Below are 113015 nucleotides of genomic sequence, written 5' to 3'. Positions count from 1 at the left end.
CTGGTCATGGGCAACAACTTCGACAAGCTCCATGCGCGTTACCGGATTGAAGAAGTGCAGACCGAGGAAACGGTCGGGGAACGGCAGGCCTTCACGCAGCGTCTCGAGCGGGATGCTGGAGGTGTTGGTAGCGAGGATGGCATCCTTCTTCATACGGGGCGTGATGGCCTCGAATACCTTGCGCTTCACCTCCGCCTTCTCCGCCACCGCCTCGATCACCAGATCCGCCCTGGCGATGCCGTCGCCCTCGAAATCCGGCATCAGCCGGTCGAGCGCGTCACGCCGGTCGAGGCTGGAATGAAGCCGCTTATCGTAGAAGGCCGCGGCGCGCCCGACAGCGCCGGCGATGGCCTTGGGGTCGAGATCCGTCAGGCTGACGGTCATCCCGCGCGCCGCGCACCAGGCTGCGATGTCGCCGCCCATAGTGCCAGCGCCGATCACATGCACCCGCCGAACACCGCTTTCCCCCTTGCCGAGCCGCTTCAGCCCCTCACGGAGGAAGAAAACACGCATCAGGTTCTGTGCGGTCTCGCCGACGAGAAGCTCGGAGAAGGAGCGTATCTCCGCTTTCTTCATGGCGCGTGTATCGCCGCCGTGCTCTTCCCAAAGGTCGACGAGGCGGTGGGGTGCCGGGTAGTGCTTCTTCGGTGCTTTCTTCTCCGCCTCGGCGCGCATGCGCCTTGCCGCCATGCGGCGCGCCGCGCCGAGGCCGAGCACGGTTCCCTTCAGGCCGGGGCGCGAAGGTTTCGTCTGACCCGCTACCGCGGCACGCACGGCATTCTTCACATGCCGCTCTTCCACCACCGCATCGACCAGCCCGAGAGCCTTCGCCTTCTTCGTGTGCACGGTGCGGCCCGTCAGCATCATTGTCATCGCCTCGATAGGGTCGATGAGTGCCGGTAGTCGGAAGGTGCCGCCGAGGCCCGGATGCAGACCGAGCAGGATTTCGGGAAAGCCGAAACTGGCACCGGCGACGGCGATGCGGTGCTTACAGGCGAGCGCCAACTCCAGCCCGCCGCCCAGACAGTGGCCATGGATGACGGCGACGGTCGGCATTGGTAAGTCCGCCAGCCGGTCGACGATCTCGTGCGCCCGGCGCATGCGCGCCTCCACCTCGCCTGCATCCGTCACACCGCGAAAGTCGCGGATATCGGCCCCGGCGACGAAACCGCCCTCCTTGGCCGCGCGGATGACCAGGCCCTTGGCACCCAGGCCCTGGACCTCGGCGAGCACCGTGTTGAGTTCACTCATCACGGCTTCCGACAGCGTATTGGTGCTCTCCCCGGACCGGTCGAGCACGAGCCAGACGATGCCTTCCTCGTCCTTGGCATAGCGCCAATGGGTATGCGGCTTGTTCCCCTCGCGGGGCCCAAGCTCCATGTTACGCGGCTCCAGCACCTTCCAGACGCTCTTCGAGACAGTCATCACACCACCTCCAGAAGCATGGCTCCGCCCTGCCCGCCGCCGATGCACTCGCTGGCCATGCCACGCTTGAGGCCGAGGCGGCGCATGGCGTTGACAAGGTGCAGCACGATGCGGTTTCCGCTCGTGCCGACGGGGTGGCCGAGGCTGATCGCGCCGCCGTCAACGTTGAGACGGTCGCGGGGGATGGCGCCATAGGGCGCCTCGAGGCCCAGTACCTTGCGGCAGTATTCCTCGTCTTCCCAGGCGGCGAGGCAGGCGAGCACCTGCGCGGCGAAAGCCTCGTTCAGTTCCCAAAGGTCGATATCTTCGCGGGCAAGTCCCCGCCGCTCGGCCAGGGCGGTGCAGCACAATGTCGGCCCCAGCCCCATGATCGAAGGGTCAAGGGCCGCCCATTCGCTGTCGACGACGCGCGCCAACGGCTCAAGCTTGTGCTTCTTCACCGCCTCTTCCGATGCAAGCACAACCCAGCTCGCGCCGTCGGTGATCTGCGAGGAATTGCCGGGCGTGACCTCACCGTAGGGCTTCTCGAACGCCGGCTTGAGCTTGGCGAGCTTTTCCATCGAGGTGTCGGGACGGACGCCGTCGTCATGGTCGTAAAGTGTGCCGTCGCGGGCGACCGAGACGATGACCTCGCCTTTAAGGTGGCCCTCCGCCTGCGCCCGCGCCAGCCGCTGATGGCTTTCCAGCGCGTAGGCATCTGCCGCCTCGCGCGCAATACCGAATATATGGCCGATGACCTCCGCTGTCTGGCCCATGCCAAGGTCGGTGACGGGATCCGTCAGCCCGCGCTCCAGGCCGATGACGGGCTTTGCCATATCCGGCCGGAAGGCGCCGATGGCGGCAACTCGCTCCCACGCCGTCTTGGCCATGGCGAAACGGCCGAACCAGGCCGCCGCGTTGCTCGACAATACCAGCGGCGCATACGACAGTGCCTCCGCACCGCCGGCAAGGACGAGATCAGCCTTGCCGGCCTCGATCATCCGGAAACCGTTGTCGATGGACAGCATGCCGGAGCCGCAATTGATCTGCACACTGAAGGCCCGCATGGCGTCGCCCATCCCGAGCCGGAGGGCGGCCACCCGAGCCGGGTTCATCTCATCGGCGATGACGTTGACGCAGCCGAGGATGACGAAATCGAAGTCCTCGGCCGCGAAAGGCTGGCGCGCAAGCAGCGGTCGGCCGCATTGCACGGCAAGGTCGACCGGCGTGAATGGCCCGGGCTTGCCCCGTGCCCGCAGAAAGGGCGTGCGCGCGCCGTCGACCAGATAAACCGGCCGGGCCCGGTCCTGCGATACACCGGAGGGGCCGCGCGCTGCGGGTTTTGCGGTGGATGTGCGGCGCGGGCTTCTGCGCCGTTGGGTCGGTTTCGTCTTGGATGCTTCAGCCATTGCTTGTCCTTATTCGCCCGTCTGCCGTGCCGGCGTGCCGGAAGGATAAGGGCCTTTGCGCGGTTTGCCCACCGCTCCAGCGCTACTGGCGCAACGCCGGGCGAGCGCGCATCGTTCCTATCGCAAATTGTTCGCTGCCTGGAAACCACACACCCGTCCCGAACGTTCGGCTTTCAGCTTCCGGGAAATCTCCGGGAAAGGAGAACGATATGGCGACGAACAAAACCAACGACGCGCGCAAGCGAGATCGCGCCGGCCAGATGAGGTCGACCGACCTTGCCAATGAGAGGATGGGTAAAAACAGGCTGCAGGGCGACGATCAGACGAGCGTCCGCAATCAGCGCCACGCCCAGCCCAAAGCACGACGCGAGGCGGACGAGACGATGGAGAGCTTCGAAAAGTTGGACAAGGACAAGCGCGCCCGCACGGATCTCGGCAAGGGCAACAGGAGCGGCCAATGAGGACGTGGTATTTCGTTGTACTGCCGGCCGCAGTCGCACTTGCGGCGCTGCAGATGCCAGCCTACGGCCAGAGTCCGATTGAAGAAAGCCCCCCCGGCGAGGACTCGCGTTTCATCGTTCCGGACAGGCCGGCGCCCGAGGACCGCGAGGATTTGCGCATCGGCACCGAGGAGGAGACATTCACGCAGATCCGCGGGGCGTGGGCGGCCAACAAGGCAGCATGTGCCACGGTGGAGGAGGATGGCAACAACGGCCTCTATGTCACCGACACCCTCATCCGCTGGGAGGACGCAACCTGCAGCATCCGCGACATCGATTCCGAAGATGGATCGGCGACGGTTAGCGCCTTCTGTGCTACCGAAGACAGCCGCACGAGCAGCAATTTCCGGCTCCTGGTGACTGGCGAGGAAACGCTGACGCTTCGGTTCCAGACCGATGAGGAAGAGCGCGAGGTTGATCTGCAGCGCTGCGCTGCCGGACAATAATTCGTCCTCCCCGGCCGTCTCCGGCTATGATCACCTCCCACCGGAGCCGCAAAAATGTATTATTGGACCAGTTGAACAAGCCCTGTATCCTAGGCTAGGTCATTGCCAGGGTGGGGCTTTTGAGGCCAGCCCCTGCGCAGCGATCACAAGTCGCACCGGCGCGGCGGACGGATATTCGAGAAGGCGGCTCGTTCCGTGTTAAGCCGCCGGGAGGGAATTTGGGGAACCGCACCGCCGATGCTCGACGCTTTCTGCGCCCGTGCGCAGCCATTCTCTGCGCCGTGCTCGTTGTCGTGCCCTTCCCCGCGGCCGCGCTGGAGATTTTCGGCCTGCGGCTTTTCGAGCGACAGGATGCCGGCGAAGAAGAAGGCGTCATCGGCACGCCGCAGCCCTATGAGGTGGAGTTCGTCGTCGCCGACGATGAGGACGATATTGAAAGGGCGCTGAAGGGCGCTTCGAACCTGTGGACCGACCGGGAGGAGCCGGCGTCAGGCGCGGCCGGCCTTCTCGTCAAGGCGCGTGGCGACTACCGTAGGCTTTTGAACACGCTTTATGCCAAGGCGCGCTACGGCGGTACCATCTCCATTACCATAGACGGTCGTGAGGTCAGCGATCTTCAGCCGGACGCTGAATTTGCAAGCCCCGCTGCTGTGCGCATCGCCGTCGCTCCCGGTCCCCTCTTCCATTTCGCGGATGCCAGGATCGTCAACCAAGCGCCGCCTGCAGCCAACAAAAGAGACGTGGTGGCGGACCCGGCGCAGGAGGGCTTCCGCGCCGGCGAGCCCGCCCCAAGCAGCACCATCATCCGTGCCGGACGCCTGGCCGTGGAGGCCTGGCAACAGCAAGGCTATGCAAAGTCGGAGATCGTCGAGCGCCGCGTCATCGCCGCCCACGACACCGACACGATCGACGCCACGCTCGTCGTCGAGCCGGGCGCGCATGCCGTCTTCGGCCCGGTCTCCGTCAGCGGCACTGAGCGCATGGACGCCGCCTTCGTCGCCCGTCAGACGGGGATCGCGCCCGGCACCGAGTACGACCCGGACGACCTGGAGAAGGCGAGCGACCGCCTTACCCGGCTCGAAGTCTTCCGCTCCGCCCGCATCGAGGAGGCCGAAGAGGTCGGGCCCGACGGAAGCCTGCCCATCCAAGTGATCGTACAGGAACGCCTGCCGCGCCGCTTCGGCGTCGGCGGCTCCTATTCCACCATCGACGGGTTCGGTCTGGAGGCTTTCTGGCTACACCGCAACCTGTTCGGCCGGGCAGAGCGCCTGCGCATAGAGGGCAAGGTCGCCGGCATCGGCGAGACCATCGATCCCGCGGATCTCACCTACCGCGTCGGCGCCACTTTCACCAAGCCCGGCATCTATACGCCCGACACCGATTTCATCGCCTCCGTCTTCGGCGACCGCGAGGTGCTCGATACCTATACGCGCACCGGCGTTTCCGGCGAGATCGGATTTGCCCATCGTTTCTCGGATAGGTTGTCTGCCCGGCTTTTCGCCACCGGCGGCTATGCCCGTTTCGAAGACGATTTCGGCACGCGCGACTTTGTCACCGCCGGCTTCCTAGGTGGTGTGGCTTACGACACGCGCGACAACCCGGCTGACGCCACGAGAGGCATCTTCACTGAACTCACCCTGGAGCCCTATTACGAGTTCAACTACGGCAACGCCGCCGCCCGCATCATTGCGGAGGCACGCACCTATTACAGCCTCGACTCCGAAAGCCGCTTTGTCATCGCGGGCCGCGCCAAGGTGGGGGCGCTGCTTCATCCGCCCATAGCCGAAACGCCGCCGGACAAGCTGTTCTTCGCCGGCGGCGGCGGCTCCGTCCGTGGCTACGCCTACCGCGGCATCGGCGTTGAGGTGCCCGGCGGCATTGCCGGCGGCCGCTCCCTCATCGAAGGCTCGGCCGAACTGCGCGTACGCGTCACGCAGAGCATCGGCGTCGTCGGATTCGTCGACGCAGGCTATGTGGGGGCCGAAGCCTTCCCCGATTTCTCGGAAGACCTGCGCATAGGCGTCGGTGCGGGCTTGCGCTATCAGACTGGTTTTGGTCCCATTCGGCTCGACGTCGCCGTACCGCTGGATCGGGGACCGGAGGACCCAAGTGTGGCCCTCTACGTTGGGATAGGACAGGCGTTTTGACCCGGCTTCTGCTCGCCCTTTTCCTATTTCTCGCAGCCTTTCCGGCAACTGCGCAGGACGATGCTGCGCAAAGCCCGGCAGAGGAGCGCTCACTTTTCCTCTCCTTCATCGAGAACCGGCTTTCCACGCCCAACCGCCGCATCCGCATCCGCGGCATCCAGGGCGTTCTTTCCTCTCAAGCCTCCATTGCCGAAATTACCGTCGCCGACCGTGAGGGTGTCTGGCTGCGTATAGAAAACGCCTCCATCGAATGGAGCCGCACCGCCCTTATCCTGCGCCAGCGGCTGGAGGTTGCGCGCCTTGCCGCCGACTCCATAGAGGTCATCCGCCGCCCACTGCCCAGCGAAGGCTTGCCGTCGCCCGAGGCACGCTCCTTCGCCATCCCGGAACTGCCGATTGCCATCAATCTTGAGCAGCTCGAAGTTCCGCATATCTCCTTCAGCAGCGATGTCTTCGGCCTCGAATCCGTCATATCCCTCGAAGGCCGCCTGCGGCTGGAAGGCGGGTCGCTCGACACGGCGCTCGAGATCGAGCGCCTCGATGGCCCCGGTGGACATCTTTCGCTGACGGCGGCCTACGCCGACGACACGGGCGCGCTCGATCTCGACCTGGCGCTGGTGGAACCACAGAATGGCGTAGTGGCAAACCTGCTCAACATCGAAGGCCGCCCGCCGCTCTCCCTCACCCTGGCCGGCTCCGGTCCGGTAGAGAATCTCGACCTGTCGCTTTCGCTTGCCGCCGCCGGCCAGCCCGCCCTTTCCGGTGCCGCCCGGTTCCGCGGACGGCAGGAAGGGATCGGCTTCACGGTCGACGTCAGCGGCCCCATCGTGCGGCTGATACCTGCCCGCTTCCGCGCCTTCTTCGGCGACGAGACCACGCTGCAAGCCACGGGCGTCGCCAGACGCGGCGGTGGCCTGACGCTCGAAACCCTCAGCCTATCGAGTGCCGCACTGCAGATTGAAGCTTCCGCCGAGACGGCCAGCGACGGCTTCCTGACCATGCTTTCGCTCGATGCCAGCATCGCCGATCCGCAGGGCGAGCGGATTCTGCTGCCGGTTGCCGGTGGCGAGTCCTCGGTGCGCTCGGCAAGGCTGACCGCCAGCTACGGCGAAACAGACGAGGACTGGCAGGCGGTACTCGACATCGATGGCCTGCAGAGCGGTGGCTTTTCTGCCGGGAACACCAATCTCACCATCGGCGGCGAGGCCACCAACCTTTCCCAGCCCGCCGAGCGCCGCATCACCTTCAACCTGCAAGGCGTCCTGGAGGATATCGTTGCCGACCGCGCCGACATCGCCGAAGCCCTCGGCCAGACCATCCAGCTTAGCGCCAACGGCGCCTGGCGCGCCGGCGAACCGCTTTCCCTTGCTGCCGCCCGGCTTACCGGGCACAGCTTCACGGCCACGCTTTCCGGTGAAATCTCCGACCTCGCCTTCCGTGGCGATATTGGCCTGGAGGCGGCAAATCTCGCCCCCTTCTCCGGCCTTGCCGGGCGGGAACTCGGGGGAAGTCTCGATCTTGCCGCAAACGGCGAAGTGCGCCCGATCAGCGGCGCATTCGACCTCACGCTCGACGGCCGGGCGAACGAGCTTCGCATCGGCATCCCGGCCGCCGATGCCCTGCTTGGCGGCTTGACCCGCATCACCGGCAGGCTGGGGCGCAGCACGGAGGGCTTTACGGCGGACAACTTCCACGTCGTCAACGACCAGATCGAGCTGACGGCGGACGGCACCTTCGCCACCGAAGAGGCTGATTTCCGCTTCGACGCCGCCATCGCCGATCTTGCGGTTATCAACAACCGCGCCGAAGGACGCTTGACGGCCAACGGACGTGCCACGGGCAGCGCCGGCGAACTCGACCTCTCCCTCCGCGCCCAGGTTCCAGAGGGCCGGCTTCTTGACAAGCAACTTACGGACGCGGTGATCGACTTTGAAGGAACACTTGAGGATCAGGCGCTTTCCGGGCGCGTCACGGGCGACGCCTTCCTCGACGGCGTACGCGCAAGCCTGCAAACGGACGTGGCACTGGCGGACGAAGAGCGCCGCCTGAGCGGCATCGACTTCACCGCCGGCGGCGCGCGGCTGACGGGCGACCTTGCCCGGGGCAACGACGGGCTTTTCGCTGGCGAACTCAACCTTCACGCCGCGGACATCTCGACCGCGGCGGCCCTGCTTCTAACGGAGGCGACCGGCGCTGCCGAGGCCACGCTGTCGCTGGAGCCACGGGATGGCGAGCAGCATCTCGCGCTCAACGCCACGCTGCGCGATGTCGTGACCGAGCAGTTCTCGCTGCAAAGCGCCGACCTCGAGGCGACCGTCGCCGACCTCTTCGGCGTACCGGCGGTCGAAGGAACAGTCGCGGCCGCGGATCTTGTCGTTGCGGGCATCGACGTGGCTCGGCTCAACGCCACCGCCGAAACCAGCGGCGGTGCAACCACCTTCTCTGCGGAAGCAGCACTCGCCAACGGCACGGACATCGCCGCCCGCGGCGGACTTGCGCCGCAGGATGGCGGCTACACGATCTCGCTCCAAGAGGCTTCCCTCACCCAAGACGATGTGTCGGCGCGCCTTCTGCGGCCGGCATCCCTCACCGTCCGTGGCGACACTGTCTCCTTCGAACCCGTGGAAGTGGATGTCGCCGGTGGACGGGTCACGGCCGAAGGTGAGATCGGCCGGACGCTCAACGTGGCGTTGTCGCTCGACGCCGTGCCGCTTTCCATCGCCAATACCGTCCGCCCCGACCTAGCGCTCGGCGGAACGCTGAACGGAGAAGCCACCATCTCCGGCACGCGCGAAGCGCATGAGGCATCCTTCACGCTCACCGGGCGCGACATCGTCGCCGCGGCCCTTCGCCAGGCCGGCGTCGCCTCGCTCAGCGTCGACGCCACCGGCACGACCCGCAACGAAATCCTGACCGTTGACGCTCAAGTGGCAAGTCCCGGAGGCTTGAGGGCAACGCTTGCCGGCGACGTGCCGCTCGGCGAGGGCGCGCTGGCGCTCGATGTCGAGCTTCAGGCCTTCCCCCTCTCCCTTCTCAACGCGCGGATACCCAACCAAGATCTCGGCGGCACGCTCACCGGCTCGGCCCGCGTGACGGGCAGCCTCGCCGACCCACGGGCAGAGTTCAACCTGCACACCGGTGCCTTCACCGCGCGGGCTCTCGCCGCTTTCGGCGCCGCTCCCCTCGATATCACCGCCTCCGGCCGCTTCGCCCAAGGCGTGGTGACGCTCAGCGACATGACCGCCACCGGCCCTGCCGGCCTTTCCGTTTCAGCCAGCGGCCGCGTCCCGCTCACAGGAAGCGGCCTGGCCGTAGACGTCCGCGGAAACGTCCCGCTGACGCTTGTAGATCGCCTCCTGACCGGTCGTGGCGCGCAGTTTAGGGGAACCGCCATTGTCGAAATACATATCGGTGGCAGCCTCGCCAATCCGGCGATCCAGGGAACGGTGTCGATCGCGGACGCCACCGCTTTCGACCCGCTGACAAATCTACGGTTAACCTCCATTCGCGTCGACGCCGGCATTAGCGGCGACACCGTTACCATCCGCTCGGCCTCGGCGGCGTTTGCGGGCGGCGGCACGCTCTCGCTCTCGGGCACGGTGTCGACCAGTGCCGCGGCAGGATTTCCTGCCGACTTGGCGATCCGCCTCAATGAGGCACGTTATACGGACGGCGAGTTGGTGACTGCCACCATGAGTGGAGCGCTGACGCTCCGCGGGCCGCTCACCCGCGATCCCCTGCTTTCCGGCAACCTCACCTTAAGCCGTGTGGAGATTACCGTTCCGGAGCATTTCGGCGGCGGCGGCCCCGCCCAAATTAACGTTCAACATGTCGATCCGCCGCCGGCGGTGCGCCAGACACTGCGCCGTGCGCGGGCCGACGACGGCACGCCGATGCCCAGCGGTCGGCCGAGCGTGCTGCGCCTGGACGTGACCGTCGACGCGCCAGCGCGCATTTTCGTGCGCGGACGCGGGCTCGACGCCGAGCTTGGAGGTTCGGTGCAACTGACGGGGCCGGTCACTTCCGTTCAGCCCGTCGGCGCCTTCCAGCTCATCCGCGGACGGTTGTCCATCCTCACCCAGCGCATCACCTTCGACGAGGGCACGGTGAGCCTAGTAGGCGACCTCGATCCCTATCTCGACTTCGTCGCCCGCTCGGAGCGCCGCGACATCACGGTTTTCATCACGGTGACCGGCCGCGTCTCCGATCTGTCGGTCGACTTTTCCTCGCAGCCGGAGCTGCCGGAGGACGAGGTGCTAGCACGCCTCATCTTCAACCGCGGCTTGAACGAGCTGTCGCCCCTGCAGCTTGCCCAACTAGCCGCCGCGGCGGCCGAGCTTGCCGGCGGCACCGAAACCTCGCTTCTGGGTTCGCTACGCGGCGCAACCGGCCTCGACGAGCTCGACATCATCACTGACGAGACAGGCGGTGTGGCCGTTCGCGCCGGCCGCTATATCCAGGAGAATGTCTATCTCGGTGTGGAGGCCGGCTCCGGCGGTTCCACGCGCGCCACCATCAACCTCGATATCACCGAGGACCTGAAGGCACGCGGCGCCATCGGCACCGGCGGCGAGTCAAGTCTCGGCATCTTTTACGAAAGGGACTATTAAGGGACCCGCCGCCCGATAGGGCGACGGGTTGAGTGGTCACTGCTGAGTAGCGTCTTCCCAATAGGCGTCGACTTCATCCGTGTTGATGGAGCCGGTCTGTTGGGGGTCGAGCAGGCCATTGTCAGGAAGTTGCGGGGCCTGTTCGAGCGTTGCGCGGTCCACCGGCAGCACGAACGCGTTCCTGCTCGGTATGGCACGGAGGCGTTCCCACGGCACGACCGCCTCGTCAGTCCCAATGCCGAAGAAGCCGCCATAGTCGACCACCACGTACTGCACCTGGCCGGTGCTTGAGTTGAGCACAACATCATCGATGCTGCCCAATCCTTCGTCCTGGGCATTACGCACGTCTGCGCCGATGATGTCTTCGATCCTGAAGCGGCCCTGCATCTCAGTCACCGGCTCGGACGCGGCGATCTCCGCCGCACGCCAGTTCGCCACCTCTTCGGGATTGACTCCCAACTCCTCGAGCTCGGCAACATAGCTCTCGTAGCGGTCCCGCGTAGCCTCGACCATCGTCTCACAGGTTTGCTGGTCCCCATTCATGGCCAGCACGTAAGCGGCCTCGTAAAGCACGCCAATTTGGTATTGAGGACGGCCTACCCACCGAACGTCGCCCCAAGGGCCTACCTCGCGCGCCGCCTGACCGGCCTCCGGTGCGGCCGGCTCTGTGCCCGGCGAGGTCGGTGGCGTTGCAGGCGTGGCCGGAGCGGCGCCGGGCGCGGCAGGTGTAGTGCCGCCCGGTCTTGGCGCCATTCCGGTCGTGCCGTAGCCGCGATACCCCGCTAGCCAATAACCGTCATCGCGCATCCTCTGCGCTAGTTGGCGCAATTCCTCGATGCATTGCGATGCTTGCTGGTTCTGGGCTTGGTTTTGGTTCTGGTCCTGGGCCTGAGCCTGAAAGGCAAAGGCAGTTGCCGATGCCAGAACCATTGCGGATATTAGGTCGCGTCGCATGAGCTTCACTCCATCTTGCTTAAGACTGATGGTACGGCGCTCGGCCGTTTAGTCACGCAACAGTGGCCTGCGACAAAAGTTCCGCCCGACATCCGGGCAAAAAAATGCCGGCGTATGCGCCGGCACCCGGCACGCAGTAGTGGGGTTGGGGGGCGGGGGGAGTGCGTGCCGTCGAGATCAAAACGCCCACAGCAGTCGATGGTTCCTTCCAAAAGTAAAAAAGATCAGAAAAATTTTGCGGCGGTGCAGGCGGGCCCGAAGCAGTGGCGATGGAAGCATGGGAACCGCCCTGCCCTGCTGTGTGTTCCATGGGGCAGGCAGTACCGGAGGCATGCGGATGAATAAAGAGGCACTTAAGATATACCGACTGGTGCCGGATGCGGCCGAGACCGATCCCAACTGGGACCTAGCGGAGCCGGCGGGGGAAGTGGTCGTGCGGGCGCGCTCGCCCGCCGACGCACGCATCGTCGCCTCCGAGGCGGAAGTCGATTTCCTCGACACTCCCGCCAAGCCTGGCGACGGCGTCTCGACGAGTTTCGCCAGCGCATTTCGCGACGAAAAGCTTTACCGTGTGGTCGAGGACGACAGCAGCACCTTCCCGCGGGAAGGTGCGCGCGAGGTTTTGAAGGGGCCGACCCGCCGCGACCCGATTGTCCATACACCTGGCGGCGGGGAAAACTAGGAAGCCCGGTCCTTCAGTTCCTCCACTCCCTCCTGGGCGGCGCAGTGGGCGCAGCAGAAGAACACATCGTTCTTCTCCACGCCATGGCCGACGATCCGGCAGCCGCAGTGGGAGCATGACGGCGCCAGTGCGTGAATGGCGCACTCGAAACTGTCGAAGATATGCGTCTCGCCGCCCATCTCGACCTTGAAGGCCTTGTCATACTCGTTTCCGCAAACCTCGCAGCGCGCCATAACAACCTCCTTTGCATGAACTGCAAGGGAAACGGCATGCATCGTCAGCGGTTCCCAAAGACCGAGACTATGTCCAGAGAAAGGGGAGGATTGGCCCAGAGAGAAATTTGGTGGGTGATACAGGGCTCGAACCTGTGACCCGCTGATTAAGAGTCAGCTGCTCTACCAACTGAGCTAATCACCCGACCGCGCCGGCAACCCCACTTTTCCTCGAACCGTCCAGACCGAGGAAGTTGTCGGCAGCCACCTTGCGAATGCCGGGCTCATTAGCGTGTTTGGCGGGGGCTTGCAAGCCCGTTAAATGCCTGTGTGTGGACGCGCCCTGAGCCCGGTAGGCAGGCCTCGATATGGGGCGCCGGGACAGCGGTTTCAAAGGGAAAGGCTGCCTTCCGCAACTTTCACCGCCGCGCCGCCAATACGCGCCGACTCGATTGCCTGACCGGCCACTTCGATCTCCAGCCGGATGCGCGAGGGCCGACCCATCTCGATGCCCTGCTCGATCCAGTAGCGGTGGGCGCCATCTACCGGCTCGTCGTGGGTAACCACCGCGCCGGCAAAAGCGGCCGCCGCCGAACCCGTCGCCGGATCTTCCGGAGTACCAGCGCCAGGTGCGAACATGCGGGCATGGAAGGCGCAATCGTGATTCACCGTCTCGCGACAATAGATATAAGGGTCGCCTAAGATGGCGCCCTCGCCAGGCGCAAGCTCCTCCCACAAGCCGGCGTCAAGCCGCGCCCTGCCCGCTGCCTTGAGATTGGCGACCGGCACGCAGACGTATGGCATCCCGGCCGACCAGGCACTGACGACATGATTTTCAAAGCCGACCTCATGGTGCGAGAGGCCCAGTGCGGCCGCCACCACCTCGGACGGCGCATCGAAGGCGACGGGCTCAGGAAGTCGCGGCAGGTCGAATTCAGCAAAAGCCACCCCATTGCCGGTGGAAACCGCGCAGCGCACCGGCCCGACATTCTCCTCCAGAACGACGATGGAGGTGCGCTCGTCGCTCCCGATAGCGCCCTGCTGCGACAGAGCGATTGCCGTGCCCACTGTGGGGTGGCCGGCGAAGGGAAGCTCCTGTCGGGGTGTGAAGATGCGTATGCGCGCCGTATGTACCGGATTTTCCGGGGGGCCAACGAAAACCGTCTCCGACAGGTTGAACTCGCCGGCGATCTTCTGCATCTCGGCGTCGTCGAGCCCTTCCGCGTCGAGCACAATGGCCAACGGGTTTCCCGCAAGCTTCCGCTGCGCGAACACATCATAGATCTGGTATCGCCGGGCATTCATCGAATCCACCTTCTTGACCACGCGCTCTCCTGCACCGGGCAAAAAACTGCAAAAAACTGCACTATACGCCTTTTTCGGCAGGCTTCAGACAAGGTCGAGCGTCATCGCCACCGGACAATGATCGGAGGCCTTTGGCCTGTCCCAACCCGTACGCGGAAAACGCTCCACCTCCTGACCCGGCGGAAAGATGGTACGCCAGGGCTGGCCGGCGCGCACGATGTTGGGCACGGTGTGCGCATTCGCCTGCGCCAGCGCCGGTGAAAGCATGAGGTAGTCGAGCTGGCATAGATGCCGCTCCTCCGGCCCGCGCGTATGGTAGAGGGTCCAACGCTCCATCTCCGGCCGCCGCTCCACAACGTTTTCGCAGAAGCCGCCTTCTGTCAGCACGTTGATGCTGGACTGTGCTTCCCGCGCCGGCTCGAAAGTGTAGCCGCTCAGGACATCGCCGCCGATGATGATACGCTCACGGTAGTCGTTGAGATCGCCGCAAATCACCCAGCGCTTCCCGTCGGTCTTTCCAGCACCGAAACGCTCCTCAATGATGCGGCGCACGGCAGCCGCCTCGGCGATACGGATGGGCATGGAGGACTCGCGGCCATTCTTACCGTTGCGCGGCGGTGACATGGCCTTGAAATGCACGATGTAGAGCGTCACAGGTTTTCCGGCGACGCGTACATCCACCTCCAAGCAGTCGCGACGGAATATACGCTCGTGCGGGACGATGCCGAGCGCTTCCAGCTCAGGCGTAAAAAGGCCGAAATCCGCGTAGGTGAGATGCGCGTAGCTGGTGGAGCGCTCGAATTCGATCGCTTCGCCATGCGCGGTCTCGCGCCGCATCATCACCGCCACGTCGATGCCGCGCATGTCGTTGCCGGCGGAGGAGTGCTTGTCCTGATAGCCCCTGCCGATCATCTTGAAAAGATAGCCGTATTCGAAGGCTTTCAGCGCAGCGAGGTTATCGACTTCCTGCAGGCACCATATATCGGCGTGCGCGGCGGCGATGGCGAGCGCGGTAAGCTGGCGCGTATCGTCCGTGTGGGCGATGGTGCGGGCCCGCTCCAGTGCGCGATATTCCGCCTCGTCCTTGATCTGGAAGAGCGTCAGCGCGCGATCCTGATTCAATTCGTTGCGAAAACCGGAAAAGTCGAACCGGTTCATAAGATTCTCGACATTGAACGTGGCGATGCGAACCGACATGAGGAGCACTTTTGCCCGCTGGACATGGAAAAACAAGGGTCAAAAAAACGCAACTTTTGCGTTCATCCAGCGTTCATAGTGATGATGGGATAATCCTTTCATCAGAAATGACCGTTGGGCTTGGGCGGCATCAGGAAGATTGGAGTACCCCATGAGACACATTCTCCCCAGCCTTGTTTTTTCCGGCCTGGTTGCACTCGGCCTTGCCGTAGCGATGCCATCGGCCGGGGCCTCTGCCTTTTCGGTGGGTGGGGCGACCGCGAATACGGTGAAGGCTGTCGAGGCAACGAACAACGGCGGGTTGTTCGAGGTTCACGACCGCCGGTACCATCACAGGTGGCACCGTGGTCACCGCGATCGCCATTGGCGCCACCGCAGGCCGCGCAGCGGCATCTACTTCGAGTTCGGCACCGGCGGTTTCCGCACCGCTCCGCCGCCTTACTATACGCGGCCACGCTATGTCCGGCCGCGCTACGTAGAGCCGCGCCCCGTCTACAGGCTTTCCTCGGCGCATGTGCAGTGGTGCTACAACCGCTACCGCTCATACCGGGATTGGGACAACACCTTCCAGCCTTATAACGGCCCGCGCAGGGCGTGCATCTCGCCCTATATGCGCTGACGGTCGATAGATCGAACGAAAAAAGCGGCGGCGCTGACCAGCGCCGCCGCTTCCGATTGTAAGACCCGGGAGAGGGAACGCTTAGTTCTTCTGCTTGTCGACCAGCTTGTTCTTGGCGATCCACGGCATCATGCCGCGCAGCTTCTCGCCCACTTCCTCGATCTGGTGCGAATCGTTCAAGCGCCGCGTCGCCTTGAAGCGGGCCGCGCCCGAATGCCACTCCTGCATCCACTCAGAGGTGAACCTGCCGGACTGGATGTCGGAGAGGACGCGCTTCATTTCCGCCTTGGTCTCGGCGGTGATGATACGCGGACCGGAGACGTATTCGCCCCATTCGGCTGTGTTTGAGATCGAGTAGTTCATGTTGGCGATGCCGCCCTCGTAGATGAGGTCGACGATCAGCTTCACCTCGTGAAGGCACTCGAAATAGGCCATTTCCGGCGCGTAGCCCGCCTCCACCAGCGTCTCAAAGCCAGCGCGGATGAGCTCGACAAGGCCGCCGCACAGCACCACCTGCTCGCCGAAGAGATCGGTTTCGCATTCCTCGCGGAAGGTGGTCTCGATGATGCCTGAGCGCCCGCCGCCGACACCGCATGCATAGGAGAGACCGAGATCGAGCGCATTGCCCGAGGCGTCCTGATGGACGGCCACGAGGCACGGCACGCCACCGCCCTTCTGGTATTCGCCGCGCACCGTGTGACCCGGCCCTTTGGGGGCGACCATCAAGACGTCGACAGTCTTCTTCGGCTCGATGAGGCCGAAATGCACGTTCAACCCATGGGCGAAGGCGATGGCTGCGCCATCGCGGATGTTGGGGGCGATGTCGGCGTTGTAGATGCCCGCCTGCAATTCGTCGGGTGTGGCCATCATCATCAGGTCGGCCCAGCCGGCGGCTTCCGCCACCGTCATCACTTTGAAGCCGTCGGCCTCTGCCTTCTTGGCGGTCGCCGAGCCGGCGCGCAGCGCCACGGCGACGTCCTTGGCGCCCGAATCCTTGAGGTTCAGCGCATGCGCCCTGCCCTGGCTGCCATAACCGATGATGGCGACCTTCTTCGACTTGATGAGATTCAGATCGGCATCGCGATCATAGTAGACACGCATTTGTGGTTCCTTCCTTGTGTCGGCCCAAGCGGTGCCGGCCTCATGCCGTTTCCGCCCTCTCCTTCTGCCGCGCTCCGTAGAGCGCGAAGAACTGCTCCACTCCCCGCTCGGCAAGAGCGGCGAATTTCTCCGTCCGGCGTGCCCCCTCCTCGCCGAGCAGCATGCGCACGTGGAGGTCGCGCACGATCAGCCCGTAGAGCGTGCGATACGCTTCGTCGGCATCGGTATAGCGGATGAAGCCGCGCTTCCTACCGGCTTCAAGCAGCGCCCGCGCGCTCTGGTCAATGCGCCCCCGCCCCTGGGCGACGAGAAGCTGACCGAGCCTGCTTTGCTCACGGCTCGCCTGGCCGATGGCCAGCCGGTTGAGCGCCAGCGACTGGTCGCCGCCCAGCACCTCGAGTAAATCCTGCGCAAACCCCATGAGATGCGCGCAGAAACGCTCCCGGTCCATCGGCGCGCCATCATCGGCAAAGCCGCGCACCTTGCTCGCCTGATAGGCGATCATGGCGGCCATGAGCCCGTCGCGGTCGCCGAACCACTTGTAGAGGCTTTCCTTCGAGCAGCTCGCCGCCCGCGCCACGCCGGCGGTCGTCAGCGCCCGCTCGCCACCCGCCACGAGCAACTCCAGCGCACACTCCAGGACGGCGCGCTGGCGCGGCGTCAGGCGGTCTTGCTCGGGTTCGGTCAACGGGCGTGCCTCTATCAGTACCGTACCGTACGGTTCTGTCACAGGCGGAGCTTCTTTTCAAGTACCGGACAGAATCGCACAGCCCAAACAACGTCGGCGCATGAAGACTGCCGCTCCCAACGATAGCGCGAGCAAGGATCGTCCTCTGCAAGCTGCGATAAACTGTATCCGAATATCACTGTTGCAGCCGTGACCGAAATCGTCCAACCTGTACGAAAGCAATAATTGGGGCGGCGGACACCTGTGCTTGGCGAATATGGCGCTATGCCAATTCGCCGATTCGATATGGATCGGCGAGCGGCAGATTCTGATATTCTGAGGTCCATTCCCCAGGACGTGGGACCGCGAGTGACGGCCGCGCGGGGCAGCGCGATATATTCCTACCGTCCACCGGGCTCTCACACATTCATCTCCAGGGCACACTGCGTGGCGGTCGCGCTCGCGCCCTCGCCGCGAATAACGGCGGCGATGGGCAGCGACAAAGCAAAGACATTCGACGCCGAGGCTGGAACAGTGGTCGTCAATCCGGCCAACATGGAGAGCAAGGTGGAGTGGCTGTCCAGCCGGGAGAACACCGTGGTGGCGATTGAGCCCGATTGCCTGCTCGATCTTGCTGCACAGGAATTGAACGGAGGCGATGTCGAGATCAGGCCGACCATGGGGACCATCGATCCGGCGGCCCTGCATATGGCGGAGCTTCTGAAAGCCGAGATGACGCGGGGCGAGCCGCCGAACGAGCTCTATATCGATTCCCTCATTGTCCTCTTCGGCATTTACATTCTACGCCACCATTCCAGCGCCGCTAAGCGACCGGCGCCGGCCAAAGGCGGACTGTCCAACCATGCCGCCAGAATGGTGCAGGAATATCTGGACGAGCATTTTGCCCGAAAGCTGTCGGTCGCCGAGCTTGCCAATGTATGCAAGTTATCGCCCGGCCATTTTATCCCGGCCTTCTCCCAAACCTTCGGCCAGCCGCCGCACCGCTATCTGGTCGACCGGCGCCTCGCCTTCGCCAGCAAGCTACTCCTCGAGACGAAGATGACGATCGCCGAGGTGGCCTATCTGAGCGGCTTCTCCAGCCAGAGCCATTTGACCTCGGCGATGAAGAAATACAAGCGAATCACCCCGGCAAGGATGCGGATGATGAGCTAATGCTCAACTTTTAAGAGAATTCTCCGAGAGGATTTCCTCCTTGTTTACGCATAATTCTAATACCAAGAGCCGGCATAGAGTAGGTTTCGGCAGATATGCTGCAGAACTTTTGTACGGCGGATGGTTTTCACTGATTTTTGAAAAAACCCGATTTTCCTGAAATACTGTCGGCGTGAACTATGTCTCCCTATACGCACTGGAGTTATCCGGTGTTTGAGGGGTTTATGCTGAAGCATTGATGCGAGTGTGCCGGCCCCGTGTGGGAGTCCGGTAAAATGCTTGAGCGGCGTAGATGGAGGGTACCCCCACCACCGGGTGACTGCACATTCGAGGGGGCCATCCATGCTTGAACCGATTTTGTCTTCCAACGCAGCGCCATGTGCGACGGGCCGTTCTACCGGTGCTGCAATGCTTCCCAGTGCCTGTAAACGCGGCGTCGATATCTGGAGACGCAGGCCGCTTTGAGCATTTACGTGCTTTTCTGAGACAAGGCGGGTTCCAAAGCATGAATGTGGATATTTTCAACACCAGACGAACGCCCCATACGGCAGTTGTTCTCGGCGCAGCTCTTCCGCCGGTCGCCGATGCTTGACGAGCTTGACGGCCTATCTCCTCGACACCCGGGAACGGCTCACCTCCTGGCGGGCCGCAGGATATTGGACATTGTTCCAGAAAACGCTGGTCCGCGGCTGGTAACCGCCAAGGGCGCGGCCGTCCACGCCATCCGCCCTCCCGGCTCGCAAACGTTCCTCCCCAGGAACCACGTGGCCACCGTGGTGCTGGCGCACTCACCTGCGACAACGACGAGATTCGGTGGCGGCGACCAGCACAGATATGACGCGTATACCGGTGTCCTCACCGTCATCCCGGCCGACGTGGAAGTCGAAATGGACTGGTCGACGGCCAGAGAGGAAGTGCTTGTCGCCTGGAAACCTGAAAGCCTCCACGAGATTGCGATAGAGGCGCTTGATTTGGGAAGCGCCGAGCTCCGGCCATCGAAGGGAAAGGTCGATCCACAGGCCCTGCATATGGCAGAGCTGCTGAAAGCGGAGCTGACGCGGGGAGAGCCGCCGAACGAGCCATATATTGAGTCCCTCATCGTGCTCCTCGGCATCCACGTTCTTCGCAACTATTCCAGCTTCAATATGCGGCCGGCACCACCAAAAGGCGGGCTGTCCGACTACGCCGCCAGAAGGGTGCAGGAATATGTGGAAGAGCACTTCACCCGTAAGCTATCAGTCGACGAGCTTGCCGCGGTGTGCGAGCTATCGCCCGGTCATTTCATACACGCCTTTTCCAAAACCTTCGGCCAGCCGCCGCACCGCTACCTGGTCAACCGACGCCTGGCCTTTGCCGAGAAACTGCTCCTCGATACGGAAATGACCATCGCCGAAGTGGCCTATCTGAGCGGCTTTTCCAGCCAGAGCCACCTGACCTCCGCCATGCGGAGCCACAAGCGAATCACCCCCGCCAGGATGCGAGCGAAGCGGTAGTATTTTCAAGTTTTACAAGAATTTATCCAGCAAAACACCGCACGTGTATACTATTCGCGCAGCTGTTTCGGCGGGTGAACGAACGGTGATGTATCGAATTTGCAACACCGCTTATATACCTAAAACTATTTCCGCATTTTTCTGAAACAATCGCAATTCTCTGAAATACCAATCCCCAAAACTGTGACCTCCTGATCGCATCGGAATTGTCCGCGTCGGGCAACTTCTGCCGAAGCATTTATGTAATGCGTTGGATTCTGAGGGGAATCTAACGTAATGCTTGGGCAGCGCGTCATTTTGACTGCGCAAAGAAGAAGACTCGCGCCTGGACTATTCGCATACGAGGGGTCGTCCATGTACAAGCCGGTCTTGTTCTTTGCCGCAGCACGCCGCTTCGCCGCCCATTGCCATCGCATGGCAGGCCCCGACGGGGTCGCATCACGGTCGCCCGGGTCCTGGCGCCGATATCCTCCCCATCTCATGCGAAACACCCTCGCCGGTCTTTTCATTCTGGCGTTCGGGTTTTCTCTCGGCACGACGGAAGAGGCCCGTGCCCAAGCGGGCCCCACCGTCTCTTGCACGACCGACGGGGCCATTTTCAACACGGCATACGATGCCTCGACCGGTGGCATGCTGACCTCGGGCACCGATGCCAACTGGGAAGTCGCCCTAACGACCACAGAGGTTACCGGCCCGCCGCCGGGGGGGCTGACTTATGCCGATGCCGTCGTCGTGGATGATCCACCTGCCGTCTATACGACGTCTCCCTTTGGCAACGCCAACTGGATCTCGCATAACACAACAGCCGTCCACCCCACGTCCGAGAACTACGACATCTTCTACCGTTACGAGTTCGACCTCGATCCCGGGGTCGACCCGTCGACGCTTGATCTGCAGATGACCTTTTTTGCGGACAACTCGGTTTACGAAATATGGGTGAACGGGGTCGCCCAGAACATCCAATCCGACTACGCCCCTGACGATCCGTATTTCTACAACGGATTCACGGCCGCCAACGGAGCCGACGGCTCCATGAACGGTGCCTGGCAGACCGGCCCCAACACCATCGTTGTCCATATAAAGTCCGGACCTGGTGCACAGGCGTTCATGGCGCAAATCCAGTCGACTGCCCTGTGCCAGCCAACGCTGACGCTGCAGAAGACTGTCGATAATACCGAAGGCGGCTCCGCCGGACCAAGCGACTTCACCCTGCGTGCGGAGGGTGAAGTAACCATTGAAGGCGTCATGGGAGACCCTGCGGTCACCGATGCCTCGATCCCGGCGGGCACCTACGCGCTCAGCGAATCCTACGATGTGCTCGGCTATGCCGCTTCCCAGTATAGCTGCTCGATCGATGGCGGGGCGGCGGCGGATGGCAATTCAGTGACGTTGGAGAACGGCCAAAGCGCCGTCTGCACGATCACCAACACGTTTTCGCCGTCCTTCGGCTCCTGCAGCCCCAGCATGTATCTGGCGCAGAACGTTCCGACGCAGCTCTTCCGCTTTGAAACCGCGTCGAACCCCTTCGTCGTCAACAACGTGGGGGATCCCTCGGAGAACCAGTACAACGGCATCGCCATGAACCCCATAGATAACTACATCTATGGGCTAGAGATCAACACCACCCCGCCGCAGTTGGCTCGCGTTGGCAGCGACGGCCGCGTGCAGGTACTGGGACCGATCAGCGGCTTTCCGAACGGCAGCGTTACCGGTGAGTTCGGTCCGGACGGGACGTTCTATTCGGTGACGGCCGGGCGGCTCTATACCGTCGATGTGACAACCAGAACGGCGACATCCGTTGCGTTGACGGGGGCCGCCACCCACGGCCCGGACCTGGCATGGCACAACGGGCTGCTCTACTCCGTCACCGGCACTGGCCTGCTCGTTACGATTAACCCGGGGTCGGGCTTTGTCGACACGGTCGGCGCCACCACCCTGCCCCAGAATGCCTTTGGCGGCATGTTCGGCGCCAGCAACGGCGTCTTCGGCTCGAACAACGTTGGCGGCTTCTACCGGTTCGACTTGGACACGGGCCGGGGAACGCTGATCTCGGACCTCCAGGGCTCTGGCCAGAACGATGGCGCCAAATGCGTCACAACGGCGCTGACCTTCCCGGCCGATGTCGCGATCGACAAGGATGACGGCAGCGAGACCTATACGGCGGGCGAGGACGTCGTCTACACGATCGTGGTCTCGAACAACGGTCCGTTCGGCGTGGCGGGCACGATGGTGAACGATCCTCTGCCGGACGGCATCACCGATGCGGAGTGGACCTGCGGCAGCCCGGTGAACGGTGGGTTCTGCACCGTTCCGAGCGGCACGGGCGCCATCGCCGACGTGCCGGTGGATCTGCCGGCGGGCGGCTCCGTCACCTTCACACTGACCATGAGCGTGCCGGCGGACTTCGAGGGCGATCTCGTCAACACTGCGACGGTCACCAACCCGCCCGACGTGCCGGACCCGGACCCAAGCAATAGCGAGGACACCGACACGAACACAGTGCCGGTGATCACAAAGCGCAAGGAGCTGGTGAGTGAAAGCGGGGAGCTGGACGGTGCTGCCGAGCCGGGCGAAACGCTGACCTATGAGATCACGCTTATCAACCCCTACGATTCGGCGCGCGGCAATTACCGGCTGATCGACGACTACGACGAAAACCTGATCGTGGTGGATGCCGCTGGCGGCACCGACGACGGTGACACCATCACCTGGACCGGGCTCACCGTTCCGGCGCATGACGGGACAAACCCGGGCGAGCTGGTGTTTACGGTTGAGTTCGAGGTCGTCGACCCGATCCCCGAAGGCGTGACCAATGTCCGCAATGTCATCTACGAGCCCGACGAGATCGTGGACTGCCGAGTGACGCCTGACCAATGCTACGAAATACCGGCCTCCGCGCGAATCCTGCGGCTGAAGGAACTGGTCGACGAAAGCGGCCTCACGGACGGCGTTGCCGAGCCGGGTGAGACGCTCACCTACCAGATCACTCTCACCAACACCGGCGGCCCGACGGACAGCTACGCCATCCAGGACCTGCTCGACGACAACACCGTCTTCGCGTCGGCCGACAATGGCGGTGCCCATTCGGGCGGCGATCCCGGCGGCGGAGTGGTGGACTGGACGGGACTGACCGTGCCGCCCCATGACGGCTCCGCCCCGGGGACGCTGGTGCTGACGGTGACGGCGCAGGTGGTCGACTCACTGTCCGACGATGTTACGCAGGTCGTGAACATCATCAAGCTGCCGGACGAAACGGAACTCCCCGAATGCCCATCGGACGACTGTGTGGGGGTGCCGTCGCAGGTGACTGGCCTCGAGCTGGTCAAGACGGGGACCTACGTCGACACCGACGACAACGGCTTTGCCAACGTCGGCGACACCATCGTCTACAGCTTCACGGTGACCAACACGGGCAACGTGCTGCTGGAGGAGGTGGTACCGAAGGATGCCGGCCCGAAGTTTAACGGCCAAGACCCCAATGGCGGCCTGTCGGATTTCGATCCGCTCTCGGCAACGCTGGAGCCGGGCGAGGAGATGGTCTTCGAGGCTACCTACGCTTTGACGCAGGCCGACATCGACAACGGCTCGGGCGTCGAGGACGGCGTCGAGAACACCGCGACGGCGATCGGTTACGCCAATGGCGACGAGGTCACCGGCACGGAGGTGGAATCGGAAGGTAGCGGGACGCTCCTGGGCCTGCCGTTTGCGCAGAGCAATATCTCCGTGGCCAAGATCGCCAATCTGCATGCCATCCGGCGCGGCGAACAGGCGCCATTCACGATCCGCGTGTCGAACCATGCGGCCTCGCGGGTGGGCGGGCTGACGGTGGTCGACACCATTCCGTCAGGCTTCCGCTACGTTGATGGCTCGGCGAGGTTGAACGGCGAGACGGTGGATCCGGAGGTTTCCGGCCGCACCGTGCGCTTCGAGGACCTGTCGCTCGAAGGCAACGGCGAGATCGAGATCCGGCTGAGGATGCTGGCCTTGAGCTCGGCGGGTCCGGGAGAGCACGTGAACCGGGCCACCGCGACGGACGCCGCCGGCACTCTTCTGGCGCCGGAAGCCCGCGCGGTGGTGGAGATCCTGGCCGAGCCGGTCTTCGACTGCGGCGACATCGTCGGCAAGGTGTTCGACGATGTGAACGGCAATGGCCACCAGGACGACGGTGAGCCGGGGCTGCCGGGGGTGCGGGTCGCCACGGTCAAGGGCTGGCTGATCACCACCGACGAGTATGGCCGCTTCCACGTGGCCTGCGCCGATCTGCCGGACAGCCGCATCGGCTCGAACTTCATCATGAAGCTCGACACCCGCACGCTGCCCACGGGTTACCGCATGACGACGGAGAACCCGCGCGTGGTGCGGCTGACCGCAGGCAAGCTGACAAAGCTGAATTTCGGTGCCTCGATCGGTCGCGTGGTGCGGCTGGATCTCAAGGAAGAGGCCTTCGTGCCGGGGCGGGCGGAGCTTTCCGAACGCTGGGCGGCGGGTATCGATGAGTTGATCGCGGTGCTGTCCGCCCAACAATCGGTGCTCAGGCTCTCCTACATCGACACCAGCACCGACACCAAGCTCGCCAACGAGCGCGTGAAGTACATGAAGGCGCTGATCGCCGAGCGCTGGGACGAGCGGCGACGAGCCTATCCCTTGAATATCGAGATACGTGTGGAGGCGGGGCAATGAGAACCTTTGCAACAGCTATGATCCTCGCCAGAAAGGCTCGAACGGACGAGCGGCGGCTTCTGCTGATGGCGGGCACGGCGCTGGCCGGCATCTTGCTGGCGGCTGGGCCGGCCATCGCCCAGGACGGGCGGACGGGCGGCAAGGTGCTCGCCGACAGCGCAGTGAGGCCGCTGCCGGTGGGTGAGAATACCGAAGCCGAAACGGCCGCCGACACACCGTCCATCCCCTTCATGATCAGCGTCGACGGGGCGACCGTCGACAGGAGCCCTGTCGAAGGAGGGCCAGAGGCGCTTGCGCCCGGCGAAGCCCGTCCTGAGCCTGTCGAAGGGGCCGCCCGGCCAGTGGACCGGCAGCGGCAGACGGATGTGAGCCTCTCCGCGGTCGACATCCAGGTGAAGTTCGACGGGCTCGACGCCGGGACAATGCTGAACGTCTCGACCATGCCGGTCGAGCGCACCTACAAGGCCGGCGAGACGGTGACCTTCCTGGCCACCACCAACTACCCGGCCTTCATCGAGCGGGCGGAAATCCGCATCTTCGAGGAAGACGGGCGCGACGCCCGGCCTCTGGCGGTGCTTCCTGTTGCCGTCAACGGCAGGGCCGACTGGGTCATGCCTCAGGCCGAGGAGGTCGACTTCTCCTACGTGCTGCGCGTGTATGACGCCAAGGGCCGCTATGACGAGACGGTGCCGCTGACGCTTCGCCGCTCGAGCCGCGACCTCCCCCGGCACACGGCTCAAGAAGCCACAGCACCAGGCTGGGGAGAGGACCGCACAGCCTTCCGCAACATCCCCGTCAATGGCGGGGCAGTGACCATCTATGGTCGCCACGTGCCGCCGGGTTATGCGGTTGAGGTCCTTGGTGAGACGATTCCCGTCGATCGCGACCAGGCCTTCGTCGTGCAGCGTATCCTGCCGGCGGGCGATCACGAGGTCGATGTCGCCGTCAAAGGCGCCTCCAAGACCGGCGGCCTGTCCTTCACCCGGGATATCAACATCCCCGACAATGACTGGTTCTACGTGGCGCTGGCGGACCTCACCGTCGGCAAACGCATGGGCGACAACCGCATCGAGGAGGTGCGGCCGGGCGAATATGATGAAGTCTACACAAAGGGCCGGCTGGCCTTCTATCTGAAGGGCAAGATCAAGGGCAAATACCTGCTGACGGCGGCTGCCGACACAGGCGAGGACGATCTCGACAGCCTGTGGCGTAACCTCGACAGCCAGGACCCGCGGCGCATCCTGCGCCGGCTCGACCCGGACGATTACTATCCCGTCTATGGCGACGATTCGACTTTTGTCGAGGACGCGCCGACCAAGGGCAAGTTCTACGTGCGGCTGGAGCGCGGCGACAGCCATGTCATGTGGGGCAATTACAAGACGGCCATCACCGGCACCGAGTTTCTGCGCTCCGAGCGGGCGCTCTATGGCGCCAACGCCGTCTACCGCTCCGAGGCAACCACCTCCTTCGGCGAGCGCCGGACCGAGGTGTCGGTCTATGCCGCCCAGCCCGACACGCTGCCGCAGCGCGAGGAGTTTCTGGGCACCGGCGGCTCGGCCTATTTCCTCAAGCGCCAGGACATCGTCGAGGGCTCCGAGACGGTGACGGTGGAGACCCGCGACGCGGTGACCGGCCGCGTTGTCCAGCGCCACACCCTGAGCTACGGCGAGGACTATTCCTTCGACTACATGCAGGGCGTCATCATCCTGCGCCGGCCGCTGACCTCCATGACCGGCACCAGCGGCCCGGTGCGCGATGGGGCGCTGGGCGGCAACAAGCTCTATCTGACGGTACAGTACGAGTTCGAGCCGGTGGCGGGCGACGTCGACGGCTATGTCTATGGCGGGCGCGCCCAGCATTGGATCAACGATAAGGTCCGCGTCGGCGTCACCGGCATGGATGAAAGCACCGGCCTGGCGGACCAGAGGGCTTATGGCGCCGATATCGCGTTGCGCCATTCCGAGCGCACCTACCTGTCGGCCGAGTTCGCCCGCTCCGAGGGGCCGGGCTTCAGCCTGTCGCAATCGACCGATGGCGGGCTGACCTGGGATGGCCGCTCCACGGATGATGCGTCCAACCGCAAGGCCTCGGCCTGGCGCGTCGAGGGCCAAGCGGCGCTTGACGAGCTCGGCGCCGGCGTGAAGGGCACGGTGGGCGGCTATTACGAGAAGAAGGAGGCGGGCTTTTCCACCCTCTTCGACCGCGCCACCGTCGACCGCCGCATCTGGGGCGCCCATGCCGATGTCGACGTCACGGAGGCCGTCGCCCTACAGCTTGCCTATGACGACCTGAAGGACGGCGATGGCCAAGTCCGACGCGACGGCACGGGCAGCGTCAGCTGGCAGTTCGACCAGCACTGGAAGGTCTCCTTCGGCGTCACCTATTCCGAGATCATGTCGCCGCGCGCCATCAATGCCGGCAAATCCGGCTATGACGGCAGTCGCGTCGACGCCGGCGCACGCGTCGACTACCGCATCGACGACGACCGCCTCGTCTACGCCTTCGCGCAAGGCACGGTTGACCGCAGCGGCGACATCGACCGCAACGACCGCGCGGGCGTCGGCGCGGAGTGGCAGCTCACCGACAGGGTCGGCCTGACCGGCGAGGTCTCCTACGGCACGCACGGCGTTGGCGCGCTGGCCGGCATTACCTACGACCCCACCGCCGACGACCACTATTATGTCGGCTATAGGCTCGACCCCGACCGCGCCTTCGATCTCGACCGCAACGACGATCTCTTCGGCTCCGACCGCGGCTCGATCGTCCTCGGCATACGCCGGCGCATGGGCGACCTCGTCTCGGCCTATTCCGAGAGCAACTACGACATGTACGGCCACCGCAAGTCGCTCACCCAGACCTACGGCGTCGTCTACACGCCGGACGCCCAGTGGACGGTCGACGGTGGACTGGAGGTCGGCCGCGTGCGTGACGACACGGTGGACGAGACGGGAACCGAGCGCGAGGACTTCGACCGCTACGCCCCCTCCCTCTCGCTTGGCTACAAGGACGAAGAGGCCGGCATCAACGCGCGCGTGCGCGGCGAGGTGCGCATCGAGCGCTCCGACAACGACACGCGCGATCAGAACACCTATCTCTTCGCCGCCGGCTTAGGCTGGAAGACCAATCCTGACTGGCGCCTCCTGGCCAATATCGATGCGGTTCTGTCGGATTCGAAGTCCACGGAAACCTCTTTCGCCGACACCGACTATGTCGAGGCCTCCGTCGGTTATGCCTACCGGCCGGTCGACAACGACCGCCTCAACGCGCTGTTCAAATACACCTGGCTCTACGACCTGCCCGGCAACAACCAGGTCATCAGCGGCTCGACCGGCGACGCCTACGCGCCGGCCCAGCGCAGCCACATCCTGTCGGTCGATGCCATCTACGACCTCACCCCGTGGCTGTCCGTCGGCGGCAAATACGGCTTCCGCTACGGCCAAGTGAAGTACCGCACCAGTGACGGCACCGGCACGACATTCCAGGAGGAATGGCAGAAATCCTCCGCCCATCTCGGCATCCTGCGCGCCGACCTGCACTTCGTGAAGAACTGGGATGTGCTCCTCGAAGGCCGTGTCCTCCACATGCCCGAGGCCGACACCACCGACTACGGCGCGCTCGCCGCCCTCTATCGTCACGTCGGCAACAACTTCAAGGTCGGCATCGGCTACAACTTCGGCCGCTTCTCCGATGACCTGCGCGACCTCACCCTCGACGACCAGGGCGTCTTCCTCAACGTCGTCGGCAAATTCTGACCGCAACTCCCCCCGCTGCTCCCTAGGGAGCGGTGGGGGATTTTTTTCGGGATCACAGGGTTGAGGCGCTGCCACCGGGCCGACTTAACTCGTCTCCACCACGTCGAAACGTGTCCGCGCCCTGCGTACGGCGTGATTGCGCAGCTCGACTGTTCGCCACCACCCGCGACCCGTCCAAGCTTGCCGATCTCGCGGCAAAGAGCGTGACGGTGCGCGCTGCAAGCTTGATGACCAGACGTCGCTGGTGAAGGTGTTTCGGGCGCCGACCGCGTGCTCATCATCCACAGACGCGCTCGACGAGCCGGGCAAGCGGATCAGACTGCACAAGACCGCAGTTGCCGCGGCCGTCGAAGCCGGTGTCGGTCACCTCGCCTACACCTCAATGCCTAAGCCCGAGCCCGGCAACTCCGTGCTCTTCGCCCCCGTCCATCACGGCACCGAGGAAGCCATCAAGGCCACCGGCCCCTACACGATCTTCCGCAACAGCTGGTGTCAAGAGAACCTGATGATGGCGTTGCCGCAGGGGCTCAAGACCGGCAAATGGTTCACCTCCGCCGGTGACGGCCGCAACGCGCATATTGCGCGCGACGATATCGCCCGCGCCATCGCCGCGGCGCTCGCCTCCGGCAGCAAAGAGAGCGTAACCTACCGTCTGACGGGCGCGGAAGCGCTGACCAATGCTGAGATCGCTGCTCTTGCGACAACGGTGACCGGCAGACCGATCGAGATGGTCAACCTGTCGGACGAGGCCCTTGCCGAAGGCATGAAGGCCGCCGGCGTGCCAGAAGCCTTCATCTCCGTCTCCTTCGACGCCAACACCTGCACCGGCGGCCTCGCCGAAGTCACGGGCGACGCCGAAAAGCTTTCCGGCATAAAGCCGCGGCCGCTGAAAAGCTTGTTTGAGGCGAACAAGGCGGCTCCTCGACTAGGATCCGGGTTCGTTGGGCGGCAGGCCTCGTGCCGCCCGCGACCAGGCGCGGTGAGCGTGCCAGGGCCGCCACGGCTCTTCAATGGAGAAGAGTATCTCCGCCGGCTCCCCCTCCTCGCGAAGATAGACCACGGCACTGCCCCGCCGCGCCAGTTCGCGCTTGGTGATTACGGGAACGTCGGCGCCGCAGGGATTTTTCGCGACGGCATCATCAAGAACGATTAGCGCGGCGGCGCCGCAGGCCGCGCGGGCGGCCGTCACTCCAGCGGCGTGGGCGATCACGGTGCCGCTGGAGTGTCGGGCGAGGCAGAGCCCGTCACCGCAGGAAAAACCCGCCTGGCTTGTAGCCGAGATATCTGGAAAGCCTTCCCCGCCCCCCGTCGGCTTGACAACCGCCTGCGCCTTCAAGGCCCGCGTCCAGCCCTCCATGGTGAAGCCGTTAGGCCGGGAGCGGTTGACGGCAAGCCGGCCATCCAGCCCGCGCAGGCCGACAAGCCGCGCATCCTCCGTCACGAGCACGTCTGGCAGTTGCCGCGTCGCGACGAAGCACAACCCCAAGACGATCAACGGCAGCGCAAGCAACCTTAACCGAGTAGTCGACACCACGAGAACGACGAGCGCGGCGGTGAGCGTCAGAAGGGCCGACAGCGGAATGAGCCCCACCGCGTCGATAGGTGTGTGGCTGGAAAACCACTCGGCGACGGCGATCACGACCGCGATGGCCTGACCCATCACTTTCAGGAATATACCGTCGAGGCCGAAAGGCATTGCCAGCATCGCCAGCACCGCCGCCGGCATAGCGAGGATCGACACAACGGGCATAGCGGCAAGGTTGGCCGGAAGCGCCAGCGGCGTCGCGCGCTGGAAGTGCCATATGCCGTAGAGCGCGGTGGCCGTGCCGGCGATGAGAGAGGTGGCGGCAAGGCCGAGCACAAAGGCGACGCCATATCGCGCGACGCGCGAAAGGATCCCTCCGGGCGGTGGTCCGGAGCGCGCGCGACGCTGGCGCCAATCCGTCCAGGCAGCATAGCCCGCAACGAGCGCGGCCGTGGCGGCAAATGACATCTGGAAGCTCGGGCCCACCACCTCATGCGGCGACAGGACGAGAATGATGAGGGCCGCAATGGCGACGTTGCGCATGGTGATGGCGGCGCGGTCGAAGATGAGGGCCGCCAGCATCACCGCCAACATGATGTAGCTGCGCTGCGCGGCCACCGCCGAGCCTGAGACAAACAGATAGAGCGTGCACATCAGAAGAGCTGCTACGGCGGCATATTTCTTTACCGCAAAACGCGAGGAAAAGCCGGGAAAGAGGGCCGCGCCAGCGCGCAGCATGAACATGATGGTGACGGCGACGAGCGCCATGTGCAGGCCGGAGATGGCCAGAATATGGGCGAGGCCAGCGCGGCGCAGCCACTCGTTTATCTCCTCCGGAATGCCGGCGCGGAAACCGGCGATCATAGCGACCGCGACCTCGCCTTCCACGCCCCCGACCTGGGCGCGAATGCGCTCGGCCAGTGCCCCGCGCGCCGTCTCCAGCCAGCGCGCCGGGCGGGCGGAGACGGGAAGCGGTTCGTCGAGCTCCACCCGCTCCGGCCCCGACATGAAGAAGCCGACCGCGCCAAGGCGGTTGAAATAGCTCGCGAATGAGAAATCGTAGGCGCCGGGCCGCACCGGCCCGGAGGGCGACATCAGACGCGTCAGCCCGGCGACGCCATCGCCGGGGCGCAGGTCCGGCGGAACCGCCCGTGCCGTCAACCTCACGCGCTTCGGCGGGTAGTGAAGACGCGGCCGCTCGGTCGCAAGCAGGTCGATGGTGAGCCGGATGCGGCCGCTCGATTGGTGCTCCAGGCGCACGAGCCGCCCGGTGATGCGGGTCGTCACGTCCGAGCCGACCATGGGCGTGGCCAACCGCGAGGTCTCCAGCTTCGCCACGGCAATGCCGAGCATGAAGACCAGAAAGGCGCCGAAGATGAGCGACAGGGCGGCCCTAGTGCGTAACAGCCAGGTCGATATGGCCAGGAACGCCACCGGGAGCGCGAGCGCCAACCAGCCGGGCTCGCGGGAGAGCGCGAAATAAAAAGCTGCGCCTGCCGCCATCAGCACCGGCAGGCAAAGGAAGGTGGCACCGCGCGCCGCCTCGCTCGCCAAGGCTTGGGAGAGGCGAACGGCAGACAGTTGCCTCACCAGGATGGCCGAGGGCCCCGCGGCAACGTTTGGCGCCGGTGCGCTCCCAGCGGCAGGCAATATGGAACTCCCCGGCGCGACGGCAGCCGGCAGAAACTGTGTGCGTTCGCCCTCGGCGACGGCTGCTTTTTCGCCCCCCATGCCTGTTCTTCTCCACAGGCTTGCACCCCAACCCGGCTATGCTACATGACGGGCAGCCAATTTCCACCCGCGCGAACCGCCACCCGTCGGACCGCGCGCACAACGCCCCCGGAAGAATAATGCCGAAACCCGTCATCACCCGCTTTGCGCCCTCGCCCACCGGCTTCCTGCATATCGGTGGCGCGCGCACCGCGCTCTTCAACTGGCTCTATGCCCGCCACACCGGCGGCAAGATGCTGTTGCGCATTGAGGATACGGACCGCCAGCGCTCGACCGAGGAAGCGACCGCGGCAATCCTCGACGGGCTGAAGTGGCTGGGGCTTGAGTGGGACGGGGAGCCGATCTCGCAATTCGCCCGCGCCGACCGCCATCGGCAGGTGGCCGAAGAACTGGTGACCAAGGGTGAGGCCTATCACTGCTACGCCACCGCGGAGGAGATCGAGGCGATGCGCGAGAAGGCGCGTGCGGAGGGCCGGCCGCCGCGCTATGACGGCACATGGCGTGATCGCGATCCCAGAGAGGCGCCAGAAGGCGTAAGGCCCGTTGTCCGCATCAAGGCCCCACGCGAAGGCGAGACGGTCATTCACGATCGCGTGCAGGGCGAGGTGCGCTTTCCCAACAAGGACCTCGACGATTTCATCATCCTGCGCTCCGACGGCTCGCCTACCTACATGCATGCCGTGGTTGTGGACGACCACGACATGGGCGTCACCCACATCATCCGCGGCGACGACCACCTCACCAATGCCGCCCGCCAGGCCTTGATCTACAAGGCCATGGGCTGGGAAGTGCCGGTGATGGCGCATGTGCCGCTAATCCACGGACCGGACGGAAGCAAGCTTTCCAAGCGCCACGGGGCGCTGGGCGTCGAAGCCTACCGCGCCATGGGTTATCTGCCGACGGCCCTGTGCAACTATCTCGCCCGCCTCGGCTGGAGCCACGGCGACGACGAGGTGATGTCGATCGATCAGATGGTCGAATGGTTCGAGCTTGAGGACATCAACAAAGGGGCCGCGCGCTTCGACTTTCAGAAGCTGGAGGCGCTGAACGGCATTCATATGCGCCAGACCGATGACGACACGCTGCTCGGCATGTTCGTCTCCACCCTGCCTCATCTGGAAGGCGGACAGGGACTGCTCGACCGCCTCGACGACAAGCGCAAGGTGCAGCTCCGCGCCGCCCTGCCCGGCCTCAAGGAACGGGCCAAGACGCTTGTCGAACTGGCCGACGGCGCGGGCTTTCTCTTTGCCGAACGGCCGCTTTCGCCCGACGAGAAGGCGGCAGCGCTGCTCGATGACGAGGCGCGCGCCACGCTGGCCGCGCTGGCCGAGGATCTCTCCGCCGTGACGGATTGGGCGGCCGAGACGACCGAAGCCGCAGTGAGGGCGTTCGCGGAAAGGACCGACCGCAAGCTCGGCAAGGTGGCTCAGCCGCTGCGCGCCGCGCTCACCGGGCGCACCACATCTCCCGGCATCTTCGATGTGCTGGCGGTTCTGGGCCGCGAAGAAGCGCTTGCCCGCATCGGCGATCAGGCGAAGCAGACAACGGCATAATTGCTCATGCTGCAGCGCGACATTCGCCCTTGTCAAGCTTGGCACGCCGGGGCAAATGCGCTAGCTAGGTGCCACCCTGGCGGCGGTTGAGCGTCATCCTTATGGCGACACGACTCCTGCCCCAAGTTTCAAGAACAGAGAGGTGATTGCCATGGCCAATTCGACTGCGAAACTGGAACTTGGTGGCGAGAACCGCGAATACGAGGTCCTGGAAGGCAGCGTCGGCCCCGACGTCATCAACATTGCCTCGCTCTACAGGGACACCGGGATGTTCACCTACGATCCCGGCTTTACGTCCACGGCGAGCTGCGAATCCAAGATCACCTATATCGACGGTGACGAGGGCACGCTGTTGCACCGCGGCTACCCAATCGAGCAGCTCGCCGACCACGGTGACTTTCTGGAGGTGTGCTATCTGCTGCTTTACGGCGAACTGCCCACCAAAGCACAGAAGGAAGACTTCGACTACCGCGTGACGCGGCACACCATGCTCCACGAGCAGATGTCGCGCTTCTTCACCGGCTTCCGCCGCGACGCCCATCCGATGGCCGTCATGTGCGGCATGGTCGGGGCTCTGTCGGCATTCTATCACGATTCCACGGACATCTCAGACCCGCACCAGCGCATGGTCGCCTCGATCCGTATGATCGCCAAGATGCCGACCATCGCGGCGATGGCTTATAAATATCATATCGGCCAGCCCTTCATTTACCCGCGCAACGAACTTTCCTATGCGGCCAACTTCCTGCACATGTGCTTTGCAGTGCCGTGCGAGGAGTACCACGTGAACCCGGTGCTGGCGCGGGCGATGGACCGCATCTTCATCCTGCATGCCGATCATGAGCAGAACGCCTCGACCTCGACGGTCCGGCTCGCCGGCTCCTCGGGCGCCAACCCCTTCGCCTGCATCGCCGCCGGTATCGCCTGCCTGTGGGGGCCGGCCCATGGCGGCGCCAACGAGGCGGCGCTCAATATGCTTGCCGAGATCGGCACGGTTGACCGTATTCCGGAGTATATCGACCGGGCCAAGGACCGCGACGACCCCTTCCGCCTGATGGGCTTCGGCCACCGCGTCTACAAGAACTACGACCCGCGCGCCAAGATCATGCAGAAGACGACCCACGAGGTCCTCGGCGAACTGGGTATCAAGGACGATCCGCAGCTGGATGTGGCGCTGGAGCTCGAGCGCATCGCGCTGACCGACGAGTATTTCATCGAAAAGAAGCTCTATCCGAATATTGACTTCTATTCCGGCATCACGCTTAGGGCGCTGGGCTTCCCGACCACCATGTTCACCGTGCTTTTCGCGCTGGCGCGCACGGTCGGCTGGATTGCTCAATGGAAGGAGATGATCGAGGATCCGAACCAGAAGATCGGTCGCCCGCGTCAGCTCTACACCGGCGCCACTCAGCGCGACTATGTGCCGATCGCCAACCGGTGAGGCGGCTGTTTATGGAAAAAGAACCTCCGCTTTATGTGAAAGCGGAGGTTTTTCATTCAATCACTAACCTTTTTTGGACCCCACATCAGTCGAAACCGATGGTATGGAAGTCTCCCGCGATCGCTGCGGGCAGCGATCGCTTACGGAAGTCGCGAACGATCTCGGCCCAGGCGAAACGGATCGAGTTTTCAACGATCTCGCGGTCATAGCGCTTCAGCGTTTCGTCGATGGGAGCCCAGTGATAGAGCGCCTTGGGGCTTTCGGTGAAACAGTCGCCGCCGGCTGCCAAATTCTCCCAATGCGCCTTTTCGAGCCTCTCGGAAAAGGAGGAGCGCCACGCGGCCAGCATCGCCTCGTCCTTGAGGTCGTCGCGGTTTGCCGCAAGCCCCGCCTCATAACATTGAAGCGCGAGCCTGCGTCCCGCCTCATCCTCCAGTCCCCCCGCCGCCACGACACGCGCCACCGTATGGACAGCGATGTCCGATAGGCAGGCGGCAAAGACATGGCGTTTGGCGACGTTGATGGATTCCACGAAGACATCGTCCTCGAACATTGAGGGATATCGGGTGCCCATACGCGCCTTGAGATAGCCATAGAGCTTCTTCTGCGCCACGAAGGCCGCCCGCGTGTGGACGAAACGGGCCAGCGCTTCGACCGTGTCGATGGGGCCAGTCTCGCGCCGCACGCGAAACCGCTGGGCTGCCTGGCGAACAAGTACAGTAGCCCGGTGCCAGAAGGAGTCGGCGGCAGAAGAGGTGTTTTCACTTACGACCAATGTTGAATTCCATTTATCCGGCGAATGGCCAACACTTAGAGGGTGCCATTGTGGTTGCGATTCGCTTCGCGGGCAATGGTGTGGAGCAGCGACTTTAGTCGCTGCAGTTCGCAGGGAGGAGGACAGCATGTCCGCTGAAAGCACAACGACAGATGTGCGAGACCGCTATTGGCAGAAAACCAGGAACTTGACGATTCTGGTCCTGGCCCTGTGGGTGTTCTTCGCGCTGATCATCCCGACGCTGGTCGGATCACTTAACAATGTCACGTTCCTCGGCTTCCCGCTCGGTTTCTACATGATCGCGCAGGGCTCGCTGATCGCGTTCGTCGTTCTGATCTGGTTCCAGAATTGGCGGCAGGATTCGATCGACGACGAATTCGGCTTCGGCGAGGAAGAGTAAGGGGGGACCGACATGGCTCTTATCCAAGGACGATTCCTGGACAATATCGGCCGCGTCTACGGAATCTACACGGGCGGCTTCATCGCCTTCATCATTCTCATGGCGATCCTGGAACAGCTGGGCGTCGGCGCCAACACGATCGGCATCCTGTTCGTCGCCTTCACCATCGCCATCTATGCGCTGATCGGCTGGCTGTCGCGCACCATGGAGGTGGATGCCTACTACGTGGCCGGGCGCCAGGTGCCCGCCGTCTATAACGGTATGGCGACCGCCGCCGACTGGATGTCGGGCGCCTCGTTCGTGGCACTTGCCGGCGGCGTCTATTTCGGCGGCTACGGCTACATGGCCTTCATCATCGGCTGGACGGGCGGCTACGTGCTCGTCAACTCGCTGATGGCGCCTTATTTGCGCAAGTTCGGCTGCTACACGGTGCCCGATTACATCGGCACCCGCTACGGCGGCAATCTGGCGCGCTTCTGTGCCGTCATCGTGCTGGTCGTCGCCTCCTTCACCTATGTGACAGCACAGATCAACGCCACGGGGACCATTGCCGCGCGCGCGCTGCACATTCCCTTCTCCGTCGGCGTCTGGTTCGGCCTTCTTGGCATCCTTTTGTGCTCGATGCTGGGTGGCATGCGAGCCGTCACTTGGACGCAGGTTGCACAGTATATCGTGCTGATCATAGCCTATCTGGTGCCGGTTATCTGGATGTCCAACGTGCAGGGCTTCGGCATCATCCCACACTTCACCTATGGCGAGGCCGCTTCCACCATGGCGCAGCTCGAGGCGCAGTACGGGCTCAACCAGCCGGCCGAGCCCATCGCTGGCCTATCAGTGCTGACGACGCCGCATACCGGACCCTTCGGTGAGCTAGCCGAATGGAAGTTCGTGACACTGGCGCTGGTCATGATGTGCGGGACCGCTTCGCTGCCGCACATCCTAATGCGTTATTTCACGACGCCTTCCGTACGTTCGGCACGTCGGTCGGTTGCCTGGTCGCTCCTGTTCATCTTCCTGCTGTACTTCACGGCGCCGGCACTCGCCACGCTCACCAAGCTGCAGCTTCTCGACCCGAGCCTGCCGACGGCCATCATCGGCAAGTCGTTCGACGAGGTGGCATCGCTCGCCTGGATCCAGAACTGGCAGAGCGTCGGCTTCCTGGCTATTGCCGACCAAAACGCTGACGGCATCCTTCAGCTCAACGAGTTCTTCATGCGGCCGGACATTGTCGTCCTGGCCACGCCTGAGATCGCCGGTCTTCCGTACGTGATTTCCGGTCTCGTTGCCGCAGGCGGCATGGCGGCTGCCATGTCGACGGCCGACGGCCTGCTGCTGGCCATCGCCAACGCACTCAGCCACGATCTTTATTACAAGATGATCGACCCGAAGGCCGACACCTCGATCCGGCTGATCGTTGCCCGTGTACTGCTGGTAGGCATCGGTGCGCTCGCCGCCCTGATCGCCTCACTGCAGCTCACCGGCATCCTGGGAGCGGTTGCATGGGCCTTCTGCTTCGCAGCTTCAGGCCTGTTCTTCCCGCTCGTGCTCGGCGTCTGGTGGAGTCGGGCGAACAGGCAAGGAGCGATTGCCGGCATGATCGCAGGCTTCGTGGCCGGCTCCGCCTACCTCTACTACGTCTACACCGGCGGCACGCCGATCCTCGGCCTTGATGACCTGCGCTTCGGCATCGTCGGCATGGCTGCCAGCCTGGTTGCCATGGTCGTCGTTACGCTGCTCACGCCAGCCCCCGACGAGGAGATCCAGCGGATGGTCGAGGATACGCGCGTTCCCGTCGGACCACCAATCCTCGCCGCCAAGCACTAAGCGGGCTTGCCAAAATCATCAGGGGCGGGACATTCTCCCGCCCCTGAACGTGTGTCGAGGGGGGAACTCATATCCATGCAGCAAACGCTGGCCGCCTTTCCGATCTGGGTGATCGTCATCGACTATGTGCTGGGCGTTGTCATGTGGACGCTGATCGGGCGGGCGGCGATGAACATCTTCCTTCCGGAAGATTCAAGCTTCTTCTTCATGCGTTTCTTCGTACGCGCAACCAATCCGCTCCTGCGCCTTTTCGCGCCGATCACACCGGGCTTCCTGATCGACTTCCTGGTGCCGGTCTATGTGGCGTGGTTCTTCTTCATGATCCGCTTCTACCTGATGCCGTGGCTCCTCGGCTATTCGGTCATGGGCATGCTTTCCTTCCCGCTGGAAAGCGAGATTGCCGCAATGCTCTACCAGGCATTCGGGCGGTAGGCGGAGGGGTGATTGGCGAGTAGCGAATAGCGGGCTGCAGGTCAGCCTCCCCTATCCACCATTCGCTATCTATTAGTAGCCGCTCATCGCCTTCAAGAGCGCGACGGCGCCCATCATGTCCCGCTTGCGTGCCGCACGCCGCGCGGCAGCCTCGGCATCCTCACCCCATTGGGAGATGTTCCAGTCCTCGTCGACATGGGCCGCCTGCCAAGCGGCCTCGGCGTCGACGGCACCGGCATCGAGCGCCAGTGCCAGGAGTGCCGAACCTGTCAGCGTGGTCATCACATGCAAGGCGGCGAGCCTGAGCGGCTCACGGCGCGGACGCAGGTAGGCACCGACGGCGGCAATGGTCTGGCGCGGCTGCTCCACATGCATCACCCCCTCGGCCAGAACGAAGCGCACACCAAGCTCCGCCTCCGCCCAGTCGAGCACCGGGTCCCATGCCTCCGCCTGCAGCGCCACCAAGCGCTCGGGTGCCTCAGCGCGGTAGCACAGGAGATCACTGGAGGCGTAGCGCAGGATATCCTCGGCGACCACCTGTGTGTCGCTCGCCACCCCGTCGATCGCAGTGTTGACGAGCCGTGTGACGGGCATGGTCATCGGATCGATCTCCTCGCCCTGCGCGTCATACTCCCGGGCGACCAGATGCGCGGCCTGTTCGTTCGGCAGCACTACATGCGCGCCAGCCGGCGTGCGCACTGCCCGCTCGTCCAACAGGACCTTAAACGCCTCACCCTCCTCGGTCACCGCCACCTTGGCATAGAAGCGCTTCGGCAGCGGCGCACGCATCTGCTTCTGCGCGCGGCGTACCGGATCGGGGTCGGAAACACGCGGGTCGTTATCGAGATCGTTCAGAATATCACGCATGGCACTCATATAGGCGGTAGGCGGTGGGCCGTCACCTCAAGAAGGGTAAAACCCTCGTCACTCGGCATCTTCGTCCGCCGCTTGGTCGAAGCCGAGCAGATTCCAGCTCTGCTGCATGTGTGGTGGAAGTTCGGCCGTGACATCGATCATGCCACCATCCGGGTGTGGGATGACGATGCGGCGGGCGTGCAGGTGCAGCCGGTTCTGGATGCCACCTGGCAGCTCCCAGTTCTGATCCGCCTCGAAATATTTCGGGTCGCCGATGATTGGGCAGCCGATGGAGGCAGCATGTACACGCAACTGGTGGGTACGACCAGTGAACGGCTCCATATGCAGCCAGGAAAGCGTCGTGCCGGCCTTCTCGACCACCTGGTAGCTCGAGACCGCATGGTCGGCATCCGGCTCGCCATGGCGCGCCACGCGTACGCGATCCCCATCAGGCGTCTGCTCCTTCACGAGCCAGGTGGAGATACGATCTTGCGCCTTCTTCGGCACGCCCTTCACCAGCGCCCAATAGATCTTCTTCGTCTCGCGCCCACGGAAAGCTTCGCCGAGCCGTACGGCGGCAAGCCGCGTGCGCGCCACGACGAGCACACCGGAGGTATCGCGATCCAGCCGGTGCACCAGCCGCGGCTTCTCGCCCTTCTTGCTGCGCCAGGCTTCCAGCATGCCATCGACATGGCGGCTGACGCCGGATCCGCCCTGCACGGCCAATCCCGCCGGCTTGTTGAACACGAAAACCTTCTCGTCCTCGTGGAGCAGCATCTGCTGGAGCACTTCGCCGTCGCCGCGGTCGCGGATGGTGCGCATGGTCGCCGGCGCACCTTTGCGGTCGATGCTCAGCGGCGGCACGCGGATTGTCTGGCCCGGCTGCACCCTAGTGTCTGCCTTGGCGCGCCCGCCATCGACGCGCACCTGGCCGGTGCGCAGGAGCTTCTGCAACTGCCCGAATCCAAGGCCCGGATAATGGACCTTGAACCAGCGGTCGAGCCGCATGCCCGCCTCGCCGCTTTCCACCGAAATCTGCTCTACGCCTGCCATGGCTCCAGTCATCATCGCTTCGCTCGGCCCGGCAGTATTTCCGCGCCACGCGCTTTCAGCTCATTCGCCGTTCGTTCCATATTGCAGGACCTGAACTTTCTCCAGTGTAATCAGGCCGCTCGTCATGATCGTTTCCAGCACCGGCAGAAAGGCCTCAATCTTCTCCTCACTGTCGATGATCTCGATCACCAGCGGCAGATCCTCCGAAAGGCGAAGTATCTTGGCGGTGTGCAGGCGGCTGGAATGGCCGTAGCCCATCGCACCGCGCGAAACAGTGGCCCCGGCGATCTCCATCTCGCGGGCCTTGAGCACGATCACCTCGTAGAGGGGACGGCCGTCCGCCCTGTCGTCCTCGCCGATGAAGATGCGCAGCAACTGCGCCTGCTTTGGTACTTTCATCGCTCAGATCCTCTCAACCGGTTGAGGCGCATTGCAAGTATGTGGCCGAGCCAGACGGCGGCAAGCCATGACGGGACGGAAATCGCGACGTTGAGTCCCGCTGCAGTCAATTCCCCTGTACGCGCCAGCAGAAGGGTTTCCAGATTAAACATGGAGAAAGTCGTCAGCCCTCCGCAAAATCCGGCCATGAAAAACTGGCGCTGATGTGGGCCAGCGAAAACACGGCCATCGGGGCCGGTCAACGTTGCGTAAAAGCCTATGAGGAAGGAACCCGCCACATTCACGAGCAAAGTGGCCAGAGGAAACGCGCCTGCCCACAGGCCCGCGCTGCCAAACGAAGCAAGCGCACGCAAAACACTGCCGATCATGCTGCCTGCCGCGACCGCCGCATAGAGCAGAAACGTGTCGCGCGTCCGCCCCTTCATAGGCTTTCGCCGCCGATCCAAAGACCGGCCAAAGCAAGGCCGAGGGCAGCGGCAGCGAGCGTGAGTGAGACCGAGAGGAGCATGTTACCGCCGGCGCGCAGCCAGCTCCCCTCCCTTGCCAGCGCCAGCGTCTGCAGGCTGAAGGAGGAAACGGTCGTATAGCTGCCGAGGCCGCCAGTGATTACGAAAGCCCAGACGGCCGGCATGTCGTAGCGCATCACCGCGTCCGCGACGACGCCGATGGCAAAGCCCCCCGTCACATTGACCACCATCGTCCCCCAGGGAAAGGTCTCGCCGAAACGGCGTCCGACGAAACCTGACAGAAGGAAACGTGCCAACCCGCCGAAGGCGGCGCCGACGCAGACGAGAAACAGATGGTACATGCCCTTCGCCTCGCCAGCCTATCCCGCCGGCGCATCGCCCCGCGGCTTCGCGCCAATCATGATCCAGTTCTTGTAGAATACCGCCTTCACCCCATCCACCAGCAGCGAAACGAAACGCAATAGGGCGGAAAGCAGGCGTGGCACCGGCGAGGGGCGGATAACGTCCATGAAGACGCAGTAGCGCCGCCCGTCATACTCGTTCACTGAGCGGTGCAGAAGCGTGTCATCGAAGATGAAGAGCGGGTTTTCGTGCCAATAGTGCTTGATGTCGCCGCATTCGATAAAAACCTGGTCCGTCTTCACTGGCATCAGATTGTAGAGCACGCGCAGGGTGAGCCTCAGCGGGCCGAAATGAAGCGATGTCGATTCCCGGCCGCTGAAGACGGAAACGGCGATCGTTCTGATATATTTGTAGCGGCGCGTGAAGGCCGGCACGTTGTCGATGTGCTGCTTGCCGTACCACTGATAGACGTACATGCCGCGCCGGCCGCTTTCAAATTTGGCGTCGATATCGGCGATGATTTCGTCTCTGCGTTCCTGGAAGACCGCCAGAACCTCTTCCACCTCCCGCCGATATTCCTCGGGGAACTGGTCGAGCTGCCACACACCTCGATTTCGATAGGAAACCAAGTCGATAAGGAGATTGAAAGGCGAAAGAAGCCAGGTAAACAGGCCATTGCCGAGAAAATAGCGGCTGAAGAGGCCAGCATTCCTTTGGTCGTTGCGCAGCACGTCGATGATGCCGCCCAGGAGATAAAGGAGGGTGATAATCGGGATGAAATAAAGTCCAACCGCCACCACCGCCGCAGCAACGAGTCCCTTGCGCAATATCTTGATGGATTTTTTATTCATAGTCTCGCTCAATGACTGATTGAAAAAGAACGTCTGATCACGTGTTGCCTCCTGCCCTTTCGCGCCTCAGCTTCGACCAGTAGTCGAGCCTTTTGCGAATCTCACGCTCAAATCCGCGCTCTGGCGGATCGTAGAAGGTTTTCCGCCCCATGGCCTCGGGAAAATAATCCTGCCCCGAGAAAGCCTCGGGCGCATCGTGGTCGTACTGGTAACCGTCGCCGTAGCCCGTTTCCTTCATCAGCCTTGTCGGCGCGTTGAGGATGTGCTTCGGCGGCAGCAGTGAGCCATGCTCCTTGGCCGCCGCCATGGCCGATTTGAAGGCCGTGTAGGCGGCGTTGGATTTGGGTGCTGTGGCGAGATAGATGCAGGCTTGGGCGAAGGCGAGTTCCCCTTCGGGAGAGCCCAGATAGTCGTAGGCGTCCTTGGCGGCATTGGCGATCGCCAGCGCCTGCGGGTCGGCCAGGCCGATGTCCTCCACCGCCATGCGCACCAGCCGCCGGCCGATAAAAAGCGGATCCTCACCGGCATCGAACATGCGACAGAGATAATAGAGAGCAGCGTCAGGATCCGAGCCGCGAACCGACTTGTGCAGGGCGGAGATGAGATTGTAATGCCCGTCTTGCCCCTTGTCGTAGACGGGTGCACGGCGCTGAACGATTCTTTGTAGGGCGTCGGCATCGAAAACCTCGCTGTCGCGAGCCGCCCGCCACGCCTCTTCCGCCAGGCTCAGTGCCGCACGTCCGTCCCCGTCGGCCATACGCAAGAGCACCGCCCTCGCCTCCTCGTCAAGCGGCAGCGGGCGGCCTTCCGCCGCCTCTGCACGTTCCAGGAGACGCGCCAGGCTCTCGCTCTCGAGCGGATGAAAAACGAGCACGCGGGCGCGCGACAGGAGGGCGGCGTTGAGCTCGAAGGACGGGTTCTCCGTGGTGGCGCCCACCAGGATCACCGTGCCATCCTCCATCACCGGCAGGAAAGAATCCTGCTGGGCCCGGTTGAAGCGGTGGATCTCGTCGACGAAAAGCAGCGTCTGACGGCCTTGGCTACGACGCAGGCGGGCAGCCTCAAACACCTTCTTCAAGTCGGCCACGCCGGAGAAGATGGCCGATATCTGCTCGAAAGCCATCGACGTCTCGCCGGCAAGCAGCCGCGCGACAGTGGTCTTGCCCGTGCCGGGCGGCCCCCAAAAGATGAGTGAACCGAGCGAGCCGGAGCGGATCATGCGCGTAAGCGAGCCCTCCTCGCCGGTCAGGTGCTCCTGTCCGACCACCTCGTCCAGGTGTCCAGGGCGCAGGCGGTCGGCCAGCGGCTTGGCGATGTCGGCCGCTGCCTGAGGCTCACTCCTGTCGAACAGATCGCCCATGATCCTAGAACCGCAGTGTCTGGCGGATTATGCGTCCATGGCGCTCGATGGTGAACTGCCACCAGCGTCCACCGCTCTCAGCAACGGCCTTCATCTGCTCTACCTTGGTGATTTCCTCGCCGTTCAACTCGCGCACGACATCGCCTGGCCTCAAGCCTACGCCGGCGGCGGGCGAATTGCGTGCCAACGCGACGATGACGACGCCGTCGCGGTTGATATCCAGCCGCAGGCGCTGTGCAAGCGCCGGTGAAAGCTCGGCGATGCGCGCTCCGGCGAAGGGACCGTCACCGCCGATCTCAACCTCGCGGCCGCTTCCCTCCGGCGCCCGCGCGATAGGCATCGCAAGCTCAAGCTCGCTCCCCTCGCGCAGCACCTTGAGCTGCGCCGTCTCGCCCACCGGCACGGTAGCGAGCCGATAGTCCAGCTCCTCCGGCGTATCTACGGCCTTGCCGTTGACGGCGACCACGACATCGGCGGCCTCCAGACCAACTTCGGCAGCCGGGCTCTCTGGTGCGATGTTGGTGACGAGCGCGCCGGCTGGCCGCTCCATGCCGAGCGCCTCCGCGATATTCGGCGTCACGCGGTCGAAGCTCGCCCCCACATAGGGACGCTCGAAATAGTCCGCGCCGCTCCTGGCTGCCTCCACCACCGCGCGCACGATATTGGCGGGAATGGCAAAGCCGATGCCGTTGGAGCCGCCCGAACGGCTGTAGATGGCGGTGTTGATGCCGACCACCTCACCGCTCATATTGATGAGCGCACCGCCGGAATTGCCGGGGTTGATGGCCGCGTCGGTCTGGATGAAGAAGCCGAAATCGGAAATGCCGCTCGGCGTGCGCGCGAGCGCCGAGACAATGCCACTGGTAGTCGTCTGTCCGACGCCGAAGGGATTGCCAATGGCAAGCACGAGGTCGCCGACTTCGAGCGCCTCCGAATCGCCCAGCCTTGCCGCAGGGAACGGCTCCGAACCCTCAACCTTCAGCACCGCCAAGTCGAGCCCCTCGTCCTTGAGCAGGATTTCACTCGAAAACTCCCGCCCGTCGGCCATCGCGACCTTCACCTCGTCCGCCTCGCGGATGACGTGATAGTTCGTCACGACGAGGCCGGAGGGATCCACCAGCACGCCCGAGCCGAGCGAGGAGCGCAGGCGTGGCGGCATCTGCGGGAAGTTGAAAAAGCGTTCAAAGAAGGGGTCGCCCGCAAAGGGCGAGCGCGCTTCCACCCGTGCCGACGCGTAGACATTGACCACCGCCGGCGCCGTCTCACGCACCAGCGGCGCGAAAGAGAGCTGGATTTCCTCACGGCTGAAGGGAACGCGTCGCTGGTCTCCTTCTGTTTCAGCCTGCGCACCGCTTTCACTGCCGCGCAGAAGCCTCGAAAGAGGGTCGAGCAATGAGCCTGTCTGCCCATCTTGAGCGTGAACCGGGCCGACAAGGGCAAAGACGAAGAGCAAGCGGAGAAGGAAACTGCCTTTCATGGGGATCCCTGGAGCTTCGAAGGCCGCATCTTTCACACAGGATTGTGCACAAGAAAAGGCTTTGAGGCGGCCGCTGCCCGGCTCTCACCGGGAGCGCCTACGCAGCAAGAATGCAGATGAAGGCCGAACGCAGATAAGCTAATAAACCGCTGCTACGCCCCTCCGAATTATCCAGAGCGGCTCTCCCGCCGTCTCCCGGCATCCGAGGCTATCGAGGTCTTCCATGGTCCTGCCCTATCTGACGCCTGTTGCCCTGCTCGCGATCTCCAACATCTTCATGACCTTCGCCTGGTACGGTCATCGAAGTTCGGCAGCAAGCCGCTCTTCCTGGTCATCCTGGCGAGCTGGGGGATCGCCTTCATCGAATATTGCTTCGCCGTGCCTGCCAACCGTTACGGCCACACCGTCTACAGCGCCGCAGAACTCAAGACCATGCAGGAGGTCATCACGCTCTCGGTCTTCGCGGTCTTTTCGGTGGTCTATCTGGGCGAGCAGCTTACGATCAACCATGCCATCGGTTTTGCGCTCATCTGCCTCGGCGCCGTCTTCATCTTCGAGGGGCCGATCAGGTAGCGAGCCGTTCCCGCCGCCTCATGTGTGCACCTCCGCACAGCAAAAAGGGGCCCGTAGGCCCCTTTGAACTCTCCACATCAGCGGCCGTCGAATTATGCCGCCTCGACTTCTTCCGCCGGGGTCTCGGCCTCGGTGCGGGCGCGGTCGGCAGCACCCTTGGCCGCGACGTCCCGGTCGACGAACTCGATCACGGCCATGGGCGCATTGTCGCCATGGCGGAAGCCGGCCTTCATGATGCGCGTGTACCCGCCATTGCGCTCGGCATAACGTGGGGCGAGCGTATCGAACAGGCGGCGCACCAGGGCTTCGTCGCGGATGGCGGCGATGGCCTGGCGGCGGGCGTGAAGATCGCCACGCTTGCCGAGCGTCACCAGCTTCTCGACGATGGGCCTGAGTTCCTTGGCCTTGGGCAGCGTCGTGACGATCTGCTCATGCTCGATGAGCGAGGCCGACATATTGGCGAACATGGCCTTACGGTGGCTTGATGTCCGGTTCAGCTTGCGGCCGGATTTTCCGTGACGCATGGCTAGTCTCCTTCAAATCCCACGGGCGCTGCCCGATGGGTCAATACTGGTCTTCGTAGCGCTTGGCGAGCTCTTCAATGTTGTCTGGCGGCCAGTCCGGCACTTCCATGCCGAGGTGGAGCCCCATCGAGGCGAGCACTTCCTTGATTTCGTTGAGCGACTTGCGGCCGAAGTTCGGCGTACGCAGCATCTCGGCTTCCGTCTTCTGGATCAGGTCGCCGATATAAACGATGTTGTCGTTCTTCAGGCAGTTGGCCGAGCGTACGGAAAGCTCCAACTCGTCCACCTTCTTCAGCAGAGCCGGGTTGAAAGCAAGCTCGGTAACCTGCTCCGCCGGAACCTCCTTCTGCGGCTCCTCGAAGTTGACGAAGAGGCCGAGCTGGTCCTGCAGGATGCGGGCGGCGAAAGCCACCGCGTCCTCGCCAGTGATCGAGCCGTCGGTTTCCAGCGTCATCGTCAGCTTGTCATAGTCGAGAACCTGGCCCTCACGGGTGTTCTCAACCTTGTAGGAGACCTTTTTGACCGGCGAATAGAGGCTGTCGACCGGAATGAGGCCAATGGGTGCATCCTCGGCACGATTACGGTCCGCAGGCACGTACCCCTTGCCCGCATCGACCGTGAACTCCATGCGGATCTCGGCTTCCTGATCGAGCGTGCAGATGACGTGGTCGGGGTTGAGGATCTCGACATCGCCCACGGTCTGGATGTCGCCAGCGGTGACGGCGCCAGGCCCCTGCTTACGCACGACCATGCGCTTCGGCCCGTCGCCTTCCATCTTGATGGCGATTTCCTTGATGTTGAGCACGATGTCCGTCACGTCCTCGCGCACACCGGCGATGGAGGAGAACTCGTGCAGCACGCCGTCGATCTGCACCGCCGTGACGGCGGCACCTCGCAGCGAGGAAAGCAGCACACGGCGCAGCGCGTTGCCCAGCGTCAGGCCGAAGCCACGTTCCAGCGGCTCGGCGACGAGGGTCGTCTGCGTATTGTTTTTTGACGTGAACTCGATCTTGTTGGGTTTGATGAGTTCTTGCCAGTTTTTCTGGATCATGAGGCGTTCCTTCCGTTACCCCGCCACCATCCAATCGTGGCGGGCGCTCTGGAAACCGCAGAGGAGCGCTTTATGCGCTCATACGGCGATAATTCCTGTTAGACCCGGCGCTTCTTGCGCGGGCGACATCCGTTATGCGGAATGGGGGTCACATCTCGGATGGAGGTAATGGTGAAGCCCGCCGCCTGCAAGGCGCGAAGGGCCGATTCACGACCCGAGCCGGGGCCGGAAACTTCAACCTCGAGCGTACGCATTCCGTGCTCGGCCGCCTTGCGGGCGCAATCCTCGGCCGCCACCTGCGCGGCGAAGGGGGTGGACTTGCGCGAGCCCTTGAAGCCCTGCGCACCCGCCGACGACCAAGCAATGGCGTTGCCCTGGGCATCGGTAATGGTGATCATGGTGTTGTTGAAGGTCGAGCTGACATGAGCGACCCCCGATGAAATGTTCTTGCGCTCACGACGGCGAACGCGCGCGGCTTCCTTGGCCATGGTTTTCCTTTCGAACGATCTCTACACCGCCGTAATTCCAGCGGCTCCACCTGGGAATGAATAGACAGCAGTGAATAGCGAGCAGAGAAGCCCTATTCGCTACTCACTACCTCACCATTCACTCAATTTACTTCTTCTTACCGGCGATCGGCTTTGCAGGCCCCTTGCGCGTGCGCGCATTGGTGTGCGTGCGCTGGCCGCGGACGGGGAGCGAGCGACGATGGCGCAGGCCGCGGTAGCAGCCGAGATCCATCAAGCGCTTGATGTTGATCGATACCTCACGGCGCAGATCACCCTCGACCCGAAAGTCGCGGTCGATCGTCTCGCGGATTGCGAGCACCTCGGCGTCGGTGAGTTCGCTCACCCGGCGCTCGTCCGGAATGTTGACCTTGGTGACGATATCACGGGCGAGCCTCTGCCCAATGCCGTGAATATACTGCAGCGCGATCACCACGCGCTTGTTGGTCGGAATATTGACGCCAGCAATACGGGCCACGTCGGCTCTCCTTAGTTCTTCCTGCCACCCTGCCGGCGGCGCTTTTGACCTGCGACCGGACAAGACGAAAGCGCCCGGCCCGGCCATCGATTTTTCCTGACCGGCACCGACCGCTCTGACATTCAAGCGAATTGGCGCCGTCTTTGACGGAATCGCCGGGAAAAGTCAACTCCCCGGGCGATGTTCTTTCAGATCGAACGCAAAACCTTTTCGATCTTGGTCGTAACGTCCTCGATGCTGACCATGCCGTCGACGGTGTGGAGCCTTCCCTTGGCATAGTAGTAGCCGATCAGCGGGGCCGTCTTCTTGTAATATTCACGCAGCCGTTCCTCGAACACGACCGGATTGTCATCCTTACGCACCGGCTGGCCTGCGGATTTCGTTTCTTCCGCCCGCTTGGCGATCCGGCCGATCAACGCCTTGTCGTCGACGGCCAGTTCGATCACCGCATCGAGCTTCAGTCCCTTTTCGTCGAGCATCGCCTCGACCGCATCGGCCTGTGCCAGTGTGCGCGGATAGCCGTCGAGAATGAAGCCGTTCGCGCAGTCGGGCTGGTCGATCCGTTCCGCGACGATGGCATTGACGATAGCGTCCGACACCAGTTCCCCGGCGTCCATGACGGCTTTCGCCCGCTTGCCGACGTCGGTCCCGGCGTTCACTGCCGCACGCAGCATGTCGCCGGTCGATAGCTGCGGAATGCCGTATTTCTCGACGAGCCTTTGTGCCTGGGTCCCCTTCCCCGCCCCTGGCGGCCCAAGAAGTATAAGCCTCATCGTCCCCTCTTGCCTCCCCGGAGCTTCGATTTCTTGATCAGTCCCTCATACTGATGCGCGATCAGGTGGCCCTGAACCTGCGCTACCGTGTCGAGCGTGACGCTGACGACGATGAGCAGCGACGTGCCGCCGAGATAGAAGGGCACGCCGGTCGCCGAAATCAGAAACTCCGGAAGCAGACACACCAGCACGAGATAGATGGCGCCGACCACGGTGATACGGGTCAGTACGTAGTCGATATATTCAGCGGTACGCTCGCCCGGACGGTAACCTGGGATGAAGCCGGAATGCTTCTTCAACTGGTCGGCCGTGTCCTTCGGGTTGAAGACGATGGCCGTATAGAAGAAGGCGAAGAAGGCGATCAGCGCGGCGTAGAGCACCATGTAGAGCGGCTGGCCATGACCCAGCGTCGCAAGCAGTGAGCCGGCCCAGGCGGGAAGCTGCGTCGTGTCGGAAAAACCGGCCACGGTGGCAGGCAGGAGAAGCAGCGAGGAAGCGAAGATCGGCGGGATAACGCCGGCCGTGTTGAGCTTCAAGGGCAGGTGCGAAGTATCGCCCTGGAACATGCGATTGCCGACCTGGCGCTTCGGATACTGGATCAGAAGCCGCCGCTGCGCGCGCTCGAAGAAGACGATGACGCCGATCACGACGATGGCAAGCACGATGATCGCCAGGATCAGACCAGTCGACATCGCGCCGGTACGGCCGAGTTCCAGCGTGCCGCCGATGGCTGACGGCAGGCCGGCGACGATGCCGGAGAAGATGATGAGCGAGATGCCGTTGCCGATGCCGCGCGCGGTGATCTGCTCGCCGAGCCACATCAGGAACATGGTGCCGCCGACCAGCGTGATGACGGCGGAAAGACGGAAGAACCATCCGGGATCGGTGACGATGTTCGCTCCGCCTTCAAGCCCCACGGCAATGCCGTAGGCCTGTACGGTCGCCAGAAGCACCGTTCCATAACGGGTGTATTGGTTGATGACCTTGCGGCCCTGCTCGCCTTCCTTTTTCAGCTGCTCCAGCGAGGGCACGACCGAGGTCATGAGCTGCATGATAATGGAGGCCGAGATGTAGGGCATGATGCCGAGCGCGAAGATCGCCATGCGCTCCACCGCGCCGCCGGCAAACATGTTGAACATGCCCAGAACGCCGCCCGACTGCTGCTGGAATGCCTGCGCAAACGCCTCAGGATTGATTCCCGGCATCGGGATATAGGTGCCGAGGCGATAGACCAGCAGCGCGCCGAGCGTGAACCAGATACGCTTCTTCAAATCCTCGGCCTTGGCGAAGGCCGCGAAATTGAGGTTGGATGCAAGTTGCTCGGCTGCCGATGCCATAAAGAATTCTCCGCTCCGTCACACGCCCCATGCGCGACCAGGAAAGGTGGATGCAGGCTTACCCGCCGTCAGCGGTCAAGTCCAGAAGGATCCCGTGTGACCAAAGCACCCAGAGACGCCCGCCCCGCGGCGGATCGCGCCACCTCGGGAAATAGGCCCTAGGCAGCGAACTTGCAAGCGGCGGAAGCCCGCCGCCAGAGCCGCGTTACTCCGCGGCCTTCTCCGGCAGCTTGACCGAACCGCCGGCCTTCTCGATCTTCTCGATCGCCGACTTGGAGGCGCCGGCGACGTCGAGCGTCACCTTGGCCTTCAGTTCGCCGCCGCCAAGCACCCGCACACCGTCCTTGGCGCGGCGGATGACACCGGCCTTGACCAAAGCTTCGGTATCGATGGTGGCCTTGGCATCGAGCTTCTTGGCGTCGATGGCAGCCTGGATGCGACCGATGGAGACCTCGTTGAAGTCCTTGCCGAAGATGTTGACGAAACCGCGCTTAGGCAGGCGCCGGTAGAGCGGCATCTGGCCACCCTCGAACCCCTTGATAGCCACGCCCGAGCGGGACTTCTGACCCTTCACGCCGCGCCCGCCGGTCTTGCCAAGGCCCGAGCCGATGCCCCGGCCGACGCGCTTGCGCGAATGGGTCGCGCCTTCCTGATCCCTGAGTTCGTTGAGCTTCATTTTTCCGTTCCTCGGTTCCTCAGGCCTCGTCGACGACGCGCACGAGGTGCTGCACCGTGGCGATCATGCCGCGCACGGAGGGCGTATCCTCCAGCGTCGAGCGGCGATGCATTTTGTTGAGCCCCAGGCCGATCAGCGTCGCGCGCTGCTCCTTGGGGCGGCGGATGGGGCTACCGATCTGCTCGACCGTGATCGTCTTGCCCTTCTTCTTCTCAGCCATCTTCGTCATTCCTTGAGCTCAGGGCTTGCCGCGCGCGGCCTACTCTTCCGCGCCGACGGCCACGCTGCCGCGGCGCGCCTGCAGGGTCGCATACTTGATGTTGCGCTGGGCAGCCACATCCTTGGGATGCATCTGGTGCTTCAGCGCGTCGAAAGTGGCGCGCACCATGTTGTAGGGGTTCGCCGAGCCAAGAGACTTGGCGACCACGTCCTGCATACCGAGCGTTTCGAAGACGGCGCGCATCGGGCCGCCGGCGATGATGCCCGTACCGGGCTTGGCAGCGCGCAAGAGAACGCGGCCGGCGCCGTGGCGGCCCTGCACGTCGTGGTGCAGTGTACGTCCGGCGCGCAGCGGCACGAAGATCATGTCGCGCTTGGCGCTCTCGGTTGCCTTGCGGATTGCCTCCGGCACCTCACGGGCTTTGCCGTGGCCGAAGCCGACGCGGCCCTTTTGATCGCCGACGACGACGAGAGCGGCGAAGCCGAAACGGCGGCCACCCTTGACCACCTTGGCGACGCGGTTGATGTGAACGAGCTTGTCGACGAACTCGCTGTCACGCTCTTCGCGATCGCGGCGGTCGTCCCTGCGGGGCTGTGCCATTGTCCTTGTCCTTGTTCTTTTCCGGTAGCACGGGGTTGATGATAACTACGGGCGCCTTCCGCGCCCGAAGCGGTGTTTAGAACTCCAGACCGCCCTCGCGAGCGGCGTCGGCCAGCGCCTTGACGCGGCCGTGATAAAGATAGGCGCCACGGTCGAAGACGACCTTCTCAACGCCCGCCTTCTTGGCACGCTCGGCGATCAGCTTGCCGACCGCACTCGCCGCATCCGTGTCGGCGCCGGTCTTGAGCTTGCCCTTCAGATCCTTCTCCAGCGTGGAGGCGGCGGCAAGAGTGCGCCCCTTCACGTCGTCGATGACCTGAGCATAGATGTTCTTCGACGAGCGATAGACCGAAAGCCGCGGCTGCCCATTGGCAACCGACTTAAGCTTGCGGCGAACGCGCCCGGCGCGTCGCGTAACGGATACCTTCGACACCATGGCTTATCGTTCCTACTTCTTCTTGCCTTCCTTACGGATGATCGTCTCATCCGCGTATTTCACGCCCTTGCCTTTATAAGGCTCGGGCCCGCGGAACTTGCGGATCTCCGCAGCCACTTGGCCGACCACCTGCTTGTCGACGCCCGAAACGACGATCTCCGTCGGCTTCGGTACGGCGATGGTGATGCCTTCCGGCGCCTCGTAGTTCACCTCATGGCTGTAGCCCAGCGAGAGCTGCAGCTTCTTACCCTGCATTGCCGCACGGTAACCGACGCCGTTGATCTCGAGACGCTTCTCGAAACCGCCCTTCACGCCGTTGACGATGTTGGCGATCTGGGTGCGCGACATGCCCCACCTGGAGCGCGCCGCCTTGGACTGGTCGCGCGGATCGACCGCGATCGCCCCGTCCTCCAGCTTCACCAGGACCTCGTCATTGACGACGAAGGTCAACTCGCCCTTCGGTCCCTTGGCCGTAACCGTCTGGCCATCAACAGTGGCCGTCACGCCCTCCGGCACGGGGACCGGCTTCTTGCCTATACGAGACATTGTCTTGTCCTCGTTGTTCTTGGTCAGCCTCTGCAGATCAGAAGATCTGGCAGAGAACCTCTCCGCCGACGTTCTGCTCACGTGCCTGGTGATCGGCCATCACGCCTTTCGGCGTGGAAAGAATGGCGACGCCAAGACCGTTGGCAACGTTGGGAATCGACTTCACGGACACATAGACGCGACGGCCGGGCTTGGAAACCCGCGCGATCTCGCGGATCACGGGCGCGCCTTCGAAATATTTCAGCTCGATCTCGAGTTCCGACTTGCCGTTGTCGTAGTCGACCTGGCTGTAATCACGGATATAGCCTTCCGCCTTCATGACATCGAGCACGCGCGTACGCAGACGCGAGGCCGGCGAAGAAACGGTATTCTTCTTGCGCCCGATGGCATTGCGGATGCGGGTCAGCATATCGCCGAGAGGATCGTTTACGGACATCTTAATGGCCCCCTTACCAGCTCGACTTGACCAGGCCCGGGATCAGGCCGTTATTGCCGAGTTCACGAAGCGCGATACGCGACATCCTGAGCTTGCGATAGTAGGCGCGCGGACGGCCCGTCACATCGCAGCGATTACGAATGCGCGTCTTCGACGAGTTGCGCGGCAGTGCAGCAAGCTGAAGCTGCGCCTTAAAGCGCTCCTCCATAGGCTGCGTCTGATCCATGATGGTGGCCTTCAGCGCCGCGCGCTTCGCGGCATAACGATCCACCAGCTTACGGCGCCTCTTGTTCTTCTCGACTGCGCTAACTTTTGCCATTTGGAATTTCCTTGTTCTCGCCTGCCGTTACTGCCGGAACGGGAAGTTGAAGGCTTTCAGAAGTGCCCTCGCCTCGTCGTCGGTCTTGGCGGTCGTACAGACGATGATGTCCATTCCCCAGATCTGATCGACCTTGTCGTAGTTGATCTCGGGGAACACGATGTGCTCCTTCACGCCCATGGCAAAGTTGCCGTGGCCGTCGAAGCTCTTGGGGCTCAGGCCCCGGAAGTCACGCACACGCGGCAGCGCCACGTTCACGAGCCGATCCAGGAACTCGTACATGCGGTCCTTGCGCAGCGTCACCTTGGCGCCGATGGGCATGCCCTCGCGCACCTTGAAGCCGGCGATCGACGTGCGCGCCTTCGTCACGACCGGCTTCTGGCCGGCGATCAGCGCCAAGTCTTCCGCTGCGACGGTCGGCTTCTTGGAATCGCCCGTCGCCTCGCCGACACCCATATTGATGACGACCTTGTCGATGCGCGGAACCTGCATCTCGTTCTTGTACTTGAAAGCCTCGAGGAGCTCCTTGCGGATCGCCTCCTCGTACTGCTTCTTCAAGCGCGGCTGATAATCTGCCTTAGCCATCAATCAATTCTCCCGAGCGCTTCGCCACGCGCACCTTCTTGCCGTCCTTCTCGACGCGGAAGCCGACGCGGGTAGGCTTCCCATCCTTGGGATCGGCCAACGCCAGGTTCGACACGTGGATCGGCGCTTCCTTGGTGACGATGCCGCCTTCGGACTGCGCCGACTGCTTCTGGTGCCTGCGCACGAGGTTGACGCCACGCACCAGCGCCTTGTCTTCCTTCGGCATCATCTTCAAAATTTCACCGGTACGCCCTTTATCGCGGCCGGTCAGCACGACGACATTGTCGCCTTTCTTGATCTTCTGCATTTTCCGGCCTCCTAAAGAACTTCCGGTGCCAGCGAGATGATCTTCATGTGGTTCTTGGCGCGAAGCTCGCGCGGAACCGGGCCGAAGATACGCGTGCCCACGGGCTCTTTCTTGTTGTCAACGAGGACGGCGGCATTGTTGTCAAAACGGATCACGCTGCCGTCGGAACGGCGGATGTCCTTGGCGGTGCGCACGACAACCGCCTTCATCACGTCACCCTTCTTCACGCGGCCGCGCGGGATCGCTTCCTTGACCGAGACGACGATGACGTCGCCGACGGAAGCATATTTCCGCTTCGAGCCGCCCAGCACCTTGATGCACATGACACGACGGGCGCCGGAATTATCCGCCACGTCGAGGTTTGTTTGCATCTGAATCATGACTGGCCGCCTTCTTATCTTATTCGGGGGAGCTCATGCTTCCCGGCTTGTTCCAACCTTATTGCGCTTGGGCTTCGTTCACGACGACCCAGCACTTTTCCTTCGAGATCGGGCGCGTTTCCTGGATCAGCACCGTATCGCCGATCTTGCACGCATTGTTCTCGTCATGGGCCTTGTACCGCTTGGAACGACGCACCGTCTTCTTCAGAAGCGGATGCGCGAACCGGCGCTCGACGCGGACGACCACTGTCTTGTCGTTCTTGTCGCTTACCACGGTGCCCTGCAAAACGCGCTTTGGCATTCTCGTTTTCCTCAGGCCTTGCTGCCGGCCGATTTCTCGGCGGCAATTGTCTTGATGCGCGCAATGTCACGGCGAATCTGCTTCACCCGCGCGGTTTTCTCGAGCTGCCCCGTCGCCTTCTGGAAACGGAGGTTGAACTGCTCTTTCTTCAGCTTGGCCAACTCGTCGTCGAGCTGGTCGGGCGTCATCGCCCTTACGTCAACGGCCTTCATGGCGCCTTCTCCTACTCTGCGATGCGCTGGATGAAGCGCGTCTTGACCGGGAGCTTGGCTGCCCCGAGGCGAAGCGCCTCGCGCGCCACGTCGTCGGCCACACCGTCGATCTCGAACATGACGCGGCCAGGCTTTACCCGGCACGCCCAATAATCCACCGAGCCCTTGCCCTTACCCATGCGGACCTCGGTCGGCTTGGAGGTGACGGGCACATCCGGGAAAATGCGGATCCACACCCGGCCCTGGCGCTTCATGAAGCGCGTGATGGCACGGCGCGCGGCCTCGATCTGGCGGGCGGTCACCCGCTCCGGCTCAAGTGCCTTTAGGCCGTAGGAACCGAAATTCAGCTCAGTGCCGCCCTTGGCAATGCCGTGGATACGACCCTTGAACTGCTTGCGGAATTTCGTGCGCTTTGGTTGCAGCATCTTTATCTACTCCAAAATTCCGGCTCAAGCGTTTTCGCGACGGCGACCGCCGCCCTGCTCACCCTCGACAGCACGACGCTCCGAGGCCATCGGGTCGTGCTCCAGGATCTCGCCCTTGAACACCCACACCTTGACGCCGCAGATGCCATAGGCGGTCTTCGCCTCGGCCGTGCCGTAGTCGATGTCGGCGCGCAGCGTGTGCAGCGGCACACGGCCCTCGCGGTACCATTCGATGCGCGCGATCTCGGCGCCGCCGAGACGGCCGGTGCAGCTGATGCGGATGCCTTCGGCACCCAGCCGCATGGCCGACTGCACGGCGCGCTTCATGGCGCGGCGGAAGGCGACGCGGCGCTCAAGCTGCTGAGAGATCGATTGGGCGATCAGCGTCGCGTCAATCTCCGGCTTGCGCACCTCGACGATGTTCAAATGCGTCTCCGCATTGGTCATCTGCGAAACCTTGCGGCGCAGCTTCTCAATATCCGCGCCCTTCTTGCCGATGATAAGGCCGGGGCGCGCGGAGTGGATCGTCACGCGGCACTTCTTGTGCGGGCGCTCGATGACCACCTTGGAGATCGCCGCCTGCTTGAGCTCCTTCTCGATATACTCGCGGATCTTCAGATCCTCGTGAAGAAGCTGGCCATACTCGGCATTGTCCGCGAACCAGCGAGAATTCCAGGTGCGGTTGATGCCGAGACGGAGACCGATCGGATTGACTTTCTGGCCCATTATGCGGCCTCCACTTGTTCTTCGACTTCTCGAACGACGATCGTCAGGTGCGAGAACGGCTTCTCAACGCGGTTGGCACGACCGCGGCCGCGGGCATGGAAGCGCTTCATGACGATCGACTTGCCGACATAGGCTTCAGCCACAACCAGCGCATCCACATCGAGATCGTGGTTGTTCTCAGCATTGGCGATCGCCGATTCCAGCGTCTTCTTCACCGCATCGGAGATACGCTTGCGCGAGAACTCGAGATCCGCGAGCGCAGCCGCGACCTTCTTGCCGCGGATCATGGCGGCGACGAGGTTCAGCTTCTGCGGGCTGACGCGGACCGTGCGCAGGACCGCACGCGCCTCGTTGTCTGCAAGCCTGCGCGGCGCTTTGGCCTTGCCCATTTCTACTTCCTCTTTGCCTTCTTGTCCGCACCGTGGCCGTAGTAGGTACGGGTCGGAGCGAACTCACCGAATTTGTGGCCCACCATCTCTTCGGAGACGAGCACCGGAATGTGCTTCTGGCCGTTATAGACACCGAAGGTCAGCCCCACGAACTGGGGCAGGATGGTGGAGCGGCGGCTCCACATCTTGATGACCTCCTTGCGGCCGCTCTCGCGGACCTTGTCGACCTTCTTCAGAAGAAAGCCGTCGACGAAGGGGCCTTTCCAGACTGAACGGGACACGAGCCGTTACCTTTCCTTACTTCTTGCGCTGATGGCGCGAGCGCATGATGAACTTGTCGGTCGCCTTGTTGGACCGCGTCTTCATGCCCTTGGTGGGCTTGCCCCAGGGCGAAACTGGGTGGCGACCGCCGGACGTACGGCCTTCGCCGCCGCCATGCGGGTGATCGACCGGGTTCATGGTGACGCCGCGGTTGTGCGGACGCTTGCCCAGCCAGCGTTTGCGCCCGGCCTTGCCGAGGCTGATATTGCCGTGGTCCGGATTGGACACTGCGCCGACGGTAGCCATGCAGGAGCCGGAAACCAGCCGCTGCTCGCCCGAGTTCAACCGCAGGATCGCCATGCCTTGGTCACGGCCGACGAGCTGCACGTAGGCGCCCGCCGAACGGGCGATCTGGCCGCCTTTACCCGGCTTCATCTCCACGTTGTGGACGATCGTGCCAAGCGGCATGGTCGACAGCGGCATCGCGTTGCCCGGCTTCACGTCCGCGCCCTGCTCGGAAGCGATCACGCGGTCGCCGACCGACAGACGCTGCGGTGCCAGGATGTAGGACAATTCGCCGTCGTCATAGCGGATGAGTGCGATGAACCCGGTACGGTTGGGATCATACTCCAGCCGCTCGACGACGCCCGAGACGCCGAACTTGCGGCGCTTGAAGTCGATCAGCCGGTACGTGCGCTTATGGCCGCCACCCTGGAAACGCGCAGTGACGCGGCCGGTGTTGTTGCGTCCGCCCTTGCTCGTAAGGCCCTGGGTCAGACCCTTGACGGGCTTACCCTTGTAAAGGCCGGAGCGGTCGACGATGACCAGCTGGCGCGTGCCCGGTGTGACCGGTTTATAGTTCTTGAGTGCCATGTCTTAATCCTCGCGGCCTCTCAAAGACCTGTCGCGATGTCTATCGAATGGCCCTCGGCCAGCGTGACGACCGCCTTCTTGACGTCGCTCTGCCGTCCGATGGTGCCGCGGAACCGCTTCACCTTGCCCTTGCGCACAAGCGTGTTGACGCCCTTGACCTTGACGTTGAACAGCGCTTCCACCGCCGCCTTGATCTCGGGCTTCGTGGCCTTGCGCGCCACGTTGAAGACGACCTGGTTATTCTCCGAGGCCATCGTCGATTTCTCGGTGACCGCCGGGCTGACGATCACGTCATAGTGGCGAAGGTCCGTCATTTGAACCGCTCCTCGAGTGCCTCGACAGCGGCCTTGGACAGGACCAGCGTGCCGCGGCGCAGAATGTCGTAGACGTTGATGCCGTGGACCGGCAGCACGTCGATGTTGGGGATGTTCGCCGCCGCACGCTTGAAGCCCGCGTCGATTTCCGCCCCGCCGATCATCAGCGCGTTGGTCAGCCCCAGCTTGGCGAAATTGTCCACCAGCACCTTCGTCTTGCCGTCCTTCAGCGCCAGATCGTCGATGACGATGATATTGGCAGCCTTGGCCTTGGCCGAAAGCGCATGCTTCAGACCCAATGCCCGCACCTTCTTCGGCAAGTCGTGGGCGTGGCTGCGGACAACCGGCCCGTGCGCCTTGCCACCGCCGCGGAACTGCGGCACGCGCGCCGACGAATGGCGGGCGCGGCCGGTGCCCTTCTGGCGGTACATCTTTGCGCCGGTGCGCGCGATCTCGGCGCGCCCCTTGGTCTTGTGGGAGCCCTGCTGACGCTTGGCGAGCTGCCAGCGCACGACGCGGTGAAGAATGTCCTCGCGCGGGTCGAGCCCGAAGATCTCCTCAGAGAGCTTCAGCTTACCGGCATCCTTGCCCGCAAGGGTGGTTACCTTCAGTTCCATTACTCAGCCCCCTCAGTGGCGGCGGTTTCTTCGGCCTTCACAGCGTCTTTCTTGGCAGCGGCGCGGATGGCCCCAGGCTGCGGCGCATTCTCCGGCAGCGGCGCTTTCACGGCATCGCGCACCATGATCCAGGCCCCCTTGGAGCCCGGCACCGCGCCGCGCACCAGAATGAGGCCGCGGTCGGTGTCGGTCGAAACCACTTCCAGGTTCTGGGTGGTCACCCGATGATCGCCCATGTGGCCGGCCATCTTCTTACCCTTGAACACCTTGCCGGGGTCCTGGCGCTGACCGGTCGAGCCGTGCGAACGGTGCGACACGGAGTTACCATGCGTCGCGCGACCGCCGCCGAAATTGTGGCGCTTCATGACGCCCTGGAAGCCCTTGCCGATCGAGGTCCCCGTCACGTCGACCTTTTGGCCGGCGACGAAGTGATCCGCCGTGATCTCGGCACCAACGTCGAGCAGATTGTCCGGCGACACGCGAAACTCCGCCACCTTCGCCTTGGGCTCGACGGAGCTTGCGGCAAAATGGCCACGCAGCGCCTTCGACGTATTCTTCACCTTGGCGAGCCCCACGCCGAGCTGAACGGCGGTGTAGCCGTTCTTCTCCTCGGTGCGCTGGGCCACGACCTGGCAATTCTCCATGCGCAGCACTGTGACGGGGATATGCTCACCCGCCTCGTTGTAGACGCGCGTCATCCCGATCTTCTGTGCGATAACACCTGAACGCATCGGTTCGATTTCCTTTCAGGCTTCCCGCCGCCGGCCGCTTGGGCCAGCCCGGGCTCCTATCCTCTTGTCTTCCGCCTAAAGCTTGATCTCGACGTCCACGCCGGCTGCCAGATCGAGCTTCATCAGCGCGTCCACCGTCTGAGGCGTCGGATCTACGATGTCGAGAAGACGCTTGTGGGTGCGCATCTCGAACTGCTCGCGGCTCTTCTTGTCGATGTGCGGCGAGCGGTTCACCGTGAACTTCTCGATCCGCGTCGGCAGCGGGATGGGGCCGCGGACATTAGCGCCGGTGCGCTTGGCCGTGGACACGATCTCGCGCGTGGAGGCGTCGAGCACCCGGTGGTCGAACGCTTTGAGGCGGATACGGATATTCTGTCCGTTCATTTTTTCATTCCTCGTTCCGATCGCGGCACGGGCTTCCCCGCGCCGCGCCGGATGCTTGCCTCGTTACTCGGTGATTGCCGCGACGATTCCGGCGCCGACGGTGCGGCCGCCTTCGCGGATGGCGAAGCGCAGCCGCTCCTCCATGGCGATCGGCACGATCAGCTCCACGTCCACCGTGATGTTGTCGCCGGGCATCACCATCTCGGTGCCCTCGGGCAGCGTCACCACGCCGGTCACGTCCGTCGTGCGGAAGTAGAACTGCGGACGGTAGTTGGTGAAGAACGGCGTGTGGCGGCCACCCTCCTCCTTCGTCAGGATGTAGGCTTCCGCCTTGAACTTCGTGTGCGGCGTCACCGAACCGGGCTTGGCCAGAACCTGGCCGCGCTCCACGCCCTCGCGCTCCACGCCGCGCAAAAGCGCACCGATGTTGTCGCCCGCCTGGCCCTGGTCGAGCAGCTTGCGGAACATCTCGACGCCCGTGCACGTCGTCTTCGAGGTCGGGCGGATGCCGACGATCTCGATCTCGTCGCCCACCTTGACCACGCCGCGCTCGACGCGGCCCGTCACCACCGTGCCGCGGCCCGAAATCGAGAACACGTCCTCGATCGGCATCAGGAACGGCTGGTCGATCGGACGCTCCGGCGTCGGAATGTACTGGTCGACCTCGGCCATCAGCGCCCGCACCGCGTCCTCGCCGATCTCCTTGTTGGAGTCCTCGAGCGCGGCAAGTGCGGAACCCTTGACGATCGGAATGTCGTCGCCCGGGAACTCGTAGGACGACAGAAGCTCGCGCACCTCAAGCTCGACCAGCTCGAGCAACTCCGGATCGTCCACCTGGTCGACCTTGTTCAAGAACACCACGATCGCCGGAACGCCAACCTGGCGGGCCAGAAGGATGTGCTCGCGCGTCTGCGGCATCGGGCCGTCAGCGGCCGAAACCACCAGGATCGCCCCGTCCATCTGCGCGGCACCGGTGATCATGTTCTTCACATAGTCGGCGTGGCCCGGGCAGTCGACGTGCGCGTAGTGCCGCGCTTCCGTCTCGTACTCCACATGCGCCGTCGAGATCGTGATGCCGCGCGCCTTCTCCTCGGGTGCGGCGTCGATCATGTCATACGCCTTGAACTCGCCGAAATACTTCGTGATCGCCGCCGTCAGTGACGTCTTGCCATGGTCGACGTGACCAATCGTCCCGATGTTCACATGCGGCTTCGTGCGCTCAAATTTACCTTTGGCCATGTGAGGTCTCCGTTGTTCTTTGCCTATTCAGGCCTTTGTTTCAGTGAGCCCTGCGGGCGATCACGCGAACTTCTTCTGGATCTCCTGCGCCACCGCGCTGGGGACCGGCTCATAGTGGTCGAACTGCATCGTGTACTGGGCGCGGCCCTGGGACATCGAGCGCAGATTGTCGACGTATTTGAACATGTTGGCGAGCGGCACCATGGCGTTGACCACGGTGGCGATACCGCGCGCCTCGGTGCCCTGGATCTGCCCGCGACGGGAGTTCAAGTCGCCGATGACGTCGCCCACATAATCTTCCGGCGTCACCACCTCGACCTTCATGATCGGCTCGAGAAGCTGCGCACCGGCCCTCTGGGCACCTTCGCGGAAGGCTGCACGTGCAGCGATCTCGAAGGCCAGAACGGACGAGTCGACGTCGTGATAGGCACCGTCGATAAGTGTCGCCTTCACGCCCAGCATCGGGAAGCCAGCCACCGGACCCGAGGACATGACGCTCTCGATACCCTTCTGGACGCCGGGGATGTACTCCTTCGGCACGGAACCACCGACGATCTTGGATTCGAAGACGAAATCCTCACCCTCTGGATTCGGCTCGAAGACGATCTTGACACGGGCGAACTGGCCCGAACCGCCGGTCTGCTTCTTGTGCGTGTAGTCGATCTCGGCCGCCTTGGTGATCGTCTCGCGGTAAGCCACCTGCGGCGCGCCGACATTGGCCTCGACCTTGAACTCGCGCTTCATGCGGTCGACGATGATGTCGAGGTGAAGCTCGCCCATGCCGGCGATGATCGTCTGGCCGGACTCCTCGTCGGACTTGACGCGGAAGGAGGGATCCTCGGCCGCCAGGCGGCTGAGCGCCAAGCCCATCTTCTCCTGGTCGCCCTTGGTCTTCGGCTCGATGGCGATCTGGATGACCGGATCGGGGAACTCCATACGCTCCAGGATGACCGGCTTCAGCGGGTCGCACAGCGTGTCGCCCGTGGTCGTCTCCTTGAGACCGGCCAGCGCCACGATGTCGCCGGCATACGCCACCTCCAGGTCGGAACGCGAGTTGGAGTGCATCTGCAGCATGCGGCCGATACGCTCGCGCTTGTCCTTCACCGTATTGGCGAGTGACACGCCCTTGTTCAGGACGCCGGAATAGATGCGGCAGAAGGTGAGCGAGCCGACGAAGGGATCGTTCATGATCTTGAAGGCGAGCATTGACAGCGGCTCGTCGTCCGACGACTTACGCGTCACCTCGCCCTCGGTCTTCGGATCGACGCCTTTGATCGGCGGCACTTCCACCGGCGAGGGCAGGAAGTCGACGACACCGTCGAGCAGCGGCTGCACGCCCTTGTTCTTGAAAGCCGAGCCGCAGAACATCGGGAAGAACTTCACCTCGATGGTGCCCTTGCGGATCAGCTTGCGGATCTCGTCGTTGGACGGCATCTCGCCCTCGAGATACCGCTCCATCGCCGCCTCATCCATCTCGACGGCGATCTCGATCAGCTTTTCGCGGTACTCTTCGGCCTGCGCCTGCATATCGGCCGGAATATCAAGAATATCCCACGCCGCACCGAGGTTCTCCGACTGCCAGACAAGCGCCTTCATCTCGATAAGATCGACGACACCGGCGAAATCGCTCTCGGCGCCGATGGGAAGCTGCATGATGACGGGCGTGGCACCAAGCCGCGTCTTGACCATCTCGGCCGAGCGGTAGAAGTCGGCACCGATCTTGTCCATCTTGTTACAGAAGATCATGCGCGGCACGCCGTACTTGTCCGCCTGGCGCCACACGGTCTCGGTCTGCGGCTCCACGCCGGCATTGGCGTCGAGCAGCGCAATGGCACCGTCGAGCACGCGAAGCGAGCGCTCCACCTCGATGGTGAAGTCCACGTGGCCGGGCGTGTCGATGATGTTGAAGCGGCGCTTCTTGCCGTCACGGCCTTCCCAGAAGGTGGTCGTGGCAGCCGAGGTAATAGTGATACCCCGCTCCTGCTCCTGCTCCATCCAGTCCATGGTGGCCGCGCCGTCATGGACTTCGCCGATCTTGTGCGATTTGCCGGTGTAGAACAGGACGCGCTCGGTTGTCGTCGTCTTGCCGGCGTCGATGTGCGCCATGATACCGAAATTTCGGTAATCTTCGATCTTATAGTCGCGGGCCATCGTAAGTACCTCTTCCTTCCTCTCGCACTACCAGCGGTAATGCGAGAACGCACGGTTGGCCTCGGCCATCTTGTGCGTATCTTCGCGCTTCTTGACGGCAGTGCCGCGATTGTTGGACGCATCCATAAGCTCGCCCGAGAGGCGCTCGACCATGGTGGTCTCGTTACGATTGCGGGCAGCCGTAATCAGCCAGCGGATGGCAAGCGCCTGCCGACGCTCCGGACGCACGTCCACCGGCACCTGGTAGGTGGCACCGCCGACGCGCCGGGAGCGCACCTCGACATGCGGCGCGACGTTGTCGAGTGCCTGATGAAAGATAGTCACAGGCTCCTGCCTGGTCTTTTCCTGCACCTGGTCGAGCGCGCCGTAGACGATCCGCTCGGCGGCCGACTTCTTGCCGTCCAGCATGACGGCGTTCATGAACTTGGTCACAACCGTATCCCCAAACTTCGGGTCCGGGTTGATCTCGCGCTTTTCTGCACGGTGACGTCGGGACATCTTTTTCGTCTCTCACCTTCATGGCCCGGCGCAAAACAAAAAGCGCCGAAGCCGGGAAACCCTACTTCGGACGCTTTGCGCCGTATTTGGAGCGGCGCTGCTTGCGGCTTTTCACACCCTGCGTGTCAAGCACGCCGCGGATGATGTGATAGCGCACACCGGGAAGGTCCTTCACGCGGCCGCCGCGGATCATCACCACGGAGTGCTCCTGGAGGTTATGACCCTCACCCGGAATGTAGCCGATCACCTCGAAGCCGTTTGCAAGCCGGATCTTCGCCACCTTGCGCATGGCCGAGTTCGGCTTCTTCGGCGAAGTCGTATAGACGCGCGTGCACACACCCCGCTTCTGCGGGTTGGCCTGCATGGCCGGCACCTTGTTGCGCTTCACCGGCGCCTTGCGCGGCTTGTTGATCAGCTGGTTTACGGTCGGCATCAAACCTTCCCTTGTTTCAATCTCGTGTCTTAAGTCGACAGGGTCGCATCAACACGAGGACAGTGCTCCATATGCAAATTCGGGCATCAAACCGCCCGAATGCGGTCCTGCCCGAACAAAAGCAGAGGAAGCGGCAATCCGCTTCATGCGCCGGAAGTCTGTCGCTCGTATAAACGAACCCTGTTTGAGGCTTTGCTTCAGGGCGCGTCGCCCCGAAAAGAAAGGCCTCACATCGGCTCAGACGCGGCGGGTAATACGCTCAACACGAGCCCCCGTCAACCCCGCTCCGGCAACTATCTTGCGCAGTTGGATCGGAGTGAGCGATCAGGCACCGCCAGCGATTGTCCGCCTCTCAATATGAGGAGAGGAAGGAGAAATTTCCACCCCCACACTGTTGCCCATATACCGGAAATGCGACAATTCGCGCGACATCGTGCAGGATCGACAGAACGCGAGAGGAATCAGCACCATGAACGACAATGAGCAGCCGCCCGTAACCATCATCACCGGCCGTGTCTGGCGCGAAGCAGGCGGAGACAGCGAGGGCGTACACGTGATGCTCATGGCGCCCGACGACGACACGGCGGTACGCCTTGCACTGGAGGCGCTGGCGCAAGAAGGCTACGCTGAGGCCGAACTCGACCAGATCGGCGAGATGGAAGGCGCCCCCGACGAAGAGCCGCACCTGTCGGCATGGCAGGGCGCCACCGAAGGCGAGATCGCCATCGTCACGTTCGACGAGCCGGCATAGCGCCTCCCCTCTCCCCGTGACTGGGCAGTCGCGCTGCCTTGCGAAGAGGAAAGGCTGCGCCTCCCGTCAGAAGCAGTAGCCCCAGTCGCGCCGAAAGTGCCGATGGCGCCAACGGTGCCAATGGTGCCGATCGATCCAGTCGTCCTGGCAGTATATCACCTTCGGACGGTTCATCTCCGCCGCAGCCTCCACGGCCGCATTCTTGGCTCGAACCGACTCGACCTCCCGCCGGATGCAATCCGCCATCTCCTTGTCACCGCTCTTGTAGCCGTAGGCGGAACAGCGGGCGGAGAAATGGGTGGCGACCGTTGCCGGTGCAGCGGTCTGAAGCCAAGCGGAAGATTCCGGCCTGCCAAGAAGAAGTTCGCCTTCCGTGCCCGTACAGGCGGCGCAAAGCGCGATAATCGGAAAAACCGCGTATCTGAAAAAGGTCTTCATAATTCTCTTCTCCTCTGATGCCTGCGGCGATTACATCTCCGCAGCCCCCCAAAGTCGAAGCCGGCTCTTCAATTGATGGACAACCCTGCCTTCAGCGGAAGAAACTGTATGCTGAAAACAGAGACAGGCACCCGAATGTGCCAGACGTTAAAATTTTAAATAAAGCAGATATTTGCTTCTCTTCATTTGGATAAATCAACAACTTTTAGTTTTATTATGAAAATCAATACTACCTGTCAACACGACGCCGGAAACATCGTTAATTCCCAATTCATCTTGAAACAAAAAAAGCCGCCGGATTGCCCGGCGGCTTCTCATTAAAGTGGCGGATGGACGGTTACTCGGCTGCACCCGTCATATCGGCTAGCGCAGCCTCGGCCGTCTCCGCACCCGACTCCTTGCGCCGTTCATCGAGGATGAGCTCGTCGCGAGAGCGGGCGATACGCCGGATCTGGCTCATGGCGCCACCTGTGCCAGCCGGGATGAGGCGGCCGACGATGACGTTCTCCTTGAGCCCCTGCAGGGTATCGATCTTGCCGGCGACCGAAGCCTCCGTCAGCACCCGCGTCGTCTCCTGGAAGGAGGCGGCGGAGATGAAGGACGGCGTCTGCAGCGAGGCCTTGGTGATGCCGAGCAGCACCGGCTGGCCTTCGGCCGGCTTCTTGCCCTCTTCCACCAGGCGGTCGTTGATCTCGTCGAACTCGACCTGATCCACGTGGTCGCCGGGGATGTAGGTCGAATCGCCCTGCGCCGTGATCTCGACCTTCTGCAGCATCTGGCGGACGATCACCTCGATGTGCTTGTCGTTGATCATCACGCCCTGCAGCCGGTAGACCTCCTGGATCTCGTTGACGAGGTAGGAAGCCAGCGCCTCCACGCCCTTGATCGCCAGGATATCGTGCGGCGCCGGATTGCCGTCGAGGATGAAGTCGCCCTTCTCGATGACGTCGCCATCCTGCAGGTGGAACGGCTTGCCCTTCGGGATCAGATACTCCACCGGCTCCATGGTCGAATCATGCGGCTCGATGACGATGCGGCGCTTGTTCTTGTAATCGCGGCCGAAGCGCACCGTGCCATCGATCTCTGCGATGATGGCATGGTCCTTCGGACGCCGCGCTTCGAACAGCTCCGCCACCCGCGGCAGACCACCGGTGATGTCCTTGGTCTTCGCGCTTTCCATCGGAATACGCGCCAGCACGTCGCCGGGCTGCACCTTCGCGCCGGGCTCGGTCGACAGCACCGCCTCCACCGAAAGCAGGAAACGCGCCTCGCCGCCGCGGGCGAGCTTGGCCACTTTGCCCTTCGAGTCGAGGATGGTGATCGCCGGCTTGAGGTCCGAGCCGCGCGGCGTCGACCGCCAGTCGACGACCTCGCGCTTGGTGATGCCGGTCGACTCGTCCGTCGCCTCCTGCACCGAGATGCCGTCCACAAGGTCCTCGAAGGCCACCGTGCCCTCGACTTCCGTCAGCATCGGCCGCGTGTACGGATCCCACTCGGCAATGCGCTGGCCGCGCTTCACCTTGTCGCCGTCGTCCACATAAATACGTGAACCGTAGGCGATGCGGTGCGTGGCACGCTCGGCACCGCCTTCGTCCAAAATCAGCACCGCCATGTTGCGGCCCATGACGACCAGATGGCCGTCGGAGTTGCGCACAACGTTGCGGTTGCGGATCTTCACCGTGCCCTCGAAGGAAGCCTCCAGGAACGACTGGTCCACCACCTGAGCGGTGCCGCCCATGTGGAAGGTGCGCATGGTGAGCTGGGTACCCGGCTCGCCGATCGACTGCGCAGCGATGACGCCGACAGCCTCGCCGATATTGACCGGCGTACCACGTGCCAAATCGCGGCCGTAGCAGACGGCACAAACGCCGCTCCTCATCTCGCAGGTGAGTGCCGAGCGGATACGCACCGCCTGGATGCCTGCGGCCTCGATGGCCTCGACATCACGCTCGTCGATGAGGCGGCCGGCCGATACGATGACCTCGTCGGTTGCCGGGTCGACCACGTCATCGAGTGCCGTACGGCCGAGCACGCGCTGGCCTATGGAGGCAACCACCTGACCCGCGTCGACGATGGGCTGCATGGTGAGGCCCTTATCGGTGCCGCAGTCGGGCGTAACAACGATGCAGTCCTGAGCAACGTCCACCAGACGACGCGTCAGATAACCGGAGTTGGCCGTCTTCAGCGCCGTATCGGCGAGGCCCTTACGTGCGCCGTGGGTGGAGTTGAAGTACTCCATCACGGTCAGGCCCTCCTTGAAGTTCGAGATGATCGGCGTCTCGATGATGGAGCCGTCCGGACGTGCCATCAGGCCACGCATGCCCGCAAGCTGACGCATCTGCGCCGGCGAGCCACGGGCGCCTGAATGCGACATCATGTAGATCGAGTTCATCGGCTTCTGCCGCTTGTTCTCGTCAAACTCGATCGCCTTGATGCGCTTCATCATCTCGTCGGCGACCTTCTCCGAGCACTTGGCCCAGGCGTCGACGACCTTGTTGTACTTCTCGCCCTGCGTGATCAGACCGTCATTGTACTGCTGCTCGTATTCCTTGGCGAGCGCCTCTGTCTCCGCCACTAGGTTCACCTTGGTGTCGGGGATCAGCATGTCGTCCTTGCCGAAGGAGATGCCCGCCGTGCAGGCACGCGTGAAGCCCAGCGACATGATCCGGTCGCAGAAGATCACCGTCTCCTTCTGGCCGCAGTGGCGGTAGACCGTGTCGATCATCTTGGAGATGTTCTTCTTGGTCATCTCCTGGTTGCAGATGGCGAAGGGCACGTTCGGGTTCTTCGGCAGAAGCTCACCGATGATCATGCGGCCCGGCGTCGTCTCGTGGATTTCGGAGACCGGATTGCCGTCATGGTCGACCGTCTTGAAGCGGCCCCTGATCTTGGTGTGCAGGGTAACGACCTTGGTCTCCAGAGCATGGTGCAATTCGCCCATATCTGCGAACACCATCCCCTCGCCCGGCTCGTTCTGGTTCATGATCGAGAGGTAGTAGAGCCCCAGGACCATGTCCTGCGACGGCACGATGATAGGCGCGCCGGAGGCCGGGTGCAGGATGTTGTTGGTCGACATCATGAGCACGCGCGCTTCGAGCTGCGCTTCCAGCGACAGCGGCACGTGAACGGCCATTTGGTCGCCATCGAAGTCGGCATTGAAGGCCGTGCAGACCAGCGGGTGAAGCTGGATCGCCTTACCCTCGATCAGAACCGGTTCGAAGGCCTGGATGCCGAGACGGTGCAGCGTCGGCGCGCGGTTCAGGAGAACCGGATGCTCGCGGATCACCTCGTCGAGGATGTCCCAAACCTCCGGACGCTCCTTCTCCACCAGCTTCTTCGCCTGCTTGACCGTGGACGAAAAACCCTTGGCGTCCAGACGGGCGTAGATGAAGGGCTTGAAGAGCTCGAGCGCCATCTTCTTCGGCAGGCCGCACTGGTGCAGCTTGAGCTCCGGACCCGTCACGATCACCGAACGGCCCGAGTAGTCGACGCGCTTGCCGAGCAGGTTCTGGCGGAAGCGGCCCTGCTTGCCCTTCAGCATGTCCGACAGCGACTTCAGCGGACGCTTGTTGGCGCCGGTGATCACACGGCCACGACGGCCGTTGTCGAACAGTGCGTCGACGGCCTCCTGCAGCATGCGCTTCTCGTTGCGGATGATGATGCCCGGCGCCCTGAGCTCGATCAGCCGCTTCAGACGATTGTTGCGGTTGATGACCCGGCGGTAGAGATCGTTGAGATCGGACGTCGCAAAACGGCCGCCATCGAGCGGCACCAGCGGACGCAGGTCCGGGGGGATGACCGGAACGACCTTCATGATCATCCACTCCGGCCGGTTGCCGGACTCCAGGAAGTTCTCGACGACCTTGAGCCGCTTCAGAAGCTTCTTCTGCTTGAGCTCCGAGGTGGTGGAGGCAAGCTCCGAGCGCAGGTCGCCGGCGATCTTCTCCAGGTCCATGCCGGCCAGAAGGTGATGGATCGCCTCGGCGCCGATCATTGCCGTGAAGGAGTCCTCGCCGAACTCATCGACGGCGATCATGTACTCCTCTTCGGAGAGAAGCTGGTTCTCCTTGAGGGACGTCAGGCCGGGCTCGGTCACGATGTAGTTCTCGAAGTAGAGAACGCGCTCGATGTCCTTCAGCGTCATGTCGAGCAGCGTGCCGATGCGGCTCGGTAGCGACTTCAGGAACCAGATGTGAGCGACAGGCGCGGCCAGCTCGATATGGCCCATGCGCTCGCGGCGCACACGCGACAGTGTAACTTCGACGCCGCACTTCTCGCAGATGACGCCCTTATATTTCATGCGCTTGTACTTGCCGCACAGGCACTCGTAGTCCTTGATGGGACCGAAAATGCGCGCGCAGAACAGGCCGTCACGCTCCGGCTTGAAGGTGCGGTAGTTGATGGTCTCCGGCTTCTTGATCTCACCAAAGGACCAGGACAGGATCTTCTCCGGGCTCGCCAGCGAAATCCGGATGGAATCGAAGGTCTGTGCCGGCGCCTGAGGGTTGAACAGGTTCATGACCTCTTGGTTCATGCCGATCTCCTTTGCGGGACGTTAAGTCCCTTGGTCATTCTGCGGTCGTAGCGGGCGTCCAGCGGCTCTCGTCTCGTTCCTGCTGGTCGCCGCATCGCCATCGATACGGGCGCTGCGCCGCGGTCCAACACCGCGGCGCACACGCAAGTTACTCTGCTGCGTCGGGCAATTGCGCCGGTGGCTCATCAAGGCGCGAGTTCTCGAGCTCCACATTGAGGCCCAGCGAACGCATCTCCTTGACCAAGACGTTGAAGCTCTCGGGAATGCCCGCCTCGAAGGTGTCGTCGCCGCGCACGATGGCCTCGTAGACCTTGGTGCGGCCGGCCACGTCGTCCGACTTGACTGTCAGCATCTCCTGCAGCGTGTAGGCGGCGCCATAGGCCTCCAGCGCCCACACCTCCATCTCGCCGAAGCGCTGGCCACCGAACTGCGCCTTTCCGCCCAGCGGCTGCTGGGTGACGAGCGAGTACGGACCGATGGAGCGGGCGTGGATCTTGTCGTCCACCAGGTGGTGCAGCTTCAACATGTAGATGTAGCCCACCGTCACCTGGCGATCGAACGGTTCACCCGTGCGGCCGTCATAGAGCGTCGCCTGACCGCTCGAATTGAGCCCTGCTTCCTCCAATACCTCATTGATATCGGATTCGTGCGCGCCGTCGAAAACAGGCGTGGCGATCGAAACACCGCGACGCATCTGCTCGCCGAGCCGTATGACACTATCGTCGTCATACGCACGCACCGGTTCGTTGCGGTCGTTGTTCGGGATCAACTTCTCGATCGTCTTCCGGAGCGGCTTGATATCGCCCTTCTCCTTATAGGCGTCGATCAGTTCGCCGATCTGGCGGCCCATGCCCGCGCAGGCCCAGCCAAGGTGCGTCTCCAGGATCTGGCCGACATTCATGCGGCTTGGCACGCCGAGCGGGTTGAGCACGATGTCCACGTGGGTACCGTCGTCAAGGAACGGCATGTCCTCGACGGGCACAATCCTTGAGACGACGCCCTTGTTGCCGTGCCGACCGGCCATCTTGTCTCCGGGTTGCATCTTACGCTTCACGGCGACGAAGACCTTGACCATCTTCATGACGCCGGGGGGCATCTCGTCGCCACGCTGCACCTTCTCGACCTTGTCCATGAAGCGCTGCTCGAGCGCGCTCTTGGACTCGTCGTACTGAGCGCGCAACGCCTCAAGTCCGGTCTGCAGCTTCTCGTCCTCGACGGCAAACTGCCACCATTGCGAACGCGGATACTCGTCGAGCAGTTCCGAAGTCAGCTTGGTGCCCTTCTTGAAGCCCTTGGGTCCGGCGATCGCCGTCTTGCCGACAAGCATGTCGGCAAGACGCGCATAGACGTTGCGGTCGAGGATCGACTGCTCGTCATCGCGGTCCTTGGCCAGCCGCTCGATCTCCTCGCGCTCGATAGCCATGGCACGCTCGTCTTTCTCCACGCCGTGGCGGTTGAAGACGCGCACCTCGACCACCGTTCCGTAGGTGCCGGGGGGCATGCGCATGGACGTGTCACGAACATCGGACGCCTTCTCACCGAAGATGGCGCGCAGGAGCTTTTCTTCCGGCGTCATCGGGCTTTCGCCCTTCGGCGTGATCTTGCCGACCAGGATGTCTCCCGGCTGCACTTCCGCGCCGATATAGACGATGCCCGCCTCGTCGAGGTTCTTCAGCGCCTCTTCCGAAACGTTCGGAATGTCGCGCGTGATCTCCTCCGGCCCGAGCTTGGTGTCGCGCGCCATGATCTCAAACTCCTCGATGTGGATCGAGGTGAAGACATCGTCGCGCACGATCCGCTCGGAGAGCAGGATTGAATCCTCGTAGTTGTAGCCGTTCCAGGGCATGAAGGCGACGAGCACGTTCCGGCCGAGCGCCAGATCACCCAGGTCCGTCGACGGGCCGTCGGCGATGATGTCGCCCTTGTTGACCTCATCGCCCACCCGCACCAGCGGACGCTGGTTGATGCAGGTGTTCTGGTTCGAACGCTGGAATTTCTGCAGCCGATAGATATCAACACCCGACTGGGAGGCATCCACGTCCTCGGTGGCGCGGATAACGATACGAGTCGCGTCCACCTGGTCGACCACGCCCGTGCGGCGGGCGGCAATCGCTGCGCCCGAATCACGCGCCACCACCGGCTCCATGCCGGTGCCGACGAACGGCGCCTCGGCACGCACCAGCGGCACGGCCTGACGCTGCATGTTCGACCCCATGAGCGCGCGGTTGGCGTCGTCGTTCTCCAGGAACGGAATGAGCGCGGCGGCAACCGAAACGAGCTGCTTCGGCGAGACATCCATCAGGTCGACGTTCTCGCGCGGTGCCATCATCACCTCACCGGCGTGGCGGCAGACCACGAACTCGTCGGCGAAGCGGCCGTCCTTGTCGATCTCGGCATTGGCCTGGGCAACGTAGTGCTTGGCCTCTTCCATCGCCGACAGATAGATGACGTCCTCGCTCACCTTACCGTCGATGATCCTGCGGTAGGGCGTCTCGATGAAGCCATACTTGTTGACGCGGGCAAAGGTCGCAAGCGAGTTGATCAGACCGATATTCGGGCCTTCCGGCGTCTCGATCGGGCAGATGCGGCCGTAATGCGTCGGGTGCACGTCGCGCACCTCGAAACCGGCGCGCTCGCGGGTCAGACCACCCGGGCCGAGCGCCGACAGGCGGCGCTTGTGGGTGATCTCCGACAGCGGGTTCGTCTGGTCCATGAACTGCGAGAGCTGCGAGGAGCCGAAGAACTCGCGCACGGCGGCGGCCGCCGGCTTGGCGTTGATCAGGTCCTGCGGCATGACGGTGTCGATCTCGATCGAGGACATGCGCTCCTTGATGGCGCGCTCCATGCGCAGGAGACCGACGCGGTACTGGTTCTCCATCAATTCGCCGACCGAGCGCACGCGGCGGTTGCCGAGATTGTCGATATCGTCGATCTCGCCCTTGCCGTCGCGCAGCTCGACCAGCGTCTTGACCACGGCGACAATGTCTTCCTTGCGCAGGACGCGCACGGAGTCCTCGGCGTCCAGCTCCAGGCGCATGTTCATCTTCACCCGGCCGACGGCCGAGAGGTCGTAGCGCTCGGGGTCGAAGAACAGCGAGTGGAACATCGCCTCCGCCGTCTCCAGCGTCGGTGGCTCGCCCGGGCGCATCACACGGTAGATGTCGAACAGCGCGTCCTGGCGGGCCTCGTTCTTGTCGGCGACCAGCGTGTTGCGGATGTAGCCGCCGATATTGACGTGGTCGATGTCGAGGAAATGCACCTCCTCGGCGCCCGCATCAAGCAGAACCTTAAGCGTCTTCTCGTCGATCTCGTCGCCGGCCTCGAGGAAGATCTCGCCCGTCTCCAGGTTGACGATATCCTCGGCAAGGTAATTGCCGATCAGGTCGTCCTCGTTGGCGCGAACGGCCTTCAAGCCCTTCTCGGCAAGCTGCCGAGCCTGGCGCGCCGTCATCTTCTTGCCGGCTTCCAGCACCACCTCGCCCGAATCGGCGTCGATGATGTCGCCCGTGGCCTTCATGCCGCGGAAGCGCTCGGCCGAGAACGGCACGCGCCAGTTCTCGCCGTCACGGATATAGGTCAGCTGGTTGTAGAAGGTCGAAAGGATCTCCTCGCTGTCCATGCCGAGCGCCATCAGCAGCGACGTGACGGGGAGTTTACGCCGGCGGTCGATGCGCGCGTAAACGACGTCCTTGGCGTCGAACTCGATGTCGAGCCAGGAACCGCGATACGGGATGACGCGCGCCGCAAAAAGCAGCTTGCCGGACGAGTGCGACTTGCCCTTGTCATGGTCGAAGAAGACACCCGGCGAGCGGTGCATCTGCGAGACGATCACGCGCTCGGTGCCGTTGACGATGAAGGTGCCGTTCGACGTCATGAGCGGCATGTCGCCCATGTAAACGTCCTGCTCCTTGATGTCCTTGATGGACTTGGCCTGCGTGTCCTCGTCGATATCGAACACGATAAGGCGCAGCGTCACCTTCAGCGGCGCTGCATAGGTGAGGTCGCGCTGGCGGCACTCCTCGGTGTCGAACTTGGGGAGCTCGAACTCGTACTTGACGAATTCAAGCATCGCCGTGCCGGCGAAATCCTGGATCGGAAAGACCGACTTGAAGACCGCCTGCAGCCCCTCGTCGGGACGCCCGCCCTCGGGCTCCTCGACCATGAGGAACTGATCATAGGATGCTTTTTGAACCTCGATGAGGTTCGGCATCTCCGCAACTTCCGGAATCTTCCCGAAAAACTTGCGTACGCGCCTGCGACCGTTGAAAGTCTGGGTCTGGGCCATCGTCGCTCCTTGCCTGCCGCTTACCTGCCACATGGGCCGCCCTGGAAGGCGACCAATCCAAACGGATAAAAACCCGTTTCCTGACGGCCGCTTTGGAGGCCTTCAGGAAAAAGGTTTTCACTTCAATTACGTCTCGCTGCCGGCCCGCGGACGGCTGCCCGCGGGCCGACTGCAAGCATTACTTCAGGTCAACCTTGGCGCCGGCCCCTTCGAGCTGCGCTTTGATCTTGTCGGCCTCGTCCTTGGACACGCCTTCCTTGACAGGCTTCGGCGCGGCCTCAACCAGGTCCTTGGCCTCCTTCAGGCCCAGGCCGGTGATGGCGCGCACTTCCTTGATCACGTTGATCTTCTGCGCGCCGGCCTCGGCGAGAACGACATCAAACTCGGTCTTCTCTTCCGCCGCCTCGGCAGGCGCACCGGCACCGCCGGCAGCCGCCACGGCCACCGGAGCCGCCGCGGAGACGCCCCACTTCTCTTCCAGCATCTTCGACAGCTCGGCCGCCTCGAGGACGGTCAGGCTGGAAAGGTCATCAACGATCTTCGCAAGATCAGCCATTGTTCATTTCCTTCGTAAAAGTTCGAACTGTGTTGTTGGTTGTGAGGAACGGCCTCATGCCGCCTCGTCCTTCCGGGCATAGGCATCGAATACACGGGCAAGCTGGCCTGCTGGTGCATTGACGACCTGGGCGATCCGGGTTGCCGGCGTCTGAATCATGCCGACGATCTTCGCTCTGAGCTCGTCCAGCGACGGCAGCGCGGCAAGCGCCTTCACGCCGTCGGCGTCGAGCGTGGTCGTGCCCATCGCACCGCCAAGGATGACGAGATTGTCATTGCCCTTGGCGAAATCGCTGGCGACCTTCGGAGCGACAACCGGATCGTCCGAATAAGCAATCAGGGTCTGCCCCTCGAAGAGGGCCTGAATGCCTTCGGACTTGGTACCCTGAAGAGCGATCTTGGCGAGACGGTTCTTCGCGACCTTGACGGTCCCGCCTGCCTCGCGCATCTTCGACCGAAGGTCGTTCATCTGCGCGACGGTCAGACCGGTGTAGTGTGCCACGATGAGAGAACCGGTGTTCTCGAACACCTGGTTCAGGCCCGTGACGAACTCGCGTTTTTCCGCTCTGTCCACAGCCTTTCTCCAGTTGACGGCGCCCTATTTCTATAGGTTTGCCGCCGGGTTGCCTTTTGCCGGACGGGCTTTCCTTGCGGATCACCCGAACGACGCTCGAGGATCCTGCCCCCTTTCGCCGCGCCGGCAGAACCGGCAATCGAACAAAAGGCCAACACGGTTCGAACCTTCCGTCGGCCTGCTTGCGCAAGACCTTAAGTCGATTCTTACCCGTCTCATGCAGGCTCTTTCGAATTAAGGCGAGCCGCCTGCAGTCTCGGACAGGATTGCCGGGGATGTCCCCAGCTTCCGGGCCGTTGCCGCCCCGGAATGGATGTGCCGGGAAGGATGCTCCTTCCCGGCAGAAATCTACTACGCGCTCAAGGTTGACGGGTCGATCTTAAGGCCGGGGCCCATGGTCGACGTCAGAGCCACGCGCTTGACGTAGTTGCCCTTGGCGCCCGACGGCTTGGCCTTGGTTACGGCATCGGCAAACGCACGCACATTCTCGGCAATGGCATTGGCGTCGAAAGACACCTTGCCGACGCCGGCATGCACGATGCCCGCCTTCTCGACCCGGAACTCGACAGCGCCGCCCTTCGAGGCCTCGACAGCGGCTGCCACATCAGCCGTCACCGTCCCCACCTTCGGGTTCGGCATCAGGCCGCGCGGCCCCAGTACCTTGCCGAGCCGGCCGACCAGCGGCATCATGTCGGGCGTGGCAATGCAGCGGTCGAAATCGATTTCGCCTTTCTGCACGCTTTCCACCAAGTCCTCCGCGCCGACGATGTCGGCGCCGGCGGCCCTGGCTTCATCCGCCTTGTCGCCCTTGGCGAACACGGCCACACGCACCGAGCGGCCAGTGCCGTTCGGCAGGTTGACGACGCCACGCACCATCTGATCGGCATGACGCGGGTCGACGCCGAGGTTCATCGCCACTTCGATGGTCTCGTCGAACTTGGCCGTCGCCCGCTCCTTCAGAAGCTTCACTGCCTCTTCAAGCGGGTAATGCTTGTTGCGGTCGATGCCCTCACGGCTCTTGGCCAAACGCTTGGAAAGTTTCACAGCCATCTCTTCAGCCCACCACTTCCAGGCCCATGGAGCGGGCCGAGCCCTCCACCATGCGCATAGCCGCGTTCACGTCGTTCGCGTTCAGGTCAGCCATCTTGGCCTCGGCGATCTTGCGCACCTTGTCGCGCGAGATCTGGCCAACCGTCTGCTTGCCCGGCTCCTTGGCACCCGACTTCAGCTTCGCTTCCTTCTTGAGGAAGTAGCTCACCGGCGGGGTCTTCATGGTGAAGGTGAACGACTTGTCCTGGTAGTAGGTGATGACCACCGGGATGGGCGACCCCTTCTCCATCTCCTGGCTCTGCGCGTTGAATGCCTTGCAGAACTCCATGATATTGATGCCACGCTGACCAAGCGCAGGTCCGATCGGCGGCGACGGCGTCGCCGATCCCGCGGGGACCTGGAGCTTGAGCTGGCCTGCAATCTTCTTAGCCATCTCTTATCTGCCTCGTTTCATGCCGGCCTCGGCCGGCGGTTGCAGTTCGGTGGTGCGGACACTGGCGGCCGGCTACGCCGCCTTATCCTTCCACCATTATCGTTCCGGGAAGCCGGAACCGCCGATCAGCTCTTCTCGACCTGACCGAACTCCAAATCGACGGGCACGGCGCGCCCGAAGATAGAAACCTCCACCTTGAGGCGCGAACGCTCTTCGTCGACCTCCTGGACGGCTCCGTTGAAGGAAGCGAAGGGACCATCGGAAACGCGCACCTGCTCGCCGATCTCGAAGGTAACCGAAGGCTTCGGTCGCTCGACGCCCTCCTGGACCTGGTGCAAGATGCGATCAGCTTCCGCCTGCGTAATCGGCACCGGCCTGGAATCCCCAAGAAAGCCAGTCACCTTCGGCGTATTCTTGATGAGACTGAATACGGCGTCCGTCAGGTCGGCCTTCACCAGCACGTAACCCGGAAAGAACTTGCGCTCGGCATCAACCTTGCGGCCACGGCGCACTTCGACGACCTTCTCCGTCGGCACTACGACCTCTTCGATCGCGTCACCCAGCCCCTTCTGGCGCGCCTGCTCCTCGATCGATTCGGCAACCTTCTTCTCGAAATTCGAGTAAGCGTGGACGATGTACCACCGCGCAGTCATTTCAAAAAATTCTCCCTGTGCCGCCGCCGTTCAAGAGCCGATCTGCAGAATCAGTTCGATTGCCCACGACATCACCTGGTCAGCGGCAAAAAAGAAGAGCGCGGCCAAGGCGGCGAATGCAAGCACCATGACGGTGGAAATCAATGTTTCCCTCCGCGACGGCCATGTCACCTTCGCCGTTTCGGCCCGTACCTGCTGCAGAAACGTGAAAGGGTTCGTGGTCTTAGACGCCATCTATCGCTCTATATATCTTGAAGCGCCGGGAAATCCCGGTTCTCTTGCCGCGTGTCGCACCCATGCGGAAACCTGGGCACGATGCGAAGCCGGCCCTGCGAATCGCCACCTTGCTCCAGACGCGCGACAAAGGCGCGTAAAGCCGTTCCCCGGCTCCACGCACCGTGTCCGTTCCCTACATAGTGCCAATCTTTCCCCTACGCAAGGGCCTTTGTCGGCAATCGTGGGACCCGAAACGAAGGTGGCAGGGGCAGAGGGGCTCGAACCCCCGACCTGCGGTTTTGGAGACCGCCGCTCTACCAACTGAGCTATACCCCTTCTCGCCTGCGCTCAGCGCGCTACGGGCAGGCGCTTCCTAAGGATTTCCATCCTATCTGTAAAGTATCTTTGCACCCAATATAGGCAGGTCGGTGTTCTTTGCCGCCAGCGGTGCCAAATCCACACTCAGGAACCGGACTGCGGCTGATACGGGCCGCCCGGCACGCCCCAGCCCCATTCGGGCATCGGTTCATCGGCAGGCTCGTAACCCGGCTTCCGATTAGAGTTGAACTTCGCCAATCGGGTGCCCCCATTCGACGTAAGCCATGAAGGCAGAGCGGAACTCGGGATCCTCCGGCAGTTCGACCGCATCGGCCGCGTCCTGGAGCAGCTCGATCCAGCGGCGACGCTGCCCCTCCGTCAAATGCCGGTTCAGGTGATGTGCAATCATTTCGCGGTGGCCGCCGGTCCGCCGAACACCTCGCCGATAAAGGCGGTCCTGTGCTGCGGGTGATCGTCGGACATGTTGCGGAATACCGGCTCGAGAAGAGGATCCTGCAGCACCTTTGCGTAGAAAACCTCCGTCAGCCGGTTAAAGGCTTCGCCGCCGCCTGCCCAGTCATACAGGCTCGGCACATCCTTCTTCATCGCGTTTTCCTTCCGAGGACCCACCACCATAGCGCAATGTGGGGGTTGCTTCCGCGCCAATCAAACAAAAAGGGCGGCCGAAGCCGCCCCTTGTTCACCAGTCGCATGTAATCGCGACTGTTACTCGGTGATTGCCGCGACGATTCCGGCGCCGACGGTGCGGCCGCCTTCGCGGATGGCGAAGCGCAGCCGCTCCTCCATGGCGATCGGCACGATCAGCTCCACGTCCACCGTGATGTTGTCGCCGGGCATCACCATCTCGGTGCCCTCGGGCAGCGTCACCACGCCGGTCACGTCCGTCGTGCGGAAGTAGAACTGCGGACGGTAGTTGGTGAAGAACGGCGTGTGGCGGCCACCCTCCTCCTTCGTCAGGATGTAGGCTTCCGCCTTGAACTTCGTGTGCGGCGTCACCGAACCGGGCTTGGCCAGAACCTGGCCGCGCTCCACGCCCTCGCGCTCCACGCCGCGCAAAAGCGCACCGATGTTGTCGCCCGCCTGGCCCTGGTCGAGCAGCTTGCGGAACATCTCGACGCCCGTGCACGTCGTCTTCGAGGTCGGGCGGATGCCGACGATCTCGATCTCGTCGCCCACCTTGACCACGCCGCGCTCGACGCGGCCCGTCACCACCGTGCCGCGGCCCGAAATCGAGAACACGTCCTCGATCGGCATCAGGAACGGCTGGTCGATCGGACGCTCCGGCGTCGGAATGTACTGGTCGACCTCGGCCATCAGCGCCCGCACCGCGTCCTCGCCGATCTCCTTGTTGGAGTCCTCGAGCGCGGCAAGTGCGGAACCCTTGACGATCGGAATGTCGTCGCCCGGGAACTCGTAGGACGACAGAAGCTCGCGCACCTCAAGCTCGACCAGCTCGAGCAACTCCGGATCGTCCACCTGGTCGACCTTGTTCAAGAACACCACGATCGCCGGAACGCCAACCTGGCGGGCCAGAAGGATGTGCTCGCGCGTCTGCGGCATCGGGCCGTCAGCGGCCGAAACCACCAGGATCGCCCCGTCCATCTGCGCGGCACCGGTGATCATGTTCTTCACATAGTCGGCGTGGCCCGGGCAGTCGACGTGCGCGTAGTGCCGCGCTTCCGTCTCGTACTCCACATGCGCCGTCGAGATCGTGATGCCGCGCGCCTTCTCCTCGGGTGCGGCGTCGATCATGTCATACGCCTTGAACTCGCCGAAATACTTCGTGATCGCCGCCGTCAGTGACGTCTTGCCATGGTCGACGTGACCAATCGTCCCGATGTTCACATGCGGCTTCGTGCGCTCAAATTTACCTTTGGCCATCTCAATTTTCCTTGGGCGGCGTGATTTTCGATTTCAGTTGCCGGGCGATTAGCGGCAAAGACCGCAAAAAACAAGCCCCTTGTCGGCGACTGGCTGCAGCCCTCAGCGCACTGCTGGTTCCAAGAAGGCCGCGGCTTCCTGCCGCTGATCCCTGCGTTGGCGGCGGTGAGAGGCTTCGGCTTCGCGCCGGCGAAGGACCGCCAGGCCGGGCTGATCGGCGTGAAGCTCAGGCGCGTGCCGTGGATCGCCGCCAACGGCATCCTGATCCTCATCCCGGCCGCGCAATTCCTCCCATCCAAGGCGCGCGCCGCGAAGTTTGACACTGCCGACTATACGGTGCAGGTGCTCGAGCTGGTCTCGGGGCGCGACGAACATCACGGTGGCGAGTGGGCACGCAAGACGCGGAAAAGCGTCACCCGCGCCGTGCTGCCTCGATCGCGGCGACGTCGATTTTCTTCATGGTCATCATGGCCTCAAACGCGCGCTTTGCTTCCTCGCCGCCAGCCGCCAGCGCGTCAGTCATTACACGAGGAGTTATTTGCCAGATCTGGCCTTACTTCTGGGGCACCGGTGATACGGAGAAGACAACGAATCCGTTGGCTCCGGTTTCTTCACGGCGGGACAGAACTGACGGGACTAGATGTCGTGCCCGCGCGGATGCCGTGGGCGCGACATCGGCCTCGATTTCTCGTGCTGAAAGTGACCGCCATCGTTGCGGTCGAAGCTCGCAGCCAGTGCGCGACACGAAACGCGCTACTACCTTCGGTTTCGTAATCAGTAGGCGGATCGGGTCCTATTGCCGAGTGTTTTCGGAAGCGTGCAAGGATGCTGTCTGCATCTCATCCAGGGCCGTATAAAACAGCATTCGGATTTGCTCTTGCGCCGGTTCCACGGCAACTCCGGAAGCTGTGAGGTGTGCGAGCAGCTGCTTGGCCATCCCGCGCCAGTAAAGGTTAGCTTCGTTGTGGTGGCGCTTTGACAGGCCTTCCACGACTTTGTTTACCAGATCTCGTTGACGATACAGCGGGAACACCAAAACGCTCACAGCAACAACTCCCCAGAAGCTCCGAATCATCGGCAGCCTGGCTGATCTGGGGAAAATGAATGGTTAACGATAGTGACGGCCGCAGGCACCAATATGATGTCGGACTGTCATAGCCGGACAAGTAGGCAAGGCATTGGGAATGGAACGACGCAGGCTGGAGCGGGTAGCGGGAATCGAACCCGCATATTCAGCTTGGAAGGCTGCTGCTCTACCATTGAGCTATACCCGCAGAAGGATACAGCCCTCCTTTACTGAGTTTTGGAGGGCACTCCAACACCTAGATCCGCCTTCGGTCGTCAGTCCACTTTTCTGTGGTGCCCACCCGAAGGCGCAGGATGGTGGAGGGGGCTGGATTCGAACCAGCGTAGGCATAGCCAACGGATTTACAGTCCGTCTCCTTTAACCACTCGGACACCCCTCCGTACCGTCGCCGGAATCGTACAGCGAGTTATTTGGGAAAGCCGGCGCAACCATTCAATGGCACACCCGTTTTCCGCGACGCCTTATGGCGATGACGTTGGGCACTGTCAACAGCATGATAGGCATTCGACGGGAAATTCGCGCCACCTCCTCTTTCTGCGATAGGCGTACGCCCGCGCCTCGGCTATAGGAGCCCGATGAGCGACGACAAGCCCGGAACACCCAAAGACAGCCACTACGCCCGCCTGCGCCGGGCCCACCGCCAGCGCACGCATCAAGTGCAGCACCCGCGCGGCGCGCTGCCGGCGGCGAGCGTCCCCGAAGGCCTCGTGCGTCTTTACGGCTTGCACACTGTGCGCGCCGCCCTCGACAACCCCGCCCGCACGGTCCACCGCATGCTGGTTACACGCAATGCCGCGCAGCGGCTCGGGCTGGGCGATCTTTCCGCCCTGCCCTTTCCCGCTGAGGAGGTGGAGCCGAAGGCGATAGACGCGCTGACGGGCACCGAGGCCGTGCACCAGGGCGTCCTGATCGAGGCGAAGGCACGCGCGCCCAAGCCGCTTTCCGCGCTCGGCGACGCATCCCTCGTTCTTGTGCTCGACCAGGTGACGGACCCGCACAATGTCGGCGCCATCATGCGCTCGGCCGTCGCCTTCGGTGTCGACGCGCTGGTGACAACCGCCCGCCACAGCCCGGCCGAATCGGGCGTGCTCGCCAAGGCGGCCTCCGGCGCCCTGGAGCACATCGATCATATCGCCGTACGCAATCTGGCCGACGCCCTCGGGGAACTGCACGCGGCGGGATTTTATACCGTCGGTCTTGATTCGGAGGGACTGCAAACGCTGGAAGAGACGATTAAGGACGGCAAGCTCGCCCTAGTACTTGGCGCGGAAGGCAAAGGATTACGGCAAAAGACACGCCAGACCGTCAACGCGCTCGCCCGCCTCGACATGCCCGGTCCCATCCGCTCCCTCAACGTCTCGAACGCCGCCGCCGTCTCGCTCTACGCCGCCCGGCGGCGTTCGGAAAGGTGAGGATGAGCGCCAGCCTTCGGCCTTCCACGAAGCCGCTCACCAAAGATTAAATCCCGCAATATTTCTGTCGAATTGCTGCCACATTGGTTCTAATTTACGGTGAGATGACGGTCGCTTTGCTTAATCCGGCGACGCGTTCGTTGGGCATCGCCTTTGCACTTTGGGTGCGCCCCTGCCGCTTTCGGAGAGCCTGATACTGATCTGGCCGCAGCTCGCCTGCATGATCGATGCCCTTTTGGTGCTTTTCACCGCTGCCTATGTCTCCTTTCAGCCGCAAGAGATCCGGTGCGTAGCCGGTAATGAGAATCGTTTTACTCCATCGCCGATTGTGCTATGCGCACGGCCGTGCCCTTGTAGCTCAGTTGGTAGAGCACCTGATTTGTAATCAGGGGGTCGCGGGTTCGAGTCCTGCCGGGGGCACCACATCTCAAATCGCACCCCGTTTCGTAGCGCAGATTCGGCTGGCCTCCACCAGCAGAGGTACCGCCCGGAGCCGCTTTGCAGATCCGCAAAGCGCGTGCTACCCGTTGTCTCTCTTCGGCCAGCAACGGAACCACGCGCCGCACATGACTCAGCCGCAACTCGCCCTTGCCTTCGTTTCGGCGAACACGGATGACGCCCAGAAGGCGGCCGCCAGGCTTTCCGTGCTCTACGGTCAGGAACGGCCGGAGAACGCCGACATTATCGTCGCCCTCGGCGGCGACGGCTTCATGCTGCACACCCTGCGCGAGACGATGGGCTCGGGCAAGAAGATCTACGGCATGAACCGCGGCACGATCGGCTTCCTCATGAACGAGTATCGCGAGGAGGGTCTGCGCGAGCGCATCACCGAGGCCATCGCCGAAACCGTCCGGCCGCTGGAGATGACCGTCACCGACATGGAGGGCGAAGTATCGAAGGCGCTCGCCATCAACGAGGTATCACTCCTGCGCCAGTCCTATCAGGCGGCGAAAATCCGCATTGCCATCGATGGCAAGGTGCGGCTCGACGAATTGATCTGCGACGGCGTCATGGTGGCCACGCCCGCCGGCTCCACCGCCTACAATCTGTCCGCGCACGGGCCGATCCTGCCGCTCGATGCGCCGCTTCTGGCGCTTACCCCGGTCAGTCCCTTTCGGCCGCGGCGCTGGCGTGGTGCGCTTCTGTCCAACCAGGCGACCGTCGACCTGACGGTGCTGGAGCCGGAAAAGCGGCCGGTCAACGCCGTCGCCGATCACACGGAGATAAAATCGGTGGTGTCGGTGCGTGTGCATGAATCCCATGACATGACCGCCACCATCCTCTTCGACGCCAGCCATTCGTGGAACGAGCGCATCCTGGCGGAACAGTTCCGTTACTAGCCCGTTACGCACGCTGTTGACATTACGCGCACCACGCCTTAGGCCCCGTCTTGAGGTCGTGGGCATGAGCCCGGCCGGAGCGCGAGGCATCCGCCGTAACGCATAGAGCAGCAAAGACAATCGATACGTGTCAATAGACCAAGAAACCGCACAGGACGCTGTGACCTTCGCAGACCTCGGCCTGTCGCCGAAGGTCCTTTCGGCCGTCAGCGACGCCGGCTACACCGAACCCACGCCCATCCAGGCCGGCGCCATCCCGCATGCGCTTGAAGGCAAGGACGTGCTGGGCATTGCCCAAACCGGCACGGGAAAGACGGCCTCGTTCGTGCTGCCCATGCTCACCAGGCTGGAGCGCGGGCGGGCCCGCGCCCGCATGCCGCGCACGCTGATCCTGGAGCCGACGCGCGAACTCGCCGCTCAGGTGGAAGAGAATTTCGTCAAATACGGCAAGAACCACCGGCTCAACATCGCGCTTCTGATCGGCGGTGTTTCCTTCGATGAGCAGGAACGCAAGCTCGAACGCGGTGCCGACGTGCTCATCGCCACGCCCGGCCGCCTGCTCGACCATTTCGAGCGCGGCAAGCTTTTGCTCACGGGCGTCGACATCCTCGTCATCGACGAGGCGGACCGCATGCTCGACATGGGCTTCATCCCCGATATCGAGCGTATCTGCAAGCTCATCCCCTTCACGCGGCAGACGCTGTTCTTCTCCGCCACCATGCCGCCGGAGATCACAAAGCTCACGCAGCAGTTCCTGCAGGCGCCGGTGCGCGTCGAGGTATCGCGGCCGGCGACGGCGGCGGTCAACATCACCCAGCGCCTCGTCAAGGCCGGTTCTAAGCCGTGGGCGAAGCGCGAGCGCCTGAGGGAGCTCATCCGCGCCGAAGGCGACGAGGTGAAGAACGCCATCATCTTCTGCAACCGCAAGACCGAGGTGGCCACGCTCTTCCGTTCACTGGCGCGTCATGAGTTCGACGCCGGCGCACTGCATGGCGACATGGACCAGCGCGCACGCATGATGATGCTGGAAAATTTCCGCAAGGGGAATCTCAAGCTGCTCGTCGCTTCAGACGTTGCCGCGCGCGGCCTCGACATCCCCGCCGTGAGCCATGTCTTCAATTTCGATGTGCCGACGCACGCCGAAGACTATGTGCACCGCATCGGCCGCACGGGCCGCGCGGGCCGCTCCGGCAAGGCCTTCACCATCGTCACCCGCGCCGACAAGAAGTATGTAGCGGGTATCGAGAAGCTGATTGGCCAGGAGATCGCGTGGCTCGACGGCGATCTTTCCACGCTCACGGCGGAAGACGAGGCCGAAGAACGGCCCCGGCGGGGCCGTACGGGGCGCGGCGAACGAGCGCGTGGCGGCCGCAGAACGGCACCCGAAAAGGCCAAGCGCCCTGACGAGGCCGCGCCGAAGCCGGCGGAGGACCGGCGCCGACGCAAGGATGCGATCAAATCCTCCAACGAAGCTGAGCAGAAGAAACCTGCCCCTAAGCAGGAAAGAGAAGACACCAGCGCTCCGGTCGGTTTCGGCGACGACATTCCTGACTTCATGAAGGTGCACGGGAAGGTCTGAGGCTTCAGCCCCATCCACTCTACTTTCTCGCGCGCAATCCCGCCTCATAGGCGCGCCGCGACCATAGCGCCATCTCATCGGGATCGTCGATTGCGCTCTCGGGGATCGACCAGTAGGGCATCGCCGTCGGCTTGCGGCCGGGATGGCCGGTATAAACCCACTGCCGGCTTCCCGCGGCCACGAACTCAGAAGCACTCAGCGCATCAGCTTTCAGCAGGATTTCACCGTCCACCTCGAGCGCGAAGACCACGCCTTGGTGATAGATGCCCTTGCCGCCGAACATTCGCTTGATCGTGACCGGTCCCAGGCCGGCAAAGAGGTCGCGGATATCGTCGTCAGTCATCCTGTGAGAATGCCATTGTCCGCAGCGGCTGTCAGGTGACTTTGCAACATCCGCTGACAGAGCGTGTTTTCCGCCTTAAGCTCCCATGGTTCGCTCCTTCAGGGATACAACCATGCCCATGACGCTGAAAGGCTCGTGCCGCTGCGGTGCAGTCAAGTTTCAAGTCGAAAGCCATACGCCCGTCCCCTATCAGCGCTGTTACTGCAGCATCTGCCGCAAGCAGCAGGGCGGCGGCGGATATGCGATCAATCTCGGCGCGCAGTCATCGACACTTGCCGCCGAAGGCGAAGAGCATCTCGGCCTCTACCGCGCCGAGATCGAGGATGAGGAACGTCCGCACTGCGAGATTTCCACCGGAGAGCGCCGCTTCTGCCGCGAGTGCGGCTCGGCCCTGTGGCTCTACGATCCCACCTGGCCGGAACTCATCCACCCCTTCGCTTCGGCCATCGACACCGAGCTTCCGAAGCCGCCGAGCAGCGTGCACCTCATGCTGAAATACAAGGCAAGCTGGGTCGAGCCGGATATACGCGAGGGCGACGCCACCTTCGCGCTTTACCCGGAAGAATCAATTGCCGATTGGCACCGGCGAAACGGTGTCTGGATCGACTAAGCTCACGCCGCGCCTGCGGCACGCGCCTCGGCCAGCGCCTTCAGGTCGGCGGGCTTGAGTTCGACGGATTCGCCGCAGCCGCAAGCAGAACTCTGGTTGGGATTCTTGAAGGTGAAGCCAGTCCTGAGCCGCGTCACCTCGAAGTCCATCTCCGTGCCGAGAAGGAAAAGGGCTGCTTCCGGCGCCACATAGACATGGGCGCCGCTATGCTCGACATGGTCGTCCTTCGGGTCGGGCTCACTCACCAGGTCGACAGTGTATTCCATGCCCGCGCAGCCGCCCTTCTTGATGCCCACGCGTACGCCATGCGCACCATCGCGCGTCTCGACGATCTCGCGCACGCGGGAAGCGGCGGCATCCGTTATGGTGATGACTTGAAAGCGGCCCATAAATTTCTCCATTCACGGCGAGGTCAAGACTCGCGGAAAGGCTTCTCTGTAAAGATGGTCAAGAAAGGCGGGCGTTGCAAGCACCGTCCGTCTGCACCTCAGTACCAGCCGATGGCGATCTGCGCCTCTTCCGACATGCGGTCGGGCGTCCACGGCGGGTCGAAGACCATGCTGACCTCGACATCGCCGACGCCCTCGACAGCACGGACGGCGTTCTCCACCCAGCCGGGCATTTCGCCGGCCACAGGGCAGCCGGGCGCAGTCAGCGTCATGTCGATCTTGACCGAGCGGTCGTCCTCGATATCGATCTTGTAGATCAGGCCGAGTTCGTAGATGTCGGCCGGGATTTCCGGATCGTAGACTGTCTTCAGCGCACCGATGATATCGTCGGTCATGCGCGCAAGCTCGTCCTGCGGAAGGGCGGAGGCTGTGGAAAGCCTGCCTTCGGCCGCCCCGGCATCGTTCGTCTCTGGCTTCTGGCTCGTATCCGTCATCGTCTTCATCCGAAGAATTTGCGCGCCGCGTCGAGCGCTTGCGCGAGCGCGTCCACCTCGGCCCGCGTATTATACATGGCGAAGGAAGCCCGGCATGTCGAGGTCACGCCGAACCGCTTCAAGAGCGGCTGCGCACAATGGGTGCCGGCGCGCACCGCCACGCCCGCGCGGTCGATGACCATCGAAACGTCGTGGGCATGGATGCCGGCAAGCTCGAAGGACAGGATCGAGCCTTTGCCGGGCGCAGTGCCAAAAATGCGCAGGGAATTGATCTGGCTCAGCCGCTCATGGGCATATTTCGAAATATCCGCCTCGTGCGCGGCGATGTTCTCGCGGCCGATGCCTTCCACATATTCGAGCGCCGCCCCCAGGCCGATCGCTTGCACGATGGGCGGCGTTCCGGCCTCGAAGCGGTGCGGCGGCTCGTTATAGGTGACGTCGTCCACCGTCACGTCCTCGATCATCTCGCCGCCGCCCTGGAAGGGCCGCATCTCGGCAAGCATGTCGCGCTTGCCGTAGAGCACGCCGATACCCGAGGGGCCGTAGAGCTTATGCCCGGTGCACACGTAAAAGTCGCAACCGAGCGCCTGCACGTCGACCGGCATATGGACGGCGCCCTGGCTGCCGTCCACGAGCACGGGAATACCGCGCGCATGAGCGATGCGCACGATCTCGGCAATGGGCGTCACCGTGCCGAGAACATTCGACATCTGAGTGATGGCGACGAGCTTAGTGCGCTCCGTCAGGCACTTCTCGAATTCCTCGAGATGGAATGCGCCATCATCATCGACCGGCGCCCACACCAGTTTCGCCCCCTTCCGCTCACGCAGGAAGTGCCAGGGCACAATGTTGGAGTGATGCTCCATGATCGACAGCACGATCTCGTCGCCCTCGCCGATCCGCGGCATCGCATAGCCGTGGGCGACGGTGTTGATAGCCTCGGTTGCCGACTTGGTGAAGACGATCTCCTCGACGCTCGGCGCATTCAGGAAGCGGCGCACTGTCTCCCGTGCCTTTTCATAGGCTTCGGTCGCGGCATTCGACAGGAAGTGCAGGCCGCGGTGCACGTTCGCGTATTCCTGGGAATAGGCGTGCGTAACCGCATCAATGACGGCCTGCGGCTTCTGCGCGGAAGCCGCGTTGTCGAGATAAGTCAGCGGCTTTCCGTAGACCTCGCGTGCAAGGATCGGGTAATCCTGGCGGATCGCCTCGACGTCATAGGTGCCGTTTTCGACTTTCTGGTCCATATCTACCTTGCGCCTTTCGGCGCGCTTGGGGCCTCTATCCGTGCTGGGCGAACCAGGCGTCGAGCTTGGCTTCCAGCGCCTCGATCACCGGTTCGTTCTCCAGTTCCTCGATCACCTCGGCCACGAAGGCTTTGACCAAGAGGCCGCGTGCGGTCTTCTCGTCGATGCCGCGCGCCATCAGGTAGAACAGATGATCGGCCTCGATCTCCGTCACCGTCGCGCCGTGGCCGCAGGCCACATCGTCGGCGAAGATTTCCAGCTCCGGCTTGGCCGAAAAGCTGCCCTCGTCCGAAAGAAGCAGCGTGTTGCAGGCCATTTTTGCGTCTGTCTTCTGCGCCTCGCGTGCCACGCGGATCTGGCCCTGGAATGCACCTTCGGCGCGGTCGGTCACGACATTGCGGATGGTTTCGGTCGACACGGTCGCCGGGCCCACATGGTCGAGCACCATGGTGACTTCGCAATGGGTCTGGCCGGAGAGCAGGTTGACCCCGCGCAGGCGGAACTCCGAACCCTGGCCCTCCGCCACAAGCCGCAGTTCCTGGCGCACCAGCTTGCCCCCGGCGTTCATCACGAACATGGTGAGCTTGACGTCCTTGCCGATCCTCACATTGATCTGGCCAAGGTGGCTCGCCCCTTCCGGTTGTTCCTGAATGATGAGCCAGAGGATTTCCGCTCCGTCGCCCACGTCCAGATGGCTGACCGAGGAGACCAGCGCGTCGCCCTCGCCCGTCTGCCGCTCGACGATGGTCGCCTTAGCGCCCTCGCCCGCACGCACGGCGAAACGTGTGTGCGCCTGCCCGCCGGCCTGCACGTTCTGCAGCTCGATGGGCCGTTCAAGCGCGGTACCGGCTGGGATATCGATGGCGAAACCGTCGGCCGCGAAGGCTGCATTAATGGCCGAAACCGTGTCGTCCGCTTCGTCCGGCCCCAGCAGCGACGCAAGGCTGCCGTCGGTGAGCTTGGCCGCCATGCTGGCGACCGAGATTCCCTCGGGCACCTCTGCCCGGCCGGCCACGCCATTCAGCACCGGAAGCACCGCCGAGCCCGCCAGGAGCGGCTCCCGGGGCGCTGCATGCGCGGTAAGGTCGAACGCGGGCACGGAGGAAAGGAGCCGGCGCAAATCCGTATAATGCCAAGCCTCGACCTTGCGGTTAGGCAGACCGCGCTTCAAGACCTCCACCGCCGCGTTGCGCTTTTCCGCAACTGCGGTGTTGCCCGGCAGGTATTCGGCGCGCTCCGCGAAGGCCTGAAGAAGCGCATCCTCGGCGGCAGTGCGCTTTATTTGCGTTTGTATATTCATCGCCGCCCCCTACGCCGCCTCGCCGACGAGCCCGGCATAGCCGCTCTTCTCCAGCTCCTGCGCCAGCACCTTGTCGCCCGACTTCACGACACGGCCCTTGTAGAGCACATGCACCGAATCCGGCACGATGTAGTCGAGCAGGCGCTGATAGTGGGTGATCACCACGATCGCCCGGTCCGGCGAGCGCATCGCATTGACGCCATCGGCGACGATCTTCAGCGCGTCGATGTCGAGGCCGGAATCGGTCTCGTCGAGCACGCAAAGTGCCGGCTCCAAAAGCTTCATCTGCAGGATCTCCGCACGCTTCTTTTCGCCGCCGGAAAAGCCGACATTGAGCGGCCGCTTGAGCATGCTCATATCCATGTCCAGCTCCTCGGCCGCCCCGCGCACGCGCTTCATAAGCTCCGGAATCTTCAGCTCCTCCTGTCCGCGCGCCTTGCGCTGCGCGTTCATCGCCACCTTGAGGAATTCCATTGTGGCGACCCCCGGTATCTCCATCGGATACTGGAAGGCGAGGAAGAGGCCGGCGGCCGAGCGCTCCGCCGGATCCATATCGAGGACCGACTCGCCGTTGAAGAGAATGTCGCCCTCAGTCACCTCATAGTCCTCGCGACCGGCAAGCACGTAGGAAAGCGTGGACTTGCCGGAGCCGTTCGGCCCCATGATGGCGGCAACCTCGCCGGCCTTCACCTTCAGGTCGACGCCGCGCAGGATTTCCGTACCGTCCTCGGCGATGCGGGCGTGCAGGTTCTTGATTTCAAGCATATTTGTTCTTCCCAAACTTCTCACGCCGGCTCAGCCGACCGAACCTTCAAGCGAAATGCCGATCAGCTTCTGCGCCTCGACGGCGAACTCCATCGGCAGCTCCTGGATAACGTCCTTGACGAAGCCGTTGACGATCAGCGCGATCGCCTCTTCCTCCGGGATGCCACGCTGCATCACATAGAAGAGCTGGTCCTCGGAAATCTTCGACGTCGTCGCCTCGTGCTCGAACTGCGCCGTTGCATTCTTGGCCTCGATATAGGGCACGGTGTGTGCACCGCAGTCGTTGCCGATCAAGAGCGAATCGCACTGGGTAAAGTTGCGCGCGTTCGCCGCCTTGCGGTGCGCGGAGACCTGGCCGCGATAAGTGTTGTTCGAGTTGCCGGCCGAAATGCCCTTGGAGATGATGCGGCTCGACGTGTTCTTGCCGAGGTGGATCATCTTGGTCCCGGAATCGATCTGCTGATGGCCGTTCGACACGGCAATCGAATAGAACTCGCCGCGGCTGTTATCGCCGCGCAAGAGGCAGGACGGGTACTTCCACGTAATCGCCGAGCCGGTCTCCACCTGCGTCCAGGAGATCTTCGAGTTCTTACCGCGGCAGTCGCCACGCTTGGTGACGAAGTTGTAGATGCCGCCCTTGCCCTGTGCGTCGCCCGGATACCAGTTCTGCACCGTGGAATACTTGATCTCGGCATCATCCAGCGCAATCAGCTCGACGACGGCCGCGTGAAGCTGGTTCTCGTCGCGCTGAGGCGCCGTGCAGCCCTCCAGGTAGGAGACGTAGGAGCCTTCCTCGGCAATGATCAGCGTGCGCTCGAACTGCCCCGTGTTCTTTTCGTTGATGCGGAAGTAGGTGGAAAGCTCCATCGGGCAGCGCACGCCCTTCGGCACGTACACGAAAGAGCCGTCGGTGAAGACCGCCGAGTTAAGCGTGGCGTAGAAATTATCCGTCGGCGGCACCACGGAGCCCAGATACTTGCGCACCAGCTCCGGGTGCTCGCGGATCGCCTCGGAGATCGAGCAGAAGATGACACCGGCCTTGGCCAGCTCCTTCTTGAAGGTGGTGACCACGGAGACTGAATCGAACACCGCGTCGACCGCCACGCGGCCCGACTGATATACGTTCTCGCCCGCCTCATCGGCCTCGCCATCCAGCGGGCTCGGCTCGCCTGCCTTGCGCACGCCAGCCAGAATCTCCTGTTCCTTCAGAGGAATGCCGAGCTTTTCGTAGGTGCGCAGCAACTCCGGATCGACCTCATCGAGCGAACTTGGCCCCGCTTGGCTCTTCGGAGCGGAATAATAGTGGAGGTCCTGGAAATCGATCTTCGGATAGCTGACGCGCGCCCAACTCGGCTCCTGCATGGTGAGCCAGCGCTCATAGGCATGCAGGCGCCACTCCGTCATCCACTCCGGCTCGCCCTTCTTGGCCGAGATAAAGCGGATAATGTCCTCGTTGAGCCCCTTGGGCGCCTTGTCGCTCTCGATGAGCGTCTCAAATCCGTACCTATACTGGTCCACATCGATCATGCGGACCTGATCGATTGTCTCCTGCACAGCAGGCATCAGCGTTCTCCATCCTCGCCGGAGTCAAGGTCCGGCAGTTTTCCAACTCTGGCCGGCTTTGCGCTCTATTTAGTATGCGCGCGCGCCGGATTCATCGTTCAGTCACAAAAATATGTGTCTTTTACTCCATTTTTCTACGCACTGGCGGAACCGCCGAATGACGGTCTCACGCGGCAGCGCTCGTCGCTCTCCGTCTTAGGATTATCTTCTCCAGCGCTGAGCCGAAGGCGACGATTTCCTCTTCAACCGTCTCTAGGCCGATCGAGACCCGCAGTGCACCTGCATCGCTGCCGAAACCCATGGCCTGAAGCACGTGGCTTGGCCCCACCTTGCCGGACGAGCAGGCCGAGCCAGCCGACAGTGCAATACCCGCCAAATCGAAGGCGATCTGTGCCGTTTCAGCCTTCATGCCGGGTATCGAGAAGAACACTGTGTTCGGCAGGCGCGGCGCCTTTTCAGCGTAGATCACCGAATCGGGCACGAGATCACGGATGATCGCCTCCAGGCGGTCACGAGTGGCACGCACGGCGTCCGTTTGTGCAAGGCCGGCCACCGCGTCCCGCGCCGCCGCACCAAAGCCGGCGATGGCAGCCACATTCTCCGTTCCTGCGCGGTGGCCCTTCTCCTGTCCGCCGCCTTTCACCAGAGCAGCCGGCATCATCAGGTCGCCCGCGCCGACAAGCGCTCCGGCCCCCTTGGGGCCGCCGATCTTGTGGGAGGAGAGAATGAAGAAATCCGCATATCCTGCCGAGATATTGAGCGGAATCCGCCCCGCCGCCTGCACGGCATCGAAGATCACGACACCGCCGGCCTTTTTCGCCAAGCGGCCAATCTCCTCCATCGGCTGGATGACGCCCGTCTCGTTGTTGGCCGCGTGCACGGCAACAAGCGGCAGTCCTTGCGTCTTGTCATGGCCTTCAAGGGCGCGCTCCAGCGCGGCGAGATCGATGAGGCCATCGGCATCAACACCGACCTTCTCCACGGCTTCCGGCGCAAAACGTCCGCCTCCAAGCAGGCACGGATGGTCCGCTGCGCAGACATAGACACTGCTGAAGCCGAGCGGCGCCCGGCCAATGGTCCAGTGGGGGGACAGCAGCGTGGCAGCGGCTTCCGTGGCGCCGGAGGTGAAGACCACATGCTCGGCCTGGCCGCCCACGAGGGCGGCGACATCGCGCCGCGCAGCCTCAACGATCTGCCGCGATGCGCGGCCCTCGGCATGGACCGAGGACGGATTTGCCGCCTCCAAAGCGTCCAGCATTTCCCGCCGCGCCGCCGGCCGCAGGGGCGCCGTGGCGTTGTGGTCGAGGTAGATGCGCTTTGCCGCCATGTCCATCCATGATGCCATTTGCCACAATCGCGGCAGAGATGGCGTTATTTCCTTGAATTCGCAAGGCCAGCCGTCCTATCTACCCGGCTTGCCAAGGGCGGCGGTGCCGCCCAGTTTTGAACAGTTCTAAACTAGCTTCTATGGAGGCGTAGGCGCCGCGTCAAGACCCGCCCGCGATTCGATTTCAACGAACCGGGAGGCTGCGCCAAGGTGGAGTGAAAATGCCCGAGGTTATCTTTACCGGACCGGCCGGCCGTCTCGAAGGCCGATACCAGCCATCGAAGGAGAAAAACGCGCCGATCGCGCTGATCCTGCACCCGCATCCGCAGTTCGGCGGCACGATGAACAACAAGATCGTCTACGATCTGTTCTACATGTTCCAGAGCCGCGGCTTCACCGCACTGCGCTTCAATTTCCGCGGCATCGGCCGCAGCCAGGGCTCCTTCGACCATGGCACGGGCGAGCTTTCCGACGCCGCCGCAGCCCTCGATTGGGTGCAGTCACTGCATCCCGATTCCAAGAGCTGCTGGGTTGTCGGCTACTCCTTCGGCGCCTGGATCGGCATGCAGCTTCTGATGCGCCGGCCGGAGATCGAGGGGTTCATCTCCATCTCACCGCAGCCCAACATCTATGACTTCGCCTTCCTTGCCCCCTGCCCCTCATCCGGCCTCATCATCCATGGCGGCGCCGACCGCGTCGCCCCGCCGGCGGATGTGCAGACGCTGGTCGACAAGCTGCAGTCGCAAAAGGGCATCACCATTACGCAGAAGACGATCCCGGAGGCCAACCACTTCTATACCAACGTGGCCGATGTGCTGATCGAGGAGTGCTCCGACTATCTGGACCGGCGCCTGAAAGGCGAGCTTGCCGAGCCGAGGCCGAAGCGCATCCGCTGACCGCGCTCAAGGCAAACACATCGACACTCCGGCCCGCAGCTTGTGCGGGCCGCGAAAGTGGTGCTAAACGCCGCTTTCACTCTCCAGCCCCTGTTCCTGACCGACGGGATTCCGAAAATGCCCGAGTTCAAGTCCGATTTTCTGCGCGTGCTCGACGAGCGCGGCCTCATCCACCAGGTCTCCGACCCGCAAGGGCTCGATGAGGCGGCAGCGAAGGGCACGATCACGGGCTATGTCGGCTATGACGCGACGGCGACCAGCCTGCACATCGGCAATCTTATCACCGCCACCATGCTCTACTGGCTGCAGGAGACTGGGCACCGTCCGATCGCGCTGATGGGCGGCGGCACCTCGATGATCGGCGATCCCTCCTTCCGCGACGAGCAGCGCCGGCTGCTGCCGCCCGAGACGATCGCCGAGAACATCGAAGGCATCAAGCGCATCTTCGGCCGTATCCTGCGCTTCGGCGAAGGCCCAACCGATGCCGTGATGGTCAACAACGCCGATTGGCTGCTCGACCTCAACTATGTCGAGTTCCTGCGCGACGTCGGCCGCCATTTTTCGGTCAACCGGATGCTTACCTTCGATTCGGTCAGGCTGCGGCTGGAGCGCGAGCAGTCGCTCTCGTTCCTCGAGTTCAACTACATGATCCTGCAGGCCTACGACTACGTCGAGCTGAACAAGCGCTATGGCTGCATCCTGCAGATGGGCGGCTCCGACCAGTGGGGCAACATCGTCAACGGCATCGATCTCGGCCACCGGATGGGCACGCCCCAGCTCTATGCCGTCACCACGCCGCTGCTCACCACCTCCTCAGGCGCAAAGATGGGCAAGAGCGTGAGCGGCGCTGTCTGGCTCAACGAGGACGTCTTCCGGCCTTACGATTTCTGGCAGTACTGGCGCAACACGGAAGACGCCGATGTGGAGCGTTTCCTGAAGATATTCACGCGCCTGCCGCTTGATGAGATCGCCCGCCTTGCCGCCCTCGGCGGCTCCGAGATCAACGAGGCCAAGAAGGTGCTGGCCACCGAGGCAACGGCCATCGTGCACGGTCGGGAAGCGGCCGAAGCCGCCGCCGAGACGGCGCGCAAGACCTTCGAGGAAGGGGCGCTCGCCGAAAGCCTGCCCACGATCCCCGTTGAGCGCGCCGAGTTGGACCAGGGCATAGGCCTCCTTGCTCTCTTTGTGGCCGCAGGTCTGGCAGGCTCGAACGGCGAGGCGCGGCGCCATGTGCAAGGCGGCGCGGTACGTATCAACGACGAGCCCGTCACCGACGACCGCCGCATGGTCTCGACGGACGACCTGACCGCCGAAGGCATCGTAAAGCTCTCGCTGGGCAGGAAGAAACACGTCCTCGTCCGCCCGCGATAGGGCGGCTACTTTCCTCCGTCCCAAGAGCCGCGAGGAAGGCTAGGCACACACCCGGTTCCGCCCCAGCCGCTTAGCCTGATAGAGCATCTTGTCGGCGCGGCGGTAGAATTCGTCGACCGTCTCCTTGCCGTCCCAGACGGCCAGCCCCACGCTGGTGGTGATCCTGAGCCGCATGGTGCCGGCGTCCACGGTCAGTGCGGAAATCGCCTTGCGGATGCGCTCGGCCAGCTTCACCAGCGCATCCTGGTTCATGTTCGGCGCCACGATGGCGAACTCCTCGCCGCCAAGCCGCGCCACCACGTCATGATAGCGGGTGAGGTCCTTGAGGCAGCTGGATACCCGGCGCAGCACCTCGTCGCCTACGTCGTGGCCGTGCGTATCGTTCACCTGTTTGAAATGGTCGAGATCGAGAACCATCAGCCCCACCGGCTTCTCGATGCGGCCGAACTCCTGCAGGTACTCGCGCAGCGCATCGTCGAAGAAGCGGCGATTCTGGGTGCCGGTCAGACTGTCGGTGAGTGCGGCATGCTGCAGGGACTCCGAACGCGCGCTGAGCGATTCCGTCATGGCCCGGAGCTTTCCCTCCTCGCGCACCTGCGTGCGGATGAGCGGATAGATGAAGAACAGGCCGAAGATGATGGCCGTCGTCAAGAGTACACCCGTGGTGAACAGAAGCCGTGCGAAATCGCTAAGATCGGCCGCCCCGCCGACGGTCGCCAGTTTGATCGCATTGGTACGCATGATGCCATAAGCGAAGAACAGCAATACGCCGGCACTGAAAACCAAGGCGATGAAGACGAAAAATGCCGACTCCGCTTTGTGAAAACGCATACCCTGACCCGCTCGCGCACTTTTAGCATTTCTCTCATGCACCACCTTACGGGAGGTTAACCGGCACGGGTGGATTCGCAGGAAATATCAATTTTCGCAGGTGGTGCCGCTATAGCATCCGCCCTAAAATGGGATCGTTTTCGGAAAGCACGATGCATGGATAAAGAGCGTCCTTTGCGCGTCCAAACGGACGCGGGTGCTCCAAGGTGCGGATATCACACCGCCACGCGTTGCCAGTCCGGCCCGAGTTGATGGCGGAACCAGGTCATCTGCCGCTTGGCATATTGCCGTGTCGCCGCCTTGGCCCGCGTGACGGCCTCCTCCAGGGTTATTTGACCGTTTAGCGCAGCGGCAAGCTCGCGAACGCCGATCGCCTTCATCGCAGGCATGGAAGCGGGGAGATCAAGGCTCAACAGCGCCCTCACCTCCTCCAGAACGCCGGCCGCCATCATACGGTCGAAGCGCTGGTCGATGCGGCTGGCGAGCATCTTGCGTTCCGGCTCCAGAACCAGCTTGCGCGCCGCGGCGCCGTCCACCAGCGGTGGGGAGCGCTCCGCCTGCCATGCGCCGATTGGCTTGTCCGAAGCCTCCAGGACCTCCAGTGCCCGCACGATCCGCTGTCCGTCGGAAGGGCGGATGCGCGCCGCCGCATCAGGATCGGATCGGCCAAGCACCTCATGCAATGCCGCCGCCCCCTCTTCCTCCAGGCGCTGCCGCCACCGCCGGCGGACGGCGGTCGGAACGTCCGGCATTGGCGAAAGTCCTTCCGTCAGCGCACGGAAATAAAGTCCCGTGCCGCCGACGAAGATCGCCCGCCGGCCGTCCAGCTCTCCGCTGGCGCACAGGGCTTCGACGTCGCGCAACCACTGGCCGGTGGAATACGGCGTGCCCGGATGCACGTGCCCGTAGAGACGATGCGGCGCAACGGCAAGATCGTCAGCACCCGGCCGCGCCGTCAGCAACGACAGGACCGAATAGACCTGCATGGAATCCGCATTGACGATCACCCCGCCCGAGCGTCTCGCGATATCAAGCGCGTGAGCCGACTTGCCGCTCGCCGTGGGGCCCGCTATCAGGGTCGCACCTTTCAGCACGATTTTCCGGCCGGCCGCAGCGGACCTTTCCATGACCCTTGTCGCAACGCTTATCTCCAATCCCAAGGCTCGCTCTTTGAGCCCTTCCATGGCGAATAGGATAACCCAGGCGCTCGGCGCAAGCCGCTTCGAGTGGCTCGACGCAGAGGTCGCCTGCGATATCGCGCTGCCCGAGGACCTGGATCCTCAGACAGCAGAGAGCATTGCGCGCGCCGCGCTTCAGGATCTGCCGGTGGACGTGGCCATACAGCCGGCCGAGGGGCGGAGAAAGAAGATGCTGATCGCCGACATGGACTCCACCATGATCGACCAGGAATGCATCGACGAGCTGGCCGACGAGATCGGCATCAAGGAAGATGTCGCCGCCATCACCTCCCGCGCAATGAACGGGGAGATCGCCTTCGAGCCAGCTTTGCGCGAGCGTGTGGCGCTGCTCGAGGGCCTGGAGATGGCAGTTATCGAGCGCGTCATTGAGGGACGCATCACCCTTGCGGCCGGCGGGCGTGAGCTTTTGGCGACCATGAACGCGGCCGGCGCCTATACGGCACTGGTCTCCGGCGGCTTCGACATCTTCACCGGCCGCGTTGCCTCCATGCTTGGTTTTCGCGAGCACCGTGCGAACCGGCTGATCGAGCAGGATGGGAGACTTGCCGGTCTCGTCGCTGAACCCATTCTCGGGCGCCAGGCGAAGGCCGACGCGCTCATCGAGCTTGCCGCCAGGCTGAAGCTACGCTTGAGTGAGACGATGGCCGTCGGTGACGGCGCCAACGATCTCGACATGCTGCGCCTTGCGGGTGCCGGCGTGGCGCTTCACGCCAAGCCTTCCGTGGCGGCCGAGGCGGACATCCGCATCGATCACGGCGACCTCACCGCCCTCCTCTATATGCAAGGATACCGCCGCAAAGAATTCGCTCAATGAAGCCGATCATCGCGACAAGCCGTCTCATCGTCCGCAATTGGACTGACAGCGACCGTGCGCTCTTCCACCGCATCAATGCGGATGACCGGGTGATGGAATTCTTCCCCTTCCGACGCGATCAAACCGCCTCCGACGCTTTTCTCGACTGGCTGCGCGAGGATATTGCCGAGCGTGGCTTTGGCTTCTGCGCAACGGAGCTGAAGGAAACGGGCGAATGCATCGGCTTCGTCGGCTTGCACCAGACCGCCGGCATTTCTTCCCTGCCGCCTGGCACAGTGGAGATCGGCTGGCGGCTGGCGCCGGAATTCTGGGGCAAAGGTTACGTAACGGAAGCCGCCGAGGCCTGGCTCGACTTCGGGTTCAAGACGCTTGGGCTCGAGGAGATCGTCTCCTTCGCCGTGTGGAACAACGCGCGCTCCATTGCCGTGATGAAGCGCATCGGCATGCGCGCGGTACCGAAGCGCGATTTCGATCACCCCTCGGTGCCGGACACTCACCCCCATCTGAAGCGCCATGTCTTCTACCGCATTGCGCGGGATGAGTGGTCGGGCTAGCACCTGTCCCCGTATTCATCATGAGGGGAAAGAGCGCCTCAATCCATCCGCAGCGTCACGAAGCGTAGCTCACCCGAGGGCGAGGAGAGCATGAGCAGGGCGTTCTTGCGGCCCTGTTCCTTCAGACTGTCGATCTGGTTCAGAACATCCTGCGGCGCGGATACCGATTGCAAGGCGATCTCAACGATCACGTCTCCTGCCTTTACACCCTGATCGGCAGCCACCGACCCCTCTTCCACCTCCGACACCAGCACGCCGTTAATATCTTCGGCAAGCCCAAACTCGTTGCGCCCCTCTTCATCGAGCTCGGCGATGGTCATGCCGAGAACCTTGGCGCTGGCAACAGGAGTTGAACTCTCGCCCTCCTCCTCGGTCGGGGCGGCCGGGGCGGACGCGACCTCCTCTCCCTCCTCCAGGCGGCCGAGTGCCACCTGCACGGTCTTCTCTTCACCTTTGCGCAGAATCTCGACGCCGACTTCCTTGCCGACCGGACTTTCTGCGACGATGCGGCGCAACTCGCGCACATCCTTTATTTTCCTGCCGTCGAAGCCAACGATGATGTCACCCGCCTGCAGCACACCGTTGTCGGCGGGGCCGCCCTTTTCGATACCGCTGATGAGCACGCCGCTGGCCTCGCCGAGCCCGAGGCTCTCGGCGATCTCCTCTGTCACCGGCTGGATGCGCACGCCGAGCCAGCCGCGCCTGGTCTCGCCGAACTCGCGCAGCTGATTGACGATATTCACCGCCAGATTCGAAGGGATTGCGAAGCCGATGCCGATGGAGCCGCCGGTGGGCGAGATGATGGCGGTGTTGATGCCGATGACCTCGCCGTCCATATTGAAAAGCGGCCCGCCGGAATTGCCGCGGTTGATGGCCGCATCGGTCTGGATGTAATCGTCGTAGGGGCCTGAGCCGATCTGCCGGTTTTGCGCCGAGACAATGCCGACAGTCAGAGATCCGCCGAAGCCGAAGGGGTTGCCGATGGCCATCACCCAGTCGCCGATGCGCATGGCCTCCGAATCGCCGAATTGCAACTCCTGAAGGCTCTTGCCGTCCGGCTCAACTTTGAGCACGGCGATATCGGTCTTCGTATCGACGCCGATCAGTTCCGCCGTCCTAGTCTCCCCGTCGGCGAAATTGACGATGATTTCGTCGGCCCCGGTAATCACATGGTTGTTGGTGACGATAATGCCTTCTTCGGCGTCGACGACGAAACCGGAGCCAAGCGAAGAGCCGGGATTGGGCATCTGCGGCTGTCGGTCCTGGTCATCGAAGAACTCGCCGAAATATTCCTCGAACGGCGAGCCCTCCGGTAGCCGCGGCATTGGGACGCTGCCGGGACCGCGCCGCGATACGTTTTGAGTGGTGGAAATATTGACGACCGCATCGAGCAGTCGTTCCGCCATGTCGGCGACCGACGCCGGTCCACGTGTGTGGGGAGCGGGCACGGACGTCTGCCCCTCCGGCGCTGGCGTCTGCGCCAAGCCAGGCGCCGGCATCGCAAAGACGGCGGCAGCAAGAGCGCCCGCCATCAGCAGCCGGCACGTGGCACGAAACGATTTCGGCAAAGGCATCTGGCAATCTCCCGCTGGGCCGATCAGGGCCATACGATCCGGCGCGAATGAGGCGTGTTTGCGACGAGATATAACCTTTAACGGGCGCTCTGCCATCCTCCGAAGTTTCACATGCCGCGCAAAAAACCGTGTCAGCCGCGCACCAGCCAGACAATGAGAACCCCGGCGGCCATCACCGCTAAGCCAATGCCCCGCATCACACTCTCCGGCATATCGATCACGTCGGCCGCCAGGCGCTTCGCGAGCCGTGGCAGTCCGCCATAAAGCAGCCCTTCGAAAACGAGGACGAGGCCGAGGGCGGCGAGGAAGTCGCTCACCGCCCCTGCCCACATCGTCTTGCCGCCGTCATGCTTCGCCCCATGGGCACGCCCCGGCTACTGCGCGGCCTCACGCAGCGGCCCGTCTATCGCCGGCGTCTCCACCGAACCCGTCAGCGGCCCCCCGTCCTCACCACTCGGCGCCTGATCACTGTCCCGGCCCTGTGCGCTACCGAAAAAGCGGAAGAACTCCGTATCCGGGCTCAGAAGCATGGTCGTGCCAGATGGGTCGAGCGCCTGACGATAGGCCGCCATCGAGCGATAGAAATCGAAGAACTCCTCGTCGCGCTGGAAGGCGTCGGCGAAGATCGCATTGCGCTGGGCCTCGCCTTCGCCTCGCAGGATCTCAGATTCGCGCTGCGCAGCGGCAAGGATCTCTACCACCTCGCGGTCAGCGCGAGCGCGGATACGCGCCGCCGCCTCACGGCCGCGGGCACGCAGGCGCTCGGCCTCGGCCAGGCGCTCGGCCTTCATGCGGTCGTAAGTCTGCTGCGAGACTTCCGCCGTGAGGTCCGTGCGGCGAATGCGCACGTCCTCGATCTGCAGGCCGAGAGAAGCCGCGGCAGGCCGTAGACCCTCCGCCACCTCGCGCATCATGGAGCCGCGCTCTTCGGAAAGAGCCGCCTCGAAGCCGCGCAGACCGTAGACGCGCCTCAGCGCCGCGTCGAGACGGGTCCTCAGCCTCTGCTCGGCGAGTTCTATGCGGCCGGAGACCGCCTGCCGGAAGCGGCGCGGATCGTCGATCGAAAAGGCGACGAAGGCATCCACCTCGTAGAACTTGCCGCCCGACACCTGGACGCGGATATCTTCGAGATCGAAGCGCAGCACCCGGTCTGGAATGATTTGCACCTCGTCGGCGCCGGCGAAGGCAAACGGCAGCTTCAAGTAGAGACCCGGCTCGCGCTCGACCTTCACGATCTCGCCGAAGCGCAACACGATGGCCTGATTGCGCTCGTTGACCACGAAGATCGAGGAAAAGCCCAGGAACAGGAGGATGACAACAAGAACGACGATGAAGGGAAGACGGTTCGACATCAGTTATTTCCCCCTTGCGATTGGCCGCCGCTTTGCGCCGCGTTGTTCTGGGCCGAGGGTCGCGCTCCCCCGCGCAGTTCCGGCAGCGGCAGGTAGGGGATCACGCCCTGCCCGTTTCCCTGCTCGACAATAACCTTGTTGGACCCGCGCAGCACGTTCTCCATCGTCTCCAGGAAAAGGCGCTTGCGCGTCACGTCCGGTGCCTTGGCATATTCATCGTAGACAGAGATGAAGCGCTGCGCCTCACCTTCCGCCTCCTGCACGACGCGGCTCCTGTAGGCGGCGGCGGCCTCGCGGATTCCCGCCGCTTCACCGCGTGCCTGGCCAAGCTGCTGGTTGGAGTACTGGTTTGCCTCTTCGACGAAACGGTCCTCATCCTGCTCGGCGCGCTGCACCTCGTCGAACGCGTCGGCCACCTCGCGCGGAGGGGCCGCATCCTCGATCGACAACGCATTGACCGCCAAGCCCGCGCCATATTCGTCGAGCGCCGTCTGGACGATATTGCGCACGTCCTCGGCGATGCCTTGGCGGTCGTCGCGGAAGATATCCTGCGCCGGACGCCGCCCCACCACCTCGCGCATGGCGCTTTCGGAGACCTGCCGCAACATGCCGTTCGGATCGTCCACGTTGAACAGATAGGCGACCGGATCAGCCACCTGGTAGGCGACGGAGAACTTGACGTCGACAATGTTCTGGTCGCCGGAAAGCATGAGACCCGAGGAGCTGCCGCCGCGGATTTCGCCGATATCCACCAGCCGTTCGGCGATTGACGCCTTCTCGACCGTCTCGATCGGCCACCAATGGAAATGCAGTCCCGGCTCGGAAAGCTGGGACTTGGGTTTGCCGAAACGCAGCTCGACAGCCAGCTCGTCAGGCTGCACCGTATAGACGGCCTTGAAAAGCCACAGTCCCGCCAGCGCCACGATGATGAGACCGATCATCGCCGGGCTCGGCCCGCCGCCGCCTGGCAGCGCGCGCCTCAGCCGGTCCTGGCCGCGTCGGATGATCTCTTCTAGATCGGGAGGCGAACCTTGCGGTCCGCTCGGGCCTCGCGGCCCCTGGTCCCACGGCCCACCGCCATTGCCGCTGCCCCATGGGCCGCCGCCACTCTGATTGTTCCAGGGCATTATTGTTCCTTTTCCTTGAGCGCGCCGGCCATGTACCCGACGTTCCCCTGCGACCTGTTATAGGGAGCAAGACGCTCCCTTTCAACGCGAGGGAGCATCCATCCGGGCGCCGCTTTGCACCGCCATGCGCTGTTTTCAGCAGGCCGGGCCATTCTCCTCCGCTTCAGGGAGCCGAAATGTCCGGCTCCTTGCTACCAGTGTCGTTGGTAGACGACATAGCGCGTCGGGTAAATGTCCTTTTCGCCCCCCGGAACGGCTTCGCTTGAGACAACCTGCCACAGATCGGGGTCAATTTCAGGGAAGAAGGCATCCCCTTCGACCTCGGCTTCGACGTGAGTGACGTGGAGGACGTCGGCGCGAGCCAGCGCTTCACGGTAGATCTCACCGCCGCCAATGACGCAGATCTCATCTGCGCCGTCCGCCCGCCTCCGTGCTTCTTCCAGCGCCTCGTCGAGCGAACCCGCCGTCACTGCCCCTTCCGCCGAATAGGCGGGATCGCGCGAGATGACGATGTTGAGGCGCCCCGGCAGCGGCCGGCCGATACTCTCCCAGGTCTTGCGCCCCATGACGACCGGCTTGCCCGTAGTGAGCGCCTTGAAGCGTTTCAGATCCGTGGAAAGCCGCCACGGCAGCCCGCCAGCCCGGCCGATGACACCGTTCTTGGCGATAGCGACGATGAGAGAGAGCTTCATTTCAGACTCCGGCACACGTAGATCACTCCCGATCCTTAATCTTTCAATATGAATTCAAACCTATACCCAGCACCGGTCAACGCCTGCTGCAGCCGCGCGTAGAATGAGTGAGCTTGCTGCGAGCGATGGAACTTCCATAAACTTGGATGCCTACATCGAGCCCCCTCGCATTTGGAAAATCATCCAACAGCTGTTCGCCCTCGATATATGAAAGATACAGATTTATCTTCTCCTGAAGGAGATACATGTGCTCCTTTTCATCGCCCTCCTCGCAACCCCATGGAAGGTGATCGGCGATGATCAGATGCACTATCCCTTCACCACGGTTGATCCTGACGATATCGACCTTGTCCTGATCCGAAATGGTCATCGATCAGGCATTCCGCCTCACACGGCGATCGGCGCACGGATCGTCGGATCGGCCACATACCCCTCCAACCGGAAATCCTCGTACCGGAAGGCGAAGAGATCGCCGACTTCCGGGTTGATCCACATTTGTGGCAGCGGCTTGGGCGTGCGCTTCAACTGCTCGCGCGCCTGCTCGAAATGGTTCTGGTAAAGATGGGCGTCGCCCAACGTGTGGACGAAGTCACCGGCCCTGAGCCCCGCCACCTGGGCGATCATCATCGTCAGAAGGGCATAGGAAGCGATGTTGAATGGCACGCCGAGGAAGATGTCGGCCGAGCGCTGGTAAAGCTGGCAGGAAAGCCGCCCCTCAGCCACATGGAACTGGAACAGGCAATGGCAGGGCGGTAACGCCATCTCGTCCACTTGCGCGGGGTTCCAGGCCGTCACCACATGACGGCGCGAGTGAGGATTTTCCCGCAAGGATTTGAGAAGATTCGCGATCTGGTCGACATGCCCCCCGTCAGGCGTTGGCCAGGAGCGCCATTGCGCACCGTAAACCGGACCGAGATCGCCGTTCTTGTCCGCCCATTCATCCCAGATCGTGACCCCATGCTCGTTGAGGTAGCGGATATTGGTATCGCCGCTCAGGAACCAGAGAAGCTCGTGGATGATGGATTTCAGGTGCAGCTTCTTGGTGGTAAGCACCGGAAAGCCCGCCTGCAGGTCGAAGCGCATCTGATAGCCGAAGACGCCGCGCGTGCCGGTGCCGGTGCGGTCGTCCCGGTCGACACCGTTCTCGAGGACATGAGCAAGCAGATCAAGATATTGGCGCATAGGGAAGCAGGGCCGAATCGGGTTGTTTCATGAGCCTATGTTAGGACGAACCGGTGCGCGGCGAAACGCCTGCGCCGTGCCGGCCCACGATTAAGCCGCCTAGGGTGCGTTGAGATTCAGGTTAGGGCGAGGCGAAAATGGTGATTTTCGAGAACCGGAGCGCAGTGTACATACGGGTACATGAGCACCGGAAGCGCAGAAAGTCGCCATTTGCAGCCCGCCCTGGCCTGAATCTCAACGCACCCTAAAGCGTGGCAAGCTTTCCCAAGTGCTTGGCAACCAGATAATAGAAGGTGACCCGGCTCTTGGAATTGTCGTTGACCATGGTCTCGCAGACCTTCTCGATGATGGAGTCGCACCGGGCGTTGTCGGTCTCGCCGAGTTTCTTCTTGCACCATTTCTCACGCACGCGGGCGAGCTCATCCGGATCGCTGCAGGATACCAGCGAGGATTCCCGGTTGCGCAACGCGATGCCAAGATGTTTGACGATCTTGTCGACTGTTTCGGCGGTGGCGGTCGCGTCGTATTTCTGAACATCGGCAAGATAATCAGCCATGGTCTGCCCTCCTGAAGCTTAACGATGCCCCTCCCCCGCGGCACTCGGTACCTACCCCTCACACCATGGCGGCCCCCGCAAAGAAGTCATCCGGAATACGCTGCACCAAGTCAACGAAAAACAACCATATTTTCGCCTCTCCGCCCTTCCCATGCCGCATTCGCGCACCTATATTGAGTGCGTCAGCCTTGAGCTGACTATGGTGATAAACGGCCGATGGAATAAGCCTTTCGGACCCGGGGGCGGTACCCGGCGCCTCCACCAGAAACCGCCGGCCCAGTGACGTGAAGGGCGGCTTCTGATGGGGGCGAAATAGGATCGACGAGGGTGTAAAGATCGGACTTTCGCTCGGTATGGTACCACCGTTATCGGACCGAACCTTATAGTTGCCAACGACAACTATGCGGAAGCACGTCTCGCCGCGTAAGCGGTGCGACAGCTTCAATTCAAGTCTTAGGCCGTCGCAGGTCTAAGCGGGGTTCGGAGGCACCTGGCAACAGAAGCCTCCACTTCCCTCCCCCTTAAAATCTTCCCATCCGTGATCGATCGAGCGCCTCGACGTGGCCGATGCTCGCCGCATGGCCTGCCGACGCATGCCATTTCCAGTGGAGAACTATCCATGCTGCCATGCCATACGCACAATCTCTTCGTCGTCACCGGAGGCCCCGGCGGCGGCAAGACAACCCTTGTCGAAGCCTTGCAGGCCACAGGTCTTGCAGTTGCGCCGGAGGCGGGCCGCGCCATCATCCGCGCCCAACGCGCCATCGGCGGCCCGGCCGGTCATGACCGCGACCAGGCGCTCTACGGGGAGTTGATGCTTTCTTGGGAATTGCGCTCCTACGAAGCGGCTCGCGCGGCCGGAAGCGTCCACCTCTTCGACCGCGGCATTCCTGATCTGATCGGATATTTCCGCCTGATCGGCCTGCCCGTCCCGCCCCATATGCGCAAGGCAGCGGAGATGTTCCGCTACAACAAGACCGTCTTCATCCTTCCGCCCTGGCCGGAGATCTACGTTCAGGACGAAGAGCGGCAGCAGACAATCGAAGAGGCCGAGCGGACCTACGAATCGATCCGCGCAGCCTATGAGGAAGCGGGCTACACCCTAGTGCACGTGCCGCCAGCACCGGTTGCGGAGCGCCGGGATTTCGTATTCACCGCCATTGAGGCAGCGTATAGGCGATGAGAAAAGGGCGCGGCCGTCCGCGCCCCTTCAGCGCTATTCGGCGGCTGCTGGAGCTGCCTCGCGGGCGCGCCCGAGTGTAATCTGCGTTATCGCCAGGGCAGTCACCGCACAGGCGGCGATGCCGGTGACCATCGGCAGCGGTGTCCCGTCGAAAAACTGTCCGGCGATCGCCATGGCGACCGCCCCCGTAGCGAAATGCAGCGTTCCCATCAGCGCCGAGGCCGTACCGGCGATCTCGCCGTGATCGTCCATCGCCAGCACCGAGGTGGAGGGGATGACGAGACCGAGAAAGCCGTAGCCGACGAACAGCAGCGCCGCCATGACCCACAGCGCCTGGAAACCTGACGCCATAATCGCCAGAAGCGTAACCATGGCAGTGGCGAAGCCGGCGACCGCAATACGCACCACGCGCCTGAGGCCAAACCGCTCTGTCAGCATCCCCGTCAGCTGCGACATGGTGAAAAAGGCCACCGCATTGATGGAAAAGAACACGCTGTAGAGAGACGGCGACAGACCGTAATGGTCGATCAGCACGAAGGAGGACGAGGCCAGATAGACGAAGAAGCTGGAGATACCGAAGCCGCCGATGAAGGAAAGCCCCAGGAACTTGGCATTCCCCATCAAGAAACGGTAGCCGGCAAGTGCGCTGCCGAACGAGCTACCGACGCGCAGTTCCCGCGGTCTGGTCTCCTTCAGCGCCGTTGCAAGCAGCACGGCCGCGAGCGCCGCGGCAATCGTCACTGCCCAGAAGACGGCACGCCAGCCGAACGCCTCGATAATCACACTGCCGGTAAGGGGCGCCAGGATCGGCGAGATGGAGAACACCAGCATCAAAAGCGACATCAGCCTTGCCGCCTCCACGCCAGTGTGCAGATCGCGCACCACCGCGCGCGGCACAACCATTCCGGCGGAAGCACCCAACCCCTGAATGAAGCGAAAGCCAATCAGCCATTCGATATCGGCCGCAAGCGCCGAGCCGACGCTGCCGATGACGAACAGCACCAGGCCCATATAAAGCGGCGCCTTGCGGCCGATCATGTCGGAAATCGGGCCAACGACGATCTGCGCGAAACCCATGGCGAGAAAAAACACCAGAAGGCTCATCTGCACGGCCGCCATGCCGGCATTGAGATCGGCGCCGATGGACGGCAAGGCGGGAAGATACATATCTATGGCGAACGGACCGACGGCGGTCAAAAGACCAAGCACGATGGCAATGCGGAGGAATGCAACGGACATGGCTTCATCTTTCCAAAACGCAGGACGCCGCCGTCAGGGCTTCGCCTTAAGGACGCGGCACATGTGGGGAATCCGACTTCCTCCCGAGCCAGACCCAAAATGATGCCTAATTTTTTAGACATTCTTGTCTAATTCGTCAATCAGGCTTATATGGTTTGTATGAAGTTTCCTACGTCTCCTGACATACTCCCGCCACGCGGGCATCCGGCCAAACGGCAGTCGATCATTGATGCAGCGGCGGCGGTTTTCTGCCGAGAGGGCTTCGCGGGTGCCAATATAGATTTGGTCGCCGCCGAAGCCGGTGTTTCGCGCCAGACGGTCTACAATCACCATGGCGACAAGGAGAAGCTGTTCGCCGCCGTCGTGGCCGACATTACGGAGCGTTGCAACGCACGCGCCTTCACCGTGCTCAGTACTTTTCCTGACAACCCTGAAGATCTGGAAGCCGATCTTACCGTCTTCGCCATGCGCCTCAACAAGGGCTGCATATGGGGTCGCGACGGCAGGTTCCTGGCAAAGCTGATCCACGCCGAGGGCGAACGCCATCCTGAACTTTTCGAGACCTGGCGCAGGGAAGGCCCCGGCAGGGTCTGGTCGGCGCTTGCCGCTCGTTTCGCGCGGCTTGCCTTTGCCGGCCATCTTGATATCGACGATCCCGACCTCGCAGCACGGCAGTTTCTCGCGCTGGTCAATGTCGACCTCCACATCCCGTGGCTGTTCGGCGAGACGCTGAGCGAAGAGGAGCAGTCGGCGAGCGCGGCCCGCGCGGTGCGCACCTTTCTGCGCGCTTATGGCCGCAAGTGTGAAGCCGCCGCAGATGCGCTTGAAGAGGCGCATCAGGCCTGAGCCTCTCCTTTCCTTCTTGAAACGATGCCCTTTATCCGGTTTACGACCGCGTGAAGCTTGATTAGAGCTAGGCGGTGAGACTGCTGCACGATTTAAGGACATCTGCCACGCCCATGCCTGACGACCGCATCCGCTATGACATTCTCGTCCAGGAGGCCGCACGCGGCGTCATGCGCAAGGTGCTGCAGGAGACCGCGCGCGCCGGCCTTCCCGGCAACCACCACTTCTTCATCACCTTCATGACCGGTGCCCCTGGCGTGCGCATATCCAGCCGTCTGAAGGAGCGCTACCCCGAGCAGATGACCATTGTCATCCAGTACCAGTACTGGGACCTGAAGGTGAGCGAGAAAGGCTTCGAGGTGGTGCTGTCCTTCGCCGACACGCCGGAGAAGTTGGAAGTTCCGTTCTCGGCCGTGCGCGGTTTCTACGATCCCTCGGCGAATTTCGAGATGGAGTTCGACGATCTGAAGCCGGATGCCGAGCCCGAGGCCGAACCCGAGGAAGCAGCGTCCGAGGGCAAGGCGCAGCCGCGCTCCGTCGCCAAGAGCAAGTCTCCCGCCAAGACCGCTGCCTCCAAGAGCAAGGAGAAGGCGGAAAAGGCAGAGAAGGATGAAGCCAAGGGCGCCGACGTCGTATCGCTCGACGCCTTCCGCAAGAAATAGCCGTGGTGCCACCGCAAAAGCGCTCGGTAACCATCCGCGGCCACCGGACAAGCTTCTCGCTCGAAGACGCCTTCTACTCCGAACTCGAGCGCCTTGCCCGCAAGCGCGGTCTCTCCGTCGCCGCCCTGATCGCCGAGATCGACGCCGCGCGGACGGGCGACACCAACCTGTCCTCGGCGCTCAGGCTCTACGTGCTCGACGCAGTGAAGCGGGGGCAGGTGTAGATTAGCCAGGAAATTTCCGCCCTCTACCGTGGCCCGAGCAGTTCCATCAGTCTCTCCACCGTCAAGTCTTCCGTGCGGAACACCGGCTCCGGACGTGGCTCACCGCCGCCGTTCGAGTGATTCCCATCTGGTTCTTGCACGGGCGGGGGAAGCGGTGCGCGGTCGATTGCAGCACCCGTGCCACCATCCGTCGGCGGCGCCTCTTCGCGCCGGCGGCGCTCCTCTTCCACCGCCCTCCTCTCAGCCTCCTCCCGGCGTCTCTCGGCCTCCAACCGCCGCTCCTCTTCCGCACGTCGACGTGCCTCCTCTTCCTCACGCCGGCGCGCTTCGTCTTCCTCACGCTGGCGTGCCTCTTCTTCCTCACGCTGGCGCGCTTCCTCTTCCTCACGCTGGCGCGCTTCCTCTTCCCGCCGTTGCCGTGCGCGCTCCTCCTCAGCCTTTCGCTGCTGCTCCGCCTCGCGCTCCAGGCGGACCCGCTCGGCTTCCTCCGCTGCGCGCTCGGCCTCCAACGCCGCGAAATAGCGCATCTCCCGGCGCAGGCGCTGGCCTTCGAGCAGCAGCGCCTGCATGTGCTCGACCCGCGCCTGCTCGCGCTCCAGCGCCCGCTGGGTGAGGAACTGCGCCAGGGGCTCGATGTCGAGTTGAAACTCCGCCTCGCCCGGCGGTCCCTGGACAGCGAAGCGCACCATCGGATCGGAGCCGACCACTGCCTCGCGCCCGGCCTCATAGGTGAGGCTGCCGGAGGCTGAAACCGTACGGTCGCGGAAGTCGGCGGCAGCCTCCGCGCTCATCAGCGCCCCCTCGGTGCGCAACTGTACAGGCGGTGTACGCGCCACACCGTTGGCTACCGAGAAGGCAAGCTCGGTAGCGCCCGCCTCGAATGTACCCCCACGCACTAGTTCCGGCGCGAAATCCGCGACCTGTGACGCGTCGATCTCGGTGCCAAGCGCATCCGCGCGCGCCAGTATTTTCGGCAGGGCCTGCGGATCAAGCTTATTGATCACAAGATCCTTCAGCGCCGCCGAGCCGGAGCCGGCAAGCGAGGCGGCCATCCCGTTCACCGATTTGCCGTTGGCCGTCAGGCTTGCGCTCAAGTCAGCCTCTCCGGCAATCCCCGCCCCCGGCAGGAGCGTCTGCAGCGGGGCGCCGCGAAGGGCAAGCTGGGCGTTAAAGAGGCCCGTGCCTTCGTTGTTGGAGAGTTCGGCAAGGCCTTCTACCGTGCCGCCGAGAAGCTTCGCCGAGAGATCCGAGACAGCAAGCCCGTCCGCGTCGAGCCTCAATCGCAGCGAAGCATCCTCCGCCGTCGCCGCATTGCCGAGCCACAGCGTCTCGGTGGCAAGCTCCACATCGGCGGAGAACGGCGTACTCACACCCTGCCGGAAGGGCGCCTCCGGCCAGACGTCACCGTCGCCGTCGAAGGCTGCACTGCCCACCACCATCTCCGCCGCAACGCCCAGATCGAGTGCACCGAGACGCAGCGCCCCCGTAAAATGCGGCTTACCGTCCCTGAGCGTGCCGTTAAGGTCGCCGCTGACGACACTCTCGGCGACGCTGCCGGTAAGGCCGCTGATGACGGCGAGGTCCTCGCCATAGTCGATATCGGCCGAAAGCTCCGCCGGCAGCCCGTAGCCGAAGCCGGGGAGCGAAACGCCGGCGGCGGCAAGCCACGGCTCCAGGTCTTCGGCCTCGAGCTGCGCCTTCCCGAGGACGGAGATGTCCTCGTCCTGCGGCGTGACATCGCCATCGAAGTGCGCGGAAAATCCTTCGCCAGAAAAACGGAAGGACGTTTCCAGCCCCCCTGCGAGTGTGCCGGTAGCTGACAGCTCCGCTTCCGCCTCACCTGCAAGGCCCAGCGGCAGGGCCGGCAGGCCGAAGAGCGCGTAAAGCGATGCCGCCTCCTCGTTGCGCCCGGTGAAGTTAGTGGTGAACCTTGCCTCGGCGGCCTCCGACAACACGCCCTCGCCGGAGGCGGAAAGGCTGAAAACGGTGCCGCCCGCCTCCCCTTTCGCGCTCACCGCGAGTCCCGCGGATTCGCCGCCATTGTCAGTCGCGCTGGCGACGACATCCAGTTCCGCATCTTCCAGAAGGCCAGGATAGAGAGAGGCTCGCCGGTTGAGCGCGGCCAACAGCCGGTTGTCGGGAAAGCGCTCGGCAAGCAGGTCCACCAGCGGCGCCAGGTCGACCGCCACGACCGCCGCGTCCAACCTGCCCGTGGGCTCTTCACCGATGCCGCTGATCTGGCCCGTGGCGCTGATATTGGCCTCCGCCAGGCCACCGATAGTCAGCCGGTCAATCTCCAGTTCGCCTGCCCTCAAGCGCAATGCGGTGTCCAGCCGCTCCGCAGTTAGGCCCTCGGCCGAGACGGGCCCGGCGGCGATCTCCAGGTCGACGTCATGGTCGGCAAGCCGGTTGCGGCCTGCCTCGTCGACGAAGAGCGAGGCGAAGGCGCGCATTCCGTCAACGTCCAGCCGGTCGCCTGTGAGCGACAACGCCAGGGAGGGTCGCGCGTCGGCAGGGCTTCGCCGGTCAACGGAGCCGCGAAAGCGGGCATCGCCCAGGATGAGCTCCAGATCGTCGAAGCGCTGCCGCTCCGCGGTCAACGCCACATCGGCGCTGAAGCCCGCCGCCGGCAGTCGCCGGATCGCCTCGTCCACGTCCTTGGCAAGCCAGGCGGCAAAGCCAGACGGCTGCCCCACCGCCAGCACCATGTTGCCGGTAAAGGCGAGGTCATCGGCGGTGGCTAGCAGGCCCTCCCCCTCGAAGCGCGTGCGGCCGGGCAGCGTTGCGGCAAGCGAACCGATCTTCCAGCCGTTTTCCTCCGGCTCGGCGCGAAGGCGGATGTTGCGGATGGTCGTGTCGCCTGCCACGATGGCGGGCAGATTGACGGCGATCACGCCGGGAATGGCGGGCTTGGGAAGGTCGGTGACGAACTTGGTGAGCGCAGCGAAACGCTCGTCGGCCGAAAGGCCCGGCATCGCACCGCCCTCCTCCGCCGGTCCGCCAAAGCGGATCTGCGCGCCGTCGGCCGTGATGGAGAAGGAGGGCTCTGCTCCCAGTTCCACCACCGCCTCGCCTTCGGCCGTATAGGGATCGATCTCAGGCCCCGTCTCAAAGCGGAACTCCTCCACGTTAAGCCGCTCATGGTCGAGTGCGAAGCGGCCGGTGACCCGATTGCCCGGATTATCGGCCTGCGCCCGGTCGTCGGCCGCATCTCCTGCTTCAGTCCGCACCGTGCGCAAACGGAAGGTTCCGGCATAGCGCCCCTCGCCTTCCACGAATTGCGCCTGACCGTCCGCCTCCAGCGACAGCGGATAATCCCGCGGCTCGGCGGAAACCCGCACCCGCATGGCGCCCTCCTCGCCCACCGTGCCGGTAGAGGCGGAAAGCGCCACCGGCATGCCGTCCACGGCA

The 113015-nt window shown here is 63.2% G+C and carries 110 protein-coding genes, 5 tRNA genes, 1 other RNA gene and 3 pseudogenes (2 of these 119 only partly in view); 32 read left to right on the top strand and 87 right to left on the bottom strand.

The features are described 5' to 3' along the window. Together N5A92_RS08950 and N5A92_RS08945 are read right to left on the bottom strand one after the other, a co-directional pair. On the bottom strand, window positions 1-1425 hold the 5' portion of the coding sequence (locus N5A92_RS08950) for a 3-hydroxyacyl-CoA dehydrogenase NAD-binding domain-containing protein (protein ID WP_260901908.1). It extends 693 nt beyond the left edge of the window; the window shows 1425 of its 2118 coding nt (coding positions 1-1425); the start codon lies at window positions 1423-1425; its stop codon lies beyond the left edge, outside the window. Then, window positions 1425-2813 carry an acetyl-CoA C-acetyltransferase gene (locus tag N5A92_RS08945; RefSeq protein WP_260901906.1) on the bottom strand — a complete coding sequence of 463 codons (1389 nt, stop codon included), beginning with the start codon at window positions 2811-2813 and terminating at the stop codon, window positions 1425-1427. The genes N5A92_RS08950 and N5A92_RS08945 overlap by 1 nt, the downstream gene beginning before the upstream one ends. Window positions 2814-3022: 209 nt before the next feature. Here N5A92_RS08945 and N5A92_RS08940 point away from each other — a divergent pair, with 209 nt between their 5' ends. From N5A92_RS08940 to N5A92_RS08925, 4 genes are all read left to right on the top strand, one after another. Next, a complete protein-coding gene (locus N5A92_RS08940; RefSeq protein ID WP_260901904.1) occupies window positions 3023-3274 on the top strand; it encodes a hypothetical protein in 252 nt (83 codons plus the stop codon). Next, window positions 3271-3759, top strand: a complete 489-nt coding sequence (locus N5A92_RS08935; RefSeq protein WP_260901902.1) for a hypothetical protein — start codon at window positions 3271-3273, stop codon at window positions 3757-3759. The genes N5A92_RS08940 and N5A92_RS08935 overlap by 4 nt, the downstream gene beginning before the upstream one ends. A gap of 218 nt (window positions 3760-3977) precedes the next feature. After that, a complete protein-coding gene (locus N5A92_RS08930) occupies window positions 3978-5906 on the top strand; it encodes an autotransporter assembly complex protein TamA (RefSeq protein ID WP_260901901.1) in 1929 nt (642 codons plus the stop codon). Beyond that, complete coding sequence (locus tag N5A92_RS08925; protein ID WP_260901900.1) at window positions 5903-10516, top strand: translocation/assembly module TamB domain-containing protein; 4614 nt, start codon at window positions 5903-5905, stop codon at window positions 10514-10516. Before N5A92_RS08930 ends, N5A92_RS08925 begins: the two co-directional genes overlap by 4 nt. A gap of 36 nt (window positions 10517-10552) precedes the next feature. Here the strand turns inward: N5A92_RS08925 and N5A92_RS08920 are convergent, their stop codons facing one another. After that, window positions 10553-11470 carry a PRC-barrel domain-containing protein gene (locus tag N5A92_RS08920; RefSeq protein WP_260901898.1) on the bottom strand — a complete coding sequence of 306 codons (918 nt, stop codon included), beginning with the start codon at window positions 11468-11470 and terminating at the stop codon, window positions 10553-10555. 337 nt (window positions 11471-11807) lie between these two features. Between N5A92_RS08920 and N5A92_RS08915 the strand changes: the two genes are divergently transcribed. Beyond that, window positions 11808-12152, top strand: coding sequence for a hypothetical protein (locus N5A92_RS08915; RefSeq protein WP_260901896.1), 345 nt, complete (start codon window positions 11808-11810; stop codon window positions 12150-12152). Here N5A92_RS08915 and N5A92_RS08910 read toward each other — a convergent pair. The 4 genes from N5A92_RS08910 to N5A92_RS08895 all read right to left on the bottom strand — a co-directional run bounded on the left by N5A92_RS08910 (window position 12149) and on the right by N5A92_RS08895 (window position 14866). Next, window positions 12149-12385, bottom strand: coding sequence for a hypothetical protein (locus N5A92_RS08910; protein WP_260901895.1), 237 nt, complete (start codon window positions 12383-12385; stop codon window positions 12149-12151). The genes N5A92_RS08915 and N5A92_RS08910 overlap by 4 nt on opposite strands. A 108-nt stretch (window positions 12386-12493) precedes the next feature. Further along, window positions 12494-12569: transfer RNA gene (locus N5A92_RS08905), tRNA-Lys, on the bottom strand. A 185-nt stretch (window positions 12570-12754) separates the two neighbouring features. Next, window positions 12755-13669, bottom strand: coding sequence for a PhzF family phenazine biosynthesis protein (locus tag N5A92_RS08900; protein WP_260902325.1), 915 nt, complete (start codon window positions 13667-13669; stop codon window positions 12755-12757). A gap of 84 nt (window positions 13670-13753) precedes the next feature. Continuing rightward, window positions 13754-14866, bottom strand: coding sequence for an endonuclease/exonuclease/phosphatase family protein (locus tag N5A92_RS08895; protein ID WP_260901894.1), 1113 nt, complete (start codon window positions 14864-14866; stop codon window positions 13754-13756). A gap of 151 nt (window positions 14867-15017) precedes the next feature. On the opposite strand from N5A92_RS08895, the gene N5A92_RS08890 reads away from it, so the two are divergent. Next, window positions 15018-15485: a BA14K family protein gene (locus N5A92_RS08890; protein ID WP_260901892.1), complete on the top strand. Its 468-nt coding sequence runs from the start codon at window positions 15018-15020 to the stop codon at window positions 15483-15485. Window positions 15486-15566: 81 nt separating this feature from the next. On the opposite strand, the gene ilvC is transcribed toward N5A92_RS08890, so the two are convergent. Together ilvC and N5A92_RS08880 are read right to left on the bottom strand one after the other, a co-directional pair. After that, on the bottom strand, window positions 15567-16586 hold the full coding sequence (gene ilvC / locus N5A92_RS08885; RefSeq protein WP_260901890.1) for a ketol-acid reductoisomerase: 1020 nt from the start codon (window positions 16584-16586) through the stop codon (window positions 15567-15569). Window positions 16587-16626: 40 nt separating this feature from the next. After that, window positions 16627-17274: a TetR/AcrR family transcriptional regulator gene (locus N5A92_RS08880; protein WP_260902323.1), complete on the bottom strand. Its 648-nt coding sequence runs from the start codon at window positions 17272-17274 to the stop codon at window positions 16627-16629. A 468-nt stretch (window positions 17275-17742) separates the two neighbouring features. Here N5A92_RS08880 and N5A92_RS08875 point away from each other — a divergent pair, with 468 nt between their 5' ends. From N5A92_RS08875 to N5A92_RS08855, 5 genes and pseudogenes are all read left to right on the top strand, one after another. Continuing rightward, on the top strand, window positions 17743-18426 hold the full coding sequence (locus tag N5A92_RS08875) for a helix-turn-helix domain-containing protein (protein ID WP_260901887.1): 684 nt from the start codon (window positions 17743-17745) through the stop codon (window positions 18424-18426). Between the two features lie 656 nt (window positions 18427-19082). Further along, window positions 19083-19919 (top strand): helix-turn-helix domain-containing protein, encoded by an 837-nt coding sequence (locus N5A92_RS08870; RefSeq protein ID WP_260901885.1) that lies wholly within the window; start codon window positions 19083-19085, stop codon window positions 19917-19919. Between the two features lie 354 nt (window positions 19920-20273). Continuing rightward, window positions 20274-24599 (top strand): DUF6923 family protein, encoded by a 4326-nt coding sequence (locus N5A92_RS08865; RefSeq protein ID WP_260901883.1) that lies wholly within the window; start codon window positions 20274-20276, stop codon window positions 24597-24599. Continuing rightward, a complete protein-coding gene (locus N5A92_RS08860) occupies window positions 24596-28351 on the top strand; it encodes a TonB-dependent receptor (protein ID WP_260901881.1) in 3756 nt (1251 codons plus the stop codon). Before N5A92_RS08865 ends, N5A92_RS08860 begins: the two co-directional genes overlap by 4 nt. Window positions 28352-28595: 244 nt before the next feature. Next, window positions 28596-29057, top strand: a pseudogene (locus N5A92_RS08855) (Rossmann-fold NAD(P)-binding domain-containing protein); the annotation flags it as partial. Between the two features lie 219 nt (window positions 29058-29276). On the opposite strand, the gene N5A92_RS08850 reads toward N5A92_RS08855, so the two are convergent. Further along, entirely contained in the window at window positions 29277-31607 is a 2331-nt protein-coding gene (locus N5A92_RS08850; protein ID WP_260901880.1) for a ComEC/Rec2 family competence protein, read from the bottom strand. 119 nt (window positions 31608-31726) lie between these two features. Between N5A92_RS08850 and gltX the strand changes: the two genes are divergently transcribed. Beyond that, complete coding sequence (gene gltX / locus N5A92_RS08845; protein WP_260901879.1) at window positions 31727-33160, top strand: glutamate--tRNA ligase; 1434 nt, start codon at window positions 31727-31729, stop codon at window positions 33158-33160. Between the two features lie 151 nt (window positions 33161-33311). Continuing rightward, on the top strand, window positions 33312-34601 hold the full coding sequence (gene gltA, locus N5A92_RS08840) for a citrate synthase (protein WP_260901877.1): 1290 nt from the start codon (window positions 33312-33314) through the stop codon (window positions 34599-34601). Window positions 34602-34686: 85 nt separating this feature from the next. On the opposite strand, the gene N5A92_RS08835 is transcribed toward gltA, so the two are convergent. Then, complete coding sequence (locus tag N5A92_RS08835) at window positions 34687-35286, bottom strand: hypothetical protein (RefSeq protein WP_260901876.1); 600 nt, start codon at window positions 35284-35286, stop codon at window positions 34687-34689. Window positions 35287-35503: 217 nt separating this feature from the next. On the opposite strand from N5A92_RS08835, the gene N5A92_RS08830 reads away from it, so the two are divergent. The 3 genes from N5A92_RS08830 (at window position 35504) to N5A92_RS08820 (ending at window position 38032) form a co-directional block, all read left to right on the top strand. Then, window positions 35504-35776: a DUF4212 domain-containing protein gene (locus N5A92_RS08830; protein ID WP_260901875.1), complete on the top strand. Its 273-nt coding sequence runs from the start codon at window positions 35504-35506 to the stop codon at window positions 35774-35776. 12 nt (window positions 35777-35788) lie between these two features. Further along, on the top strand, window positions 35789-37600 hold the full coding sequence (locus N5A92_RS08825; protein WP_260901873.1) for a sodium:solute symporter family protein: 1812 nt from the start codon (window positions 35789-35791) through the stop codon (window positions 37598-37600). A gap of 75 nt (window positions 37601-37675) precedes the next feature. Further along, window positions 37676-38032, top strand: coding sequence for a hypothetical protein (locus N5A92_RS08820; RefSeq protein WP_260901871.1), 357 nt, complete (start codon window positions 37676-37678; stop codon window positions 38030-38032). A gap of 72 nt (window positions 38033-38104) precedes the next feature. Here the strand turns inward: N5A92_RS08820 and N5A92_RS08815 are convergent, their stop codons facing one another. From N5A92_RS08815 to N5A92_RS08780, 8 genes are read right to left on the bottom strand one after another with little or no spacing between them, the layout of a single operon-like run. Beyond that, complete coding sequence (locus N5A92_RS08815) at window positions 38105-38899, bottom strand: ATP12 family chaperone protein (protein WP_260901870.1); 795 nt, start codon at window positions 38897-38899, stop codon at window positions 38105-38107. 57 nt (window positions 38900-38956) lie between these two features. After that, a complete protein-coding gene (locus N5A92_RS08810) occupies window positions 38957-39940 on the bottom strand; it encodes an RluA family pseudouridine synthase (protein WP_260901868.1) in 984 nt (327 codons plus the stop codon). A 60-nt stretch (window positions 39941-40000) separates the two neighbouring features. After that, window positions 40001-40339: a DUF190 domain-containing protein gene (locus N5A92_RS08805; RefSeq protein WP_260901865.1), complete on the bottom strand. Its 339-nt coding sequence runs from the start codon at window positions 40337-40339 to the stop codon at window positions 40001-40003. Further along, entirely contained in the window at window positions 40336-40764 is a 429-nt protein-coding gene (crcB, locus tag N5A92_RS08800; RefSeq protein ID WP_260901863.1) for a fluoride efflux transporter CrcB, read from the bottom strand. Before crcB (N5A92_RS08800) ends, N5A92_RS08805 begins: the two co-directional genes overlap by 4 nt. Further along, on the bottom strand, window positions 40761-41147 hold the full coding sequence (crcB, locus tag N5A92_RS08795) for a fluoride efflux transporter CrcB (RefSeq protein ID WP_260901862.1): 387 nt from the start codon (window positions 41145-41147) through the stop codon (window positions 40761-40763). The genes crcB (N5A92_RS08800) and crcB (N5A92_RS08795) overlap by 4 nt, the downstream gene beginning before the upstream one ends. 18 nt (window positions 41148-41165) lie before the next feature. Continuing rightward, window positions 41166-41999, bottom strand: coding sequence for an aspartyl/asparaginyl beta-hydroxylase domain-containing protein (locus N5A92_RS08790; RefSeq protein ID WP_260901861.1), 834 nt, complete (start codon window positions 41997-41999; stop codon window positions 41166-41168). A gap of 37 nt (window positions 42000-42036) precedes the next feature. Then, a complete protein-coding gene (locus N5A92_RS08785; protein WP_260901860.1) occupies window positions 42037-43359 on the bottom strand; it encodes a replication-associated recombination protein A in 1323 nt (440 codons plus the stop codon). A 4-nt stretch (window positions 43360-43363) separates the two neighbouring features. Further along, complete coding sequence (locus N5A92_RS08780; protein ID WP_260901859.1) at window positions 43364-44836, bottom strand: DegQ family serine endoprotease; 1473 nt, start codon at window positions 44834-44836, stop codon at window positions 43364-43366. A gap of 223 nt (window positions 44837-45059) precedes the next feature. On the opposite strand from N5A92_RS08780, the pseudogene N5A92_RS08775 reads away from it, so the two are divergent. After that, window positions 45060-45409 (top strand): annotated as a pseudogene (locus N5A92_RS08775) (DMT family protein). A gap of 92 nt (window positions 45410-45501) precedes the next feature. Here N5A92_RS08775 and rplQ read toward each other — a convergent pair. From rplQ to rpsL, 31 genes are all read right to left on the bottom strand, one after another. Next, window positions 45502-45933, bottom strand: a complete 432-nt coding sequence (rplQ, locus tag N5A92_RS08770; protein ID WP_260901856.1) for a 50S ribosomal protein L17 — start codon at window positions 45931-45933, stop codon at window positions 45502-45504. A 40-nt stretch (window positions 45934-45973) separates the two neighbouring features. Beyond that, the gene (locus tag N5A92_RS08765) at window positions 45974-46984 is read right to left on the bottom strand and encodes a DNA-directed RNA polymerase subunit alpha (protein ID WP_260901854.1); all 1011 of its coding nucleotides are present in this window, start codon (window positions 46982-46984) and stop codon (window positions 45974-45976) included. Window positions 46985-47082: 98 nt separating this feature from the next. Continuing rightward, a complete protein-coding gene (rpsK, locus tag N5A92_RS08760) occupies window positions 47083-47472 on the bottom strand; it encodes a 30S ribosomal protein S11 (protein WP_260901852.1) in 390 nt (129 codons plus the stop codon). A 127-nt stretch (window positions 47473-47599) separates the two neighbouring features. Continuing rightward, the gene (rpsM, locus tag N5A92_RS08755) at window positions 47600-47968 is read right to left on the bottom strand and encodes a 30S ribosomal protein S13 (protein WP_260901850.1); all 369 of its coding nucleotides are present in this window, start codon (window positions 47966-47968) and stop codon (window positions 47600-47602) included. A gap of 188 nt (window positions 47969-48156) precedes the next feature. Beyond that, entirely contained in the window at window positions 48157-48741 is a 585-nt protein-coding gene (locus N5A92_RS08750; RefSeq protein ID WP_260901849.1) for an adenylate kinase, read from the bottom strand. Further along, on the bottom strand, window positions 48738-50078 hold the full coding sequence (gene secY / locus N5A92_RS08745) for a preprotein translocase subunit SecY (RefSeq protein ID WP_260901848.1): 1341 nt from the start codon (window positions 50076-50078) through the stop codon (window positions 48738-48740). The genes N5A92_RS08750 and secY overlap by 4 nt, the downstream gene beginning before the upstream one ends. A 205-nt stretch (window positions 50079-50283) precedes the next feature. After that, window positions 50284-50754, bottom strand: coding sequence for a 50S ribosomal protein L15 (gene rplO, locus N5A92_RS08740; RefSeq protein ID WP_260901847.1), 471 nt, complete (start codon window positions 50752-50754; stop codon window positions 50284-50286). A 19-nt stretch (window positions 50755-50773) separates the two neighbouring features. Continuing rightward, entirely contained in the window at window positions 50774-50974 is a 201-nt protein-coding gene (rpmD, locus tag N5A92_RS08735) for a 50S ribosomal protein L30 (protein ID WP_260901846.1), read from the bottom strand. 39 nt (window positions 50975-51013) lie between these two features. After that, window positions 51014-51574 (bottom strand): 30S ribosomal protein S5, encoded by a 561-nt coding sequence (rpsE, locus tag N5A92_RS08730; RefSeq protein ID WP_260901845.1) that lies wholly within the window; start codon window positions 51572-51574, stop codon window positions 51014-51016. Window positions 51575-51650: 76 nt separating this feature from the next. Beyond that, complete coding sequence (gene rplR, locus N5A92_RS08725; protein ID WP_260901844.1) at window positions 51651-52010, bottom strand: 50S ribosomal protein L18; 360 nt, start codon at window positions 52008-52010, stop codon at window positions 51651-51653. Between the two features lie 12 nt (window positions 52011-52022). Next, complete coding sequence (gene rplF, locus N5A92_RS08720; RefSeq protein WP_260901843.1) at window positions 52023-52556, bottom strand: 50S ribosomal protein L6; 534 nt, start codon at window positions 52554-52556, stop codon at window positions 52023-52025. 37 nt (window positions 52557-52593) lie between these two features. Continuing rightward, window positions 52594-52992, bottom strand: a complete 399-nt coding sequence (rpsH, locus tag N5A92_RS08715; RefSeq protein ID WP_260901842.1) for a 30S ribosomal protein S8 — start codon at window positions 52990-52992, stop codon at window positions 52594-52596. Window positions 52993-53005: 13 nt separating this feature from the next. Further along, entirely contained in the window at window positions 53006-53311 is a 306-nt protein-coding gene (gene rpsN, locus N5A92_RS08710; RefSeq protein ID WP_260901840.1) for a 30S ribosomal protein S14, read from the bottom strand. A 27-nt stretch (window positions 53312-53338) separates the two neighbouring features. Then, window positions 53339-53896 carry a 50S ribosomal protein L5 gene (gene rplE, locus N5A92_RS08705; RefSeq protein ID WP_260901838.1) on the bottom strand — a complete coding sequence of 186 codons (558 nt, stop codon included), beginning with the start codon at window positions 53894-53896 and terminating at the stop codon, window positions 53339-53341. Beyond that, window positions 53889-54203 (bottom strand): 50S ribosomal protein L24, encoded by a 315-nt coding sequence (gene rplX, locus N5A92_RS08700; RefSeq protein ID WP_260901837.1) that lies wholly within the window; start codon window positions 54201-54203, stop codon window positions 53889-53891. The genes rplE and rplX overlap by 8 nt, the downstream gene beginning before the upstream one ends. Before the next feature lie 11 nt (window positions 54204-54214). Next, window positions 54215-54583: a 50S ribosomal protein L14 gene (gene rplN, locus N5A92_RS08695; protein ID WP_159590042.1), complete on the bottom strand. Its 369-nt coding sequence runs from the start codon at window positions 54581-54583 to the stop codon at window positions 54215-54217. 58 nt (window positions 54584-54641) lie between these two features. Next, window positions 54642-54884, bottom strand: a complete 243-nt coding sequence (rpsQ, locus tag N5A92_RS08690) for a 30S ribosomal protein S17 (RefSeq protein ID WP_252409869.1) — start codon at window positions 54882-54884, stop codon at window positions 54642-54644. An 11-nt stretch (window positions 54885-54895) separates the two neighbouring features. Beyond that, the gene (gene rpmC, locus N5A92_RS08685; protein ID WP_159590046.1) at window positions 54896-55096 is read right to left on the bottom strand and encodes a 50S ribosomal protein L29; all 201 of its coding nucleotides are present in this window, start codon (window positions 55094-55096) and stop codon (window positions 54896-54898) included. 11 nt (window positions 55097-55107) lie between these two features. Then, window positions 55108-55521, bottom strand: a complete 414-nt coding sequence (rplP, locus tag N5A92_RS08680; RefSeq protein WP_260901833.1) for a 50S ribosomal protein L16 — start codon at window positions 55519-55521, stop codon at window positions 55108-55110. Window positions 55522-55545: 24 nt separating this feature from the next. Further along, window positions 55546-56247 (bottom strand): 30S ribosomal protein S3, encoded by a 702-nt coding sequence (rpsC, locus tag N5A92_RS08675; RefSeq protein ID WP_260901831.1) that lies wholly within the window; start codon window positions 56245-56247, stop codon window positions 55546-55548. Beyond that, window positions 56247-56636, bottom strand: a complete 390-nt coding sequence (gene rplV, locus N5A92_RS08670) for a 50S ribosomal protein L22 (protein ID WP_260901829.1) — start codon at window positions 56634-56636, stop codon at window positions 56247-56249. Before rplV ends, rpsC begins: the two co-directional genes overlap by 1 nt. 2 nt (window positions 56637-56638) lie before the next feature. Then, window positions 56639-56917, bottom strand: coding sequence for a 30S ribosomal protein S19 (rpsS, locus tag N5A92_RS08665; RefSeq protein WP_159590054.1), 279 nt, complete (start codon window positions 56915-56917; stop codon window positions 56639-56641). Window positions 56918-56933: 16 nt separating this feature from the next. Next, the gene (rplB, locus tag N5A92_RS08660; protein WP_260901827.1) at window positions 56934-57770 is read right to left on the bottom strand and encodes a 50S ribosomal protein L2; all 837 of its coding nucleotides are present in this window, start codon (window positions 57768-57770) and stop codon (window positions 56934-56936) included. A gap of 20 nt (window positions 57771-57790) precedes the next feature. Continuing rightward, entirely contained in the window at window positions 57791-58084 is a 294-nt protein-coding gene (locus tag N5A92_RS08655; RefSeq protein WP_260901825.1) for a 50S ribosomal protein L23, read from the bottom strand. Continuing rightward, a complete protein-coding gene (gene rplD, locus N5A92_RS08650; protein WP_260901823.1) occupies window positions 58081-58701 on the bottom strand; it encodes a 50S ribosomal protein L4 in 621 nt (206 codons plus the stop codon). Before rplD ends, N5A92_RS08655 begins: the two co-directional genes overlap by 4 nt. Continuing rightward, the gene (gene rplC / locus N5A92_RS08645; RefSeq protein ID WP_260901821.1) at window positions 58701-59432 is read right to left on the bottom strand and encodes a 50S ribosomal protein L3; all 732 of its coding nucleotides are present in this window, start codon (window positions 59430-59432) and stop codon (window positions 58701-58703) included. The genes rplD and rplC overlap by 1 nt, the downstream gene beginning before the upstream one ends. 75 nt (window positions 59433-59507) lie before the next feature. After that, complete coding sequence (gene rpsJ / locus N5A92_RS08640) at window positions 59508-59816, bottom strand: 30S ribosomal protein S10 (RefSeq protein ID WP_007066362.1); 309 nt, start codon at window positions 59814-59816, stop codon at window positions 59508-59510. Window positions 59817-59879: 63 nt separating this feature from the next. Further along, window positions 59880-61055: an elongation factor Tu gene (gene tuf, locus N5A92_RS08635; protein WP_260901783.1), complete on the bottom strand. Its 1176-nt coding sequence runs from the start codon at window positions 61053-61055 to the stop codon at window positions 59880-59882. A gap of 60 nt (window positions 61056-61115) precedes the next feature. Further along, on the bottom strand, window positions 61116-63206 hold the full coding sequence (gene fusA / locus N5A92_RS08630; protein WP_260901811.1) for an elongation factor G: 2091 nt from the start codon (window positions 63204-63206) through the stop codon (window positions 61116-61118). A 27-nt stretch (window positions 63207-63233) separates the two neighbouring features. Beyond that, complete coding sequence (gene rpsG, locus N5A92_RS08625; RefSeq protein WP_252409610.1) at window positions 63234-63704, bottom strand: 30S ribosomal protein S7; 471 nt, start codon at window positions 63702-63704, stop codon at window positions 63234-63236. Between the two features lie 61 nt (window positions 63705-63765). Next, window positions 63766-64137 carry a 30S ribosomal protein S12 gene (gene rpsL, locus N5A92_RS08620; protein ID WP_159593254.1) on the bottom strand — a complete coding sequence of 124 codons (372 nt, stop codon included), beginning with the start codon at window positions 64135-64137 and terminating at the stop codon, window positions 63766-63768. A gap of 469 nt (window positions 64138-64606) precedes the next feature. Between rpsL and N5A92_RS08615 the strand changes: the two genes are divergently transcribed. Beyond that, a complete protein-coding gene (locus tag N5A92_RS08615; protein ID WP_159593257.1) occupies window positions 64607-64888 on the top strand; it encodes a transcriptional regulator in 282 nt (93 codons plus the stop codon). Between the two features lie 66 nt (window positions 64889-64954). On the opposite strand, the gene N5A92_RS08610 is transcribed toward N5A92_RS08615, so the two are convergent. The 17 genes and pseudogenes from N5A92_RS08610 to N5A92_RS08535 form a co-directional block, all read right to left on the bottom strand. Next, a complete protein-coding gene (locus tag N5A92_RS08610) occupies window positions 64955-65326 on the bottom strand; it encodes a hypothetical protein (RefSeq protein ID WP_260901806.1) in 372 nt (123 codons plus the stop codon). Between the two features lie 337 nt (window positions 65327-65663). Continuing rightward, entirely contained in the window at window positions 65664-69860 is a 4197-nt protein-coding gene (rpoC, locus tag N5A92_RS08605; RefSeq protein WP_260901803.1) for a DNA-directed RNA polymerase subunit beta', read from the bottom strand. A gap of 148 nt (window positions 69861-70008) precedes the next feature. Further along, complete coding sequence (gene rpoB / locus N5A92_RS08600; protein ID WP_260901801.1) at window positions 70009-74145, bottom strand: DNA-directed RNA polymerase subunit beta; 4137 nt, start codon at window positions 74143-74145, stop codon at window positions 70009-70011. 178 nt (window positions 74146-74323) lie between these two features. Beyond that, the gene (gene rplL, locus N5A92_RS08595) at window positions 74324-74701 is read right to left on the bottom strand and encodes a 50S ribosomal protein L7/L12 (protein ID WP_260901797.1); all 378 of its coding nucleotides are present in this window, start codon (window positions 74699-74701) and stop codon (window positions 74324-74326) included. A gap of 54 nt (window positions 74702-74755) precedes the next feature. Beyond that, complete coding sequence (rplJ, locus tag N5A92_RS08590) at window positions 74756-75274, bottom strand: 50S ribosomal protein L10 (protein WP_260901794.1); 519 nt, start codon at window positions 75272-75274, stop codon at window positions 74756-74758. A gap of 351 nt (window positions 75275-75625) precedes the next feature. Further along, entirely contained in the window at window positions 75626-76324 is a 699-nt protein-coding gene (gene rplA / locus N5A92_RS08585) for a 50S ribosomal protein L1 (protein WP_260901792.1), read from the bottom strand. Window positions 76325-76328: 4 nt separating this feature from the next. Continuing rightward, window positions 76329-76757 carry a 50S ribosomal protein L11 gene (gene rplK / locus N5A92_RS08580; RefSeq protein ID WP_159593281.1) on the bottom strand — a complete coding sequence of 143 codons (429 nt, stop codon included), beginning with the start codon at window positions 76755-76757 and terminating at the stop codon, window positions 76329-76331. Between the two features lie 125 nt (window positions 76758-76882). Next, window positions 76883-77410 carry a transcription termination/antitermination protein NusG gene (nusG, locus tag N5A92_RS08575; RefSeq protein ID WP_260901787.1) on the bottom strand — a complete coding sequence of 176 codons (528 nt, stop codon included), beginning with the start codon at window positions 77408-77410 and terminating at the stop codon, window positions 76883-76885. A 30-nt stretch (window positions 77411-77440) separates the two neighbouring features. Continuing rightward, the gene (secE, locus tag N5A92_RS08570; RefSeq protein ID WP_163273196.1) at window positions 77441-77644 is read right to left on the bottom strand and encodes a preprotein translocase subunit SecE; all 204 of its coding nucleotides are present in this window, start codon (window positions 77642-77644) and stop codon (window positions 77441-77443) included. 242 nt (window positions 77645-77886) lie between these two features. Further along, window positions 77887-77962, bottom strand: a tRNA-Trp gene (locus N5A92_RS08565). Window positions 77963-78182: 220 nt separating this feature from the next. Further along, a complete protein-coding gene (locus tag N5A92_RS27270; protein ID WP_313958399.1) occupies window positions 78183-78353 on the bottom strand; it encodes a globin family protein in 171 nt (56 codons plus the stop codon). Further along, a complete protein-coding gene (locus N5A92_RS27265; protein WP_313958398.1) occupies window positions 78350-78550 on the bottom strand; it encodes a globin domain-containing protein in 201 nt (66 codons plus the stop codon). The genes N5A92_RS27270 and N5A92_RS27265 overlap by 4 nt, the downstream gene beginning before the upstream one ends. Before the next feature lie 120 nt (window positions 78551-78670). After that, entirely contained in the window at window positions 78671-79846 is a 1176-nt protein-coding gene (gene tuf / locus N5A92_RS08555) for an elongation factor Tu (RefSeq protein ID WP_260901783.1), read from the bottom strand. A 412-nt stretch (window positions 79847-80258) separates the two neighbouring features. After that, window positions 80259-80399 (bottom strand): annotated as a pseudogene (locus tag N5A92_RS27640) (VOC family protein); the annotation flags it as partial. Window positions 80400-80639: 240 nt separating this feature from the next. Continuing rightward, window positions 80640-80891, bottom strand: a complete 252-nt coding sequence (locus tag N5A92_RS08545) for a DUF6074 family protein (protein WP_260901780.1) — start codon at window positions 80889-80891, stop codon at window positions 80640-80642. Between the two features lie 155 nt (window positions 80892-81046). Beyond that, a tRNA-Gly gene (locus tag N5A92_RS08540) sits at window positions 81047-81120 on the bottom strand. A gap of 107 nt (window positions 81121-81227) precedes the next feature. Beyond that, window positions 81228-81312: transfer RNA gene (locus tag N5A92_RS08535), tRNA-Tyr, on the bottom strand. A 196-nt stretch (window positions 81313-81508) separates the two neighbouring features. Here N5A92_RS08535 and N5A92_RS08530 point away from each other — a divergent pair. The 4 genes from N5A92_RS08530 to N5A92_RS08515 all read left to right on the top strand — a co-directional run bounded on the left by N5A92_RS08530 (window position 81509) and on the right by N5A92_RS08515 (window position 85264). After that, a complete protein-coding gene (locus N5A92_RS08530) occupies window positions 81509-82345 on the top strand; it encodes a TrmH family RNA methyltransferase (RefSeq protein ID WP_260901779.1) in 837 nt (278 codons plus the stop codon). 347 nt (window positions 82346-82692) lie between these two features. After that, window positions 82693-82768 (top strand) — tRNA-Thr (locus N5A92_RS08525). Window positions 82769-82911: 143 nt separating this feature from the next. Further along, window positions 82912-83685: an NAD kinase gene (locus N5A92_RS08520; RefSeq protein WP_260901776.1), complete on the top strand. Its 774-nt coding sequence runs from the start codon at window positions 82912-82914 to the stop codon at window positions 83683-83685. Window positions 83686-83812: 127 nt separating this feature from the next. Then, entirely contained in the window at window positions 83813-85264 is a 1452-nt protein-coding gene (locus N5A92_RS08515; protein WP_260901775.1) for a DEAD/DEAH box helicase, read from the top strand. Between the two features lie 19 nt (window positions 85265-85283). On the opposite strand, the gene N5A92_RS08510 is transcribed toward N5A92_RS08515, so the two are convergent. Next, window positions 85284-85607, bottom strand: a complete 324-nt coding sequence (locus N5A92_RS08510; RefSeq protein ID WP_260901773.1) for a TfoX/Sxy family protein — start codon at window positions 85605-85607, stop codon at window positions 85284-85286. A gap of 112 nt (window positions 85608-85719) precedes the next feature. On the opposite strand from N5A92_RS08510, the gene N5A92_RS08505 reads away from it, so the two are divergent. Then, window positions 85720-86217: a GFA family protein gene (locus N5A92_RS08505; RefSeq protein ID WP_260901771.1), complete on the top strand. Its 498-nt coding sequence runs from the start codon at window positions 85720-85722 to the stop codon at window positions 86215-86217. A 2-nt stretch (window positions 86218-86219) separates the two neighbouring features. Here N5A92_RS08505 and sufA read toward each other — a convergent pair whose 3' ends face one another. The 7 genes from sufA to N5A92_RS08470 form a co-directional block, all read right to left on the bottom strand. Beyond that, complete coding sequence (gene sufA, locus N5A92_RS08500; protein WP_260901769.1) at window positions 86220-86606, bottom strand: Fe-S cluster assembly scaffold SufA; 387 nt, start codon at window positions 86604-86606, stop codon at window positions 86220-86222. 98 nt (window positions 86607-86704) lie between these two features. Beyond that, window positions 86705-87100, bottom strand: a complete 396-nt coding sequence (locus N5A92_RS08495; protein ID WP_260901767.1) for an SUF system Fe-S cluster assembly protein — start codon at window positions 87098-87100, stop codon at window positions 86705-86707. A 5-nt stretch (window positions 87101-87105) separates the two neighbouring features. Continuing rightward, window positions 87106-88347: a cysteine desulfurase gene (locus N5A92_RS08490; protein ID WP_260901764.1), complete on the bottom strand. Its 1242-nt coding sequence runs from the start codon at window positions 88345-88347 to the stop codon at window positions 87106-87108. A 34-nt stretch (window positions 88348-88381) separates the two neighbouring features. Beyond that, window positions 88382-89647, bottom strand: a complete 1266-nt coding sequence (gene sufD / locus N5A92_RS08485; RefSeq protein ID WP_260901762.1) for a Fe-S cluster assembly protein SufD — start codon at window positions 89645-89647, stop codon at window positions 88382-88384. A gap of 9 nt (window positions 89648-89656) precedes the next feature. Then, entirely contained in the window at window positions 89657-90412 is a 756-nt protein-coding gene (gene sufC / locus N5A92_RS08480; RefSeq protein WP_260901758.1) for a Fe-S cluster assembly ATPase SufC, read from the bottom strand. A 30-nt stretch (window positions 90413-90442) separates the two neighbouring features. Continuing rightward, a complete protein-coding gene (gene sufB / locus N5A92_RS08475) occupies window positions 90443-91975 on the bottom strand; it encodes a Fe-S cluster assembly protein SufB (RefSeq protein ID WP_260901756.1) in 1533 nt (510 codons plus the stop codon). A 166-nt stretch (window positions 91976-92141) separates the two neighbouring features. Then, window positions 92142-93302: a cysteine desulfurase family protein gene (locus N5A92_RS08470; RefSeq protein ID WP_260902321.1), complete on the bottom strand. Its 1161-nt coding sequence runs from the start codon at window positions 93300-93302 to the stop codon at window positions 92142-92144. Between the two features lie 221 nt (window positions 93303-93523). Between N5A92_RS08470 and N5A92_RS08465 the strand changes: the two genes are divergently transcribed. Both N5A92_RS08465 and tyrS read left to right on the top strand, forming a co-directional pair. Continuing rightward, the gene (locus tag N5A92_RS08465; protein WP_260901754.1) at window positions 93524-94198 is read left to right on the top strand and encodes an alpha/beta hydrolase; all 675 of its coding nucleotides are present in this window, start codon (window positions 93524-93526) and stop codon (window positions 94196-94198) included. Window positions 94199-94315: 117 nt separating this feature from the next. After that, entirely contained in the window at window positions 94316-95569 is a 1254-nt protein-coding gene (tyrS, locus tag N5A92_RS08460; protein WP_260901752.1) for a tyrosine--tRNA ligase, read from the top strand. A gap of 39 nt (window positions 95570-95608) precedes the next feature. On the opposite strand, the gene N5A92_RS08455 is transcribed toward tyrS, so the two are convergent. Together N5A92_RS08455 and miaA are read right to left on the bottom strand one after the other, a co-directional pair. Next, the gene (locus N5A92_RS08455) at window positions 95609-96400 is read right to left on the bottom strand and encodes a GGDEF domain-containing protein (protein ID WP_260901750.1); all 792 of its coding nucleotides are present in this window, start codon (window positions 96398-96400) and stop codon (window positions 95609-95611) included. 215 nt (window positions 96401-96615) lie between these two features. After that, window positions 96616-97527, bottom strand: a complete 912-nt coding sequence (gene miaA, locus N5A92_RS08450; RefSeq protein WP_260901749.1) for a tRNA (adenosine(37)-N6)-dimethylallyltransferase MiaA — start codon at window positions 97525-97527, stop codon at window positions 96616-96618. Here miaA and serB point away from each other — a divergent pair. Both serB and N5A92_RS08440 read left to right on the top strand, forming a co-directional pair. After that, window positions 97526-98413, top strand: a complete 888-nt coding sequence (gene serB, locus N5A92_RS08445; RefSeq protein WP_260901747.1) for a phosphoserine phosphatase SerB — start codon at window positions 97526-97528, stop codon at window positions 98411-98413. The two genes, miaA and serB, sit on opposite strands and share 2 nt — an antisense overlap. After that, entirely contained in the window at window positions 98410-98967 is a 558-nt protein-coding gene (locus N5A92_RS08440) for a GNAT family N-acetyltransferase (RefSeq protein ID WP_260901745.1), read from the top strand. The genes serB and N5A92_RS08440 overlap by 4 nt, the downstream gene beginning before the upstream one ends. A gap of 38 nt (window positions 98968-99005) precedes the next feature. Here the strand turns inward: N5A92_RS08440 and N5A92_RS08435 are convergent, their stop codons facing one another. From N5A92_RS08435 to N5A92_RS08400, 8 genes are all read right to left on the bottom strand, one after another. Continuing rightward, window positions 99006-100541, bottom strand: coding sequence for a DegQ family serine endoprotease (locus tag N5A92_RS08435; protein WP_313958397.1), 1536 nt, complete (start codon window positions 100539-100541; stop codon window positions 99006-99008). 131 nt (window positions 100542-100672) lie between these two features. After that, the gene (locus tag N5A92_RS08430; RefSeq protein WP_260901743.1) at window positions 100673-100858 is read right to left on the bottom strand and encodes a DUF2065 domain-containing protein; all 186 of its coding nucleotides are present in this window, start codon (window positions 100856-100858) and stop codon (window positions 100673-100675) included. A 57-nt stretch (window positions 100859-100915) separates the two neighbouring features. After that, window positions 100916-101893, bottom strand: a complete 978-nt coding sequence (gene hflC, locus N5A92_RS08425; RefSeq protein WP_260901741.1) for a protease modulator HflC — start codon at window positions 101891-101893, stop codon at window positions 100916-100918. Beyond that, window positions 101893-103020 carry an FtsH protease activity modulator HflK gene (hflK, locus tag N5A92_RS08420; protein WP_260901738.1) on the bottom strand — a complete coding sequence of 376 codons (1128 nt, stop codon included), beginning with the start codon at window positions 103018-103020 and terminating at the stop codon, window positions 101893-101895. Before hflK ends, hflC begins: the two co-directional genes overlap by 1 nt. Before the next feature lie 191 nt (window positions 103021-103211). Beyond that, a complete protein-coding gene (locus tag N5A92_RS08415) occupies window positions 103212-103712 on the bottom strand; it encodes a dihydrofolate reductase (protein WP_260901735.1) in 501 nt (166 codons plus the stop codon). Between the two features lie 76 nt (window positions 103713-103788). Further along, window positions 103789-104082: a DUF6572 domain-containing protein gene (locus tag N5A92_RS08410; RefSeq protein ID WP_260901733.1), complete on the bottom strand. Its 294-nt coding sequence runs from the start codon at window positions 104080-104082 to the stop codon at window positions 103789-103791. 17 nt (window positions 104083-104099) lie between these two features. Further along, window positions 104100-104894, bottom strand: a complete 795-nt coding sequence (locus N5A92_RS08405; RefSeq protein WP_260901730.1) for a thymidylate synthase — start codon at window positions 104892-104894, stop codon at window positions 104100-104102. 244 nt (window positions 104895-105138) lie between these two features. Next, window positions 105139-105450, bottom strand: coding sequence for a DUF2853 family protein (locus N5A92_RS08400; RefSeq protein WP_260901729.1), 312 nt, complete (start codon window positions 105448-105450; stop codon window positions 105139-105141). A 142-nt stretch (window positions 105451-105592) separates the two neighbouring features. On the opposite strand from N5A92_RS08400, the gene ssrA reads away from it, so the two are divergent. Together ssrA and N5A92_RS08390 are read left to right on the top strand one after the other, a co-directional pair. Continuing rightward, window positions 105593-105961: a transfer-messenger RNA gene (gene ssrA, locus N5A92_RS08395) on the top strand. 108 nt (window positions 105962-106069) lie between these two features. Further along, window positions 106070-106633, top strand: coding sequence for an AAA family ATPase (locus tag N5A92_RS08390; protein WP_260901725.1), 564 nt, complete (start codon window positions 106070-106072; stop codon window positions 106631-106633). Window positions 106634-106666: 33 nt separating this feature from the next. Here the strand turns inward: N5A92_RS08390 and N5A92_RS08385 are convergent, their stop codons facing one another. Next, window positions 106667-107872 (bottom strand): multidrug effflux MFS transporter, encoded by a 1206-nt coding sequence (locus N5A92_RS08385; protein WP_260901722.1) that lies wholly within the window; start codon window positions 107870-107872, stop codon window positions 106667-106669. A 159-nt stretch (window positions 107873-108031) separates the two neighbouring features. On the opposite strand from N5A92_RS08385, the gene N5A92_RS08380 reads away from it, so the two are divergent. The 3 genes from N5A92_RS08380 (at window position 108032) to N5A92_RS08370 (ending at window position 109604) form a co-directional block, all read left to right on the top strand. Continuing rightward, on the top strand, window positions 108032-108718 hold the full coding sequence (locus N5A92_RS08380) for a TetR/AcrR family transcriptional regulator (protein ID WP_260901720.1): 687 nt from the start codon (window positions 108032-108034) through the stop codon (window positions 108716-108718). A 113-nt stretch (window positions 108719-108831) separates the two neighbouring features. Continuing rightward, window positions 108832-109380 (top strand): SspB family protein, encoded by a 549-nt coding sequence (locus tag N5A92_RS08375; protein WP_260901719.1) that lies wholly within the window; start codon window positions 108832-108834, stop codon window positions 109378-109380. 2 nt (window positions 109381-109382) lie between these two features. Beyond that, window positions 109383-109604 (top strand): ribbon-helix-helix domain-containing protein, encoded by a 222-nt coding sequence (locus tag N5A92_RS08370; RefSeq protein WP_260901718.1) that lies wholly within the window; start codon window positions 109383-109385, stop codon window positions 109602-109604. 23 nt (window positions 109605-109627) lie between these two features. On the opposite strand, the gene N5A92_RS08365 is transcribed toward N5A92_RS08370, so the two are convergent. Further along, window positions 109628-113015, bottom strand: the 3' portion of a protein-coding gene (locus N5A92_RS08365; protein WP_482155899.1) for an AsmA family protein. Its footprint extends 545 nt past the window's final position; 3388 of the gene's 3933 nt are visible here — the last part of the coding sequence; its start codon lies off the right edge, out of view — the gene reads right to left on this strand; the stop codon is at window positions 109628-109630.

Source organism: Chelativorans salis (assembly GCF_025336525.1).
Classification (GTDB): domain Bacteria; phylum Pseudomonadota; class Alphaproteobacteria; order Rhizobiales; family Rhizobiaceae; genus Chelativorans; species Chelativorans salis.
The sequence above is the reverse complement of the archived record's forward strand: the minus strand, read 5'-3'. Positions and strand labels throughout refer to the sequence as shown.

Excerpts from the sequence above, each read along its gene's own strand:
- rplO (WP_260901847.1), bottom strand. The coding sequence starts at position 50,754 with ATGAAGCTCAACGAACTCAGGGATCAGGAAGGCGCGACCCATTCGCGC.
- N5A92_RS08615 (WP_159593257.1), top strand. The coding sequence starts at position 64,607 with ATGAACGACAATGAGCAGCCGCCCGTAACCATCATCACCGGCCGTGTC.
- N5A92_RS08415 (WP_260901735.1), bottom strand. The coding sequence starts at position 103,712 with ATGAAGCTCTCTCTCATCGTCGCTATCGCCAAGAACGGTGTCATCGGC.
- gltA (WP_260901877.1), top strand. The coding sequence starts at position 33,312 with ATGGCCAATTCGACTGCGAAACTGGAACTTGGTGGCGAGAACCGCGAA.
- rplR (WP_260901844.1), bottom strand. The coding sequence starts at position 52,010 with ATGGTGTCGAAGGTATCCGTTACGCGACGCGCCGGGCGCGTTCGCCGC.
- rpsN (WP_260901840.1), bottom strand. The coding sequence starts at position 53,311 with ATGGCAAAAGTTAGCGCAGTCGAGAAGAACAAGAGGCGCCGTAAGCTG.
- N5A92_RS08530 (WP_260901779.1), top strand. The coding sequence starts at position 81,509 with ATGAGCGACGACAAGCCCGGAACACCCAAAGACAGCCACTACGCCCGC.
- rplL (WP_260901797.1), bottom strand. The coding sequence starts at position 74,701 with ATGGCTGATCTTGCGAAGATCGTTGATGACCTTTCCAGCCTGACCGTC.
- N5A92_RS08410 (WP_260901733.1), bottom strand. The coding sequence starts at position 104,082 with ATGACCATTTCGGATCAGGACAAGGTCGATATCGTCAGGATCAACCGT.
- N5A92_RS08455 (WP_260901750.1), bottom strand. The coding sequence starts at position 96,400 with ATGCGTTTTCACAAAGCGGAGTCGGCATTTTTCGTCTTCATCGCCTTG.
- N5A92_RS08385 (WP_260901722.1), bottom strand. The coding sequence starts at position 107,872 with ATGTCCGTTGCATTCCTCCGCATTGCCATCGTGCTTGGTCTTTTGACC.
- N5A92_RS08440 (WP_260901745.1), top strand. The coding sequence starts at position 98,410 with ATGAAGCCGATCATCGCGACAAGCCGTCTCATCGTCCGCAATTGGACT.
- rplX (WP_260901837.1), bottom strand. The coding sequence starts at position 54,203 with ATGCAGAAGATCAAGAAAGGCGACAATGTCGTCGTGCTGACCGGCCGC.
- N5A92_RS08790 (WP_260901861.1), bottom strand. The coding sequence starts at position 41,999 with ATGAATAAAAAATCCATCAAGATATTGCGCAAGGGACTCGTTGCTGCG.
- rplA (WP_260901792.1), bottom strand. The coding sequence starts at position 76,324 with ATGGCTGTGAAACTTTCCAAGCGTTTGGCCAAGAGCCGTGAGGGCATC.
- ilvC (WP_260901890.1), bottom strand. The coding sequence starts at position 16,586 with ATGCGTGTCTACTATGATCGCGATGCCGATCTGAATCTCATCAAGTCG.
- N5A92_RS08510 (WP_260901773.1), bottom strand. The coding sequence starts at position 85,607 with ATGACTGACGACGATATCCGCGACCTCTTTGCCGGCCTGGGACCGGTC.
- N5A92_RS08505 (WP_260901771.1), top strand. The coding sequence starts at position 85,720 with ATGCCCATGACGCTGAAAGGCTCGTGCCGCTGCGGTGCAGTCAAGTTT.
- N5A92_RS08765 (WP_260901854.1), bottom strand. The coding sequence starts at position 46,984 with ATGATCCAGAAAAACTGGCAAGAACTCATCAAACCCAACAAGATCGAG.
- rplE (WP_260901838.1), bottom strand. The coding sequence starts at position 53,896 with ATGGCTAAGGCAGATTATCAGCCGCGCTTGAAGAAGCAGTACGAGGAG.
- N5A92_RS08850 (WP_260901880.1), bottom strand. The coding sequence starts at position 31,607 with ATGGGGGGCGAAAAAGCAGCCGTCGCCGAGGGCGAACGCACACAGTTT.
- crcB (WP_260901862.1), bottom strand. The coding sequence starts at position 41,147 with ATGTACCATCTGTTTCTCGTCTGCGTCGGCGCCGCCTTCGGCGGGTTG.
- N5A92_RS08465 (WP_260901754.1), top strand. The coding sequence starts at position 93,524 with ATGCCCGAGGTTATCTTTACCGGACCGGCCGGCCGTCTCGAAGGCCGA.
- gltX (WP_260901879.1), top strand. The coding sequence starts at position 31,727 with ATGCCGAAACCCGTCATCACCCGCTTTGCGCCCTCGCCCACCGGCTTC.
- N5A92_RS08940 (WP_260901904.1), top strand. The coding sequence starts at position 3,023 with ATGGCGACGAACAAAACCAACGACGCGCGCAAGCGAGATCGCGCCGGC.
- fusA (WP_260901811.1), bottom strand. The coding sequence starts at position 63,206 with ATGGCCCGCGACTATAAGATCGAAGATTACCGAAATTTCGGTATCATG.
- rpsL (WP_159593254.1), bottom strand. The coding sequence starts at position 64,137 with ATGCCGACCGTAAACCAGCTGATCAACAAGCCGCGCAAGGCGCCGGTG.
- N5A92_RS08825 (WP_260901873.1), top strand. The coding sequence starts at position 35,789 with ATGGCTCTTATCCAAGGACGATTCCTGGACAATATCGGCCGCGTCTAC.
- N5A92_RS08910 (WP_260901895.1), bottom strand. The coding sequence starts at position 12,385 with ATGGCGCGCTGCGAGGTTTGCGGAAACGAGTATGACAAGGCCTTCAAG.
- N5A92_RS08405 (WP_260901730.1), bottom strand. The coding sequence starts at position 104,894 with ATGCGCCAATATCTTGATCTGCTTGCTCATGTCCTCGAGAACGGTGTC.
- N5A92_RS27270 (WP_313958399.1), bottom strand. The coding sequence starts at position 78,353 with ATGATTGCACATCACCTGAACCGGCATTTGACGGAGGGGCAGCGTCGC.
- N5A92_RS08865 (WP_260901883.1), top strand. The coding sequence starts at position 20,274 with ATGTACAAGCCGGTCTTGTTCTTTGCCGCAGCACGCCGCTTCGCCGCC.
- N5A92_RS08490 (WP_260901764.1), bottom strand. The coding sequence starts at position 88,347 with ATGGACCAGAAAGTCGAAAACGGCACCTATGACGTCGAGGCGATCCGC.
- rpsJ (WP_007066362.1), bottom strand. The coding sequence starts at position 59,816 with ATGAACGGACAGAATATCCGTATCCGCCTCAAAGCGTTCGACCACCGG.
- N5A92_RS08890 (WP_260901892.1), top strand. The coding sequence starts at position 15,018 with ATGAGACACATTCTCCCCAGCCTTGTTTTTTCCGGCCTGGTTGCACTC.
- N5A92_RS08810 (WP_260901868.1), bottom strand. The coding sequence starts at position 39,940 with ATGGCAGGCGTAGAGCAGATTTCGGTGGAAAGCGGCGAGGCGGGCATG.
- sufB (WP_260901756.1), bottom strand. The coding sequence starts at position 91,975 with ATGCCTGCTGTGCAGGAGACAATCGATCAGGTCCGCATGATCGATGTG.
- crcB (WP_260901863.1), bottom strand. The coding sequence starts at position 40,764 with ATGAAGGGGCGGACGCGCGACACGTTTCTGCTCTATGCGGCGGTCGCG.
- N5A92_RS08875 (WP_260901887.1), top strand. The coding sequence starts at position 17,743 with ATGGGCAGCGACAAAGCAAAGACATTCGACGCCGAGGCTGGAACAGTG.
- N5A92_RS08655 (WP_260901825.1), bottom strand. The coding sequence starts at position 58,084 with ATGACGGACCTTCGCCACTATGACGTGATCGTCAGCCCGGCGGTCACC.
- rplC (WP_260901821.1), bottom strand. The coding sequence starts at position 59,432 with ATGCGTTCAGGTGTTATCGCACAGAAGATCGGGATGACGCGCGTCTAC.
- secE (WP_163273196.1), bottom strand. The coding sequence starts at position 77,644 with ATGGCGTCTAAGACCACGAACCCTTTCACGTTTCTGCAGCAGGTACGG.
- hflC (WP_260901741.1), bottom strand. The coding sequence starts at position 101,893 with ATGTCGAACCGTCTTCCCTTCATCGTCGTTCTTGTTGTCATCCTCCTG.
- sufC (WP_260901758.1), bottom strand. The coding sequence starts at position 90,412 with ATGCTTGAAATCAAGAACCTGCACGCCCGCATCGCCGAGGACGGTACG.
- sufA (WP_260901769.1), bottom strand. The coding sequence starts at position 86,606 with ATGGGCCGCTTTCAAGTCATCACCATAACGGATGCCGCCGCTTCCCGC.
- rplN (WP_159590042.1), bottom strand. The coding sequence starts at position 54,583 with ATGATTCAGATGCAAACAAACCTCGACGTGGCGGATAATTCCGGCGCC.
- N5A92_RS08400 (WP_260901729.1), bottom strand. The coding sequence starts at position 105,450 with ATGGCTGATTATCTTGCCGATGTTCAGAAATACGACGCGACCGCCACC.
- N5A92_RS08375 (WP_260901719.1), top strand. The coding sequence starts at position 108,832 with ATGCCTGACGACCGCATCCGCTATGACATTCTCGTCCAGGAGGCCGCA.
- nusG (WP_260901787.1), bottom strand. The coding sequence starts at position 77,410 with ATGACTGCGCGGTGGTACATCGTCCACGCTTACTCGAATTTCGAGAAG.
- rplB (WP_260901827.1), bottom strand. The coding sequence starts at position 57,770 with ATGGCACTCAAGAACTATAAACCGGTCACACCGGGCACGCGCCAGCTG.
- tuf (WP_260901783.1), bottom strand. The coding sequence starts at position 79,846 with ATGGCCAAAGGTAAATTTGAGCGCACGAAGCCGCATGTGAACATCGGG.
- N5A92_RS08495 (WP_260901767.1), bottom strand. The coding sequence starts at position 87,100 with ATGACGGATACGAGCCAGAAGCCAGAGACGAACGATGCCGGGGCGGCC.
- N5A92_RS08815 (WP_260901870.1), bottom strand. The coding sequence starts at position 38,899 with ATGCGTGATATTCTGAACGATCTCGATAACGACCCGCGTGTTTCCGAC.
- N5A92_RS08820 (WP_260901871.1), top strand. The coding sequence starts at position 37,676 with ATGCAGCAAACGCTGGCCGCCTTTCCGATCTGGGTGATCGTCATCGAC.
- miaA (WP_260901749.1), bottom strand. The coding sequence starts at position 97,527 with ATGGAAAGGTCCGCTGCGGCCGGCCGGAAAATCGTGCTGAAAGGTGCG.
- rpsH (WP_260901842.1), bottom strand. The coding sequence starts at position 52,992 with ATGTCCGTAAACGATCCTCTCGGCGATATGCTGACCCGCATCCGCAAT.
- hflK (WP_260901738.1), bottom strand. The coding sequence starts at position 103,020 with ATGCCCTGGAACAATCAGAGTGGCGGCGGCCCATGGGGCAGCGGCAAT.
- N5A92_RS08750 (WP_260901849.1), bottom strand. The coding sequence starts at position 48,741 with ATGAGGCTTATACTTCTTGGGCCGCCAGGGGCGGGGAAGGGGACCCAG.
- rpsC (WP_260901831.1), bottom strand. The coding sequence starts at position 56,247 with ATGGGCCAGAAAGTCAATCCGATCGGTCTCCGTCTCGGCATCAACCGC.
- rpsG (WP_252409610.1), bottom strand. The coding sequence starts at position 63,704 with ATGTCCCGACGTCACCGTGCAGAAAAGCGCGAGATCAACCCGGACCCG.
- sufD (WP_260901762.1), bottom strand. The coding sequence starts at position 89,647 with ATGAATATACAAACGCAAATAAAGCGCACTGCCGCCGAGGATGCGCTT.
- N5A92_RS27265 (WP_313958398.1), bottom strand. The coding sequence starts at position 78,550 with ATGAAGAAGGATGTGCCGAGCCTGTATGACTGGGCAGGCGGCGGCGAA.
- rpsE (WP_260901845.1), bottom strand. The coding sequence starts at position 51,574 with ATGGCACAGCCCCGCAGGGACGACCGCCGCGATCGCGAAGAGCGTGAC.
- tuf (WP_260901783.1), bottom strand. The coding sequence starts at position 61,055 with ATGGCCAAAGGTAAATTTGAGCGCACGAAGCCGCATGTGAACATCGGG.
- rpmC (WP_159590046.1), bottom strand. The coding sequence starts at position 55,096 with ATGAAGGCCGTTGACGTAAGGGCGATGACGCCCGACCAGCTCGACGAC.
- rpoC (WP_260901803.1), bottom strand. The coding sequence starts at position 69,860 with ATGAACCAAGAGGTCATGAACCTGTTCAACCCTCAGGCGCCGGCACAG.
- N5A92_RS08785 (WP_260901860.1), bottom strand. The coding sequence starts at position 43,359 with ATGGGCGATCTGTTCGACAGGAGTGAGCCTCAGGCAGCGGCCGACATC.
- N5A92_RS08900 (WP_260902325.1), bottom strand. The coding sequence starts at position 13,669 with ATGAATGCCCGGCGATACCAGATCTATGATGTGTTCGCGCAGCGGAAG.
- N5A92_RS08610 (WP_260901806.1), bottom strand. The coding sequence starts at position 65,326 with ATGAAGACCTTTTTCAGATACGCGGTTTTTCCGATTATCGCGCTTTGC.
- rplK (WP_159593281.1), bottom strand. The coding sequence starts at position 76,757 with ATGGCTAAGAAGATTGCAGGCCAGCTCAAGCTCCAGGTCCCCGCGGGA.
- N5A92_RS08805 (WP_260901865.1), bottom strand. The coding sequence starts at position 40,339 with ATGAAAGTACCAAAGCAGGCGCAGTTGCTGCGCATCTTCATCGGCGAG.
- N5A92_RS08920 (WP_260901898.1), bottom strand. The coding sequence starts at position 11,470 with ATGCGACGCGACCTAATATCCGCAATGGTTCTGGCATCGGCAACTGCC.
- N5A92_RS08945 (WP_260901906.1), bottom strand. The coding sequence starts at position 2,813 with ATGGCTGAAGCATCCAAGACGAAACCGACCCAACGGCGCAGAAGCCCG.
- serB (WP_260901747.1), top strand. The coding sequence starts at position 97,526 with ATGACCCTTGTCGCAACGCTTATCTCCAATCCCAAGGCTCGCTCTTTG.
- N5A92_RS08935 (WP_260901902.1), top strand. The coding sequence starts at position 3,271 with ATGAGGACGTGGTATTTCGTTGTACTGCCGGCCGCAGTCGCACTTGCG.
- secY (WP_260901848.1), bottom strand. The coding sequence starts at position 50,078 with ATGGCATCGGCAGCCGAGCAACTTGCATCCAACCTCAATTTCGCGGCC.
- N5A92_RS08860 (WP_260901881.1), top strand. The coding sequence starts at position 24,596 with ATGAGAACCTTTGCAACAGCTATGATCCTCGCCAGAAAGGCTCGAACG.
- rplQ (WP_260901856.1), bottom strand. The coding sequence starts at position 45,933 with ATGCGTCACGGAAAATCCGGCCGCAAGCTGAACCGGACATCAAGCCAC.
- N5A92_RS08390 (WP_260901725.1), top strand. The coding sequence starts at position 106,070 with ATGCTGCCATGCCATACGCACAATCTCTTCGTCGTCACCGGAGGCCCC.
- N5A92_RS08435 (WP_313958397.1), bottom strand. The coding sequence starts at position 100,541 with ATGCCTTTGCCGAAATCGTTTCGTGCCACGTGCCGGCTGCTGATGGCG.
- N5A92_RS08915 (WP_260901896.1), top strand. The coding sequence starts at position 11,808 with ATGAATAAAGAGGCACTTAAGATATACCGACTGGTGCCGGATGCGGCC.
- N5A92_RS08895 (WP_260901894.1), bottom strand. The coding sequence starts at position 14,866 with ATGTCGGTTCGCATCGCCACGTTCAATGTCGAGAATCTTATGAACCGG.
- rpoB (WP_260901801.1), bottom strand. The coding sequence starts at position 74,145 with ATGGCCCAGACCCAGACTTTCAACGGTCGCAGGCGCGTACGCAAGTTT.
- N5A92_RS08780 (WP_260901859.1), bottom strand. The coding sequence starts at position 44,836 with ATGAAAGGCAGTTTCCTTCTCCGCTTGCTCTTCGTCTTTGCCCTTGTC.
- N5A92_RS08830 (WP_260901875.1), top strand. The coding sequence starts at position 35,504 with ATGTCCGCTGAAAGCACAACGACAGATGTGCGAGACCGCTATTGGCAG.
- tyrS (WP_260901752.1), top strand. The coding sequence starts at position 94,316 with ATGCCCGAGTTCAAGTCCGATTTTCTGCGCGTGCTCGACGAGCGCGGC.
- N5A92_RS08470 (WP_260902321.1), bottom strand. The coding sequence starts at position 93,302 with ATGGCGGCAAAGCGCATCTACCTCGACCACAACGCCACGGCGCCCCTG.
- rpsK (WP_260901852.1), bottom strand. The coding sequence starts at position 47,472 with ATGGCCAAGGAAGCCGCGCGCGTTCGCCGTCGTGAGCGCAAGAACATT.
- rpsQ (WP_252409869.1), bottom strand. The coding sequence starts at position 54,884 with ATGCCAAAGCGCGTTTTGCAGGGCACCGTGGTAAGCGACAAGAACGAC.
- N5A92_RS08520 (WP_260901776.1), top strand. The coding sequence starts at position 82,912 with ATGACTCAGCCGCAACTCGCCCTTGCCTTCGTTTCGGCGAACACGGAT.
- rplF (WP_260901843.1), bottom strand. The coding sequence starts at position 52,556 with ATGTCTCGTATAGGCAAGAAGCCGGTCCCCGTGCCGGAGGGCGTGACG.
- rplV (WP_260901829.1), bottom strand. The coding sequence starts at position 56,636 with ATGGGCAAGGCCAAAGCGCCGCGCAGGCTTGCAGACAACGAGGCGCGT.
- rplP (WP_260901833.1), bottom strand. The coding sequence starts at position 55,521 with ATGCTGCAACCAAAGCGCACGAAATTCCGCAAGCAGTTCAAGGGTCGT.
- rplD (WP_260901823.1), bottom strand. The coding sequence starts at position 58,701 with ATGGAACTGAAGGTAACCACCCTTGCGGGCAAGGATGCCGGTAAGCTG.
- N5A92_RS08380 (WP_260901720.1), top strand. The coding sequence starts at position 108,032 with ATGAAGTTTCCTACGTCTCCTGACATACTCCCGCCACGCGGGCATCCG.
- rpmD (WP_260901846.1), bottom strand. The coding sequence starts at position 50,974 with ATGGCTGAGAAGAAGAAGGGCAAGACGATCACGGTCGAGCAGATCGGT.